The 115,343-nt window shown below is 52.8% G+C and carries 76 protein-coding genes and 2 pseudogenes (2 of these 78 cut by a window edge); 67 read left to right on the top strand and 11 right to left on the bottom strand.

Going from position 1 to position 115,343, the window contains the following annotated elements:
• The 11 genes from SCARR_RS14420 to SCARR_RS14370 form a co-directional block, all read left to right on the top strand.
• A protein-coding gene (locus SCARR_RS14420; RefSeq protein ID WP_136062380.1) for a sensor histidine kinase crosses the window boundary here: on the top strand, window positions 1–1,051 show its 3' portion. It extends 1,109 nt beyond the left edge of the window; 1,051 of the gene's 2,160 nt are visible here — the last part of the coding sequence; its start codon lies off the left edge, out of view; its stop codon occupies window positions 1,049–1,051.
• 77 nt (window positions 1,052–1,128) lie between these two features.
• Window positions 1,129–1,764, top strand: a complete 636-nt coding sequence (locus SCARR_RS14415; protein ID WP_136062379.1) for a response regulator — start codon at window positions 1,129–1,131, stop codon at window positions 1,762–1,764.
• A 216-nt stretch (window positions 1,765–1,980) separates the two neighbouring features.
• Window positions 1,981–3,447: an arylsulfatase gene (locus tag SCARR_RS14410; RefSeq protein ID WP_136062378.1), complete on the top strand. Its 1,467-nt coding sequence runs from the start codon at window positions 1,981–1,983 to the stop codon at window positions 3,445–3,447.
• A 92-nt stretch (window positions 3,448–3,539) separates the two neighbouring features.
• On the top strand, window positions 3,540–5,369 hold the full coding sequence (locus tag SCARR_RS14405) for a glycoside hydrolase family 36 protein (RefSeq protein WP_136062377.1): 1,830 nt from the start codon (window positions 3,540–3,542) through the stop codon (window positions 5,367–5,369).
• A gap of 42 nt (window positions 5,370–5,411) precedes the next feature.
• The gene (locus SCARR_RS14400) at window positions 5,412–7,349 is read left to right on the top strand and encodes an alpha-galactosidase (protein ID WP_136062376.1); all 1,938 of its coding nucleotides are present in this window, start codon (window positions 5,412–5,414) and stop codon (window positions 7,347–7,349) included.
• Between the two features lie 103 nt (window positions 7,350–7,452).
• A complete protein-coding gene (locus SCARR_RS14395) occupies window positions 7,453–8,949 on the top strand; it encodes an Ig-like domain-containing protein (protein ID WP_136062375.1) in 1,497 nt (498 codons plus the stop codon).
• 234 nt (window positions 8,950–9,183) lie between these two features.
• On the top strand, window positions 9,184–10,422 hold the full coding sequence (locus SCARR_RS14390) for a hypothetical protein (protein WP_136062374.1): 1,239 nt from the start codon (window positions 9,184–9,186) through the stop codon (window positions 10,420–10,422).
• A gap of 112 nt (window positions 10,423–10,534) precedes the next feature.
• Window positions 10,535–11,611: a hypothetical protein gene (locus SCARR_RS14385; protein WP_136062373.1), complete on the top strand. Its 1,077-nt coding sequence runs from the start codon at window positions 10,535–10,537 to the stop codon at window positions 11,609–11,611.
• A gap of 234 nt (window positions 11,612–11,845) precedes the next feature.
• Window positions 11,846–13,291 carry a beta-galactosidase gene (locus tag SCARR_RS14380; RefSeq protein ID WP_168433318.1) on the top strand — a complete coding sequence of 482 codons (1,446 nt, stop codon included), beginning with the start codon at window positions 11,846–11,848 and terminating at the stop codon, window positions 13,289–13,291.
• A gap of 140 nt (window positions 13,292–13,431) precedes the next feature.
• Window positions 13,432–14,772 (top strand): glycoside hydrolase family 27 protein, encoded by a 1,341-nt coding sequence (locus SCARR_RS14375; RefSeq protein WP_136062371.1) that lies wholly within the window; start codon window positions 13,432–13,434, stop codon window positions 14,770–14,772.
• Window positions 14,773–15,102: 330 nt separating this feature from the next.
• Window positions 15,103–16,113, top strand: a complete 1,011-nt coding sequence (locus tag SCARR_RS14370; protein WP_136062370.1) for a hypothetical protein — start codon at window positions 15,103–15,105, stop codon at window positions 16,111–16,113.
• A 287-nt stretch (window positions 16,114–16,400) separates the two neighbouring features.
• Here SCARR_RS14370 and SCARR_RS14365 read toward each other — a convergent pair whose 3' ends face one another.
• Window positions 16,401–17,324, bottom strand: coding sequence for a nucleotidyl transferase AbiEii/AbiGii toxin family protein (locus tag SCARR_RS14365; protein WP_136062369.1), 924 nt, complete (start codon window positions 17,322–17,324; stop codon window positions 16,401–16,403).
• Window positions 17,321–17,917 carry a type IV toxin-antitoxin system AbiEi family antitoxin domain-containing protein gene (locus tag SCARR_RS14360; RefSeq protein ID WP_136062368.1) on the bottom strand — a complete coding sequence of 199 codons (597 nt, stop codon included), beginning with the start codon at window positions 17,915–17,917 and terminating at the stop codon, window positions 17,321–17,323. Before SCARR_RS14360 ends, SCARR_RS14365 begins: the two co-directional genes overlap by 4 nt.
• Before the next feature lie 323 nt (window positions 17,918–18,240).
• Between SCARR_RS14360 and SCARR_RS14355 the strand changes: the two genes are divergently transcribed.
• From SCARR_RS14355 to SCARR_RS14280, 16 genes are all read left to right on the top strand, one after another.
• Window positions 18,241–21,363: an ATP-binding protein gene (locus SCARR_RS14355; protein WP_136062367.1), complete on the top strand. Its 3,123-nt coding sequence runs from the start codon at window positions 18,241–18,243 to the stop codon at window positions 21,361–21,363.
• Window positions 21,356–22,189 carry a response regulator transcription factor gene (locus tag SCARR_RS14350; RefSeq protein ID WP_168433317.1) on the top strand — a complete coding sequence of 278 codons (834 nt, stop codon included), beginning with the start codon at window positions 21,356–21,358 and terminating at the stop codon, window positions 22,187–22,189. The genes SCARR_RS14355 and SCARR_RS14350 overlap by 8 nt, the downstream gene beginning before the upstream one ends.
• Before the next feature lie 279 nt (window positions 22,190–22,468).
• Window positions 22,469–23,305 carry a response regulator transcription factor gene (locus tag SCARR_RS14345; protein ID WP_136062365.1) on the top strand — a complete coding sequence of 279 codons (837 nt, stop codon included), beginning with the start codon at window positions 22,469–22,471 and terminating at the stop codon, window positions 23,303–23,305.
• A gap of 208 nt (window positions 23,306–23,513) precedes the next feature.
• Window positions 23,514–25,697 carry a fibronectin type III domain-containing protein gene (locus SCARR_RS14340; protein WP_136062364.1) on the top strand — a complete coding sequence of 728 codons (2,184 nt, stop codon included), beginning with the start codon at window positions 23,514–23,516 and terminating at the stop codon, window positions 25,695–25,697.
• A 98-nt stretch (window positions 25,698–25,795) separates the two neighbouring features.
• The gene (locus SCARR_RS28630; RefSeq protein WP_222846328.1) at window positions 25,796–29,113 is read left to right on the top strand and encodes a sulfatase-like hydrolase/transferase; all 3,318 of its coding nucleotides are present in this window, start codon (window positions 25,796–25,798) and stop codon (window positions 29,111–29,113) included.
• 192 nt (window positions 29,114–29,305) lie between these two features.
• Window positions 29,306–32,155 carry a sulfatase-like hydrolase/transferase gene (locus tag SCARR_RS14330; RefSeq protein WP_168433316.1) on the top strand — a complete coding sequence of 950 codons (2,850 nt, stop codon included), beginning with the start codon at window positions 29,306–29,308 and terminating at the stop codon, window positions 32,153–32,155.
• A 225-nt stretch (window positions 32,156–32,380) separates the two neighbouring features.
• On the top strand, window positions 32,381–33,784 hold the full coding sequence (locus SCARR_RS14325) for a sulfatase (RefSeq protein ID WP_136062362.1): 1,404 nt from the start codon (window positions 32,381–32,383) through the stop codon (window positions 33,782–33,784).
• 81 nt (window positions 33,785–33,865) lie between these two features.
• Complete coding sequence (locus SCARR_RS14320; RefSeq protein WP_168433315.1) at window positions 33,866–35,518, top strand: sulfatase family protein; 1,653 nt, start codon at window positions 33,866–33,868, stop codon at window positions 35,516–35,518.
• A gap of 19 nt (window positions 35,519–35,537) precedes the next feature.
• Window positions 35,538–37,073 (top strand): sulfatase-like hydrolase/transferase, encoded by a 1,536-nt coding sequence (locus tag SCARR_RS14315; protein WP_136062360.1) that lies wholly within the window; start codon window positions 35,538–35,540, stop codon window positions 37,071–37,073.
• Window positions 37,073–37,951 carry a carboxylesterase family protein gene (locus SCARR_RS14310; protein WP_136062359.1) on the top strand — a complete coding sequence of 293 codons (879 nt, stop codon included), beginning with the start codon at window positions 37,073–37,075 and terminating at the stop codon, window positions 37,949–37,951. The genes SCARR_RS14315 and SCARR_RS14310 overlap by 1 nt, the downstream gene beginning before the upstream one ends.
• Window positions 37,952–38,122: 171 nt before the next feature.
• Window positions 38,123–39,070, top strand: a complete 948-nt coding sequence (locus SCARR_RS14305) for a family 43 glycosylhydrolase (protein WP_407984852.1) — start codon at window positions 38,123–38,125, stop codon at window positions 39,068–39,070.
• Window positions 39,071–39,362: 292 nt separating this feature from the next.
• Window positions 39,363–40,112 carry a PEP-CTERM sorting domain-containing protein gene (locus tag SCARR_RS14300; protein ID WP_136062357.1) on the top strand — a complete coding sequence of 250 codons (750 nt, stop codon included), beginning with the start codon at window positions 39,363–39,365 and terminating at the stop codon, window positions 40,110–40,112.
• 272 nt (window positions 40,113–40,384) lie between these two features.
• The gene (locus SCARR_RS14295) at window positions 40,385–41,818 is read left to right on the top strand and encodes a sulfatase family protein (protein WP_136062356.1); all 1,434 of its coding nucleotides are present in this window, start codon (window positions 40,385–40,387) and stop codon (window positions 41,816–41,818) included.
• A gap of 236 nt (window positions 41,819–42,054) precedes the next feature.
• Entirely contained in the window at window positions 42,055–43,530 is a 1,476-nt protein-coding gene (locus SCARR_RS14290) for a sulfatase family protein (protein ID WP_136062355.1), read from the top strand.
• Window position 43,531: 1 nt separating this feature from the next.
• Window positions 43,532–45,133 (top strand): sulfatase, encoded by a 1,602-nt coding sequence (locus SCARR_RS14285; RefSeq protein ID WP_168433314.1) that lies wholly within the window; start codon window positions 43,532–43,534, stop codon window positions 45,131–45,133.
• Entirely contained in the window at window positions 45,123–46,814 is a 1,692-nt protein-coding gene (locus tag SCARR_RS14280) for a sulfatase family protein (protein ID WP_136062353.1), read from the top strand. The genes SCARR_RS14285 and SCARR_RS14280 overlap by 11 nt, the downstream gene beginning before the upstream one ends.
• 184 nt (window positions 46,815–46,998) lie before the next feature.
• Here SCARR_RS14280 and SCARR_RS29555 read toward each other — a convergent pair.
• Window positions 46,999–47,136: pseudogene (locus SCARR_RS29555) on the bottom strand (transposase); the annotation flags it as partial.
• Between the two features lie 79 nt (window positions 47,137–47,215).
• Here SCARR_RS29555 and SCARR_RS14275 point away from each other — a divergent pair.
• The 3 genes from SCARR_RS14275 (at window position 47,216) to SCARR_RS29550 (ending at window position 51,033) form a co-directional block, all read left to right on the top strand.
• A complete protein-coding gene (locus tag SCARR_RS14275) occupies window positions 47,216–48,742 on the top strand; it encodes a hypothetical protein (protein ID WP_136062352.1) in 1,527 nt (508 codons plus the stop codon).
• Between the two features lie 252 nt (window positions 48,743–48,994).
• Window positions 48,995–50,617 carry a beta-N-acetylhexosaminidase gene (locus SCARR_RS14270; RefSeq protein WP_222846327.1) on the top strand — a complete coding sequence of 541 codons (1,623 nt, stop codon included), beginning with the start codon at window positions 48,995–48,997 and terminating at the stop codon, window positions 50,615–50,617.
• On the top strand, window positions 50,509–51,033 hold the full coding sequence (locus SCARR_RS29550) for an IS66 family transposase (RefSeq protein ID WP_136062351.1): 525 nt from the start codon (window positions 50,509–50,511) through the stop codon (window positions 51,031–51,033). The genes SCARR_RS14270 and SCARR_RS29550 overlap by 109 nt, the downstream gene beginning before the upstream one ends.
• Before the next feature lie 255 nt (window positions 51,034–51,288).
• Here the strand turns inward: SCARR_RS29550 and tnpC are convergent, their stop codons facing one another.
• From tnpC to SCARR_RS14240, 5 genes are all read right to left on the bottom strand, one after another.
• Entirely contained in the window at window positions 51,289–52,812 is a 1,524-nt protein-coding gene (tnpC, locus tag SCARR_RS14260) for an IS66 family transposase (protein WP_168432867.1), read from the bottom strand.
• A 64-nt stretch (window positions 52,813–52,876) separates the two neighbouring features.
• Window positions 52,877–53,224: an IS66 family insertion sequence element accessory protein TnpB gene (gene tnpB / locus SCARR_RS14255; RefSeq protein ID WP_136059629.1), complete on the bottom strand. Its 348-nt coding sequence runs from the start codon at window positions 53,222–53,224 to the stop codon at window positions 52,877–52,879.
• Complete coding sequence (gene tnpA, locus SCARR_RS14250) at window positions 53,212–53,541, bottom strand: IS66 family insertion sequence element accessory protein TnpA (protein WP_136059628.1); 330 nt, start codon at window positions 53,539–53,541, stop codon at window positions 53,212–53,214. Before tnpA ends, tnpB (SCARR_RS14255) begins: the two co-directional genes overlap by 13 nt.
• 134 nt (window positions 53,542–53,675) lie before the next feature.
• Entirely contained in the window at window positions 53,676–55,709 is a 2,034-nt protein-coding gene (locus tag SCARR_RS14245) for a serine/threonine protein kinase (protein ID WP_136062350.1), read from the bottom strand.
• On the bottom strand, window positions 55,706–56,305 hold the full coding sequence (locus SCARR_RS14240) for an RNA polymerase sigma factor (RefSeq protein ID WP_136062349.1): 600 nt from the start codon (window positions 56,303–56,305) through the stop codon (window positions 55,706–55,708). Before SCARR_RS14240 ends, SCARR_RS14245 begins: the two co-directional genes overlap by 4 nt.
• A gap of 197 nt (window positions 56,306–56,502) precedes the next feature.
• On the opposite strand from SCARR_RS14240, the gene SCARR_RS14235 reads away from it, so the two are divergent.
• From SCARR_RS14235 to tnpB (SCARR_RS14080), 32 genes are all read left to right on the top strand, one after another.
• Entirely contained in the window at window positions 56,503–57,360 is an 858-nt protein-coding gene (locus SCARR_RS14235) for a hypothetical protein (RefSeq protein ID WP_136062348.1), read from the top strand.
• A 15-nt stretch (window positions 57,361–57,375) separates the two neighbouring features.
• Window positions 57,376–59,889 (top strand): autotransporter outer membrane beta-barrel domain-containing protein, encoded by a 2,514-nt coding sequence (locus SCARR_RS14230; protein ID WP_136062347.1) that lies wholly within the window; start codon window positions 57,376–57,378, stop codon window positions 59,887–59,889.
• A 166-nt stretch (window positions 59,890–60,055) separates the two neighbouring features.
• Complete coding sequence (locus SCARR_RS14225) at window positions 60,056–64,012, top strand: carbohydrate binding domain-containing protein (RefSeq protein WP_136062346.1); 3,957 nt, start codon at window positions 60,056–60,058, stop codon at window positions 64,010–64,012.
• A gap of 12 nt (window positions 64,013–64,024) precedes the next feature.
• Entirely contained in the window at window positions 64,025–64,237 is a 213-nt protein-coding gene (locus tag SCARR_RS14220; RefSeq protein ID WP_136062345.1) for a hypothetical protein, read from the top strand.
• Between the two features lie 12 nt (window positions 64,238–64,249).
• A complete protein-coding gene (locus SCARR_RS14215) occupies window positions 64,250–65,890 on the top strand; it encodes a beta-galactosidase (RefSeq protein ID WP_136062344.1) in 1,641 nt (546 codons plus the stop codon).
• Between the two features lie 113 nt (window positions 65,891–66,003).
• Window positions 66,004–68,076 carry a glycoside hydrolase family 127 protein gene (locus tag SCARR_RS14210; protein ID WP_136062343.1) on the top strand — a complete coding sequence of 691 codons (2,073 nt, stop codon included), beginning with the start codon at window positions 66,004–66,006 and terminating at the stop codon, window positions 68,074–68,076.
• A 101-nt stretch (window positions 68,077–68,177) separates the two neighbouring features.
• The gene (locus SCARR_RS14205) at window positions 68,178–69,770 is read left to right on the top strand and encodes a hypothetical protein (RefSeq protein WP_136062342.1); all 1,593 of its coding nucleotides are present in this window, start codon (window positions 68,178–68,180) and stop codon (window positions 69,768–69,770) included.
• A 22-nt stretch (window positions 69,771–69,792) separates the two neighbouring features.
• Window positions 69,793–71,460: a sulfatase gene (locus SCARR_RS14200; RefSeq protein ID WP_222846326.1), complete on the top strand. Its 1,668-nt coding sequence runs from the start codon at window positions 69,793–69,795 to the stop codon at window positions 71,458–71,460.
• Window positions 71,457–72,938, top strand: coding sequence for an alpha-1,3-galactosidase-related protein (locus tag SCARR_RS14195; RefSeq protein WP_136062341.1), 1,482 nt, complete (start codon window positions 71,457–71,459; stop codon window positions 72,936–72,938). Before SCARR_RS14200 ends, SCARR_RS14195 begins: the two co-directional genes overlap by 4 nt.
• Entirely contained in the window at window positions 72,935–73,147 is a 213-nt protein-coding gene (locus SCARR_RS14190) for a hypothetical protein (RefSeq protein ID WP_136062340.1), read from the top strand. Before SCARR_RS14195 ends, SCARR_RS14190 begins: the two co-directional genes overlap by 4 nt.
• 232 nt (window positions 73,148–73,379) lie before the next feature.
• Entirely contained in the window at window positions 73,380–75,581 is a 2,202-nt protein-coding gene (locus tag SCARR_RS14185; protein WP_136062339.1) for a beta-glucosidase, read from the top strand.
• A 299-nt stretch (window positions 75,582–75,880) separates the two neighbouring features.
• Window positions 75,881–77,197: a putative glycoside hydrolase gene (locus tag SCARR_RS14180; protein WP_136062338.1), complete on the top strand. Its 1,317-nt coding sequence runs from the start codon at window positions 75,881–75,883 to the stop codon at window positions 77,195–77,197.
• 454 nt (window positions 77,198–77,651) lie between these two features.
• Window positions 77,652–78,605: a metallophosphoesterase family protein gene (locus SCARR_RS14175; protein WP_136062337.1), complete on the top strand. Its 954-nt coding sequence runs from the start codon at window positions 77,652–77,654 to the stop codon at window positions 78,603–78,605.
• A gap of 76 nt (window positions 78,606–78,681) precedes the next feature.
• A complete protein-coding gene (locus tag SCARR_RS14170; protein WP_136062336.1) occupies window positions 78,682–80,577 on the top strand; it encodes an autotransporter outer membrane beta-barrel domain-containing protein in 1,896 nt (631 codons plus the stop codon).
• Window positions 80,578–80,685: 108 nt separating this feature from the next.
• Window positions 80,686–83,331 carry a glycoside hydrolase family 3 N-terminal domain-containing protein gene (locus tag SCARR_RS14165; RefSeq protein ID WP_136062335.1) on the top strand — a complete coding sequence of 882 codons (2,646 nt, stop codon included), beginning with the start codon at window positions 80,686–80,688 and terminating at the stop codon, window positions 83,329–83,331.
• A 98-nt stretch (window positions 83,332–83,429) separates the two neighbouring features.
• Window positions 83,430–83,873, top strand: coding sequence for a hypothetical protein (locus SCARR_RS14160; protein ID WP_136062334.1), 444 nt, complete (start codon window positions 83,430–83,432; stop codon window positions 83,871–83,873).
• Window positions 83,874–83,926: 53 nt separating this feature from the next.
• Window positions 83,927–84,241 carry a hypothetical protein gene (locus SCARR_RS14155; RefSeq protein WP_136062333.1) on the top strand — a complete coding sequence of 105 codons (315 nt, stop codon included), beginning with the start codon at window positions 83,927–83,929 and terminating at the stop codon, window positions 84,239–84,241.
• 69 nt (window positions 84,242–84,310) lie between these two features.
• On the top strand, window positions 84,311–85,969 hold the full coding sequence (locus tag SCARR_RS14150) for a DUF3472 domain-containing protein (protein WP_136062332.1): 1,659 nt from the start codon (window positions 84,311–84,313) through the stop codon (window positions 85,967–85,969).
• Between the two features lie 182 nt (window positions 85,970–86,151).
• The gene (locus SCARR_RS14145) at window positions 86,152–87,594 is read left to right on the top strand and encodes a sulfatase (RefSeq protein ID WP_246044498.1); all 1,443 of its coding nucleotides are present in this window, start codon (window positions 86,152–86,154) and stop codon (window positions 87,592–87,594) included.
• A 2-nt stretch (window positions 87,595–87,596) separates the two neighbouring features.
• Window positions 87,597–88,781 carry an FN3 domain-containing metallophosphoesterase family protein gene (locus SCARR_RS14140; protein WP_136062330.1) on the top strand — a complete coding sequence of 395 codons (1,185 nt, stop codon included), beginning with the start codon at window positions 87,597–87,599 and terminating at the stop codon, window positions 88,779–88,781.
• Entirely contained in the window at window positions 88,771–90,021 is a 1,251-nt protein-coding gene (locus SCARR_RS14135; RefSeq protein WP_168433313.1) for a Gfo/Idh/MocA family protein, read from the top strand. The genes SCARR_RS14140 and SCARR_RS14135 overlap by 11 nt, the downstream gene beginning before the upstream one ends.
• 54 nt (window positions 90,022–90,075) lie before the next feature.
• Window positions 90,076–93,552: a sulfatase-like hydrolase/transferase gene (locus tag SCARR_RS28620; protein WP_222846324.1), complete on the top strand. Its 3,477-nt coding sequence runs from the start codon at window positions 90,076–90,078 to the stop codon at window positions 93,550–93,552.
• Between the two features lie 283 nt (window positions 93,553–93,835).
• On the top strand, window positions 93,836–94,270 hold the full coding sequence (locus SCARR_RS14125; RefSeq protein WP_168433312.1) for a metallophosphoesterase family protein: 435 nt from the start codon (window positions 93,836–93,838) through the stop codon (window positions 94,268–94,270).
• Window positions 94,267–94,446, top strand: a complete 180-nt coding sequence (locus tag SCARR_RS14120; protein WP_168433311.1) for a DUF3089 domain-containing protein — start codon at window positions 94,267–94,269, stop codon at window positions 94,444–94,446. The genes SCARR_RS14125 and SCARR_RS14120 overlap by 4 nt, the downstream gene beginning before the upstream one ends.
• The gene (locus tag SCARR_RS14115) at window positions 94,443–94,757 is read left to right on the top strand and encodes a hypothetical protein (RefSeq protein ID WP_136062326.1); all 315 of its coding nucleotides are present in this window, start codon (window positions 94,443–94,445) and stop codon (window positions 94,755–94,757) included. Before SCARR_RS14120 ends, SCARR_RS14115 begins: the two co-directional genes overlap by 4 nt.
• A 298-nt stretch (window positions 94,758–95,055) precedes the next feature.
• Window positions 95,056–96,759: a hypothetical protein gene (locus tag SCARR_RS14110; RefSeq protein ID WP_136062325.1), complete on the top strand. Its 1,704-nt coding sequence runs from the start codon at window positions 95,056–95,058 to the stop codon at window positions 96,757–96,759.
• Between the two features lie 60 nt (window positions 96,760–96,819).
• Window positions 96,820–97,923, top strand: coding sequence for a hypothetical protein (locus SCARR_RS14105; RefSeq protein WP_136062324.1), 1,104 nt, complete (start codon window positions 96,820–96,822; stop codon window positions 97,921–97,923).
• A gap of 56 nt (window positions 97,924–97,979) precedes the next feature.
• Window positions 97,980–106,277 carry a LamG domain-containing protein gene (locus SCARR_RS14100; protein WP_136062323.1) on the top strand — a complete coding sequence of 2,766 codons (8,298 nt, stop codon included), beginning with the start codon at window positions 97,980–97,982 and terminating at the stop codon, window positions 106,275–106,277.
• Between the two features lie 11 nt (window positions 106,278–106,288).
• Entirely contained in the window at window positions 106,289–107,119 is an 831-nt protein-coding gene (locus SCARR_RS14095; protein ID WP_136062322.1) for a hypothetical protein, read from the top strand.
• Window positions 107,116–107,862, top strand: coding sequence for a hypothetical protein (locus tag SCARR_RS14090; protein WP_136062321.1), 747 nt, complete (start codon window positions 107,116–107,118; stop codon window positions 107,860–107,862). The genes SCARR_RS14095 and SCARR_RS14090 overlap by 4 nt, the downstream gene beginning before the upstream one ends.
• A gap of 18 nt (window positions 107,863–107,880) precedes the next feature.
• The gene (locus SCARR_RS14085) at window positions 107,881–108,363 is read left to right on the top strand and encodes a hypothetical protein (RefSeq protein ID WP_136062320.1); all 483 of its coding nucleotides are present in this window, start codon (window positions 107,881–107,883) and stop codon (window positions 108,361–108,363) included.
• A gap of 218 nt (window positions 108,364–108,581) precedes the next feature.
• Window positions 108,582–108,815 (top strand): IS66 family insertion sequence element accessory protein TnpB, encoded by a 234-nt coding sequence (gene tnpB, locus SCARR_RS14080; protein ID WP_168433310.1) that lies wholly within the window; start codon window positions 108,582–108,584, stop codon window positions 108,813–108,815.
• Here tnpB (SCARR_RS14080) and SCARR_RS14075 read toward each other — a convergent pair.
• The 3 genes and pseudogenes from SCARR_RS14075 to SCARR_RS29090 all read right to left on the bottom strand — a co-directional run.
• Complete coding sequence (locus tag SCARR_RS14075; RefSeq protein WP_168433309.1) at window positions 108,733–109,353, bottom strand: IS66 family transposase; 621 nt, start codon at window positions 109,351–109,353, stop codon at window positions 108,733–108,735. The two genes, tnpB (SCARR_RS14080) and SCARR_RS14075, sit on opposite strands and share 83 nt — an antisense overlap.
• Window positions 109,354–109,443: 90 nt before the next feature.
• Window positions 109,444–109,704, bottom strand: coding sequence for a glycosyl hydrolase-related protein (locus tag SCARR_RS29095; protein ID WP_281281219.1), 261 nt, complete (start codon window positions 109,702–109,704; stop codon window positions 109,444–109,446).
• A 171-nt stretch (window positions 109,705–109,875) separates the two neighbouring features.
• Window positions 109,876–110,367, bottom strand: a pseudogene (locus SCARR_RS29090) (glycoside hydrolase family 38 C-terminal domain-containing protein); the annotation flags it as partial.
• A 163-nt stretch (window positions 110,368–110,530) separates the two neighbouring features.
• Between SCARR_RS29090 and SCARR_RS29545 the strand changes: the two are divergent.
• The 5 genes from SCARR_RS29545 to SCARR_RS14045 all read left to right on the top strand — a co-directional run.
• Complete coding sequence (locus SCARR_RS29545; RefSeq protein WP_136064615.1) at window positions 110,531–110,686, top strand: transposase domain-containing protein; 156 nt, start codon at window positions 110,531–110,533, stop codon at window positions 110,684–110,686.
• Between the two features lie 84 nt (window positions 110,687–110,770).
• Window positions 110,771–111,349: a hypothetical protein gene (locus SCARR_RS14060; RefSeq protein WP_136062316.1), complete on the top strand. Its 579-nt coding sequence runs from the start codon at window positions 110,771–110,773 to the stop codon at window positions 111,347–111,349.
• Between the two features lie 369 nt (window positions 111,350–111,718).
• Window positions 111,719–112,309, top strand: a complete 591-nt coding sequence (locus tag SCARR_RS14055) for an RNA polymerase sigma factor (RefSeq protein ID WP_168433308.1) — start codon at window positions 111,719–111,721, stop codon at window positions 112,307–112,309.
• A gap of 48 nt (window positions 112,310–112,357) precedes the next feature.
• Complete coding sequence (locus SCARR_RS14050; protein WP_136062314.1) at window positions 112,358–114,397, top strand: serine/threonine-protein kinase; 2,040 nt, start codon at window positions 112,358–112,360, stop codon at window positions 114,395–114,397.
• Window positions 114,394–115,343: the 5' portion of a glycoside hydrolase family 16 protein gene (locus SCARR_RS14045; protein WP_168433307.1), read on the top strand. The gene runs 97 nt beyond the window's last position; only the first 950 of its 1,047 coding nucleotides appear in the window; it begins with the start codon at window positions 114,394–114,396; its stop codon lies beyond the right edge, outside the window. The genes SCARR_RS14050 and SCARR_RS14045 overlap by 4 nt, the downstream gene beginning before the upstream one ends.

Genomic DNA, 115,343 nt, shown 5'->3' with positions numbered 1-115,343 from the left:
CAAAGGCTATGAAGGTCGATACATTCGAATTTCACTAAGGAATCTGTCTGAGTTCAAAGGGCGGCCGATTCTGGGATTAGGTGAAATTTCCGTGGCCGAACTCGGCAAGATTCTGTCGATGGGATCCAAGGTGACCGCACGTGGTATCCCTGAGAGATACCTCCCTCAGTTGCCGCGCCTGGTCGATGGATGCAGTCGCCGTTGCCGCATTCTTCCCGAGGGGGAATGGATTAGGGGATTGGCGCTGCGTCGGCCGTTGGATCAGCGATTAACAGTTGTAGAGCAGAAATTAACAGTTGCAAAAGAGTCGTGGCGCACTCTCCAGTTTCGCTTGAGCATTGCAGGTCTTGTTGTTCTGGTGCTGTCTTTGCTGGGCGGGTGGGGATTCCTCCGGATGCAACGGCAACAGATATTGAAAAGACTGAAGCTCAGGATCACGCAGGATCTGCACGACGAAGTGGGCAGCAACCTAGGCAGCATTTCGCTTATGGCGGATCAGTTGCGTTCTTCGGTGGTTGAAGAGGATTTGAAGGAGGATATGTTCGATCTTTCACTGCTCGCGCGGGAAGCGTGTGCCTCGCTGCGAGAGGTGGTGTGGGTGGTCGATCAAAACCGAATAAGTCTGCCGGAGCTGATCCGGAAAATGGTTGAACGCGCAGAGCGGGTGATGAGTGGTATTCGTCTCTCGATCGATGTCTCGCAGGAGTGTCCGGACGTTGAGGTCTCTCTGGTATACAAAAGGCATCTTCAGATGTTTTTCAAGGAAGCAGTCCATAATTGCGTCCGTCATGCGGAAGCAACCCAGGCGTGGTTGTCCTTTTTCATCGAGCAAGGGCAGTTGTTGATCGTACTGGTCGATAATGGCCGCGGATTCGATCCGAACGCAGCAACCGGAGGGTGGGGCGTGAAAAATATGCGGAAACGGGCGGAGGAAATGGGCGGAATACTGCATATTCAATCCGCGCCCGGCAAGGGGACGGAAATACGTTTGTCCATCCCGTTCTCAAAACTGGTCGGAGAGCCTTCGAAGGCCTATTCAACCTCGAACTAAAATTCCGGTGTGTTTTCATATGAGCAGGTCAGACAGCAGGCGTATTGATTTTTATTTAATTTTAAGGAGCCGGTTTTATGATTCCCTTTAATATCTGGATTGTCGAAGACGACACCGGCTTTCGCCGCATTCTGCAACGGATGCTGAATCGGGTAGACCATATTACCTGTGCCCGGACTTTTCCTTCCTGCGAGGATCTGTTTGAAACCATTGACGAAGACGTCCATCCGGATCTGTTGCTGATGGATTTGGGACTTCCGGGGATGGGAGGCGTTGAAGGTATTCAGAAACTGACTCAAGTTGCACCCGAAATTACGGTGGTTGTCCTGACGGTTTTCAATGACAAGCAGAAGGTGCTGGATGCACTGGATGCAGGGGCCACCGGATATCTTCTTAAAACCGCAAGTCACGAAGAAATCCTCATGGGCCTTCAGAATGTTTTCCTTGGTGGAGCAGCGTTAAGTCCTTCCATCGCTAAAATCGTTCTTCAGGAAATGCGGAAGCCGGAGCCATCCGAAGAGTTCGATCTTTCCGATCGCGAGGTTGAAGTGCTTGAGCAACTGGCCAAGGGCCTATCCGTGCAGGAGATTGCTGATGCGCTAGATATCGCCCATCGAACCGGTCGCTTTCACCTGTCAAGAATCTACGAAAAACTACAGGTTCAGTCCCAGGCCGGAGCCGTTGCCAAAGCGCTCAGGGCTGGCATTATCTGATTCCATAAGAGTTGTTGTGCTGCATCGGTGGCGCAGTTTGTACATCCAGTTGTTTCAATTGGATTTTGTGTGAGTCGAAGCCGTTGGCTATCAGTGGCTATACGGCCAGTTGACCTTTCTCTTCATTTTCTGCCAACCTCTTCACCTATTCTTTTTTATAGGGCAGCCGTCAAGCGGTGCTTCTTATGGCAACTAGGTATCAGGCGAGGAAAAAAAATGAAATGTGTACGAATGATCAAACGAATCTGTCTTTTTATGGCCGGGATGGCCGCTGTTTCAGTAATGGCTGCCCGCGCGCCAAATATTATTTATATTCTCGCGGATGATCTTGGATACGGAGATTTAAGCTGCAACGGGCAGAACCATTTCCAGACGCCGAACATTGACCGCTTGGCGGCCGAAGGCATGAAATTTATCCAGCACTATTCAGGAAGCACCGTGTGCGCTCCTTCGCGTTGCGCGCTGCTGACCGGTCTGCACACCGGGCATGCGGCGGTTCGTGGCAACGCTGCATTCAACCCGGAAGGGCAGCAACCGATGCCGGGCGATACCTGCACCATGGCTCACATGCTCAAGGAAGCAGGCTATGCCACGGGGGTGTTCGGCAAATGGGGGCTGGGCGCGCCGGGCACGGCCAGCGAGCCGTTGAAGATGGGTTTTGATCGTTTCTATGGCTACAACTGCCAGCGGCAGGCGCACCACTACTATCCCTATTTTCTCTGGAATGACGATCAGCGCGAAATGCTTTGGGGCAACTTCGGTCTGGAAACGGAAGAGTATGCTCCAACGCTGATTCATGAACAGGCGATGCGCTTTATTGAGGACAATAAGGATAAACCATTCTTCTGCTATTACGCGCTTGTACAGCCCCATGCTGAAATGTTCGCACCTGAAGAATACATGGAAAAATACCGCGGAAAGTTCCTGCCGGAAAGTTCGTATGAAGGCACCGACGGCGGACCCGATTTCCGTAAGTTTGCATATGGCTCGCAGCCCGAAGCGCATGCGGCGTTCGCTGCGATGGTCAACTGTATCGACGACTATGTGGGCGACATCACGGCCAAATTAAAGAAACTGGGTATTGACGATAATACGCTGATCATTTTCACCTCGGACAACGGTCCGCACCAAGAGGGCGGCCACGATCCGGCCTATTTTAATTCCAACGGTTCGCAACGCGGCTTAAAGCGCGATCTCTATGAAGGAGGCATCCATGTGCCGATGATTGCCCGATGGCCGGGAACCGTGAAGGCGGGGACGGTATCGGAGCATCTCTCCGCGTTCTGGGATATGATGCCCACCGCCGCGGAACTCGCCGGCAAGACGGTCCCGGAAGGCATTGACGGGATCTCCTTTCTGCCGACCCTGCTCGGGCAATCCGGGCAGAGGCGGCACGATTATCTTTACTGGGAGTTCCACGATACCAAAGGCCGGCTGGCCATCCGAAAGGGAAAGTGGAAGGGCGTGCGGTACGAAGTCGCGGTTGATCCAGATTCGGAGATCGAGTTATACGATCTCTCGAGCGATCCGGCAGAGTGCGTGAACGTGGCGAAAGACTATCCCGAGGTGGTTGAAGAGCTGACTGCTTTGCTGAAGTCGGCCCGGGTGGAGTCGCCAAACCCTAACTTTAATTTCCCCCTGAAAAAAATGAACGGGCAACATGGGGATGCTCATAAGCGATAGAGAGCCCGGATACGTGCATGTTTTAAAGACGAAAGCCATGGCTGAACATTCCGCAGATGAGCGAGTAGCTGCCGGTTAAATGAAGGAGAGGTATGAAACATATTTGGTTAGGACTGATCATCGGGGCGAACGTGTTTGCCTCGGCAAAGGCGCCGCAGGAATGGAACGGCATCACGGTGGCTGTGGAGGCGGATCATCCGGTCGCTGTTGTAAAGGAACTTAAGAATGCGAATGACGGTTTCCATCGGTTGGTAATAACCCTTTCCAATGAGGGGGAGGAAACGTTGACCCTATCGGAGATCATGGTCAAGGTGCCGATCACAGAACCGCTCTCAGACAAGATGAAAATGGTCTGCGGCAGCAGTTGCATGAACCAACGTACGATGCGCTGCCATGCCGTGGGAAAGCAGGGAAAGGATAGCCTGAGCTTCATGTATGAAATGGTTCGGCTTGGAGAGGATCAGTTCGTTTTTGCCGGATCGCTTTCATGGCGCATCTTTCTGCCGGTTTTTACGCTGGAGGACAACGCGTTTGTTATACGCTCCGACGGTGAAGGTAAGCAGCTTGCACCGGGCCAGAGCATTCAGTATGAGCAGATTGTTCTGACCCATTCATCTTGCTGGCTGGAGATGCTCGATTCATTTGGAGAGGCCATTGCAAAGGCAAACGGCATCGGGAAACTGAAGGATGTTGAGTTCAGGGGATGGGCGACGTGGGACTACTATGGTCGAGTCTTTTCGCAAGAGGACATCTTCGGAAATATGGATGAACTGAATAAGCTGGATCCCGATTGCAACCTGATCCAGATCGATGGCGGCTGGTGGACGGAACGCGGCGACTATACCAGCGTGCGTCCTGACCTGCCAGGCGGCATCAAAGCCATCGCTGATCGCATCGCCAGTGAAGGAAAGATGCCGGGGCTGCACTTTGATGGGTTCCGCGGCGATACCGCTTCTGAAATCTGTAAAGCCCATCCTGAATATTTCCTGCACGACCAGGAAGGCAAGATGATTGTGCATACCCAGCAGAAGACGGAGCGCGTCCTGAATAATGTTTTTTTCGACTATTCGCATTCCGGTGCCCGGGCCTACATCGCCGAATGCGTCAGAACGATGAAGGAGGAATGGGGCATCCGCTACTTCAAGGTCGACTTTATGCGCTATGGCCTGGAAATCGAGCTTAAGCAGGAACTGGGTGTGAAAAAAGTTGTGGCGTACGATCCATCACTCACTGGTGTGGAACGGTTCCGTCTTGGCATGCAGACGTTGCGGGATGCCATCGGGCAGGAAAACTATTTCCTCGGCTGTTCAGCCGTGTTTGGTCCATGCATTGGCTTTGTCGATGGCATGCGCACCGGTGGCGATATCCATCCGCGCTATGAGGCGTTCTCCGAGCGTTGCCTCGCCAACACCGGAAATTTTTATCTCGCGGGAAAGGTCTTTAACGGCGATTGCGACTATCTCGTGTTTCGCGAAGCCGCCGATGAGGATGCAAAGGTATCCCAGAACAGGGTGAAGCACGGCGGCAGCATGGCGATGAACGAGGCCCGAATGTGGGCCGACTACAACAAGCTATACGGAATGTGCCGGCTGCACTCTGACAACCTGATGACGCTGCGCGGCGAGCGCAAGGCGCTCGTCAAAGAGGTATTTGATTCTCCGTCCATGGACGAAACCGTTCCGCTCGATTTCTGGAAACACGGCAGGAATAAAACCGATGGCTATGAGTTGCTGCTCGCCCGCCGCGGCAAGGAAATCGTCCTGGGCATTTTCAACTGGAGCGATGAGACGAAGGAATACAATCTTCCGGTGTTTGGAGACGGCGGCATTCAGACCTTGGAAGCCCGTCGCTCCATCGTGATTCCTTATGCTGGAAAGCTTTCGTTCGATGAGCTGAGCAAAAGCATCGTCGTAGCCCTTTAGGTACAAATAAGATGTAACGATCGGGCATCAAAGAGACATGAGATGACCAACTTGAAAACAGTTTTAGGGGTCGCGGTTTTAGGGGTCGTTTCTTTTGTACATGCTGAGAGAGTGGATTTCGATGGGTGTTGCGCCACATGGGGCGACGGGCGGTTGACCGTTGGCAACACGCTGTTTGAGCGCACCTGGGCGGCCGGCGGAACCGGACTGGTTCCGGTGTCGTTTTTGCTCAAAAATCCCGACATTGAGTGGGTCGCGGATTCTTCCCGGAAGGCGAAGGCATCAGGCACGTTGGCGGTGAAGGCAATGATCGATCGGCGCAGCATCGTGGGCGCAGAGGGGCTTCATTTGGAGATAACCGTTGAGGGCCGCGCCGTGCAGAAGACCTCGCTCTGGCTTTTCCCAAAGGCATCGGGTGTTCTTATCGAGCAAAATGGAAAGGGAGGATCCGTTGCAGGCGCAGAAACGCTAATGCTGGCTCCCTTGCACCTGCGTGTTACGGAGGTGACGCTGATGGATCAGACCGACAAGCACAACGAGTTGGTTTCCGAACGTGAGTGGCTGCTGATGCCCAATGAGAAGAGTTTCGATGTTCAGGGATGTGTGCTTGGGGCGGAGAACGTGATCGATAATTCAGGGCTGGTCTTTCTTAAACTCGCACCGTTGCCACATGCACGGCAGAACAAAGAGGAAGTCGATTTTCACGTCGCCCCGGCGAAGCGGTCGATCGATTCGTTCTTCAACGGCTACCCTGTCGCGGTGCTCGGATATTGCGGTGGGCATACCGGCCGCACACGTGCGCTGCATGCGTTTCAGCGCTGTCTGCGCGAGTATCGGCCCGCCCGCGACGGACTTTTCCTTAGCAATACCTGGGGGGACCGCTCGCGCGACGCGCGGATCAACGAAGCTTTTTTACTTAAAGAGGTCGAGGCGGGAGCGGCGCTTGGTGTGGACGTGGTGCAGATTGATGACGGATGGCAGAAAGGACGTTCGGCCAACTCTGCTTCAGCACGTGGCAAGGGGGTTTGGAATGGCTATTGGGCGGCGGATCCAGATTTTTGGGACGCCGATCCTGTTCGTTTTCCCAATGGATTGGAACCTGTTGTTTCGGCCGCGCGCGACCGGGGCATGAAATTCGGTCTCTGGTTTGGTCCAGACTCAAGCAACGATGCTGAGAACTGGCGGAAAGATGCCGACCATCTACTGAAACTTCACCACGAGATGGGCATCGATTATTTTAAGATCGACTCGATGAAGACGCATAATGCGGAATCGCTCCGCTGCCAGCGGGCAATGTTTGACCGTATGCTTGAAGGGGCGGATGGTGCAATGGTGTTCGACCTTGATGTAACGGCGGAGATTCGCCCTGGATATTTCGGGATGCCGGACATCGGTCCGCTTTTTGTCGAGAACCGCTATACCGATTCACACCGCTACTGGCCGCACCAGACACTGCGCAATCTTTGGATGCTGTCGCAGACGGTGGATCCGCTACGGCTGCGCATGGAGATATTGAACAATATGCGCAATGCGGACAAGTACAAGGGCGATCCGCTGGCTCCGGCGCTGTACCGTCCGGATACTCTTTTTGCTATGGTGATGATGTCCTGCCCGCTAGGGTGGTTCGAGGTGTCGAATCTGTCTACGGAGTATACCAACCAGATGCAACCATTGGTGTCGACATGGAAGGCTGAGCGGAGCCGGATGCACAGCGGGTCAATTTTTCCAGTGGGAGAGGCTCCCGACGGCGTGGCGTGGACCGGTTTTATTTCGTCCGCAGTAGATGGGACGGGTGGCTACGCATTGCTGTTTCGCGAACTTAATGCATCGGCGGAATACAAATTGGATTTGAGCGGATACACAGCGCCTGTCCGTCATGCGACGATCCTTGGCGGTCGCGGCACTGCCCGCTTGGCGGACAGCGTGCTCTCCGTGAATGTTCCTGAGAATCTCGATTTTGTGTGGGTGAAGCTGGACTAGGTTCGACGATCGGACGAACAGGATCATGGTATGTTCTGAGAAGGAATGAATCCTTCCGGAGGATACAAGGTAGAGAAGGTGTTAAGGGAAACAGGACTCGTTGATGAAAAAAATATTCAGTTTGTTAATCATATTGGTTCTGTTCCACGCTTCGAGCGGGAATGCGCAAATGCGCGGATTGGTTGACCGGAGGGGAATCAACAGTGCGTCCGGATGGGCCGATGTTGTGGATCATTTTGTAATCAATGTCTATTGGGACGATACGCAACCGGCTGAAAACACGTATGATTATTCCGTAATCGATGCCGCTCTAGCCGAAGCTCAACTCCATGGACACAGCGTGTTCCTTCGGTTTTTTGCCGGCATTCACACGCCTGATTGGATCAAAAATGATATTGGTTGGTATGACTATACCGATGACGGCGACACACTGAAGGTACCTTACTGGTGGACGGACAGCTTCGGGGTGTATTACCGGAATATGATGCAGCGGCTGGCTGCCCGCTATGATCATGACGACCGTGTCACGACCGTGTCGATTTCTCGCTGCATGACCCAGTATGCCGAGCCGATGATCCGTCAAACGAATGTTGAGGAGGTACGCAATGATTTAATCGATGGCGGTTATACTGAGGCGAAGGATATTGCTGCGCAGAAAGAGGCCATTGACGACCACGCCGCTATCTGGACGAACACCTTTTCCAGCTATGCCTTTAATCCGTATCAATACGTAGACTCGAATAAGAAATTGCAGAAAGATATCAATGTTACCACGGATATCATGGACTATTGTGTGGCTACGTTGGGAGATCTGGCGGCTATTCAGAACAACAGTCTTCGGGTTGATCCGAGCTGGGCCGGCAATGAAATTTACCAGCTGATGTATGATCATATGATCAGCCTGAACGAAACGTTAGGAACGGTTATTGGGTTCCAGACGGCGACCTACGACCGGGTGGTGGATCTGCGTGCGACCATCGAGCGGGCGATTGAGTACAATGCCACATGGCTTGAGCTGCCGGGGGGCTATGACTCCTATACCGGTTCGGCCGAAAATCCCGATTGTGAATTGGCTGATTTTGATTTGTATGATCAGTTGATCGAATTGGGCGGCGATCAGGATCCGTCTATAACGCTGACTTCTCCCCGCGAAGGGGACTATCTCGGGGGCATTATTTCGATTACTGCGGATGCGGAGGATGATATTGGAATAAAGCGGGTGGCGTTGTTTGTTGATAACGTATGGATTGCGCAGGACAAAGTCGCCCCGTATCAGTTCGATTATGATACGACGGCGCTTTCCGACGGAGCGCATTTGATCAAAGTCAAGGCGGTTGATCTGGCTGAAAATTTTACGAAAACCGAAAATATCACGGTGGTTGTAAGAAATGCCCCTGTGATGGTTTCCCAGAGCGGAACGAATATTGTGTTGAATTGGCAGGGCTATTCCTCTGCTACGTACGCGATGCAGAGCAAGTCGAATCTGGTTGAAGGTTCGTGGGTCAATGTTGAGACGAATATGCCAGGGATTGACGGTGTCATGGTTATCACGAATGAGGTAACTGAATCACAGGCATTTTATCGAATTGTTTTGGAATAGAGTGGTTTTGTAAAAACCGCCCGGCGTGTAGATTAACCGTTTTGACCATTGGCAATCGTATGCGGTTTTTCTCCGGATAGCGGCCAAACGGCCAGTAGATTTTTTTAGCGAGGATTTGCCACTCTCTACAAACAGCTAAGGAGAGGGCTTCCAGAAGGTTGTAAAATTGTTTTCAGAAGTACATGTATCGGGCAATTACCCTTGGCGGGGCAAATAACAAACAAGGAGAAAGTCATGAGAAGATTGTTGGGAGTAGTAATCGTATCGGCTATGGCCGGTTTGGCGATGCACGCTACGGCCGCGCAGATTCTGTGGGACGGTGGTACGGATCTGCTGTTCAGTACGGCGGAGAACTGGGTGGGTGGCGTTGTTCCGGCGACGTTGGATGAGGCGAAAACCAAAACAGGCATGACGGATCTGATTATCATCGATTCCGATCAGACGGTTATGAAGCTGACTGGTGGATCGAGAAACGGGGGTGGGTACCAGATCGATGCAGGCACCTTGAATGTGTTAACTATTTATGCCGAAGGGAACACGGCGCGTGCAAACTGTCTGACGGTAATTGATGGCGGTACGCTCAACGCGCAGGGCGTTTCAAAAATCGGCATGGGAGGAGATGATGATACAGGAACGAGCACGATTCAGCTGAAGAGCGGGGCGTTCAATTCGGCGGATGTGGTTACCTTGGGGCATGAGAGTACGGGGATCTTGGAAATATCCGGAGGCACGGCCACCTTCAATTCGCGCCTTTGGATGGGTGGTGACGGAGGAACAGATACTCGAAACGGAAACGGAATTCTTACGCTTACCGGCGACGGGGTATTGAACGTGCAATCCAACGACGTGGTTGTTGGTAAACGGTTGGGCGAAGGTACGATCACGATGGCCGATTCCGCCAGTGCGGTATTTAAGAATCTTGAAATCGGTGATGTATCTGTTGTCGGTCAGGAAGGATCGGGAGCCATGAACCTGCTGGGCGGCACGCTGAATGTCATGGAAGATTTTGCCATTGATAATGGCAGCGTGCTGATTGATGCGGGAACGTTTGTCTGGGACGGCGACCATGTTGCGGATTTTTCCGCTCTGGTTGCGGCCGGGGACATCAGCTGGACCAATGGGCAGGAGATGCTTTCCGAGACGTATGCGGCCAGTTGGACGAATGACACCGGTGTTCTGTTCGCGGATTATGATAATCTGAATGTTGGGAAAACAACGGTGTGGGTATCATCCACTGCAACGACGAATACTCCCGTTGAGATCGGCAGCATATCGCTGGTGCTGAGTGAAACGAATAGTGTGGTGAGTTGGCAGGGGGATTCCTCGGCCATGTATGCCATTCAGAGCTGCCCGGATCTGGTTGAAGGCTTCTGGAGCAATATCGAAACGAATGTTCCGGGAATTGATGGTGCCATGGTCATCACGAACGAGATCACTGAACCGCAGGCGTTTTATCGAGTTATTGTGGAGTAGAGTGGTTTTGTAAAAACCGCCCGGCGTGTTGACTATAAGTTTTGGTCATTGGCTAGATGGATGCGGGCAGTTATCCTTTGCCGGGGCGGTGAAAACAAACAAGGAGAAAACTATGAGAAGAATGTCAGGAGTAGTAATTTTATCGGCTATGGCCGGTTTGGTGATGCATGCATCGGGCACGCAGATTCTGTGGGACGGCGGTACGGATCTGCTGTTCAGTACAGCGGAGAACTGGGCGGGCGGCGTTGTTCCGGGGGCGTCGGATGAGGCGAAAAACAGAGTCGGTATGGCGGATCTGATTGTCATCGATTCCGATCGGACGATTGATAAGCTGACGGGTGGATCGAGAAGCGGAGGCGGATACAAAATCGAAACTGGTACACTGACAGTTAAGACAACGTATGCCGACGGGAACACGGCGCGCGCAAACTGTCTGACGGTGATTGACGGCGGGACGCTCAATGCGCAGGGCGTCTCAAAAATCGGCTTGGGAGGAGATGATGACACAGGATCGAGCACCGTTCAGCTGAAGAGCGGAGCGTTCAATTCGGCGGGTACGGTTACTTTGGGTCATGAGAGTACTGGCATTTTGGAAATATCCGGAGGCACGGCAACCTTCAATTCGCGCCTTTGGCTTGGCGGCGACGGAGGAACAGACACCCGAAACGGAAACGGAGTTCTTACGCTTTCCGGTGACGGGGCTTTGAATGTGTTATCCGACGACGTGGTTGTTGGCAAACGACTAGGCGAGGGTACGTTCACGATGGACGATTCCGCCAGCGCTGTGTTTTTGAATCTTGCAATCGGTGATGTATCTGTGGCCGGTCAGGAAGGAACGGGAGCCATGAGCCTACTGGGCGGTACACTGAATGTAACAGGTGAGCTTGCGGTGGATAACGGCAGCGTGTTGATTGATGCGGGAACGCTGGTTTGGGATGGCGATCATGTCTCGGATTTTTCCGCTCTGGTTGCAGAGGGGAATATTAGCTGGAGTAGCGGACAGTCGATGCTGTACGACACATGGGACGCATCGTGGGTAGATGGCGAATCGATCTTGTATGCTTATCAGGATGCTATTGAGACCGGCGGCGATACGATTATCTGGGCGACTACAATTCCAGAGCCGACTACGCTGGGGTTTATTGCCGCCGCAGGACTTATTCTGATTATCAGCCGTCGCATAATTTGATCATAACAATATGAAAAATCGGATTCAGTCAGAGATGGCGGATCCGATTTTCAATTTCAGCTTTGTGCTGAGGAATCGGTGGCAATAATGCGGTTATGTGTTGGGTTTTTTTTGTTGGTGGTAGCTGGATCCGTTTCTGCGGGTCGGGTGGAACACGCTGGGATTTACCCCAATTGGTCAAGTTCCAATCAGAAAGAAGCCATCTATGCCCTTCCGTACATCGGGGGTGGTCAGGTGAAGGTTCAGTGGGCTGATTTGGAACCCCGAGAAGGCAAGTATGATTTTTCTGCCGTTGATCAGCAGATGCAATGGTTCTCGGAGCGCGGATTGGCCGCAACCATTCAGATCAACGGAGGGAAAAAACCACAATGGCTTTACGGCCGGGTGCCTTATTATCCCAGCAAACTGTCCCATCAGATTCGTGATGATCAAGGAAGCCTGATGTTTTGGTATCCGCTGCACCGCGATAGCTACATAAATCTGCTTAAAGCGTTTGCGGCGCATTTGGAAGCGGCACCGTATCGTGATCATATTCTCGGCATTCGTCTTAACTATAATCCGTTCGGAACGGAACATGCCGATCCAAAGATTAAGGCCGACCTCTCTCTTTCGCAATGGGTTATGCCGGAAGGAGTGGATCGGGAGCTCGTTGAGGCGTACAGTAAACCGGTCGTTAATCAGTATCTCCAGGCCGTGCTCAAAGAGCATATCCATTTGTTCGGAGGGAAAGTCCGGTTGTTTGTGCGGAACAATATTTCTAAAGAACGGTTGAAGCCGTATATCCCGCAGTTTGAAAACGGGACGTTGAGTTGGTATCACACCTCCAGCGAAGTGGAGCCCCGTTACGGCAGCGCGGAAACGAAATATGGACTGTTTTACCGGTACTGCCGAAGTGGGGGAACAACGGCCTATGCGGAACCGTGGGCTTCGGCGTGGGGGCACCATACAAAAATTACAGACGACCGATGGTGCAGCCCGCCCAAATGGAATTACTGGCGTATGCTGTTTGACCTGCATTGCGGGGTTTCTTTTATCGCTGTATACGGAAATGATCTGGGTGTTGCCATAAACGGGAAATATCACTATGGGGATGTGGATTATTCCGATGGTTCGACGGGCCATTATCAGGAAGAGTTCGATCAGGCGTTTAAGTTTGCGGCGAAATATGCCGGATATCATGCGTCGCCTGAAACCTCCCCGGGCGCATGGATTGCTTTTCGCGAAAACAGTACCGTGCTGGCAAAGAATGATTATTCAGCCCAAAAACGTGCGCTGAAGGTTTTCACAAACGACTATACCTTTTTAATGAAGCGTCTTCCGGGCGACCGGTCGGAGGGCGAGGGCATAATAAATATTGGTCCTGATGATCGCCGTTTTGGTGCATGGGCCCGCCGTCTGCCGCCAAAAGAGAGCCTGAGTGTGGAGGTTGATGCTGCATTTGCGGCCAGTCTGAACGGAGCGTGTATTAACGTTGTTTATCTGGATGACCATGCCGGAAGTTTTACCGTTCACGTTGCCGGTGAAACGTTCCGTGTAAAGATGTCAGGAAGCGGGGAGTGGAAAACTGAAACGGTGGCGCTGAACTCCACAAGACGCTCTTTGTGGCGCCGGAACCCGTGCATTTCAGTGTGTGCAGGGAATGCACCTGTTTTTCTGCATATGATTGAAGTGACTCGCTAGTCAGAATATTTCCGGCAATTCTCCGTTCATTTAATGGGGCATTCGCCAAACGGTGCTCCTTATGGCAGGCGGGTGGAAGGTTCGAGGGGGAAAATGAAGTACGTCGATTGATCAAACGAATCTGAAATAAGGAACCTGAAATGAACTTTTTTACTGGAATGATACTGGTCGCATCGTTGCCTTTGGCCGGTTTCGCGAAAGATATGTTGGCACCGACGCCGCCGATGGGCTGGAACAGTTATGATTCTTATGGCACCTACTGCCATGAGCAGGCCTGCTTTGACAACCTTAAAACGTTCGTGGAGGTTTTTAAGCCGCTCGGGTATGAATATTTTGTGGTCGACGGAGGCTGGTACATTGAATACGACACCGTACCGGGAACCCTGTTGCCCACAAGCGATAAGGGTCGCGAAGTCAATATGGATGAGTATGGCCGCTTTATCCCGTCGAAATGCTATTTCCCGAATGGTTTCAAATCCATCGCTGATGAGTGCCACAAACACGGGGTTAAATTCGGTGTGCATATTCTGCGCGGCATACCCCGCAAGGCGGTGGAGCTGAGTACGCCTGTTCTGGGCACAAATGTTCGCGCGGGCGATATTGCCGATACCACCAGTACGTGCACATGGAATCAGCATATCTATGGCGTTGATATGAACAAGCCCGGTGCCCAGGCCTACTACGATAGTTGGATCCAGTCGCTGGCTGATCAGGGGATCGATTTTATCAAGGCCGACGATATCGTTACCTATCCCGCCGAAATCGCTGCTGTCCGGAAGGCGATTGATAAATGCGGGCGTCCCATCACATTGAGCCTGTCGCCAGGCGGCCGTGTGCTGGGCGACGAAATCAGACTCTACGAGACTGCGGACTTGCTGCGTGTGACGGGGGATGTGTGGGACAGGCAGGCGGATATCGACAAGTGTTTTGATGCGTGGCTGACGTGGCAGTATGTACCTGTGCGTCAAGGCTTTTGGCTGGATATGGATATGATTCCGTTCGGCGAACTGCAGGTCATGGTTCCCGAAGGCACGAAAAAGAAGATGGCGGGTATCGGAACGCATCGTTTCGATCAGTTTACCGTTTCTCAAAAGGAATCCTTTATCACGATGCGCGCCATGAGCGCCTCGCCGCTGATGATCGGCGGCGTACTGCCGACGCTGGACGAAGAGTCCATCCGGTTGCTGACGAACAAAGAGATGATTGCCTGTAACCAGAATGGCGTTATGGGACATCTGGTCAATAATTCCAACTATGTCCAGATCTGGAAAACTCCTGAACGCGACGCAAAAAAAGACGGTGGGTGGATCGCGATTTTCAATCGCTGCGACGAACCCAGAACCGCTTTCATCGGACCTAAGCAGATGGGGCTTGATGCCGGGAAAAAGTATGTCCTGCGTGATGTCTGGGGAAGAAAGGTTTTCAAGCCAGGAAAAGTGACAGTCGAGCCGAACGCATGCGTTTTTGTTCGATACGAATAGGTGGCCGGTGGAGGGTGATGTGCGAAACTTGACCCGCCGGATGAACGGCTCGTATACACCTGAGCGTTTTCTGAGAACATAAGGTTCTCCGTATATTTGTATGGTGACTATGCGATTGGTTTCTTTGCAGACTATCGGTCGCTTTGCTCGCGGGACAAGATTAACAGGAGTGCCTTGTCCCGGGTTACTCTTAATGGCGTGTAGTTCAGGCTTTAGGATCCCCACCGGACAAGCCCGGATTTTTCAACCCAGAGCGTTGCCCTCCCGTCAAACGGTGCCCTATATGGCAGGAAGGTGTCAGGTGGGCGGAATGCTCGAGGGAAAACTAAAATGAAACACGTACGAGTGATCAAACGAATCTGTTTTTTTATCGCGGGAATGGTCTCCTTTTCAGTAATGGCCGCTCCGCCGAATAGTAGTTCTGTCCTTGCGGATGATCCTGCAGCCGAGAGGGCGGATGTGACGCTGGTTATACATTCGGGCTTTGAGCCGGATACTGTTTACGCGAATAGGTACTTGAAAGGGGCGGATCATTCAGTTTCGGGCGATGCAAGCAACTGGGATCGGTTGAACCCGAAATTGGATCGTTGCGTGTTTCGAACGCTCATTACGGGGACCGGCGATATTGACATTATACCGGATCCGGAGAACCCTGAAAACAGGGCGATGAAGTTCGAGATTCTTTCCCACAACGGGTTGAAGGGGAGGGCGCAAGGGGCCTTCAAGTTTCGCGCCGAAGAGCCGGTAGAAGTCGTCTGTTTCATCTACCGTTGGTATATCCCTGAAGAGTGGCGTGCCATCGCCGATATTCCAGAAGAACATGGCTGGAACGATTTTTTTGAGATTTGGTCGAAGAAGCTTCCTGAAGCCGAGTGCGATGTTTTTGACAAGGCTGGATCGTTCAGGGTAAACTTCCAGTTTTTGGAGAATCCCGATGTCGAAGGGCAATTCGGCTGGGAAATGAGAGGTGAAAATAAGAGTTACGATACTGCAGTCGGGCCTGCGCGGTGGCGTCGATACAATTGGAATGCACCGGTTCCATTCGGACAGTGGTCGACGATCAATGGGTTTCTAGTGAAGGGGGACGATCCTGAGACGAACCCTTTAAGCAAGGCCCGCGTTTTCGTGCGGATCAAGCCCGATGGCGGGGAGTGGCGCACCTTGTTTGATGTGTCGGACGAACGAACCGAGCACTCCCATCGCCCTCAGTCCGGTTACAACTCGTTTGCGATATTCAAGAACTATACGCAGGCGAAGAATGTCGATTATCTGCTCAGTCAGGGCAAACGAATCTATTTTCTATACGACGATGTGCGGCTGCGTGTCGGTCGGTTGCCGTGACGCATGTAGTCAGGATCATTCAATGATAATGAGTAGGAGATTTTTTAGGATGACGAACTTTTTAGCGAAAAAGTTCACATTGCCATCCGCTTTAAGCGGTATTTAAACCATGAAGCACGTTGCAAGTCGTTTCTTTATCAACCTTGTAATCAATATGATACATGAATTGTCTTCCGGGTCAAGCGGCGGGTTAATAGTTTGAAAAAATCTGGTTTTTGGTGGGCAAAACCCGAAGTTTCGCCCGAAGTTTTGACGCGTCATGTCGAGGGAAAAGGTCAAGATGGGCATCACGCTATCCACCCGTTTCCCGGAGACCACGTTTTGTCAAAACTATTGGCCGTATGGATCGCCTCTATGGCCGGCATGATGAACTCGGAAACTGCTGGGATAACGAACGGGAGATCCCCAACCTCGATGTTGGGTTTGGCGTTTCGGATAAATCCCTTCCATTGCTGTTGTTTTTGGTCGTCTTCGTAAAAGGCTGATCCGAATGCAAACGGAAGTTTCGAGGGAACCGGCGAACCTCTACGGTCAAAGGTGTTTTTGATTGCCGCCGACAAAACCGAGCCGTCAAATTCAAACAGTTGCGAGAGCAGCCAGATATCGAAGAAATCCTTCATCCGGCTGTTGGCGATACCGAGCCGTACCATCGCTTCGAATTTTTCGGCGATCAGGGTATAGCGGGGATAGGCCTTGAGGTGCGGTGCGGGATGATCGAGCAGAATCGGATATTCTATGTTTTCTGCTTTCGGTGTAATGGCATCGCCAAAGCCGATGTCGATTTGCAGCGGGATACGGGCGTTGCCCAATTTGCCCATCAGTGTGATACGGACACCGTCGTATTCCTGGTCTTCTCGGATGGCTTCTGCCTTGACGGAGGCCGGAAGGTATATCATCCCATCATCCTGCGGGCATTGCTGTTGGCATATGGATTGGAAGACGTCCTGGAGTTGGGCCGGAGCCGGATCCCCGAAGCCAAGAAAGTCGGCATCACGGGTCACTCGGAAGTTTTGCCCCTTCCAGACCAGAAAGAGACTGGCGCCCTTGAGAATGAATCGCTCTTGGTGGGGGGAAACGGCAAGCCTGTAGATAAAGCGCTCCATGCCATAGCGCGAAAGCACGAGGTTGAAATCGACCTTATTCGCCCTCGCCTTGTTAAGGAGGCGTTGGAATACGGAGTGCGCCATATTGCGTTTGTCATCCCGGCTCATATCGAAGCCTCCAGATAGGGACGCATGACCTTCGACACCCGGCAGATCATGGCGGCTTCCATCAGTTCGTCCATCGATGCCCTGCGGGATCGCCATGTTTCCCTAAGCGCTTCGATGGCGACATCGAGGCCGACCGTGCTGCGGAACTTGAAACAGTCGGCGACGGTTTTGGACGGGCTGTAAACCTTGACGGAAACACCGCTGATGTTGTTCTCCTGAATGCCGAACGAATAAGCCTCTCCCGACATGTACGTCAGGTGCAGCGGCGGGTATTCAATGCGGGGGCTCCACGCTCCCCTTGGCACGGCAATCCAGACTTCATGCGGCAGCTGGGTCGTGATGCCGTGGAAGCTGAGGGCGGAGATCAGACACACAACGGCGCGAGGTACGCGTTTGGCTGTTTCGGCAATCGCGGCGTGCTCGGAAAAGTCCGCATCCGGCAGGGAATAGATCCCCTGGGCTGTTTTGCGCAGCAGCCCCTTGCTGCAAAGAGTATAGAGATAGTTGCGCGAAATTCCGGCCTCCTCGACGTCGTTTGCGCTTATGAGCCCTTTTTGCTTTGCGATATCCAGTATTTGTTCCGTTGTATTCATATTTTTCCCATGTGCAATACCTATTCATATATTATGAAGTGCAGAGGTTATGCAATTTTTATTTAAAGGTTTTTGGCTTTCGTTCGTGGGAAACGCTGACGTTGCCGCGTGCAGGCGAAGGTAAATTGCGGAGATAGGGAGTCGTTGTTCAGGAAGTTTTCAGCCGGTGATTCTGCGTATGTAACGGCCTAAGGGCATAGGGTTTTGTCTGCATCCAAGGCTTGATCATTAATCTATAGGACGGACACCTTTTCGCGTGTTTGCGGTGTGAGTTTGATAAAACGTTCGTGCATTGCTCTACGTGGTTGTGCTATGCGTTTTAAATGGCGTTGAAGAGTTTATTCCTGGTGCTGCTCCTGCCGCTCTGCTGTGTGGCGGTGAAGCCGTATACACCGGTTATTGCCGATCCGGTACTGGAGCCGTGGCGCTGGCGGGAGATGGAGGAGCTGGCCGATCTGGACATCCTTTCCATGGACGAGGCGGCGGATGGCTCGATTTGGTTCGGTTGCATTGGCGGGTTGGCGCGGTATGACGGCCGGCGGATCGAGTTCATTCCTTTTGATGATGGTCTGTTGTCGGGCATTGCGCATGATCCCAACCGAGCGCCATGGGGAAAAAGCGTGCTGTGCATGCGGGACGGCGATCTGCTTGCTGTGGTCGAGAGCGGGCTGGTGCTAAGAACGGGCGGGGCGTGGAAGGTGATCAAACGGGATGTGGGACATTCTACGTTTGAAAGCCGGTTGGAACAGGCGGAGGACGGTACGGTATGGCTGCTGATGCCCAATGCGCTTTGGCGATTCAGTGCGGATCTGGCCGAGCAGCTTGTCGTGCTTCGCGCAACGGAGAAACAGCGCCTGACCTCTTTTTGCCGTGATCCGGATGGGAGCGCATGGGTGGTTCGCTCGGTGCCTTCGGAGCGTTCTGACCTGATTCAAATCCCCTTGCAAAATGGGCGGGTGCGGGAGGAGCAGGACTGGAGAACCTATCGGGTGGATATCGAGAAGACCGCCCCCCAATCAAGCATCTGTGCAGGGCCTTCGGGAACCATCTGGTACGTTGACAGCAGGATGAGCGGTGCATTGGCATTGGATGTCGGTACGGGTTTGTGGGAAACGTTTAGCCAATCCGACGGTGTTTACAGTTCTCTGATGAGGGATCGCAATGGGGGAATCTGGGCGGCGGGTTCCGGGACGCTTCGCGCCCTGCACCGCCCCGATGAAGATGTGTATTCCTCGTCCCAGCTTAATCTCCCCAATATTCCTCTGTCCCTTTATGAGACTGCAGAAGGAGGATGGTGGCTGGTTGGGCGTGGCGGATATGTGCACACGCTGGATATGAGGAGGGACCAGTGGCTGACCTATGAGGGATTGCATTTCGAGTGCGAAACGGACGACGGGCGACAATGGTATTTAACGGAGGATTATCATGTGGTGTCACATGATCCGGCCGCCGGCCGTTGGCTCGAATATGGTTTAAAGGATGGGCTGATTTCTGTTCCGCGTTCACTGCACGCATCCAGTCAAGGTTTGGTCTGGGCGGTCGGCAACCATAAACAGCGTGCGGCCTTTAGCGTCTATAATGGCTCGAGCTGGACCCGGCACGAATTGCCCGATTTCGCAAAGCTGATCTGGGCAGGTGCCGCTTTCGAAGCCAAAGACGGTACGGTTTGGCTCGGAGCCATGGGTGATGAAATAAACACACCGGATGCAGGCGGCGCGCTTCAATACGAGGTGCTGGAGGGCGGTGCCGTCCAGCTCTTGGAACGGTATGCCCCCCCCCAATTCCCTTACGCCATCCATCGGTTCGCCCAAACGGACGACGGCCTTCTATGGATCGGTTCGCCAACGATCCATGCGTTTGATATTGCGAACGGGAAAATACAAATTGTCTCTGAACTTCCCGGCATGTTCACCCATGACCTGGTGGTGGATGGAGCGCATAGCCTATGGGCGGCCAACGGATTGTCCGGTGTCTATCGTAAGGAGAAGGATGAGTGGCGGCATTTTTCCGCGAAGGAGGGGTTGGCGGGAAGGCTGGTTGTGGATCTGCTGCCCATGCACGATGGAACGCTGCTCGCCGCGTCCGATGGCGGTATCAGCCGGTTCGATGGAAAGAGCTGGGCGGGGGCGGTGTTTTCGGCCGACTTCGGTATGTCGAACCGGGGAGGAAACGTGCGCGAGTCGAACGATGGCGCCGTATGGTTTAATTTCAACGGAAAGGATATACGGTCGCTGCGGATGAACGTTAATCTGGCAGGCAAGGATCCATTCCGTACGGTTCGATACAGGCCGGATCAACTCGCGCCGGACACCTCCATTGTCGACCACCTTGATCGAGTCGACTCGGCCGGGAATATCCATATTTCCTGGTCGGGGAAAGATGTGTGGCTGAATACGCCTTCAGATCAGCTGCAGTTTTCATGGCGGCTGAACGGGGGAGAATGGTCGCCGTTTTCCGATAAAACCGACCATTCGTTTGTCGGGTTGGGGCGCGGAAGGCATACCTTTGAAGTCCGCGCCCGGGATCGCGATTTCAACATAGACTCCACCCCGGCGCTGAGCCGGTTCACGGTGGTTCCGGCGGTCTGGCAGCGCCCCTGGTTCATTGCCATGGTGCTGCTGATAGGCGGCGGGACGGCGGCGTTCATCTGGATGGTGGTCTATTACCGCAACAAGCGCTTGCGGGATCGCGCGTTGCATCTGGAGGAAATCGATCAGATGAAAACCGGATTCTTTACCAATATATCGCACGAGCTGAACACACCTCTCGGATTGATCAAGGAACCGCTGGGGCGGCTGCTGAAAAACGAGACCGATCCGCGTAAACAAACGTGGCTCGATATGGCGCTGCGTAATGCCGACCGCATTGAAAACCTGGTTTCGCAGATCCTGGATTTCCGCAAGCTCGAACGGGGCATCATCCATATTGAGGTCGTTGAGGGGGATGCGGCGGTATCTGTGCGAGAGAGTATTGAACTCCTGCAACCCCTCGCGAACAGAAATCAGATTTCCTGCAGGATGGTTTGCGAGAATGCCTGTCTGGGATGGTTCGATCCGGACAAGCTCAGAAAGATTACGTCCAATCTGGTGGGCAATGCCCTCAAGTATACGCCGGCGGGCGGAAATGTTGTGGTGGAACTGAAAACAGTCGAGGATGCCGATCGGGGTGGTACGCTTTCCTTGGTCGTTGAGGATACGGGTCCCGGTGTCGATCCCGAGCACCTGCCGCGTATCTTTGACCGCTTTTACCGCATTCCTGAAAAATCGATTGTGGACGGTTCAGGGATCGGCCTGAACCTCACGAAGGAGCTGGTTGATCTGTGGGGCGGGGAAATACATGCAGAAAGCCCTATCCACTCTGATCCGGATAGTCCCGGAACCCGCTTTACGGTACTGCTGCCCATGGAGTTGCCTCATATTTCCAATCTCGGAGAGACTCATGATTGAACAAAATAATGAATCGAACGACCCGATTGATCATTCCGAAGAACTTCCGGTCATTCTCCTGGTTGAGGATGACGCCGACTACCGCCTGCTGGTCGCTTCCGACCTTGAGGAGGATTATCAGGTCGTGGAGGCCGCGAATGGGAAGCAGGGGCTGGAAAAAGCCCTGGAGACGATGCCTGATCTAGTCGTGACCGATCTCATGATGCCGGTCATGGATGGGATTGAACTCTGCCGTCGCTTGAAAACCGGCTTGGAAACCGCCCATATTCCGGTGGTTATGCTGACGGCCAAAACGGCGGTGGAGAGCCAGGTGGAGGGCCTGCAGACGGGGGCCGACGACTACGTCACCAAGCCGTTCAATATGCTGCTGCTTCGGGCGCGCATAAAAAACCTGTTGGAGACGCGCCGTCTTTTGCGCAGGCATTTCGCCCATGAGTTTGCTCATTCCACAGGGGAAGATCCCATCTCCGAAATGCTGGAGATTCCGGAACTGCGCGGCGGACTGGATCGCGCGTTTTGGGAAAACCTCTGCCGCATCCTCAAGGCCCATTGCACCGATCCCGATTTTAATACGGATTCGTTGGCTTCCGAGCTCAACATGAGCCAGCGGTCGATGCAGCGCAAAATCAAGGCCTTGGTGGATCTGACGCCCGTTCAGTTGATTGCGGAATATCGCCTGAAAAAGGCGGAGGCCTTGTTGAAGGATCCCGAGATGCATGTGACCGATGTCGCTTTCGATGTGGGTTTCGGCGACCTCAGCAATTTCTATCGAATCTTCAAGAAAAAGCATCGCATGACCCCCTCCCAATATCGCGACGAAATATAGGTAGTCGTCACGATCATTGTCCTGTGACCGAATACCCGGATTTCCCCGATGTGGTTAAACGGAACCCTGTTCATCCCCTGAGTCCAGTCCTAGCCCCAAATCCTATTTGGCGGAAATCGCAAGTGTTTTGGCGGAAAAACCCAAGCCACGAGTTTCCATGATATGGGAAAACGTTCGGCGACTGGGGCTTCGTAGCCGGGGACTCCCGTACTCCTATGAAATCGTTACGAAAAACAGGAAGAACTTTTGCTGGATTGGGAGGCACTCGCGGAGAGAAACATGAGTAAGCGAAATGATGAATCGAACATGCGCCCTGATGATTCGGAAGATATTCCGGTAATCCTGTTGGTTGAGGATGAAGCCGACTACCGTCTGTTGATCGCTTCCGATCTTGAGGAAGACTACCAGATCGAGGAAGCAGCCAATGGGAAAGAGGGACTGGAAAAGGCTCTGGAGACCATACCCGACCTGGTCGTGACCGATCTTATGATGCCGGTCATGGATGGACTTGAACTCTGCCGTCGCTTGAAGGCCGGGGTGGAAACCGCCCATATCCCGGTGGTTATGCTGACGGCCAAGACGGCGGTGGAGAGCCAGGTGGAGGGCTTGCAGACGGGAGCCGACGACTATGTGACCAAGCCGTTCAACATGCTGTTGCTCCGGGCACGCATAGGCAACCTGCTGGAGACGCGCCGACTTTTACGCAAGCATGTCGCCCGCGAGTTCGCATGGTCTTCAGAGGAAGATTCTGATTCCGATACGTTGGATATGCCGGAACTGCGCAGCGGCCTCGACCGCGTGTTCTGGGAAAACCTGACCCGCACCCTCAAGGCCAATTACCTTGATCCCGCTTTTAATACCGATTCGCTGGCTTCCGAACTCAACATGAGCCAACGTTCGCTGCAGCGTAAAATCAAGGCCTTGATGGATCTGACGCCCGTTCAGCTGATTGGGGAATACCGCCTGAAAAAGGCGGAGGCCTTGTTGAAGGATCCCGAGGTGCATGTGACCGATGTGGCTTTCGAGGTGGGCTTCGGAGACCTAAGCCATTTCTATCGGATTTTTAAGAAAAAGCACGGTATGAATCCCACTGGGTATCGTGAGGAAAAGGTGTAGATGCAAAAAAAACGCCTATTTCAGGAGTATTTGCTGTTTGGCGGAAATCACCACTATTTTGGCGGAAAAAACCAAGCCGGATCTTTCGGGATATGGGAAAACGTTTTATCCCTTGGAGAGGAATGTGCGATTACGCAGGATTTTAAGTTGGATGCCGGAAATGGATTCTCGGGGAGTTCATTCGGTTGAATAAATGAACAGGAGGAAAATGATGAAAATGAGAGGCATAACACTATTCGCAGCCCTATTGGGCATGGCGATCGGGACGCAGGCGGCGCTGCCGGAGATAGGCGACACCATCTGGCTGAAAGGCGGTACAGACAATTCATACGTGTACGCAAGTGGGAGTGCTCTGGTAGCCAAGGCAGAGACCGACGTTGCGAACGCGCTAAACTTTGTGGTGCACAGTGCCGACGGATCAGACTCGAACTTCATTTTTCAAGTGGCGGACACCACTAGTTACGTGATAGTGGTTACCAATAACGATGACATTCTGACGATTGATGCAACCGCTCTAACCAACAATCCTCTGACGCATTTTACCATGACGGAAATAACCGAGGGTACGTACGCCGGAACGTATGAGTTGAGCTGCTTAGCTCATGCCGATCCGGTAGTGCATGAAAGAGGTAATACTCATACATTAAAGGCGCATAGCACCTCGGGTGGTAGCATTAGATCAGCATGGACATATGGTGTCGTGGGTGCCGCGCTTGAGCCTCCGACGGGGCTGGGCGCAAACACCTCCGATTCGCAGGTCGTCCTGGATTGGGACAATGACGTCTCGGGATTGCTCGATACCTATACCGTTTACCGCTCGACCAACACACCGGTCACCATCAGCGACACGTTGCTCGGCTCTCCAAGCAACAGTCAGTTTACGGACACGAATGTAGTCAATGGCACGACCTACTACTATGCTGTTACGGCAACCGATGGATCGACTGAAACGGATTTGAGCAACGAGGTGTCGGCCACGCCGCCGACCGGAACCGCACAGCCTAAAAGACTCAAAGCGTTGGGCGTTCCCGCGGCTGTCTTGTTGGACTGGGCAGACGACACAACCGGCCATCTGGATTACTATACCGTATATCGCTCGACCACCACGCCGGTAACCACCGGTAGTCCGGTGCTCACCAATGTGACTGCAAGTGCTTTTACCGATTTTGATGTAGTTGCCGGAACAACCAACTATTATGCGGTGACGGCTGTCGGCACCAACGGTGTGCCGCCGGAGAGTGCCCTGAGCGACGAGGTTTCCGCAATTCCCTTTGCGGCCGTAACCGAGACGGTGCTGTTCCAGCATATCGATGCTACCGTGGCCGCCAGCGTACAGACTGATGGCGTTACCAATGGCATGGGCATCGTAACGGACGTGGTCGACCAATCGACGTTCGGCAACGATGCAACGGATGTTGCGGATGGCGATGACTTAGGTCCCGTTCTGTGGCCCAGCACCGATCTGTTTGGTTCCGGACGTGCCGGATTCGACATGGGCACTGACATGCGAATGCTCAACCTGTTCACTAACGGGACGGACGCTTTACTTGATTTCACGGGCGATGCCTCGGGTAGCGATGGATTCGCCATGCTGGTGGCATTCAAGACGCGTACTATGACAGAGGGAGTAGCCAATATTTTTCTCAATAACGGCCCGATCTCGATGGAATATGATGGCGACGACGGCGAAATGACGGTGGAACTGGGTAGTGCCACCCTTACGCAATCCGGGGCGGGTGTGGAAGCTGGAGACACCATCGTCTATGCACTGAACTATAATGCTTTGACCGGAGAAACGACCTTCTGGGATTCCAAGAATAATGAGGAAGTCAGTGTTACGGCTGAAGCCCATGGTGATTTTTCAGGCGATCCACTGCAGTTGGGCGGTTCCGGAAGAGACAGCCGGATTTTTGATGGGCTGATGGGTGAGGTGAAAATCTTCAGCACCAAGCTTCCCGCCGATCAATTCGAGGCGCAACGCGATGCCCTGCGTCTGAAATGGGTCAGTGCGGATGCGACGGGCTTCGACGTGTGGGTCAGCAGCTGGGGGGTCAACCTCGGTTCGGCAACCAACGACTGGGACAACGACGGAATCAACAATCTGGCCGAATATGCCTTTGCAGGCAATCCGACCAATGGTACCGACGACACGTATACCGATCTGGTCACTGACGGTGGTCTGGTGTACATCCATCCGCAGCCCAAGAACGATGCGGACCTGAACTATGCGGTTCTCACCATGGATAACCTGCCATACGACACCTGGACGGATGAAGGCTACACCGCGGTGATCGGCACCTACGTGCCGGCTGAAGGAGACTACAACTATGTGTCCAACTCCGTGCCGACCACGGATGCGGTGAAGTTTATCCGCGCAAGCGCGGAATATTAACAAATCCGGACAGACAGTATTGCCGGGGATTGACATGAAATGTCTTTCCCCGGCATTTTTCTGCAACCAAAGGCCACGCTCAAATGGAGAACAGCAGAATGAAAAAAACAGTACTATTGTCACTGCATTTGCTCGGAGCCGTTTGGGCCTGGGCGGCCGCTCCCGTCGGGGAAACGGTTTGGCTGTACCATATTGATAATGCTTCCTACGTAACCGCCGACGCGGGAAACGGCTATGCGGTTACCGCGCAGGGGGTTTCTTCCATCGGCGGTGCCCAGCTGTTCATCATTGAAGATGTCGACGGCACGAACATTGCGCTCAAGGCGTTTGTCAACGGCAAGTATGTCCGGGTTCAGACCGACGACAAAGACAAGCTCTATGCCGTAGCGACCAACACCACCGATGCATTGACCCACTTCCTTTGGTCTGACCTGTCCGGTGGCAAGGTTCGCCTGACGTGCGTCGGCGATCCTGACGGAAACGCGAATGTCAGCCCTGGCGGAGCTTCTGAAATTCTGCGGTCAAACACTTCGGAAACCGGCTCCGAGACCGAGTTCTTCTGGGGAATCGTAGAGGGCTTGTTGCCCATAGACAACCTGGTCTATTCCGTCGATGACGAATCGGTGACCTTGGATTGGGATGATAATGTTTCGGGGAACCTCGATTCCTACCGGGTCTACCGTTCCTCCGAAAGCGGCACCAACTATGTGGCGATCGCTACCAACGTGACCAAAAGCACATATACGGATGTCGGCATGCCCGGCGGCATCACCTACTACTATGTCGTGAAGATGGTGGACACCAACGGCGCGGAGTCGCCCCTCAGCAACGAAATTGCGGCGGTGCCGAACGAGGTGGTGCGTCTGCAGCATCTGGACGCCGCCAACGCGGCAAGTGTGTTTGTATCGGATGGCGTGGTAACCCAGTGGATTGACCAGGCCGCCAGCGGCAACCATGCGGTTCCAAGGATTGGAAACGCGCTTTATCCGAGCACCAGTGTTTCCGAATCCGGTCTGTCGGGTGTGGACATGCAATCCAACCGCAACAGCCTCGAACTCATTTCAGAGTCCGCCTCGGACGCCTGGCTCGACCAGTCGGTCGGATCCAACGGCTTCTGCGTGTTGGTTGCCCTCAAGTGCGACTCGGTTTTGGCGGGCGGAAATGATGTGCTTGGCAACTCGGCATTTGGCCTGGGCTTCAACGGAGCAGGGCAGCCGCAGGCCTGGCTCGGCGGGCAAATGGTTCCGTCTTCCAGTCCTGGGAACGTCGAAGGCGGCGATACGCTGGTGCTGGCGTTTAACTATGATGCCGCAACGGGGGCGTACGAATTCTGGGAATCGAAAAGCGGCACATCCACCACCGGCACGGTGGCGGCTGCCGATTTTTCAACAGCGGAGCCGGTGACGCTGGGCAGCGCCGCATCAGCTGACCGCTATCTCGACGGCATGTTGGGCGAGGTGACGGTGTTCGGTTCCAACCTGAGCCCGACGCACTTCAAACTGCAACGGAATCGCTTGATGGGTAAATGGTTCAACCGGCCGAATATTGTACTGATTTATGTGGATGACTGGGCGTGGAATGGAACACCCATCCGGATGGATGACCGCATGCGGAATTCGGCCATGCCTGAGATCATGGAAATGCCGAACCTGGAATCGATGGCGCAAAACGGCATGGTGTTCCGTAATGCGTACGGTTCACCGCAATGCACCCCGGCACGTGCCGCGATTCAGACCGGCCAGTCGAACCCGCGCAATGGCATGACCGTGTACATGGGGAATTCCGGATATTATGATGACGATTCCACTACCGAGGGGCAGAAGTACTACAACTTCCCGGTGATCGCAAATGGTGCGGACAACACCCTCAGGCCGGAGGCCGTGACAATTTCCGAAGCGCTTGCACCGCTGGGCTATGCTTGCGCCCATATCGGGAAGTGGCATATGCGCGGCGACCCCGGGGACGAAGGCTATGTCCGGCACGACGGCCCCACTACGAACGACGAGGGGAATAATTATAATGAAGAGGACGGCCTGGCTGGGTTGGAAGATCCGAAGCTGATGACGCAGATCACCGACGACGGCATCGCCTTCATGGAGGAGCAGGTGGCGGCTGGGCAACCGTTCTACCTCCAGCTTTCGCACTATGCCATGCATGGAGGCTGGGAATGTACCCCCGAGTCACGGGCGCGCTACCAGAACCATCCGGCTGTGGTGGCCCACAATGACGGGGAGACCGATCCGGCACTGATCAATCATAAGAAAGATCCCGCGGTCTTCCTGGGCATGGCCTACGAACTGGATCTGAAGATCGGGGAAGTGCGCCAAAAGATCGCCGAGCTGGGCATCGCCGACAATACCTACGTGGTCATGGCAGGCGACAACGGCTACCGCCACGACTTTTACGATGAGCTCTCCGGCCTTTTCCAACCGCTGCACATGCAAAAATGGTGGTTGTGGCAGGGCGGGATCCGCGTGCCCATGGTTGCGGAGGGTCCCGGAATTTCGGCGGGTTCGTTCACTGCGGCCAACGTCGTTAACTATGATTTTCTGCCGACCTTCATCGATTGGGCGGGCGGTGATCCAGCCCGTGTGCCGGATCTTGACGGCATCAGTCTGGCCGGACTGATGCAGGGTAAAACGCCAAGCTGGGATTTACTCGAACGTTCGCTCTATTTCCACTATCCGCACTACCGCAACACCATGCCTCATTCGGTGATCGTGAAGGGGCACGAGGCGGTGGTTTATTTCTATGAAACCCCGGTACGTTTCCCCACGTGGGAGCCGATCATGTATTTCGATATCGGAAGCGATCCGGGGCAGTACCACAATATCTATCCGGACGACCCGGCACGCGCCGAAGCGCTCTATGCCGATATGACCAACTACTTTGCTTCGGTGGGTGCCCGCATACCGCTGGTTCCCAATCCAAACTATGTCGAATCGGTCTACACGAACGTCAGCGAATATGCAAAGCGGGTTACCGGGGGGCCGTTCATCGGTACCCGTACGGCGGAAAGCGATGAGTCCGGCCCAACCACATTCGCCGACTATTGGATGGATTCCTGGGGCGTGGACATTGGTTTATCCACCAACGATTTTGATGGCGATGGAGTGGACAACCTCGCGGAATATGCCCTGGGCGGTGATCCGACGGATGGGCTGGATCCCGGCAAAGTTCCTGCCTTTGGAAGGGCGGGGGATCATTTCAACTACACGCATGCGCGGCGAAACGACGATTCGGATCTGGTCGACACCATCGAGTCCACCACCAACCTGGTTTCCGGTGTCTGGACGAATGCCGGTTATGCCGTGGATGGAATTCAGAAGAATGCCGGCACATTCGACGCCATAACCAACTCTATACCGATTTCCGATGACGAGACATTCATCCGGCTGAGGATAGAGAGAAAATAAGCAGAACCGGATAGAAATTCGTGAATGAAGGGTGGCGGAATCCCCCATTGTTTTGGCGGAAAATACCAAGCCGGATTTTTTCGAATATGAGACGCTGTTACTATTGAGGGCTTAAAGTATTTGGTTATGGATATCCAGCGTTCCCGCCGGCGCGTCCGAGCGAACGAGTGGAAATGCAGGGCTGAGGAATATATGATGAAAAGAATCCACAATGGCAGCGCCTTGGTGGCATGGCTTCTGGCGGCGTCGGCCGCGACACCGCTTTGCGCGGAAGTTTTGGTCGATCTGCAGACGATCAGCCCGGCCGACAGTCGCTCCGCGACATTTTCGGATCTGGACGGAACCGTTTCCAGCAGCGATTCCAGCTTGATTCCTTCAGGCACCCTGTCCGCTTCCGGAAGTCTGATTGCCGGCGAAACCTTCGGCTTCACCATTTCGGGCGTAAGCGACTGGGACTTCGACGTCGCGACTAGCGCTGGTAGCGTGAACACCTATTTGAGTGGACTGACCTCTGCAAGCATTGCCGGGAACGATAAAGGCTGGGGGCTCGCATCGGGCGCAAACGAGGGATTTCTCGCCGCTGCGGGCGAGGCTTTGGTTATTACTTTCAACCTCAGCGGGCTGACTGCGGTGCCTGGGTCGGGTTTTCGGTTAAAGGGTGTTGCTTTGGGAAGGATCGGCGATACTGACGCTTATAATTACATGGTCATTGATGCTTCCGGGGACAAGGTTGCCGCATCAGCCTCCGGCCGGACAAGCGAAAATCTTTTTCTTGATATCGCCCTTAACGATGGCGACTCGTTGGTGATCGGCCGCGAGGCCGATGATTTTCGGGTCGCGGCTTTTACGGTCGATGTGCCCGCACCGCCTGTTTCGCCGCCAACGGATGTGATCGCCATCGGGGGCGATGCGCGCATCGACCTTTCATGGACAGCACCGGGCGGGGCGGTTCTGGGCTACGAGATTGATCGCTCAACCACTTCGGGCAGCGGGTTCTCCTCCCTGACGAATGTCGCAACGACGTCATTCACCGACCTTGGATTGACCAACGGTCAAACCTACTACTATCTGGTTTCCGCGGTCTACGCGGAAACCAATGTGGCGGCGGCGGAAGTGTCCGCCCAGCCCATCGAACCCGCTCCCGCCAATAGTCCCAATATCATTTTCTTCATCGTCGACGACCAGGTGAAAGACGAGGTCGCTTGCTATGGCGGCCAGGTGCTTACGCCGCACCTCGACCGCCTGGCCGCTGAAGGGATGCGGATGGATGCTGCGCATGTCGTGGCCAACGTGTGTACACCCTCGCGCTACTCCATGTTCACCGGTCGTTATCCGGGAAATTCATACTGGCCTGAATATCTGGAAGCCTACCCGACGAACCGGCACGGCTCTCCCGAATTCAACGTGGGGCTGGAGGACGACAATATGAATGTCGGCAACGCGCTTCGGCTGGCAGGTTATGTAACGGGGCACGTCGGCAAACTGCACGTCGGTGCCCATGGGCTGAGCAGTGATGTGTTCAGCGCGGACGATGACCCCGAGGATCCCGCCGTAATTGCTAAATGGCAGGCCAGAGAACTTTCGACCCGTCAGTGGGTCCTGGAGCGCGGCTTTTCCTGGGCGAAGCATGTTTACTCTGGGAATATCGACGACCCCTACAACAAGCATAACCCCGACTGGATATTGGAGGCGGCGCTTGAATTCATCGGCCTGAACCAGAATCGGCCGTTCTATCTGCACTATTGCACCACCATGATGCATGGCGGGCCGAACAACTGGACCGACGCATTGGATTATCCCCTGTATTCCGGTGCCGGCCTTCTTGCGGAGCCGCCCGACGTGCCGATCTCGCGCAGCAGCATCTCGGCGCTGGTCGATGCGGCGGGATTTGATTCGGACACCTATGGCTTCACCTGGATGGATGCAACGGTAGGCGCCATGCTCGATAAGCTCGATGCATTGGGTATCGCCAGCAATACGTTTTTTGTTTTCATCTCCGATCACGGCACCGACGGCAAATTTTCGCTGCTCGACCACAACGGCACCAGCGTTCCCTGCATCATCCGCTGGCCGGATGTGGTTCCGGCGGGTTCCGTTTGCTCCAATCTGGTTCAGAACACCGATATGGTTCCGACCTTTTTCGATGTGGCCGGAGCCGCGGTACCCGAAGGCTATCGGATCGACGGAACCAGCATTGCGCCCATCTTTTCCGATCCGTCGACGAATGTACATGAACATATCTTTTTCGAAATGGGCTACGGCCGCGCCGTCCGCACGGACAAGTGGAAATATACTGCCGTCCGGCACGGTTCTGACCGCTTTGCGGACATTGAAGCGGCCAAGTTGCTGAACATGCCGCGCGATCTGGCCTATGTGGGCAACATGAAGAGAGTTTCGAGCCATCTGGAGCTCCGTCCTGACTGCTACGATCTGGATCAGCTCTACGACCTGGAAAACGATCCGCTCGAAATGACCAACCTCGCTTACAACGTGGCCTACGAGGAGCAGCTGAACACCATGAAGGCTATCCTGACCCTCTACCTCGAAGCGCAGGGGCGTCCGTTCGGGGAATTTGTTCCCGGCGAGGATTCGGTACCGATCGAACAGGTTCAGCCCTACGTCGACCAGCTGGAGCTGGTGCGTCCGATCGACAATGATTTTGAATATGTTTATTCCATCAACGGAACGCCCTATTGGTGGCTCTATGAACAGGAGCTGACCAACGATGCCTACGAAGTCGAGGATCTACTCGACACCGATGGCGACGGACTCGTCGCGTGGGAAGAATACATTGTCGGAACCATCCCGACGCAAGCCGGTTCGGGGTTGACCGTCGCAGCGGATGTCCAGCCGTTGGGCGGCGGGTTTGTCGTCCGCTGGCCCAGCGTCGCGGGACGCATCTACACCGTAGAGCAATCAACCAATTTGTTGAGCGGTTTTCAAACCCTGACCAACGTCGTTGCAACCCCGCCGGAAAACACCTGCACCGGCACCGTGCAGCAAGCCGGCGCCTACTACCGCGTTCAGGCTGAAATGGAATGAACTGAACCAGCAGAATTAATACGACAGATCGGCTTTGGCGGAAATCGCCACTGTTTTGGCGTAAAATCCCAAGCCATGAGTTGGGGTGCTTTGGGAAACTGTTTCTAAATGCAGGGAATGGTGATTCGACTCTCGTTATAGGTAAAACGAAGAATAATCTTACTGCTTGTGTATTCATTTCCGCTGTAAAACACGGTTTCGGTACCCATTTGAATTAGGAGAAGAATGATGAAGAAACAGATGATGAAAACAACGTTGCTCATGCTGGGCGGGCTTCTGATGGCTGGCTCCGCTTCGGCAAAACCCTTGAATGTTCTGTTTATCACGATCGACGATTTGCGCCCGGAAATCGGCTGTTACGTTAATGACGAGGTCAAAACGCCGAACATCGACCGACTCGCAAAGATGGGCGTGAAATTTAATAAAGCCTACAGCCAGTATCCGGTCTGCAATCCGAGCCGTGCTTCTTTTCTGAGCGGTAAGCGCCCGGACGAGCTGGGCATTGTTTCCAACATGATTCCGCTTCGTGAAAAGTGGCCGGATATTGTCACGTTACCACAGCTCTTCCGCGAGAATGGTTATTTCACTGCGGGCATGGGCAAGCTGCTGCACATGGGGCTCGATGAAAACGGGTTGGCTACCCACTTTCGCGACGACCTTTCCTTTGAGCATCAGTTCAAGGCGCTGGATTCCTCTCCAAAGATTGGAAAAAAAGGTGAAGGCCGAAAGCTGGGCGACGGCTCCATTGTCTGGGCGTACTGGCGCGCCGCTGAAGGCGGCGACGAAGCCCAGCCCGACGGTATGCTCGCTGCCGAGGCCGTGCGCGTGTTGGAGGAAAACCATGACCAACCCTTCTTTATTGGCGTCGGCTTCCATAAGCCCCACGATCCGTTCGTGGCGCCGAAAGAATACTTTGAAGGCTACCCGCTGGATGAAGTGAAGCTCGCGAAAGAGCCGAAGGACCGCACTCCGCTACTTAGATACTCGTTGTCAGACAAAGACTTTTTTTCAAGCTTCACTGAGCAGGATCAGAAAGAGTTCAAGCGCGCGTATCATGCCTGTGTCACTTTTACCGATGCACAGGTCGGCAAAATCTTCGAAGTCATGGATCGGCATAAACTGTGGGATAATACCATTGTTCTGCTGATGGGCGACCACGGCTATCACCTTGGCGAGCGGGGCTGGTGGAACAAGGTTACGGTTTTCGAGTGTGGTGCGCGCGCCCCGCTGATGATGTGGGTGCCGGGTATGGAGTCGATGGGACAGGAGACCGACTCCGTTATTGAGTTCCTCGACATCTACCCGACCCTCGTAGATCTGTGCGGGCTGAAAGCGCCGCACGCGCTTTCCGGAAAAACCATGCGTTCGGTGCTGCAGAATCCTTCCAAAGATTGGAGAAAGTCGGCTTACACCCAGGTAACACGCGGTAATAAAATGATGGGCTACAGCGTGCGCGACGGACGCTACCGCTACATCCAGTGGGGCGTCAACGGCGAGGGCGGAGCCGAGCTTTACGATCACGAAAAGGATGACGGCGAATATTACAACCTGGCCGATCACCCAGAATATAAAAAGACTCAGAAGAAGATGGCCGCGTTGCTGAAAGATGGCTATCCGACCATTAAATAGTTAAACCACTGCACAGACGAAACTCAAATGACTGTCCGTGTTTTCTGTGTGTTTCGGTTCGAAAATATGAATGAGAAGCATATGAAACGAATTCTATTTGCATTGTGTTGTTTTGCGGTATGCGCAGTTGGTGCGCAGAAGCCAAATATTATTGTGTTCCTGACCGACGATCAGGACAAGGAATCTATCGGAGCTTACGGAGCCGATGTGTGGACGCCGAATCTCGACCGCATGGCGGAAGAGGGGATGCTGTTTCATAATGCCTTTGTGACGAGCACGGTCTGCACACCGTCGCGCTACAGCTTCCTGACCGGGCGTTATGCCAGCCGCTCCACTCATGATACGTTTCTGCATGCCTGTCCCGAAGGAACACAGGCCAACCCAGTCTTCAACGTCGGGCTTGAGCCGGACAACCTGAACGTTGGAGCCATGATGAAAGCCGAGGGCTACCGGACGGGTTATGTCGGCAAGTTTCACGCCAGCGGCATTGAAGGGCTTAATAAGCCGGAAGACTACGCCGCGTTCGGCATGGAGTTTTTGTCGAAAAAGGCAGCGGTATCGCCGGAGACGACTGAAATATTCCGCAAGAACGAGCTGGCCACTCGCAAACTGCTGACCGACCGCGGCTTCGACTGGGCCAAAAACGTTTACCTCGGCAACATGATAAAACCCTATGCCGATCACAATCTGGAATGGACCATTGATGCGGCTCTGGAATTTATTGAAGAGAGCAAAGACGAGCCCTTCTATCTCCACTTCTGCACCACGCTCGTCCATGGCCCGGATGCTGAGTGGTACAGGTCAATGCAGAACCCGCTGTTTTCCGGTGAAGGAGAGCTCGACGCCCCCGTTGAGCCGGAGGGCATGCTGAGCCGGAGGGAGATTCTGGCCGAGCTCGAAAAACGCGGGCTGAATCCCGAAGATGGGCACGCTGGCTATTCGTGGGTCGATGCCGGCGTCGGCGCGATTCTGAAAAAACTGAAAAAGCTTGGCCTGGATGACAATACGCTTGTCTTTTTCACGGCGGATCATGGCTCGCACATGAAGGGCTCGCTGTGGGATCTGGACGGCACCTGTGTTCCGTTTATTGCCCGCTGGCCGAACGGAATCAAAGCCGGTTCAGAAAGCCGGGATCTGATCCAGAGCATCGATATCGCGGCGACGGCTTACGATCTCGCCGGAGCTGAACTGCCCGAGGAATATCAACTGGATGGACACAGCCTGACACCGCTGTTCGGCGGAAAACCACCGGCCGGGTGGCGCGATCACCTCTATATCGAGCTCGGAACTGCTCGTGCGATTCGGACGAAAGAGTTCAAATACATCTCGATCCGCTATCCACAGGAGAAAGTGACACGAATGCAGCGGATTCCCAAAGAGCGTATGCTTGCGGAGCTCAGTCCGCTCGGACGGCTTGGCATCGGCGTGCGCGGTGCGGCCAATCCAAATTTCTGGTATGAAGACGGTCTGTATCGGATTGAGAAGGATCCGAAGGAGTTCAACAACCTTGCGGGCGATCCCGAGTATGCTCCCAAATTAGACGCGATGCAGAAGATTTTGATTGCTGAACTGGAGTCCATCGGCCGCCCCTATGGCGAGCTGATTCCCGGCGGGAATGCCGTGCCGCCCGGTCAGGTGGATGAACAGCTGGAGCTGGCCCGCCAATGTATGTTTCAGGGTAAGAATATTATCTTTCCCGGGGATGCGCCGGGGAACAACAGGAAGTCTGATTGAGAAAGTAAGGATTAAGTATATGAGAAATATTTGTATTGGTTTGTTTTGTCTGGTGTTTTCGGGGTTGGCTGTGGCGAAAACGCCGCCCAACATTGTGGTGATTCTTTCAGACGACCAGGGCTATGCCGACGTCAGTTATAACCCGTACAGCCCGCCGGAAGTCAGCACACCGAATATTGACAAGCTGGCGGCGTCGGGCGTGCTCTGTACGGACGGATATGCCTCCGGCTATGTCTGCTCGCCGACCCGCGCCGGCGTGATGACCGGACGCTATCAGCAACGATTCGGAATCTACACCGCCGGGCAGGGTGGTACCGGGATGCCGTTGGATGAAACCTGGATGCCGATGCACCTGAAGCCGGCCGGCTATACCTCCGGTGCGTTCGGCAAGTGGCACCTGGGTATTACCATGGACTATCACCCGAACAACCGGGGCTTTGACTATTTCTACGGCTTTATGGGGCGCGGTGCACATGACTACTGGGAGCACAGCCCGGACGCGGATATGAAATTCGGCGGGCCGGTCTACCGCAATCTAGAGATCCTCCAGAATGAAGAGGGCTACATGACGTCGCTCATCACGGAAGAGGTGGTCGAATTCATCAAACGTGAAAAGGATGAGCCCTTTTTTGCCTATGTGGCCTACAACGCCGTTCATGCTCCGCCGCAGGCTCCGGAAGAGGATGTTAAGCGCTATGACACCGGGAGCGAAACCCGCGACATTCTCATGGCCATGCTGTACCACCTCGACCTTGGCGTCGGCGAAATCGTCCAGGCGCTCAAGGATGCGGGGGTGTATGACAACACGATTATTTTCTATCTCAGCGACAATGGCGGAGCCAGTGCGGTGGAGGCAAACAATGCGCCGCTGCGCGGTATGAAACAGGACATCTATGAAGGTGGAACCCGCGTGCCGTTTATTGTGTCGTGGCCCGGGAAACTGAAAGCCGGGGCCCGATGCAATGTGCCGGTCTGGTCGACGGATATCCTTCCGACCTCGCTGGCCCTTGCCGGTGTTGATCTGCTGCCGGGTTCAAAGCCGCTGGATGGTAAAGACATCATGCCCGCTTTGACTGGTAAAACGGACCGCATTCACGATGCACTCTACTGGTGTTCCGGCAGTGACGGCAAATGGGCCGTGCGCCAGGGCGACTGGAAATACCTGTTCGATAAAGGCGAGACCGGGCTCTACAACCTGGCCGATGATCTTGCCGAAGAAAACAACCTCAAAGATGCTCATCCAGAAAAGTTCCAGGCATTGGAGAAATTGTACAATGACTGGTTTGAGCAGATGGGTGAACCGGCCAGCGGTTCCAAGCACTATGTAAAAAAGGCTTCAGGTAAAAAGGCCAAGACAAAGAAGCCTGCCAAAAATGCCGCCGACCCCAAGCCCGCTTCCAAGTCGAAGAAAGAGGGCGATCTCGGTTATGGCTTCAAGAAAGACGGAACACCCCGCCAGTTGCCGCCCGTAACCGGAACGCCGGAAGAAAAGAAAGCCAAGCGCGAAAAAATGCGCGCTGAAAAAAATGCGAAGAAGCAGAAGGAATCCGAGTGATGAGAGTGATGATCGCTATCATGCTCGCATCAATGGTTTGTTTGAGTGCCGAGGCTGCGAAGGAGAAAAAGAAAGCGCCGAAGGTGCCGGAACGCATTCTGAAGCTCTACGAACCGGCGGAGTATAAAGGCATGCCGTATCGCCTGATGAAGCCGGTTGATTTCGATCCATCCCAAACATATCCACTGATTCTCAGCCTTCACGGTGCGGGCGGAAAAGGAACGGATAATCTCAATAGCCTGAAGATCTGGACGGAATACCTTGCAGAGGACGGGCTCCGCAAAAAGCATCCCTGTTTTGTTTTGGTGCCGCAGATGGTGAAAGGCTGGCGGATATCCGGGGAGCAGCACGTGCCGACGCAGGCCGAACTCGATGGGCTGGATCCGAGCTGGGACAAATGGAAAGCGCGCTTCGCCGCCGGACCGAAAAACGTGGACAATGGTGCATTGTCGCTTTCGTTTGAGTTGATCGACCAACTCTCACAGGAATACAAAATCGATTCCGACCGCATTTATGTGCTCGGACATTCGATGGGCGGGTTCGGCAACTGGACGGCAATCTGGAGTGAGCCGGACCGGTTTGCCGCGGCCATCCCCTGTGCGGGCGGCCTGCCGCCGTGGTACAACTATGCCCGCTTCAAGGGTGTGCCGGTCTGGGCGTTCCACAGTGCCGACGACAACATTGTTTCCGTCGAATACACCCGTGCGATTTTCCAGGCATTGGAAAAGTGCAACGGCAATATGAAATACACTGAGCTCAACGGCGTCGGCCACGGCGCGCAGACTCCCGCCTTTTCCTATCAGGGTGATGCCGCGGGTGGTGGTGCAACCCGCACCGCGACCGACCGATGCGATACCACTGCAACTATCTGGGACTGACTGTTTTCCCAAAACCGACAAGAAGCAGTCTTCGTTCAAGGCTCGGAAAAATAAGGAAATGAAACCAAACGCAAAAAACTATGCGCCGAAAAAAGAAAAATAGAAAGTGGAGAGATAAGGATGAAATCATTAAGTAAGTCAGCACTCATAACCGCGGTACTCATTTCCGGAATGAGTGGGTTTGCGGCAGAAAATCGTGCGCAAAACCCGATCGTAACCCATATGTTTACAGCCGACCCGACGGCCCGTGTATGGGATGACGGCCGATTGTACGTATATCCTTCAACCGATGCATACCCGGCCATTGGTTGCTCTTTAATGGACGGCTACCATGTGTTTTCAACCGTTGATATGGTGAACTGGACCGACCACGGCGAGATCCTGCACTCGCGTGATGTGGAATGGGGACGGGAAGAAGGCGGTTTTATGTGGGCCCCCGATTGTATGTGTCGAAACGGAACCTATTACTATTATTTTCCTCATCCCAGCGCGACGGACCGTAAGACATCGTGGAAAACGGGGGTCGCGGTCAGCACAAATCCCGCATCGGAATTTAAGGTGAAAGGATATATTGAAGGGCTGGATCCTCTGATCGACCCGAATGTGTTCATTGATGACGATGGACAGGCCTATTTTTATCACGGCGGCGGACAAAAAGGCTGGCCGGTAAAGGGGGGGAAGCTGAAAGAAAACATGGTGGAGCTTGATGGTGAAATGCTGCCGATGGAAGGGCTCGAAGAATTTCATGAAGGACCGTTCGTGTTTAAACGCAAAGGCATTTATTACATGATCTACCCCGACCGTCACAGCGGAGAGCTTCCTAAGAAAGGAAACCAAATGCGCTACGCCATGAGTAAAAAACCACTGGGTCCTTGGGAATCTAAAGGAATTATGCTCGACCCGACGGGCTGCCATACATCACATGGTTCAATCGTTGAGTACAAAGGTAAATGGTATATGTTTTACCACAATTATGCGCTGTCCGGTCAGAACAACCTGCGTTCGATCTGTTTCGATGAAGTGTTTTTCAACGAGGATGGCACGATCCAAAAAGTCGTGCAAACCGGTGATCTCTCAAGAGGGAAGCATATGCCGGCTATTCAAAACTCCGCGAAATAACAATTGTCTACAATGACTGTGGTCAGCAAAAAGCCGGGGGTCCGGAGCCGCGCTTGAAGGACAGGATTAACGGGATTACAGGCTGTGGCTGAAGAACATCCTATTAATCCAATCCGGGCAAAAAAATCGCCTGTTTCGAAATAATCTGCGGTTTGGCGGGAATTGCCACTGTTTTGGCGGAAAAAACCAAGCCAAATTTTTCATAATATGGGAAAACGTTTCATTGATTGGGGATTCTTGTAGTCGGGGACCCCTTGATCGTTAGGAAGAAACCATAACAAAAGGAGATAAAATGAAGAAGGTTCGTATTGGTTTGGCAATGGCGCTCACCGCATTGCTCGCACAGGTTGAGGCTGATGTGTTGGTGGATATGCAGGAGTTCCTCCCGGCATCTAGCAGCCAAAGTGCCACATTCTCTAGTCTGGATGCAACGGTTGTGAGTAGTGGCACGAGTATCTCGAATATGGTCCCGTCGGGGTCGTTTTCGGCTTCTGATATGGGTTCTGCCGAAACCTTTGGAGTTACGGTTTCGGGCGCAGACGATTGGAACTATGCAACCGCGACTGGCCCTGGCAGCGTGAACGCCTATTTGAGTAGCCTGACCTACGTAGACATTTATGGGTCAAATAATGGCTGGGGGCTCTCAGCGAGCGCAACAAAAGAGGGATTTCTCGCCACTCCGGGCGAGGCGTTAGTTATGACCTTCGATCTCAGCGGGCTGACCGCGGAACATCAGTCGAATTTCCGGTTTAAGGGTCTAGGTTTTGGACGGGTCAAAGCAGGTATTGACTCTTATAATTACATGGTCATCGATGCTTCCGGGGACGTGATTACCGCATCGGCCTCCGGTGTGGACATCGATATTCTTTCTCTGGATATCGCCCTTAACGACGGCGACTCTTTGGTTATCGGCAATGAGACCTTCGATACTATGAGGTTAGCTGATTTTACGGTCGATGTGATTCCTGAACCGGCAACGTTGGGGCTGGTTGGGATGGCTGGTGCCGTTCTGCTGGGGATTCGCCGCAGACTCATGCTTTAAGGGAATGCGGGAAACGAGCAGGAAAAGGATAGTTTTCCTGTTTTAGGTCTTTTCAATCGCAACCTGATTTATTTAATCAGGTTGCGTTTTTTTTTCGGAACCGCGGCTGTTTCGAGCGAATCTGCTGTTTGGCGGAAACCGACACTGTTTTGGCGGAAAAACCCAAGCCGGATTTTTTATGATATGAGAAAACGTTAACTGGTTGGAGGGCTTCGCAGTCGGGGGCTCTGAAACTTTAAGGCAATGTGGACAACGAACAGGAGAATTGATTGATGTTAAAAGTACTTTTGGCTGGCGCTGCGCTGGCCACACTTTCTATTGCACCGGTTTTAGCGGAAGAGAAACCGAATTTTGTGGTTGTACTGGCGGACGATGTCAGCTGGTCAAGTTTTGGCTGTGTTGATTCGGGTTTATATACCCGCACTCCGAATATTGATAAACTCGCTACCCAGGGAGTGCGTTTTACGAATTTTTCATGCTCCGGGGCGATGTGCTGTCCTACGCGACATGAGCTTTATACTGGATTGCTACCCCCGAGCAGCGGTGTTTATGCTAATGGCAATGGACCTGCCGGAGACTATAAAAACATGGTCAATTATCTGGGAAATCTAGGGTATAATGTTGGTTTGACCGGGAAGATCCATTTCACCAGTAAATCACCGTTTCCAAAAGTTTCCGGGTTTACAGAAGGTGCTAATGAGAAAGCACCGACCTGGGAGCTGAGTGGGGTAAAACAGTTTATAGAAACCTCTCAGGCCGAGGATAAACCGTTTTGCATGGTCATTGCTTCGGTGCATGCGCATCACCCGTGGACGATTGGGGACGTATCTAATTTTCCTTTGGATAAGATTGTAGTGCCGCCTAATATGGTTGATGGCCCTATTACCCGTGAATGCCTGGCAAAGCACGCGGCGGAGGTCGAAGAACTGGATAATCAGGTTGGCGCGACGATGAAGCTGCTTGATGAGATGAAGCTGAAAGATAATACCGTATTGATCTTTTTGAGTGAGCAGGGAACGGCCATGCCGAACGGTAAATATTCGATCTATGATTATGGAACAAAGGCTTTATGTCTGGTGCGCTGGCCGGGGAAAATTAAGCCTGCTGTCACAGACGCGGTTGCCATGTATTGTGATATTGCTCCTACTTTGGTCGATATGGCCGGAGGAGAAGTTCCTGATGTTGACGGCAGTAGTTTATTTCCGGTGTTAAAAGGAGAAACGTCAGACCATCGTGAACATGCTTACCTGGTTCATCAATACGGCGGTTATACTCAAAGAGCCATTCGCAATAAAGAGTATAAACTTATTTGGAGCCCTAAGCAGGAGAATGATTACTATCTTGACGTTATGATGGGCTCTAGACACGGTAAGTTATTCGCCCAATCATGGATAGAATGGCTGGGAAAAGCCAAAACGGATCCTGATGCTCAAGCAAAAATCGACCGTGTGGTGAAGCATCCTGAGTTTGAACTTTACAACATCAAAAATGATCCGTGGGAGTTGGATAATCTCGCCAGCAACCCTGAATATTCTCAAAAAGTAGAGGAGATGCACGCACAGCTTAAGGCGGATATGGAAACGTTGAATGATTCTTTCTCAACTGAAGATCCCAAGCAGGCAAAAAAGGCCAAAAAGGAAAGTGCTGAGGAAAAGGGTGTTGCTGATAAAAAAACGGCAAGAAAAAAGAAGAAAAATAATAAATAATGGTGGTGAGGAATATTTTAAAAACGGTTGGTCTACTTGGCGTAGCAATAATGACCCGCGGTGATCTGTACGGTCGCGATCCAGGCGAGAAACCGCGCGCACGCGCTTGAACCGGGTGTTGGAAAACGCGCCACCCGCGCCGCCGGTCAAAGGCGGAAAGTCCGCGAAAGAACGTCCAATTCATCCTGACTGGAAAAATATCGTGAACCCGAATGATTGAAGGAGTAAGTAAGACTATGAAGCAAGGAATTAAATCACACGTTGCGATCGTAATCGCTGCGGCCTCGATATGCACGGCGGTCGTCGCGAAAGCGGAGCTTCCTAATATCGTGATCATTTTTGCCGACGATCAAGGTTATCAGGACCTTGGTTGCTTCGGCTCGCCCGACATCAAGACGCCGCGGGTCGATCAACTGGCCGCGGAAGGCATGAAGTTTACGAGTTTCATGGTGGCGTCTTCGGTTTGCTCGCCCTCGCGCGCCGCGATGCTGACGGGGTGTTATCCAAACCGCGTGGGCGTGCCGAGCGTCTATTTTCCGGACCGCGGTAAAGGCGGGCTTTCGCCAGAGCACGTGACGATCGCGGAAATGTTGAAGACCGTGGGGTACAACACCGCGGCCGTGGGCAAATGGCACCTCGGCGATGAAACGCAATATCTGCCGACGAATCAGGGCTTCGATTCGTACTACGGCATTCCTTACAGCAACGATATGTATCCGGCATCCACCATGAAATATGCGGACGACTGCCTGTTCCTCGAAGGACAGAGTCATGAAACGTTGAAAGAAGCCTTCGCCGGCAAGTTGCGCGGAGGGGGGAACCCGATTTCGATGAAAAACAAGGTGCCGCTCATGCGCGGCGAGGAGTGCATCGAGTTTCCAGCGGATCAGACGACGATCACGCGCCGGTACACAGACGAGGGCATCCAGTTTATTTCCGAGAGCGTGAAAGAGAAAAAGCCGTTTTTTCTCTATCTGGCGAATTCCATGCCGCACATCCCGTTGTATGTTTCTCCTGAATTTAAAGGGAAGAGCGAGCGGGGCCTTTATGGCGATGTGATCGAGGAAGTCGATTTTAACACCGGTCGTGTTTTGGATCATCTTAAAGCCTTGGGCATTGAGGATAACACCCTGGTGGTCTTCACCTCCGACAACGGGCCGTGGTTGATTCAGGGGGAAGACGGTGGAAGCGCGTTGCCGCTGTTTGAAGGAAAGATGACCACGTTCGAGGGCGGGCAGCGCGTGCCGTGCATCATGAAATGGCCGGGGCACATTTCCGCGGGAACCGTGTGCGACGAGCTGGCCTCGACCCTCGATTTGATGCCTACGTTCGCGAGGATCACTGGCGCGGCATTACCGACGGTTCAGCCGCTCGACGGAAAGAACATTCTCGATCTATTGACGGCAAAGGCGGGCGCTACATCGCCGCATGAGTTTTTCTTCTACGGTCAAGCTGCGGTTCGTCAAGGCGACTGGAAATACCATGCCAGAGAACATTTCAAGGTGCAGGAAACCGCTCGCGAATATAAAGGTCCGACGCTCTACAACCTGAAGGAAGACATTGGCGAAAGCAATAATGTCATTGATCAGCACCCGGAAATTGCCGAGCGCCTGCAAAAAGTTTTGGACAACAATCCGAATAAACGAATCGATGATGGAAAGGCTGCGAGCAAGAAGGATAAGCGGAAAGATAAGAAAAATAGGAAGAAGTAATATGAAATTGAATATGAAATCTACTCTTTTGACGGTTGCCGCTTCTCTTCTCATCGGGAGTGTGGTTCACGCGAATACGAAGCCCAATATTGTTTTTATTCTGGTGGATGACATGCCGTGGTATGGAACCGCCACCATGCAACAGGAAGGCTATGGCGGTTCGGCCATGAAATGGCGTAATACGCCGAATATTGACGCGATTGGCAGCCAGGGGATGATTTTTGCCAATGCGTATTCCTCTGCCGGAATGTGCGCGCCGTCACGGTGCAGTATTCAGACCGGAAAGACGGCTGGTAGAACCCGTTTCAGTGGGAATGGCAACTTTGGTGACTCCTGTACGTTTGAGGTTAATTATATCGAAAAAGCGAAAGGTGCTCCATACCTTGAGCCTGAGCCCATGGGATCGCTCAATCCGAAGTTTAAGACGATTGCTCATGTACTGAAAGAGCAGGGGTATGCGACCGCGCATTTTGGTAAGTGGCATGTCTACGGCGGTGGTCCGGAAGCGTGCGGCTATGACGAGAGTGATGGCGAAACATCGAATGAGGAAGGAGGTAAAATGAATACGGATCCGAGAGATCCGAAGAAAATTTTCAGTATGACCCGCAACAGTATCGACTTTATCGAGCGTCAGGCTAAAGCAGATAAACCGTTTTTTGTTCAGATTTCACATTATGCTGAGCACAACCAGCAGCAGAGCCTGCCGGAGACGCTGAAAAAATATACCAGCAACCCGGAAATCAAAGCCCTGGGAAACAGTGCGGCTAGAGAGGTGGCGACCCATTGCGCTGCGATCGAGGATATGGATACCTCTATCGGCATGGTCTTGAAGAAGCTGGAGGAGCTTGGGATCAGCGATAACACCTATGTCGTGTTTACCTCCGACAATGGGAAAGGGCTGTATAACGGGTCAGACCGTATCCTGCGCGGTGGAAAATGGTGGCTTTGGGAAGGGGGGATTCGAGTGCCGATGTCTATGAAAGGCCCGGGTATTACCGCCGGTTCACGCAACAGCCTCAATGTTGTCGGCTATGACTTTATGCCGACGTTTTATGAACTGGCCGGTGGCGATGTGGCCCGTCTTGAAAATGTCGACGGCGTTAGCATTATGCCGATAGCGAAAGGGGGTAATGTGGATGGTTTCAAAGATCGGTCATTGTTCTTTCACTATCCGCACCATCGTAACGCCACGCCGCACTCCGTGATTATTAAGGGGCACTACAAACTGTTTAATTTTTATGAACTGCCGGAGCCTTATCTGTATGACTTGAAAAAGGATATTGGCGAGGGTACTAACATTACCAAACAGATGCCTGAGAAAGCGCAGCGCATGAAGAGTGAACTGGACGTTTATCACACGCGTATTGATGCGCTTCTGCCTAAACCCAATCCAAATGCGTCTGATAGTTATGTTCTTTTTGATCCGGTTGTAAAAGTTCCTCCTGTCTGTGATCTGGTCGACGGAAAATTGCCGAAATTGGATAAAGGCAAAGGAACAATTCCGGACGTGGATCAGAGCAAAGAAAAAATGAGCAAAGAGGACAAGAAAAAGGCGAGAGCCGAGGCCAGAAAAAACAAAGGCAAAAATAAAAATGAACAATAAATTTATAGCGACAGGACTTATTATTGGAGCATCGCTGGCGGTGAATGTTCTGGCAGTGGAACAGCCCGTTCGACAGGCTCAGCACAGGCCGAATATCATTTTTTTCCTTGTCGATGATTACGATAAGGCCGAGACCAGTGTGTACGGCGGGAATGTCCTTACCCCCAACCTGGATCGAATGGCGAAAAACGGGCTGACGTTCAATAACGCGCATATGACCAGTACGGTCTGCACCCCGTCGCGGTATACCTGTATGACCGGGCGCTACGCCAGTTCGTCCTATTCGAATCAGCTTTTTGCGGAATGCCCGAAAGGAACGCAAACCTTGCCGGCGTTTAATGTTGGGCTTGAGCCGGATAATATGAATGTGGCTAAGGTGTTGGCTGACAATGGTTACGCGACCGGTATGGTTGGTAAATTTCATGTTTCCGGTCATCATTCAGAGGGGGAGGAGGACTCGGGTATTCCGAAAAACACTCCTTATACAGATGAACTGAACAAGAAGCAATACGAGTGTGAAAAGCAAGACCGCGAAATAGTCAAATCATATGGTTACACTTGGGCGAAGAATATTTATATGGAAAATATGAAAGCCCCGTTTAAAGGACACAACCCGGAATGGACCATCAGTGCCGCGATGGAGTTTGTCGAAGAGTGCACCCGTTCGACAGGCTCAGGGCAGGAAGCCAAACCCTTCTTCCTGTACTACGGCACAACGTTGTTGCACGGGCCGAACAAGAGTTGGTATAGCTCGCTAATGGAAAAGGATCGGGCAACTGGTGAAGGATTTCTGGAAAAACCGATCGGGATCATGGATCGAAAGTCGGTGATCACCCGACTGGAAAAGGCAGGGATTGATCCGGTGGAAAATGCCGGATTCCTGTGGATGGATGATTCGCTGGGCATGCTGCTTGATAAACTGGAAGAGCTCGGCATCGCGGACAATACCCTGGTCTGTTTTGTTGCCGACCACGGCTCGAAGCGTAAGGGCTCTATTTATACGATCAATGGAACGGAAGTGCCGTGTATTATCAGTTGGCCCGCCGGCATTGAAAAAGGCGTCGTTACCGAAGAGCTGATCCAGAATACCGATTTTGTTCCCACCTGGTTTGAACTTGCAGGGGTGGAGCTGCCGAAGGGCTATAAAATGGATGGCGTGAGTATGGCTCCGCTGTTCAAGGATCAGATGTCCCCGATTCGCGATTATGTTTTCAACGAGATGGGAGCTTCACGGGCGGTCAAGACCAAAGAGTGGAGTTACATGACCTTGCGCTTTACGACCGATCAGGTTGAGGAAATGCGTAAAAATGAAAGATCTATAGAGAAAACCCTTGCCGGCTTGAGCGGTGGTATCTCACGTGGCAGGGATAACCCGAACTCGCTCAGTTATCACCAGCTCTACAACCTTAAAAAAGACCGTGCGGAGACAAATAACCTGGTCGATAACCCGGAGTATGCCGGAACAATAGAAGAACTCCGCGCGAAGCTCAAAAAAGAGCTGCTGAAGTTTGAAGGCCGCCCTTACGGTGAGTTTGTGCCAGGCGGTAACGCTCAAGGACCTGGAACATTTGATGATATTCTGGAAAAAATGAAAGAATGCATGGAAGCCCCTTCTTCAAAGAGAGAGAGGAAGGGTGAGAAGAAGAAAAAAGAGAGGAAGGGGAGAAGGGAGAAAAAATAAGCTCAATCGTATGTCTGATACCGAACCAGTCATCTGAGGTGATCCGTTAACGCTAAAACTGGACTTTAACCGGTTCGTTTAGCCTGTAAACATCGGGATGTTCTGCAATCAGTTTGATTAAGTTCGAGCCTCGTTTTTTGAGCATACTCATGTAATGCCCGTCATCTTATGGAATCTGTTCTTTTCAGCATTTGTAGCGCCGATAGATTTTCGCTGTCTTGCCGCTTCGGTCCACGACCTGAGCAATGCCTGAATAACATTCGACTTCATGGGTAGATTCAAAACGCTCACGGTCTGTGCCCAGCGAAGCTATCAGACGGGGACCGAATTCCGATCCTGATACTGAAACCTGTGCACAGGTATATTTTCAGATTGGCTCTAAATCAGATGACGCACTGGGCATGGGACTGCGATATTGGAATCATGATAACGCCACCAATATAACAGAATCGATCACCAACGTTCTTGGTTCAATAACGAATATCATGCCGGCCGTAACTAATATTGGAACCAGCCATATATCCATTCAGGCCTCTCAAGATGTTTATAGTAATTACCATAGCATGACCAACCTTTCTGGGGCGGTGGCAAGCAATATCCATCTGCGAGCCGTGTATGATCTAGATAGCAGAGGGTTTCCCGGATCATTTGAGGTTTATTATAGTATCAATAATGGTCCCGAGATTCTTGGATATGCTGGTGGTAAATTGCCTGCCGACTTTGCCTTCTCTAAATATAAATGGTCAGTAAAAGCAATGGATGCCGCTGGAGCGAATTGGGTCGTTGGTGATGAAGTGTTGTTAGATAATCTGGTTGTTACTAAATTAGCGGCTGAGTCTCTGCCGCCCTCCAGTTATTTGCTTGAGGAATGGACCTTTGATGCCGAGCCCAATGGAACATCATATTCCGGTTTGATAAACTCAGCTCCAGATCCTTATGGCAAAGCCGAATGGGGTTCGGACACGGCCACTGTCTATGTCAATGACGGGGAACTTCACATCGCAAAGTCCGCAGGCCTATATAAGGCCGCAAATCTCAGTCAAGGAGGGATAACCGAGGGGCGCTTTGAGCTGAGTTGGCAGTGGAGCGCGGATGTTGAGGGAGGAACGCAAGTTAACGGAGCCACTTTGCGTCACACCTTAAAGGATCTGACCGCAAACAAGGAGCTGCTTACGGTGGCGTTTGTCCGGCAGATCGACGGCTTTATGATTGGGGCTTGGAATAACGTGACAAAGACGCATGTGGCTTCTGCTGCTCTGAATCCCGGGGGTCAAGTTACCAATGTGGCTGTTCGTGCTGTTGTGGACATGGATACGGATACCTATGACCTGTATTACACCTCCGAAGGAGGAAGTGAGCAGGAGATCGCAAAGGGAGTGGCTCTTGATATCGCGGGAGGGAATATGGATGCGATTCGTATGGTGGGCTTTTTTGGCGACAAAAAAATGGGGCCGAATGATTATTTTGAGACCGATAATTTACAGCTTATGGGACTGGGAGATGTGCTGTCGTCCGAGGAGCTCTATCTGGCGTGGCTCAACGAATATCCGGATGTGGGAGCGGAAACGGAAATGGATGATAATCCCGATGGAGACGCGCTTAATAATCTCGGTGAATACGCCTTCGGGGGGGATCCGTCCGATGGCGCGGATATTGGTCATCGTTGTTCCGCGGAGATGGTTCGGCGGGAGGGTAGCGATTATATAGACTATGTCTATGCCGCGCGCACGAATGGTGTAGAGCTTGGGTTAAGTTATATGCCGGAGTTTCGTGGTAATCTTGTGTATGGAAGTTGGACGAACGACGCCAGCCTGTACTCCGTTATCGGTACCGGAACGGCAGAAGATGGTTTCGAGACCATAACCAACCGGGTCAATGCGGAAGCGGCAACTCGGTTTATTCGCACTCATGCCACGATGACCCCCTAAGGATGTCATGAACTCCTTTCCTTCTCGGTGTTTAGTGAAGGAAAGGGTTTTTGACCTAGCGATGATGCCCACGTACGGGCCCTCTTTGTTCAAAAAGGGGGCCGTTAATCGCGCTAGTTTTAGTGTATAGTGGAGGGGGAGTGAGAGAAGACGATGGTCCGATCACTCTTCTTGACCAGTTTAGCGTTCCTAATGGCATGTCTCCATGGTGTTTTTAAACGTCATATATGCGAATTTATGTAAGGTATTTCTGTGAAACATTTGATTCTATTGACATTATTTCTAGTCTCTGTGGCTCATGCCCGACCATCTGTTATTCCCCAACCGCTCGAGATGACGGAGCTTGAGGGGGATTGGACGCTGAAGAAAAAAACCGTTATTTCCTATGCTGATGAAGGGGCCAAGCAGACTGCTGAACTCATGGCTGAACAGCTTCGGCCGGCTACTGGCTATAAGCTTAAGGTTAAAGCGGGAACCAAGGGCGGTATTGTGTTTCAGACCAAGGCCGATGGTTCTCTGGGGAAAGAAGGATATGAGTTGAGGGTGTCGGATGCTGTTGTGATCACGGCCCCGGCCCCGGCACCGGCTGGCCTGTTTTATGGTGCGCAGACGCTTCGTCAGTTATTGCCTCCGGAAATCTACTCCAGCGAAAAAATTTCAGCGAACTGGAAGGTACCCAAGGTTGAGATTCGTGATATTCCCCGCTTCGGATGGCGTGGCATGCACCTTGATGTTGACCGGCACTTTATGCCGAAGGAGGACGTGTTACGCTTTATCGACACGCTGTCGACATTCAAGTTTAACTCCTTCCACTGGCATTTGACGGAAGATCAGGGCTGGCGCATCGAAATCAAAAAATATCCCAAGCTCACCGAAGTCGGCGCATGGCGGACGGAGACGTTGATTGGTCATCGGGCAAAGGAGAAACGAAACGGAATGCCTTATGCGTATGACGGCATCCGTCATGGTGGTTTTTATACTCAAGATGAGGTTCGCGAGGTGGTGGCCTATGCCGCGGAACGTCATATCACTGTCGTTCCGGAAATTGACATGCCCGGTCATATGCAGGCGGCGATTGCATCCTATCCCGAACTCGGGTGTACCACTGAACTTGTCGAGGTGAAAAGAGTGTGGGGGGTCAGCGAAATTATCCTTAATCCGGAAGAATCTACGGTGCGGTTCTGCAAGGATGTACTGACTGAAGTAATGGATCTATTCCCCTCTACGTTTATTCATATCGGAGGCGATGAAGCGAGGAAACCCCAGTGGGAAGCCAGCGAACGTATTCAGCAACTGCGCAAGGATCGCGGGTTGAAGGATATGCACGAAATGCAGAGCTGGTTCATTAAACAGATTGATAACTTCCTGGTGGAAAACAATCGACGGCTGATCGGCTGGGATGAAATTGCCGAAGGAGGACTGGCCGAGAATGCAACGATCATGTGGTGGCGCGGACACGGAAAGAAGGGACTGGCCATTGCCCGGAATGCTGCTGAACAGGGCCATGATATTGTTGTGGCCTCTACCTCGCACTTATATTTCGATTATTACCAGAGCAAGGATCAGAAAAGTGAACCACTTGCATTCGGAGGTCACTTGCCGGTGGAAAAGGTTTATAATTTTGAACCTATCATCCCTGGGCTGAGCGAGAAAGCCCGTCAGCATGTGCTTGGAGCGCAAGGACAGCTTTGGACGGAATACATGCCCCATATGAAACAGGTTGAATATATGGCCTTTCCTCGTGTTTGTGCTGTGGCTGAAGTGGTATGGAGACAGCAAGGGCAAAAAAATTACGATTCCTTTATAGAGCGTTTGGCTGTTCAGGAAAAACGTTTCGATCGGATGAATGTGAACTATCGCAAGCTTGTAAAATAGGCCAGGCACATGCCAAGTCCCATCTCGAACAGATAAAGAAAATCCTCGATCAGGAAAAACCGCTCCAGCTCCCGCAAAGCAACTTCGGTAAAGCGATCAATTACACCATCGAACGTTGGGATGCGCTCAATCTTTACCTCGAACATGGCACACTCGAAATCTGCAATAACCTCGTCGAGAACGCCATTCGCCCGACCGCCATCGGCAAAAAGAACTTCCTCTTCTTCGGTAGTCAGGAATCCGGCCAAACCAGCGCCGTCATCTATAGCCTCATTGAAACCTGCCGAAAGCTCGATATCAATTCAGCCGACTACCTGCGTGAAACCCTCAGCGCCCTGCCGACCATGCAACAGTCCGAAGCTGCCGACTGGACGCCTGCCCGCTGGAAATCAATCCGCGGAACCGGCGGAGAGTAACCCTGTCAAGGCGGTCGCCGAAAAGCCGCATACGAAGGAGGCGGTCTGTGCCACTTCTGAAATGGCTGACCCTGCGTATTTCGGTATTGCATCCATCTACCCCAAATTGGGAAATTTTTGGCGAAAGAGAGCCGAATTTATCGCTGTCGAACTGAGGTTTTCGAGAGGGGTAGGTTTGCCGCGAATTTCTGGACTACTGATTGGATGACGAACTTTTTAGCGTATGCGTCTGTTCGTTCACCCACTTGACAGCATTTATGCTGACTGTGCGCGGGATGAGTTCCATTGAGCCGGAGTCCAGCTGGCAGCTTCGTTCTGTCCCATGGTTGGAAGGGCTTCGAGCACATCCCGCAAATAGTCGGCGGGGTTGATGTCGAGTTTTCGGCAGGTTTCGATGAGACTGTATATGATGGCGCTATCCTGACCGGATCGGGGGCTGCCGAAGAAGAGGAAGTTTTTCTTGCCGATGGCCGTGGGCCTGATGGCATTTTCGACAAGGTTATTGTCGATTTCCAGCTTCCCGTGCTCAAGAAACAGGTTCAGGCTGTCCCAGCGTTTGAGGGTATAGCTGATAGCTTCTCCGAGCTTGCTTTTGGGCAGTTGTTTTTTCTGTTCACGATCCAGAATGGTTTTTATTTCATTAAGCACTGGAGCAGAGTGTTCCTGCCGATAGGTTGCCCGGTCGAGCTCCGGTTGTTTGCGCAACGTGGTTTCGTTGCGATAGAGCTTCGCAATGAGTTTGATAATTTTCCGGCTGATTGAATCCCCGGCCTCATGAAATTTACGCCGGGCATGTGCCCAGCAGCAGGCATGAATAATATTTCCCTTTTCCTGTTCATGAGCCGGGTCGTTCAGCCATGACGGATAAGAACCGTATCCATCGCTTTGCAGAAGACCGGCGTAATCTGTCAGCATCGAATCAAGACATGATGCAGCACGACTCGGAAACCATTCAAAGAGCACTCCAACGCCTGGACTGTGATAGGCCCATAGGTATCCATTGGGACAATGGTCCTTTTTCGGGTCTTGGTATTTGATAAAAGTTTCGTCGGCCTGAATATACTCACTTTGCCGGATTTCATTTCTCAGTGCTTCGTAGATCAACGTTAACCAGTCGGCGATAAGATACATCCAGTTGCCCATGGTTTTGCGGCTGATTTCGATGCCGTGGCGGTATTTTAAAACCTGTTCCTGACGGTAGAGCGGAAGATGGTCGCAATATTTGCTCAGAATGATCTGTAGGAGCAGACCGGCAGAAGCATAGCTGTTTGGAATCAGTCTTGCCGGAGCTGGTGCGATCAGCGGCGGCACTTCACGGTTATCAATCTCAATAAACTTTTCTCGAATGATTTCACGGATAAAATACCGGGTCGGAACAACGTCGAGCTCCCGTACTTTTTCCTCCCCGATTTTTTTATAGCGACCAGGATTTCCCTGAACCTCATCGGGAATGATGATCACCTGCTCAACCGGCAGGTCTTCCGGGACCCGTTCCTTGAGCGGCTTGCGCTTTCCTCGACGGGACTCAACCGGCTCTGAATCATCCTGTTCGGCCTCTTCCGCTATTTCCAGAGCCTCTTGGGCTTCCTGCAGTTCATCGAGCAGTAGTTCCATCTGATCCGGGCTTAACTTTTCGGAACTGCGCCCGAACAGTTTTTTCAGCAGATACTGAACTTTCTCATTAAGCAGTTTAACTTCGGTTTTGAGCTGAGTGTTTTCGGCATTCAGAGACGTCCGCTCCTTTACCATCAGATCAAAATTTTCCCGGTTAAAATTCATGCCGTACATTATACCAAAACACGTTGAAAATGCGGCACCAACCTGATGGAAAATGCAAAAAAAATCAGCGCTGATACCAAGGTTTGAGCGAGCCTTGTTTTAGATCAACTCCATCGAGCAGCAGGGCCAGCGCTTCCGGAGCAAGACTAAGCTTTTCATCTGCGCCAACGCCTTGAGGCCAACTGAAACAGCCCTTTTCAAGCCGCTTGATAGCAACCCACATGCCGGTACCATCCCAGTACAGCGTCTTGATCCGGTTTTTCCGTCGGTTCGTAAACACAAACAATGTGCCCGAACACGGATCTTCATTTAACCTATCCTGCACTACACAGTGCAATCCGTTGAAGCTCTTACGCAGATCCACCGGCTCAACCGCCAGAAATACCCGGATTGAATTACTTAATCCAAACATCCGGCAGCCTCCCGCAGAACCATACCGAGTTCATTCAGTGACGGAATTGGAAGCTGAACCTCAATCCCGTTCGGCAGAAAGATCTTCAGTTCATCTATCTCAGGAGGTCCGGGCTGAACTTCCACCTCGCAAAAAGCAACCTCAGATTCCTGACGTTCAATTCGCAGCCAACGGGCCAGCGTTTTCGGGTTGATGCTCCATTCCCGGCAAAACGCCGCCTGGGTCAGCCCCGCTGAATTAAACTCCTCGATCAGTTCCCGGCGTTCTTCCTCCGTATAGGAAGCCCGCCCCGACACATTGTTTTCATTCGTATCCATGCCTGACAAATTATCAGGCTTTGCCGGAGCTGACTACGGGGTGAAAGAAGAGGCGTTTACTTTTTAGCGAAAAAGTTCGCATTACCATAGCGATCGGACACCAGAAATTAAAAAGGAGCAAAAATTGGTTCGCATTACCTTCCACCCGGGCCGACCAGATCAATGATTATGGATTCATGACATTGTGATAATTCGGAATCTGAATAGACGCCATCGTTAATGATCAGTCGATCTAGGTTTCGAAAATTATGAAGGGGGGCGAGGTTGAGTTTTTCGGAGTCCGTGAGGTTGAGTTCCTGAAGGGGGAGCATTTTGATTTCCTCGAGAGCGAAGTTATGATCAACCAGCAGGTGCAGTTGCTTGATGGGTAGATAGTGAAGCATGCATTGGATGCGCCATGGTTGTGATTTCAGTGTATTAAATTGTTTGCCGCCCAGCACAAGCGATTTCAAATCCTGATTGTATTCAAATACAGGATCGCTCCAGTTCCGGTTGAAATAGTTGAGTGCGGTCAGGATTACCTGCTCATAGTGCGTCCGGTCCTGGCGGCGCGCATGGTCGTAAGCGATCATCTGCTCGATCAGCATGTGTTTATCCTGGCTGGTATGTGTCATCCGTTTTAGGATCTCGTTAAAGACCTCCACTTCAGGAATATGCTCCGAGGTTTGCGGCTGCAACGATTTTATTTCCGTGAGCATACTGCAATATGTTTTGTAAAAAGGAAGCTGATCCCCCTGTAGCTCATAGATGGCATTGAAGTCGAGTTTGATGAAGTGAAGCACGATCTCATAATGGATCATGAGTGCTTTTTCCGGAGCAATCTGCCGGCCTTCGCGAATATAGCTTTCGGCGCTTTTCAGTGCCGTAATGGGGCGTACAAAAAAGATGTCGTCATACATATAGCGGCTGATAAGGAACTGCAAGGCTGCCAGATGGGCCTCTTGGTTTTGGTGTGAGAGGTGCATTTCATCAACATAGAGTTGTTGAGCCCTGTCTGCTTCCTTTTCATGCTTTGTTGCAAGCTCATGCTCTTGTTCGATTCTTGATTTGCTTCGTTCCAGCGCGCGAATGAAGAAACTGGACAGCAATATAATGGCGATAATCGATACGGTTGCGATCAGGCAGCGTACATGGTTGCGTTTATAAAACAGCAACGTTTTTTTCAGAAAACCTGCCCGTTCTGCGCGGGTTGGATAGTTATTCAGATATCGCCGAATATCCTGCTGCAGTTCAAGTACGGAGCTGTAACGGTCGGAAGGGTTGAGCTGCATGGCTTTGAGGGCTGTCTGGGCCGGTCCATTCGGTATTTTCCGCATCGGCGCTCTTTTTTTTTGCGGGATAAAGCGGCCCTGTTTGGTGTCGGTCAGGATTTCTCCCGGTGTGCCCGAGAAGGGTTTTTGGCCCGTTAGCATGTAATATAGCGTGCAGCCCAGTGAATAGATGTCGGCCTGTGGAGTGAGAATGGAATCGGAATCGATCTGTTCCGGAGCCATGAATCCGGGGGTGCCTTTTATTGCACCGCTTAGGGTGACGTTATTGATGATGTCCGGGTCAAGTTTAAGTTCCTCCGCGGCGTCTCCGGATTCGAGCAATTGCCCGAGTCCCCAGTCGCAGACCAGCACTTCCCCGAAGTTCTCCACCTGGATATTGTGAGGTTTCAGGTCCAGATGCAGGACCTGACGGTTATGGGCATAGGCAATGGCGTCGCATACTTTGAGAAAGATGTCGAGCAGCTCTTCGCGGGACCGTGTGTTCTTCTTGATCAGGGCATCAAGATTGTCGCCTTTTTTCAGGTCCATGGTGAAAAAAGGTTTTCGGCGATCAATGACACCGACATCGTGAACATTGATAATGTTGGGGTGCGCAAGGATGGCGGTGAGCCACGCTTCGTGTATGAAGGGGTCAATGTTTTCGACATCGAGTTCATCGCGCGGCATTGCAAGGGCAACGTGGCGGTGGCTGTGCTCATCGAAAACATTGAAAATCTGTTTGATGCCGCCTTCGGCGATCAGGCTGAATTGGGTATAGCGTTTTTGGATGTGGGAGAGGGATATGAATGAAGGGGAATTCTCTTCGGTCGGGAGGGGGGCTGCTTTGTTTTTCAGCGCTTGGGAATAGAGGTCGCGAAGGGAGGGATCACGTGGTGGAATGTTCCCTGAATCGGTCATTGGTTTTCGGCCTGCTCCACGAGAGCTCGGATCTCTCTGAGCAGGCAGTTCTTAACACGATTGCGCAGGGTGTTAGCGGAGGCACGGGTTATATTCAGTTTTTCTGCAATTTCATCGAGACTTTTTCCTTCCCGACTCAATTCGAAAGCTTTAATGGCTTTGCCTTGAAAGGTTTTTCGCGCCCGTTCCATGGCCAGATTGGTGATATGGATTTCCCATTCGCTTTCAATGATTGCTTCAATTTCAGGTTTTGAAACAGGTATGCCCTGCAGGGATTTTCGATTTTCTGAATAGTGGTCGTCCCGTTTTAACCGGTTTTGTTCGCGGTTTATGTGGTTCAGCGCCGTGTTTCGGATAACCGTACTTAACCATGATCTAAACTTTGTGCTGCCCTGTCGATAGCTGGGCAGGTTTTTCCATAACTTCAGCAGAATATCCTGGGTCAGGTCGTCAATTTGACTCTGCGGGATATTCATTTGGCGCAACACATAGAAGATAAAGCTGCGGTAGCGCGTTACAAAGTCTTCCCATGCATGCTCGTCCCCCGATTCGCATGCGCGTTTAAGCAACGTGTAGCTTGTATTCCAATTATCCATGAATCGAAAAAACTAACAGGTCAAAATCGGGGCGTCAACCGGATGCTGATTCAGGTTCACGATTTGCGGATTTTGTTGTTGTGGCTGTTACAAGTGCTGAGGCGGCCTTGTTTCAGTTAGTGTATGGGGTTTGACGCTGGAAAAAAGCTGAAAACCGATTGTGTAACATGGGATGAAGTAAAACAGTGGAGAACGGAATGAAAAAATTGTTATATGCTCTCTCGATCATGGCTCTGGGGATGACCTCATCCCATGCAGCTTATTTTGAGGTTGATTTTACCGATGATGAACGTTATGTGGACACGACCGCCGAACCTTCTTGGCTTGAAAACCAAATGCCCGACATCGGAAGCTGGAGCCAGCAGTATGTAAACAACTTCAAAGTTGCTGACACAGCAGGTTCCGGTGTTCTAGCGCTTGATCAATCGCTTAACCGTTCTTTTAAAACGGCCACGTTTTCGGAAAACATCGGAGACGGCGCGAACAACTTCAGTTATTATGTAGATTTTCAGTTTACTGCAGGCTCCACTACGGTCTTGTCGGGGAGCAATAAGCAGATGTTCCGTATAAATGCCCGTGATAATACCGGGGGCAAGAATCTCTTCGGTTCTTTAGAGCTAAAGGATACAGAGGGCTCGTTCAATCTGCTGCTTTGGGGGGTTGGTTATGATCGAATGTCATTTTCAGCAAATGACATCGGCCTGGCCGTGAGCGAGGGTAACTGGGTGGATGCTGAATCCGCCAATCTGCGCCTGAAAATCGATGCTGAATACTCTGGTTCGGGCAATTTATGGAATGCTGATGCCGCACTCTACAATCTGGATAACAGCAATGCCGAGGTTGCTGCAGCGACTTTATCTGACCAGGATATGGGGGGCACCTGGACTGCCGGAACGGATCGGAAGATCCGTTTCAATAGTGGTAATGCAGACCAGATCGGTGATGCGATTTTTAATTTTGACACTGTAGCTGTAATTCCGGAACCCGCTTCTCTAGGGATGGTTGCAGTTTTCGGCGGCGGTCTGTTGTTTGTGCGCAGAAGGTTTATGATTTAAAATACAGGGGAAATAATGATGAAAAAGAACATACTTATATATGCCGTTTTAACTGGTGCGGCCATGATCGCATCGGCAGAGGTGAATGAATGGATTGTCAGCAGCGATGGCAACTGGACGAATGCGGCGAATTGGAGTGATGGGATTCCTACCTCCGACGATACCGCAAAAAGCCTTAAATCATTTACAATAACGTTAGATAGTACGGCGGTGGCAAAAGAGTTCTGGTGCCGTAACAGTATTGGTGTATCGGCACTGGATATCCGGACGGGCGGCAGCTTGACCACCTCAGGGGACGTAAATATCAACATATTGTCAGGGGTTAAAACGTATGCCGGTTTGTTGCTTAACGGCGGTTCACTGAGTGCGAGGAGTCTTTATATCGCGGCGTGGGCCAATTCCCAGGGCGACGGATTTATGACCATGAACAGCGGCAGTGTGGATCTTTCCGCTAGTTTCTCGGTCGGTTCAAAGGGCGGAGACAAGACTGAGGGCGTTCAGGGCACAGCCACAATGAATGGTGGCACCTTTGATGTGGGAGATTTTACGTATATCGGGGGCGGAGAGCACGCGGGGGACATCGGTACGTTCAACATGTATGGCGGAGTGTACACCGCAACGAATAACGAGGCTTATGTCAGCGGGTGGGCTACGAATCATCTTGGCGACGGTGTGATCAACATTTATGGCGGTGAAGTAACCATTGGCAAAACCAACAAGGCCCTGAATGTAGGCAGCCAAGGCGATGGCGATGGTGTGATCAATGTGTACGGCGGTAAAATGACCGCGCTTGGTGCTTTGACGATGGACGCAAACATGGATGCCGGCACCGCAGCGCTCAACTTGATCGGTGGTGAGTTTTGGGCCGACGGCGGTGTGAATGCCTACAATGAGTCGTCGATCCATGTTGAAGAAGGTGTTCTGTATTGGGGTGGCGACATCACCGATGCGGTTTCAGAAATCACGACGCTCGTGAATAACGGGGACATTACCTGGATCGGCGGCCAGACCAATATGCTGACGGAAAACTGGGATGCGAGCTGGACCAATACGACCATTATTGACTACGGCTACTGGTCGAATGTAAACCAGAGTGTGCTTTATGTAGATGCCAATGATGTTTCCAACGGGTTTATTACTATGTGGGCCTGCAATCTTTCACCTATTGTGTTGCCTCCGGTGACGGACGGCGCGACCGGCATCTATAATTTCGGCAATCTGGGCGGAAATGGCGACGGACTTTGGACCACCGCCGTCAACTGGAACCTCGGCACCGCTCCGACCGCAGAAGACGATGTGAGTCATAAGTGGAATGATTCTTATCTCATTGTGGCGACCCCGGTAGAGGCCAGCTATATTGAAATTCAGCATGCCAGTACTGCGAAAGTTGCTGTGGTGGATGGCGGCTCTCTGACGCTGTCCGGGGATCTTGATCTTTCCACGAAAAACGGACGGCTGATTGTCGATGGCGGCGCGGTGTCGGTAGGAAACATCATGAAGGTCGGTCGGTTTGGTGTTTCCGATTCGCATGTTGAACTGAACTCCGGAAGCATCGAGGTCGGTGCCAGCACGGATGTCGGCGGATTTGCCATTGGCAGTGAGGGCACCGTTACCATCAACGGCGGTACCTATACTGGTTCCAACGGCTATTTTTATATTGGTAGAGATGTCGGTTCCGGCACGCTTAATATGAATGGCGGCTTGTTGCAGCTGAGTACCTCCGGTGCGTTTGCTCCACTTGCTATTGGAAGCAAGCCGGGAAATGGTACGGTTAACCTGAACGATGGGACGATTGTAGCCAAGGATGTTCACTTAGACTGGAATAATACGGATGCAGGCACCGCTACGATCAACCTTAACGGCGGTTTGCTCCAGATCGAGGGCGGTTATGGAACCGCATTGCGCATGATCGACGACGCGCAGATGGTATTCGGAAAAGGCGTGTTGCAATGGAAAGGTGACCGGGTCTCCGACTTCGCCACCTACCTTTCCGGCGGTTTCATCAGCTGGTCCGGTGGCCTGACCAATATGCTGACGGAAAGCTGGGATCAGAGCTGGACCAACGGCACCAGTATTCTATATGCGGATTACAACGATGCGAATCTCGGCTACGCCACCGTATGGGCCTATGATACAGCTCCTCCCGGCGGACGTTCCGGTTACGAAACCTTTGTAGTTACGCATGGATTGGCAGAGGGTCCGGAAGGGGATGACGACAATGATGGAGTCAGCAACCTGGCAGAATACGGTATCAACGGTAATCCGACCAATGCCGCCGACAAAGGCCAGATGGAAACCGTTGCCGATGGGACCTATTTCATCTTCACCCATGCCAGATTGGTGGACGACACCAACGTCGTATACCGGCTTGTTGATGCCGAGAATTTGGTGTTCAGAGCTTCGCCGCATACCAACGCATGGGTTTCACAGTCTTTGGGGCCGGTCAGTGGCGATTACCGAATGGTCACCAACAATTATAACCTGACGACCGACAAGCTGTTTATAGAACTCGAGATTGAACAGCAGTAAGCTCTCAGGAGATACGGGAAAAAGGGCCGCATCCATCATCCGATGCGGCCTTTTGAGGAGAATCTGTTTTGTGAAGTTCGTGTTTTTCGAGGGGAAAATTGATGTTTCAAATTGCCATGTTTGAGCGCAGGTGGTCTGCAGATCCTAAATAAGGAGCGTGGTAAATATGAAAAATAAGGTTTTGTTTTGCATACTTATGCTGGCCGGTATATCCGGTGCGCAGGACTATTCGGTCGATTTCCGGGAAGCGGCATCGATCCCTTCGGCGATTGTTGCTGCAGGAGATTTGCAGGCCGGTGATCTCTCTCTGGCCAACGTAGCCGGCGAGCAGGTACTGGCGGTCGATCTCTCCGGCGTTACCAGCGATTATGGATCTAAAGTTATAATTGGCGGGCTGAATCGGCCCGTTGAAGACGACGATCCGCTTTATCTGATCTTCCACTACAAACCCGTCGCGCCCAAGGCGGCCGACGGAATTATTAATTTCGAGTTAAAGCTGACCATCAACGGCGTCGAAACGTTTTGGAGCGCCGCAACCCAGTCCGGCGTCATCAATACCGACCAGCCACTGGATAACTCCGACTGGTGGCTGGCCTTCATCGACATGCAGCCGTTGCTAGATCATTGGCGCGTGCAGACCGGCTCGACCGGCGACATGTTCGTGAACAAGATCCACATCGGTCCCGGGGCGACCAATAATCCGGATGAGCAGTACCGCAACATGCTCTATTTCCGCGGCATCCACTTCGGTTCCTCGGCAACCACGTTGAATGTGACCAAGGGCGGAAACCTGTTGATAAATGGGGATTTTTCAGATGGTCTGACCGGCTGGTCCGTGCAGGAAACAGCTCCTGCAGATGCGGAGGCAACCGTATACAATACCGCCAATTATGAATATTATGCCGATATCACCCATGACGACGGGGTGCAGTGGGATGCTCAGGTGCGGCAGGATACCCTTACGTTGGTTAACGGGCAGGAGTATCGTCTGTCCTTTGATGCGCGCGCCGAGGCCGACTGTCTGATCGATGTTTATTTCAAGAGCGGATTGGTCTTCTATGGCGGCTACTCCTCTATCGGTCTCAACACCAACATGCAGACTTACTCGAAAACGTTCACGGTCAGCGAAGCGACGGCCGGAGATATTTGCCTGCTGTTTTTTCTCGGCGGGAGAGGAGAAAACAATGTCTGGCTGGATAATGTGCTGCTAGAGGCAACATCGAATCCAGGAGTGAATCTGCTGTCCAATGGTGATTTTTCCAATGGGACGGCAGACTGGTTGTTTGTTGCGAACGGCACCTCGACCGGAAACGGTTCAGTTCTGCTTGATGCGGCAGGGATCCAGGGCGAACTCTATTGCAATGTGATTTCGGACAGTGGAGTGAGTTATCATTTGCAGATGAGGCAGGACAGTCATAAACTGAGAAACGGTAAGGCTTATCGTTTGTCTTTTGATGCACGCGCAGAATTCAACCGCACGATGCGGGCAAATTTGAGAAGCAACACCCTGTTAGGTTATCTGAATTATGATGTCTCGCTCACGACGAACATGACCACGTTCACAACGGACTTCGCCGTGACCAAACCCACGGTGGACGATGTGGCCCTCAATTTCCATTTAGGTGCGGCGGGTGAGAATGATGTCTGGCTGGATAATGTCTCGCTCAAGGAACTGTCGGAGGATGATGATCTGAGCTGGATATTGCAGAACGAGATTATTTCCATTCAGCCTAAGGCAAACGGCACACTCTACCTCTCGAAAATCCGTCAGCCGTATACCTTCTATATGAATGGCCTTATTTTCGATGAGGCAGAATATGCTTCACACGCTGGCATCACTCGGCAGGTTGTGGCCGGGCAGATCTATCTGTTCGACACTCGGGAGCTGAATGAGGGCGCTTTTAACCAGGTTAGTGGATCCTGTGAACTGATGTTGGTCAACAACGGTCTTATCGAAGCCGTTCACCCGTTCCATCTGGCTTTCCGGGATGTGCCGGTTTCTCCTGATTACGAGGTTTCAGTGCAAGCTGACGGAGATGCAGGTTTTTCGGTTCTTCCAACATTTTTTTCCTACATGCCCAGGGAACAAGTGCGGCTGGATAACAGCGGAGCCATAATGTCCATTAAGAAGTTTGATGAATTCAATGTGCAGCCGATTGCATCGCATTCATTCGCCGGTATTTCCACGGATGACTACCCGGTCACGGTCAGGGTCAAGGTGCTGAACCATGCGTTTGCGCCGAATACCTATTTTGACGAAACGGAGCGGTTTTCCTATCCGCTTTCCCGCTCCAAGGTGATTCCTTCGTCGTATGGAATCCCCTGCACGGTCATCGGCAATGATACCATAGAGTTCACGCTGGATCGGCCGCGAAAGGTGTTGGTGGTTCCCAATTATGAAGCCGGCATGGATGTCTTCCGAAACCTGGCCTTGGGCTATGGGCCCCTTGAGAGCTTTGAAATCGGAAAAAGCGATCTGCCGCTCGGGCATCCTGCGCGCGATATTCCCGAAAATGTAAACGAAGGCTTTAAAAATCCGCTCATGTTTTTTGCGCGTACGGCGGATGCTTTGCCTGCCGACCTCGGCTTTTCCGAAACCGATCCCGGTACGCTGGTGATCAATTCCGGTGATCGGCCGACTCAGGAGGAACTGTCTGCGGCGGACACCGTTTGGTTCAAGCCCGGCACACACGATCTGTCGCGGCTCGGGGAATCCCTAAGCTACAAAACCCATATTGAAGCCGGGCAAACCTTTTATCTGGAAGAGGGCGCTTTTGTTGCAGCAACGTTCAAAAAGCCTCCTCAGCCCGGGCAACCGGATGACGATCCCGGCGGCGCGGATTGCCGTCTGGTTGGACGAGGTATTGTTACAGGGATTAATCACTTCTGGGGAGGTGTGCCCGGTTTCTGGCACGGCAACGGGTTTGCCATTGAAATCAATGAAATAGATGGCATCACGTTTACGGATCGTGCGAGCTTCGGGATAACCGGCGGTGATCGGATCAACGACATCGCCAACCTTGGGGTGTGGCACGAAATGTCAGGAGGGATTGGTTTTATTGACCATTGCATAGTGAGCGACTCATTCCTGACAGCCGGTGATGACAACCTGAAAATCAGCAATGGCACGACTGCCGAGAACCTTGTCATTATGCAGCTGACTCCGAATGCACACGCCATTCTGGTTCATGAAATGGTCGACAATGTAACCTATGCCAACACCACCATCAGGGATGTCGATATCATAGGCACATGGTCGGAAATGATAGCCGAGTGGCAGCAGCTGTTCCATTCGTACATATGCTGCCTGCAGGGGCGGAATGTAAATATCCAGAATTTCACTTTCAGCGATATTCGTATCGAGGCACCCTATGTGCATCGTATCTTAAGTTTCTATAACCTGCACAAGCAAACTCCCCAGGGGGAAAACGGAGCCTACACACCGCGATGGTTTCCTGTTACGACCGAGGAGCACCATGCGCATATCGATGGCCTTACCTTTGAAAATATCACCGTCGATACTCCGTATATCGTGCAGAAATCAGTACTCGGATCGGGCTATTCGAATTCGTTCGCAAATGTTTCCATAGCAAATTTTGTGGTGAACGGGGAGACCGTCACCGAATCGAACAGGGACGATTATTTTGAAGTCTCCGGCTATGTGCTCGGCACCGATCCGGCTGACGGGGGCAGCGGGAGAATCGATATTCCGGCTCCGGTCGCCAACCTGACCTTCCACGATTCGCTCTATTCGGCATGGGCGCATGGATATGGGCTGGTTCTGGGTACAGAAGGGGATGATGATCTCGATGGCGAGGTCAATCTGGCCGAGTTTGCGCTCGGTGGAAACCCTGTCGATCCGGCCGATCGGGGGATGAAGCCCGAGTTTCTAGCGGGTGCCGGCGGGTTCAGCTATGTCCATCCCGTGCTTGCTAAGCGCAATCCCGGCCTGATCTACACTATTGAAACAACCGACAATCTTGCTTCCAATGTTTGGAATACGGTCGGATACACTGTATCCGGAACCAGCGATCTAGGCGGCGATTTCAATGTTGTCAGCAACTGGATTCCGATCGGTGTTGAAACGCAGAAATTTTTCCGCCTGAACATTCGTGAGGAGTAGAACGGTTTGAAAATGAACAGTATGATATACGATCCGAATTCCCCTTTGGAGCTTTACGATCTTTCTGCAGATTCAAAGGAAGAATGCAATATTGCCGGACAACACGTCGAGGTGGCGACTGAACTGGATGCGCTGATCAAGGGCGCACGGACGGTTTCTCCGGTGGAGAAATTTAACTTCCCGCTTAATCCGTGGCGCGATAAATCCGCCATGGCGCATGAATAATAGGCAGAGCATATGATCCATAAAACAAAAAGAATTTTCGTTATTCTGCTGATCGCTGCGTATGGCAGCGGCGTTTCCGCCTCACAGAAATCGGGCCATGCGAGGTGGGGCGATAAAAATGATATCCGAGAGGGGTGGGACTGGTCGCTGCCGCCGGGCGTGAATCCGCATCCTTACTCCGGCTTTATCACGTGGAACGATTCCAAGGATGCTGCCGTAACGATCAAGGGGATCCACGTCAACTGGCGTGAATGCAATCCTCGGGAAGGCACGTTTGATTTTTCCAAGTTTAAACAGCGTATTCGCGATGCGAAGGCGCAAGGCCTGAAGGTTGGACTGCACATTCAGGGGACGGTCGAATCCAAGGTTCCGCGATGGGTATTGACGAAGTATGAGGTGCCTGTTTTTGACATGCCGCCGCTGTCCGAAAACCAGCCTTGGCGTTTACGTAATGCGGCGGTTTGGAAACCAGGGGTGGTCAACGCTTTCAATGAATTTATGGAAGCTTTCAGGGAAACTGGAATTGCGCATGATGATGACATTGTGTACGCGTATATCCATTGCATCAGCCCTTCGCGTGGCGAGGAATTATGGATGCGGCCGGTTGACGCCGATATCTATGAACAGGAGGGCGGTTTGACGCCTGAAATCTTCCGGAACTGGTTGCTCAGCCGTATAGATACAATGTGCGAAGCCTTTAACGGTGTTGAGTATAAATTGGCCTGGATGGCAAAGGGTCCCGTCGGTCCAAAACGCTATGCCGAGGTCACTGAAGAGCCGGTGAATTATGCCTTCGAAAAGGGTTGTGGAATCCGTAATGGTGCGATCGATAACCTGAACCTGCTCTGGGATGAGCCGGCGTGGGGGGTGACGATTGATGACGGCTATTGTGTGTTGGATTATGACCATCCCTCCCTGCGAGCAGGGCGTTTTCGAGGCGATGAAAACGAGGAATATGGTAAAGGGTGGACGTGGCGGTTTGTGGATACCTGTTATGACGAATATCGCCATCGGATTTCTTCGCTTCATGGGCTACAGTTACTTCAGGATTTTCAGATGGTCAGTCCTGAATCCCTCGCCTTGAATCCGGAGCTCAATGAGTATGTCCTCAAGTCGCAGGGGTATCGGCGTGATACATCCATCGATGCGTGGGTTTATCTGCGTGAGGCTGAAACCCAGCGGGGCACCGTGAAAAACCTGGAACGGTGGGTGGTGCAGCGCGATGCGCCCGGATCGATGAGCGTTCCCGCGGCGGCGACTTCGTTCCCCCGGCCGGGCGATCCCGAGAATATGGATTTTGATGCGCGCCGTACCGATGTTGAGAACGGCCAGAACGGACTGCTCTTCGGGCTGGATCCGGTGTTCTGGAACACGCCCGCTCCCTGTCTCCTGAAGGTTACCTATATCGATAATGAGAAAATCCGATGGACGGTCGAGTATTCCCAACGATCCGGTCGGAAGAGGGCGAAGGTGATTCAGACGCAGGGCGACGGCAAACGTAAAACGATTACGCTTCATCTGCCGGAACTCGCGGCGAACAGCATCTTTTCCGGAAACATGGATTTTCGGCTTATATCCGAAGGCACAGGAGACCTGACGGTCAATATGGTTCGTGTGATAAAGCTTCAGCATCGTGTTGTGTCAAGGCCGTAGGGTTCTTCAGGGCAGAAAGATCGCCGTGTCCTGTTATATATGCAGTTTCCGCACGGTTCCTGTTTATAGATTGATCATGCAGGAGATTGTTAAATATCAGGGAGGTTTTGTTCATGAAAATTTGCAGCATAGTTGTGGTGTGTCTTGTCGGGGTCGCATGCCGCGCGGATAAGAGCCTGATAAAAATTGATGGAAGCCCCTATGCGAAAATGCAGAACGTCGGGCTGGATGAGGTGAAGATTACGGGCGGGTTCTGGAAGCAGCGGCAGGAGGTGAACCGGAAGGTTTCTTTCGAGTTGCTGTGGCAGCTGGCAACTGATGAGGAGAAGGGCTATCCGCTGAACAATTTCAAGGTGGCCGCCGGGATCAAAGCAGGGCGGCATCAGGGCGTGGCATGGGAAGATGCCTGGCTTTACAAGTGGATTGAAACTGCGAGTTATATCTATGCGTCTACCGGCGACCGGGAAGTGCTTGGGCGCATCGGGTCCGTGATTCCAACCATTGCTGCTGCGCAGGAAGACGACGGCTATATCGCCACGCAGGTCAGTGCCGGAAAGTATAAAGAACGTTGGCTCTCTCCGCATAACCACGAGTTGTACAATATGGGGCATTTGTTGACCGCTGCGGCGGTTCACTACCGCATGACCGGTCAAACGGACCTTCTGGATGTCGGGAACAAGGCCGCGGCTTTCTGTTTAAAGCAATTCAAGGAACATCCCGATGTGATGTGGGAATATCCGTACAACCCATCCATCATCATGGGGGCGGTTGAACTCTACCGGGCAACCGGCAACCGGGATGCGCTCGAACTGGCCATTCATGTGGTTGATCTGCGCGGGGCGTCCTATCAGGGAACGGCCGAAAAGCCGGACTGGGGCCGTCCGGGATGGGGCATGAAAAATTATAAGGGCGGGACGGATAATTATCAGAATTATATTCCGCTTCGTAAAGAAACAGAAGTGATCGGCCACGCCGTGTTTTTTACCTATCTCTATGCCGGCGCGACCGATGTCTATCTTGAAACCGGCGACCGTTCTCTCCTTGAGGCACTGGAACGTTTGTGGGGCGATCTGACGGGAAAGAAAATGTACGTAACCGGCGGCGTGAGTCCGGTTCATAAAAGCCCGGTTACCCGAAATTTTTATGGGGATCAACGAAAGGTATATGTAGGCGATACCGTTAACGAGGGAGTCGTGGCGCCGTTCGATCTTCCGAATGCCACGGCGTATAATGAAACCTGCGGCACGGTGGGCAATATGATGTGGAACTGGCGGATGCTGCAGGCTACGGGGAATCCGTGTTATGCGGATATCATGGAACTGAGTTGGTATAACTCGATGCTTGCAGGCATGGAGGTGGATGGCGACCACTGGTCTTACACCAATCCGTTGCGCTGGCATGGCGCAAAGCATGAACTGTGGAGCCACGACTTCCATCGTCGCCATGTACCCGGCCTGGAGCATATTTGCTGTCCGACCAACCTGTCGCGCAACCTTGCTGCATACCACGCCTACCTCTTTTCGGTCTCGAAGGGCACCCTTTGGGTGCACCATTTTGCCGATTGCGAGGCGGCGCTGGAAAAGCTGGGGCTGAAACTCAAGATGACTACCGACTATCCGTGGGACGGGAAAATCACGTTTTCCATTGATGACGCTCCAGAAGAAGCGGTCGCATTCAAGCTGCGCATTCCTGCATGGACGGGTAAGGTTTCTCTCAGGTTCAACGGTAAAAAAGAAGACGTGAAGGCGGAGCCGGGCACCTATGCCGAAATTTCCAGAGTTTGGGAAAAGGGTGATGTGCTGGAACTCAACCTCGAAATGAGCGTGCGCCTGCTTGTTGGTAATTGCCGCACCGAACAAATTCGCAACCAGGTTGCCGTCAGCCGTGGTCCGGTTGTGTACTGCCTTGAGTCGAACGATGTGCAGGGCGATGCTGCTTTCGAGCAGGTTGCGATTGATGCTGACGTTGACTTCGAATCCGAATATCGGTCGGATCTGTTGGGGGGTGTCACCGTGCTGAAGACCTCCGCGAAGCTGGTGCCTAAACCGGATCAACCTATCTTCGGGCAATACGGAGATATTGCCGATAAGGAAGCAACGACGGTGAACGTGGAGCTGATCCCGTATTTTGCATGGAACAATCGCGAAGAACCGGAAATGAGCGTGTGGCTTCCGATTACCCGCTAATGCATCAGAATTATGAACCACGAAATACACAAATCACACGAAAGCAGGGTTTGGGCGCTGTAAGGTGTTTTCGTGATTAAACTACAGTGAACGAGGTTGTTGTGAGAATTTTTACTGTTATAATTTTGGTTTTTTTGAAGGAGGCGGTCTGTGCCGCTTCTGACATGGCTGATTCTGCGTATTTCGGTATTGCATCCATCTGGACGCACACCAACGACGATGTGGAGGAGTTCCCTTTTGTCAGGGTGCTTCAGGGGGTTACCTACTGGAAGAAGTTGCAGCCGGTTTCCGCGGATCAGTTTGACTGGTGTCAATTCGATCTGGATATGAACCGGGCGGCTGAATTGAAGAAACCCATGGTGATCCAGATTAATGGCGGTGCTCCGGAATGGATTTTTGCCGAAGTGCCGTGGGTCGGAGGAACGGCCAGGAATTGTCGCGCACCCCAGTTCTGGCACCCGATCTACATGAAACATTACTGCAATCTGCTGGAGAAGGTGGCTGACCGCGTAAAATCTTCTCCGCACAGAAAATGGGTGCTGGGGATCCGCGTTCAACCTAATGCCTTTAATACCGAAGCTTGGCGGTGGGATTTTCATCACGGCGAAGTACTTAAAGCGGGCTCCACCATAGACCGTAGTCAATGGAAGATTCTTGAAGACGGCAAATGGGTGCCGGCCGGTGATGCCATTTATCCTCCGCGATTGGAAGACGATGATTATGCGGTAGCGAAGCAATATTTCGCTGCTGTTGTTCGTGCATACAAAGAGGCATTTCACCCCTTGGGCATATATACCTTCATTCGTCCCTGGATCAGTTTTGAGTGCGGGCTGGGCAATGAATGGATGGATGAACATGTTTACACCTCGCCTCTGATGGTTGTTATGGGGACGGAGGCCAGCGCCAGTCATTTTAAATACATGGCCCCTCGGGCGCAGGATTATAAACGGCGTTGTATAGACCGCGGCATGATTGGATATTACGAGGATGTAAAAAACACGCCTCATCAAATGAGTACGCGGACCCGGAAAAAATTTCCGGCCGGTGCCACCCAGAACGATGCTCAGGAAATATATTGGCGGCAGTTGTACAAACTTTATCTGGGGGTGACCTACAGTGCTACCTATGAGCAGGATCTCGAGCGCTACAGGGAACCGGGATTTTCCGAAGCATTCAGACTCTTCAATAAATATGCGGGCATGTATCTATATCCGGACAAAACTCCCGGGGCATTTGTTGTATTGTGTGAATTTGACGGAAATAAAGAATCACTGCGAAACATCGGCTATTATATTACGCAGATTGATCCTGATGCGGTTGAAATTGTCGGGCATGTAGATGCTGATTATCGAGGATACTCAGCGGCCAGACTTACCAGTGAAAAGATGTCATTTCGGGTTGATAAAGCATTTGCTGCTGAGACACAGGGGGAGACCGTGAAAATAAATGTAACCTGGTTGGCGGAAAGGGGGAATGAATGGCAACTGCAGTTTAGACATAATAAAAGAATTAAAACAAGCGAAGTGGTGTCCGGCTCCAGCGGCCGCTGGAAGGTCCAAAGTTTTATAATATCCAAAGCGGATTTTCGCAGCGCCAAAGTTGATTTTGTTATATTAAAAAAATCAGGCGAACCGATTTTCCATATGATTGAAATTGAACGCACAAACCCTCAGGTCGTTAAAAAATTTAATTAATGAAATAAGAAAAGGTTTACTGATGAAATATGTAACGAAAGCAACCGTGTTACTTTTGGCGTTGTTAAATTTGACAGCGGTGGCGAATAAACAAAATTCGGTTGCGATGACCGGCAACACCGGTTCAGACAAACCAAACATTCTCTTCATCGCGGTCGATGACCTTCGACCTGAGCTGGGCTGTTATGGTTCAGATTATATCAAGAGCCCGAATTTGGACAAGCTGGCCTCTGAGGGCATGCGATTTGAACGAGCCTATTGCCAGCAGGCGATTTGCGGGCCTTCGCGAGCCAGCTTGATGACCGGTTGTCGGCCGGAAACCATTGGTGTGATTGAAAACAGCGCCTACTTTCGCACGTTGAATCCAGACTTGATTACGCTGTCACAGCACTTCATCAATCATGGGTATGAGAGTGTCTATTGCGGAAAGATCTTCCACGGAAATTTGAAGGACGAAGAACTTTCATGGAGCCGCAAGCCTGCTGTAAGCCGTGCAGGAGTAACGCTTCCGCAATTTCCGGGGGGCTATGCCGTTCCGGAAAACCAAGCGATCTTCCTCCAAAACCGCAAGGCCATGCTGGCGAAATACGGTAAGGAAGGTTCGGTCGGTCTGATTCACGGGCCCGCTTACGAAGCCGGGGAGGTGGAAGACGACGAATATAAGGATGGGTACAATACGCAAGTGGCGATCGCCACGCTGAAAGATCATTTGGAAAAGAATCCAGACAAACCGCTGTTTATGGGGCTTGGTTTTTACAAGCCGCATCTGAATTTCATTGCGCCGAAGCGTTATTGGGATCTGTACAATCCCGCCGAGATCGAGCTGACAAGCCAGACTCATCCGCCGAAGGATGGCGCGGCGGTCGGTTTGCATGAGTCGTTCGAGTTGCGTGTTCGTCACGGTATTCCTAAATCAGGAACGATTCCGGATGACCTGGCGCGAACGCTCCTGCACGGCTACTATGCCTGCGTCAGTTATATTGATGCCCAGATCGGTTTAATGATCGAGGCTCTGGAAGATGCCGGTATCCGCGATAACACGATTATCGTGGTCTGGGGCGATCACGGTTGGCATCTCGGAGAGATGGGGGTATGGGGCAAGGCCACAAACTATGAAATCGGAACCCGGGTTCCGCTGATTGTCTGGACGCCCGAGATGAAATCCCGCGGTGAAGAGGCGGATTCCATCGTTGAATTAATCGACCTCTACCCGACGTTGTGCGATCTCGCGGGGCTGCCGATCCCCGAGCACTGCGAAGGGGAAAGCTTCAGACCTGTTCTGGACGATCCCGAATTTAAAGGGAAAAACATGGCCATCAGCCAGTTCCCGAGCCCGGCGTTGCGCGAATGGGCGGCCAATCCGCTTTCGGTCGGAATGCGTCAGACCTTCTTTGGCCCCCTGATCGAACAGGTGGAGGGGCGGATCAAGACTCAGGTGGGCGATGCATGGGATCGCAACCTGTTTGAAAACTACCTGATGGGCTATGCCCTGCGAACCGACCGCTATCGGTTGGTGCTCTGGCTGGATCGTCGCGACCCTCAGGGAGCATCTTATGGAACAGAACTTTATGATCTGGGTCAGGATTTGAGTGAAACGGTCAATCTCGCCGGAAAGCCGGAATACGCGGAGGTTGTAAAAGAACTTTCATCCAGATTGTTCCAACAGCTTAAGATTGGAGGAAGAAAATGATCGGTCGTTTGGTTGCATTGGCACTTATGTGCGGAGCGGGCGTGCTTCATGCGGAAGAGTTCGAAAGCTGGGTCCGTGCGGAGGTGGCATCGGGTAAAAAGACGATTGTGCTCCCGAAGGGGACGCATCATGCGTATGCCAAAAATGGAATACAGCGCACCCTGCATATTTCGAACAACAATGATGGAATGAAGCAGATTCTGTTTGATCTTCAGGATGCCGAAGATCTGGTCATTGACGGCAACGGTGCGGAACTGATTTTTCACGGCCATATCATTCCATTCTATCTCAAGAATGCAAAGAATGTGACGATCAAAAACCTGACGATTGACTGGGAACATCCCTTCTTCAGTCAGGGCGAGATTGTGAACGTGGGCAAGGGCTTTTTTGATGTCCGGTTCGGTGATGAATATCCGGTGGGCATTCGCGATGAACGTTTGGTCTTCCTTAATCCCGACCTGCCTGAACCGATGGACTTCAACAATATCAACATCGTGAACCCGGAACTCGGTCGGCTGGTGTTCAAGAGTCAAGACGAATATGGTGTCGGAAGCGATCACACAGCCGAACTGCTGGAAAAGAATTTAGTGCGGCTTCGGTCGCTTCATATTCTGAGTCCGCTGAAGCCCGGCCATATCGCCGTATTCCAATATAATGACCGTTCCTCTCCGGGATTTACGGTGCATCGCAGCGAAAATATCCACCTTCAGAACATCACCATGTATCACGCAGCAGGGTTCGGATCCATTTTTGAAGGCTCTCGGAATATTTACATTGATCGGTTAAAGGCTGTCCGACGTCCGAACTCGGGCCGCTGGTATACAACCCATCACGATGTGACCCATTTTGTGGAATGCCGTGGGGATATTCACATCACGAACTGCCGCTTTGAATTTCAGGGGGATGACGACTGTAATATTCACGGCATATTCCGTCCGGTCATGAGGAAAGAGGACGACAAGACGCTACGGACTCGCTTGAATCATTTTCAGCAGATGGGAGTTGATACCCTATTTATGGGAGACATGATCGGGTTTCATGATGCCGAGACGCTCGAACTGCTTGGGGAGGGGAAACTGGCCAAATTCATGGATCGCGATCCGGCTCAGGAAGACAGGCTTGTTTTTGAAGATCCGCTTCCGGATCTCGATTGGAAAAACGTGGTCGTTACCCTGCGTGCATACGACACCGACGTGCAGATCAGCAACAACCATTTTTCCAACCACCGCGCGAGAAACCTGCTGATCAAAACGCTGGGAAAAGTGAGAATTCACGACAACTATTTTAATGTGCAGGGTTGTGCCATCAAGATCCGCAGTGAGGCAACCAGTTGGTACGAAGCCGGCGGTGTCGAAGATGTTGAAATCTACAACAATGTCTTCGACCAGTGTAATTCAGGCGGGTTTTCGCAGGCGACCTTCCATATTCATGCGACGCTGATAATTACGATAGTGAAGTTCCGATTCATAAGAATGTGAAGATTTATAACAACAAAATCATTCAGATTTTCAAGCCGCTGATGGTCGCTGATCATGTTGAGAATCTGGAGTTTTACGACAACGAAATCAGTGCCGGCAAGGACTATGCATCTTGGTTCAAAGGCAAGGCCGAGCCTCCGAACATTCGATTCGGTCCCGGCGTGACCACCGGGCGATTCCAGAAACTGGACAACCGGTCGGCTAGATGAATTATGAATCGTCGTATTCATAAGAAATAGTCAAATGTCTTGAGGCGAACACATCGTCGCGTGAATTTCCAGGTTGTGGCCATACAGCCAGTTGATCTTTCCTGCAGGGGTTTGCCACTCTCTGCAAACGAGAAATGAAGGAGCGAAGAACGCTTCATGCAGGGCGAGTTTACTCCTGCCCAGACTAAATGGGTGAATCCCACGGATTTTTAAAAAAAGGTAAAGGAACAGGATGAGTGAGAGACATAGAATTGGACTTGGAGTTTTGTTGGCGACTTTGGTCGGGGTCGCTTCCGGAGCAGGGGAGCCATGGCGCGATACTTCATTAGAACCGGAAATGCGTGTTGCGGATCTGCTCGGTCGGATGACGACAGAGGAAAAGGTTGGACTTTGTTTTGGATCGTTTGTTTCCGGAGGTATACCGCGGTTGGGTGTCGAGCCGTTGATTCTGGCTGATGGTCCGGTGGGCATCCGTTTGTTGCGCGATCCAAAAAAACTGACCTCTACGCACAAAAAACATCAAAATGCAGGAGACGGCGAGGTCGTGACGATCGGTGCCGATACCGCGGCGCGGACGACGGCATTGCCCGGCGGTCTGGCTTTGGCGGCCTGCTGGGATCGCGGTCTGGCCGAGGAGTATGCCGCCGTTATGGGGCGCGAGATGCGTGCGCTTGGAAAGCATGTGTTGTTGGCTCCGGGGATCAATATGATGCGCGATCCGCGTGGCGGGCGGAACTATGAATATTTCGGTGAAGATCCATACCTGACGGCGGAAATGGCGGTGGCCTATGTTCGCGGCCTTCAGAAGTATGGTGTGGGAGCAAACCTGAAACATTTTGTGGCCAACGAGTGCGAAACCTTTCGGCACTATACCTCGGCAAAAATGGATGAACGGGTGTTGCGCGAAATCTATAACTATCCGTTTGAGCAGGGCATTCGCCGTGGAGGCGCATGGAGCCTGATGACCGGGAATAATTTATTTGCCGGCACCCATGTTTCTGAAAACTATGACCTCTTAACAACGTTGCTGCGGGACAAAATCGGTTTTGATGGTGTGATCCTGACGGACTGGCGTTCGGCCTATCGTACGGAAGCGTCTGCGAAGGCAGGACTGGATATGTCGACGGGCTTTTGCCGCTACGTTTATGGCGAAGGCAATCTTCTCAGGGCGGTAAACGATGGAGTCATCTCAGAGCAGGATCTGGATCGAATGGCCGGTCGGGTGCTGCTTCTTTATCTACGGGTCGGACTGCTGGGCGACGATTTACCTGCGGGTGGTCTGGATACAGAAAAGAATCAGGCTGTTGCCCGTCAGGTGGCTCGTGACAGCATTGTGCTGCTGAAAAATAAACGTGCGCTGCTGCCGGTTCCGGGGTTGAAAACCGTCCTGTTGTGCGGTCCGGCCGCGGATGAGGTTATTATGGGAACCGGTTCCGGCCTGGTGAATGAGGGGGCCGGAAATATTTCCATTAAAAAGGCGCTGCTTTCAACGCTGGGCGCGACGGCAGTTGTACATCGCGAAAGCGTTGCAGAAACTACCGATGCGGATTTAGATGCCGATCTGGTGGTGTTTTGTGCGCACGATGGCGTCGGTGGCGAAGGCGCAGACCTTGAACGCTCAACGCTGCCGGGAACACAGGCGGCAGACATTCGGGCTCTGGCGGCACGTACCGACAAGCTGGTGGTGGTGCTGCAGTGCGGTACGAGTGTGGATACAACAGATTGGGATGATGGCGTCGATGCGTTTGCCGTAGTTTGGAACGGCGGACAGGCCTTCGGCGCGGCCGTGGTGGATGCGTTGACTGGAAAGGGCGATTTTACCGGTCGGCTTCCCTGCGTGTTCGGCAACCCGGTATCCGATTGGCCGGTGGCTGGTTCCGGGGCAGAGTGGCCGGCAAAGCGGGTTCATCAAGGAGATCTTCCGACGAATAATTATGGCAAGGATCGCCCGCAGGTTCATGGTTTTGATGCCGAATATAAAGAAGGGCTTCTATGTGGTCATCGTTGGTTCATTGAAAAGGGAATTGCTCAGCGCTATCCATTCGGCTTTGGACTCAGCAGAACGACGTTTGAGCTGCTCGAGGGCACGGTTGAACCGGTCGAAGAAGGATGGTCTGTGAACGTTGCTGTAAAAAATACCGGAAAGGTTTCCGGTATGTGTACGGTACAGCTTTATGTGGAAGATTTGGTTTGCAGCGAAGAGCGTCCTTCGCGGGAACTGCGCGGCTTTACTCGCGTTCACGTTGAGCCGGGGCAGACGACCCATGCGGTCATGAATCTGCGTCGAAATAATCTCTGCTTTTACGATGTCTCCCGGGACGCCTGGAAGTTGGAGGCGGGAAAATTTGTTCTCCACGTTGGGACTTCCAGCGAACATCTTCCAGTAGGAATGGAAGTGGATGTAGAACACGATCAGTGGTTTGTAGCGCCCTGATGTGCCTGTTTTTTTTTGGCATAACGCTGCAAAGGATTGTAGTCGTAATCGCAAAACTCTGAAGGCCTGCATGCGTTAAAAATCGTGTGCGGGCAAGGGATTTGTAGTGCACTGGTCGATGGTGTTTTTGTCGTCATTTTTTTAACCGAATGAACGCAATGTATGCGGTGTGTGGTCATACGACCAGCAGATCTTTTGCGCAGATATTTGCAAACCTCTGAGAGCAACAAGAAAGAAGGTTCTGGGGAAGAGCTCCCCTGCCTTTTTTTCTGGGTGAAGAAATAAATAAGGAAAAATGCATGAGAAAACTATTTGAAGTAGCAATCGTATTGACGATCACTGGTTTTTCGATGAATGCAATGGCCACACAGATTTTGCGGAATGGCGGCACGGATCTGGCGGCGAATGGGGCGGGCGACGTTGTTCCGGAGGCACCCCATGTTGCGGAGAGGCATGCGAAACCATGGATGCACACCGAAACAAGGTTGCGACTGTTTGCACCGGCCTGGCGGGACATCGGAGAACAATCGCCAACGGAAGCGGCAGGCAGGTTTGAAGTCCTGTATGGCCATCTTGATCCGAAGCCATTTCATGAAGCAAATCCCGATGTGAAGATGATCAAGTACCTTCTGGGGCCCTACGTGAACAAGAGAGAAGTTGCCAGACTCCCCTCCGACGCCATGGGGCACAATGCGGATGGGAATATAATCAAGGCGCGGAACTTTGAGAACTGGGTCGTTGTTCCAGACAATCCGCATTGGATCGACTATGTTGTTCAATTCGCCAAGAACCAATTTGATCTAGGCTACGATGGAATCTTTACCGACAGTATGGGTACGGGGCCCGTCGGAGGCAACTACCTTCACTCCAAGCCCATTAACCCCAATACCGGCCAAGAATATACTAAGACGGAGTGGATGATGGCCGAGTCAAAGATGGCTCAGGCGATCCGTCAAGTCATTCCCGAGGATATGATGCTGACGATGAACGGATTGGCGCGCGGAACGCGTTACTGGGCGGAGCCGGTTGAAAGCAGTCCGCGAGTTTTACTGGCCCATTACGATGGTGCCATGTCGGAGCAGATTTGGCGTGAACCAAAATCCGAATTGACCTCATGGCCTTCGCTGGAATTGTGGATGAGCGAAATCGAAATGATCAAGGATGTGGAAAAACGCGGATTGATGGGATTCTGGTGGACAAAGTGTTGGAGCAACGGCAACACATCGAACGATGAACCCAATGCCGATGTTCTTGTTCCGCAGTGGCGGCGTTTCGCGCTGGGCTCTTACCTGCTCGCGGCTGGGCCAAACAGCTATTTCAACTTTGACACGAAGAAGAAGGACCAGCCTAAGAGCAATGCCGCTGAGTATTATGTCGAATACGATGCGCCTCTTGGCGTGGCAATCGGCTCGATGGATCAGTTTGGCGGGACGAAAGTATATTATCGCCGGTTTGAAAACGGTTTCGTTGTGGTCAACCCGGATGGCAATGCCGTCAACGGTGTCGAAATTCCCGGAACCGATGGCAAGACGTTCAAGTCATGGGGCGAGGATAATTCGGTGATATTCCCCTTGGACGTTAAGGCACACACGGGGCTTATTTTGACAAGGGACTGATGAGGTCGCTGAAGGGTATAGCGTCAATGCCCAATCTATTCATCGGGCGTAACCTGACAGTCCTGATTCGCATTGAAAATCTCTGGGGTTGTGCCGGGGAGTTCAATCGCCCGGTGCTGTGGCCATACGGCCAGTAGATTTTTTTCCAAGCATTTGCCAGTCTCCACCAACAACTAAGAAGTACATTCATCGGGCAGTTAGCCACATCGGCAAGGCTGTGTGGATTCCAACCAAAACATTTTACATCGTGCGAGAGTTTGAATATGTGGCCGCCGGGCGGGTGCCCGGCGGTTCCATCGGACTTGTGCGGGCTTCGACTCGGAGTATGCAACACCTTAATCGTGTGCGGGCGATGGCTTGACGCGACCCTGGTTCGCTCTCCGGTCTAGGGCTGTAAATAATTCAAGCTGGTGAATTCTGGGGAAACGAAAAACTATAACTGATTCGGAGAAGTATGTATCAAATATCATTGATCTATTTGCATGTATCAAAGCGCTGGCGTCCAGCGGCTTTGGCTTTGTTCACAGCCATTATCCTTGCCGCGTCAGGCGCAGTTGCTGCCACCCAAGGGGTTACCGTAGCCGTGACCGCCGACGTTTTTATGCCGGATGTTCAAGTTGTGTCCGATGTAATCATGGCGAATCCTTCGGTTTCCGCCGTGTTGCTGGCGGGCGACACATCCAATGACAAAACAACACCGGTTGAAAGCTATAGGGAAATATATAAGGGCACCTATGATCGATTCATTTCCAAAATTTATCCATGCCCTGGTAATCACGATGCAAAATCCGAACCGCCCTTCAGTGGTTACTGCGAATTCTGGGGGGAAGCCGCTCACGCACCTGAGATGTATTACAGTTTTGATCTAGGCGGATGGCATGTCGTGAGTCTCGACAGTGTGACCTTCGTTGTTGGTGGTGAAAAGGCCGACGCTCAGCTCGATTGGCTCAAGAAGGATCTCGCCGCAAACCCCAGGGCTCCAACGCTGGCTTACTGGCATTATCCATTGTTTTCTAATGCGAAACATGGTGGATATCCCAAAATGAAACCCTTGTGGGATGTGCTTTATGCTCACGGTCCTGCTCTCGTGATGACCGGGCATAATCATGTCTATGAACGGTTTGCTCCTATGAATTCCGTAGGGGAGAGGGTGCCGGAAACGGAAGGAATTCAGGAGTTTTTGATCTGTCCGGGCGGAGCACGCACCGTTAATAACGAATCCAAAGAGACCAGCGGTCCACGATCTGAAAAATTCGAGGGAGGCACCCAGCACGTTGGATTTTTCACCCTGTTCCCTAATGGAGCATTCTCCTACGATATTCTGAGCGTAAGTAGCAAAGGCGCGACGGAAGTTGTAGATAAGGGAGCCGGAAACCTTCTGGGAGGCCCCATACCCGCAGGCAATTAGGTCGGCATAGGAAAAGGCCCGGAATCGGCATGAATGGTTCGTTTCAGACCTTTGGGGAAATATTATGGAGAAAACGATGAGAAGATTTTCAGGAGTAATAATCGCATCGGCTATGGCCGGTTTGGCGATGCACGCTGCGGCCACGCAGATTATGTGGAACGGCGGCACGGATCTGCTGTTCAGTACGGGGGCGAACTGGGAGGGCGGCGTTGTTCCGGGGGCGTCGGATGAGGCGAAAGGCCGAGTAGGCCTGGCGGACTTGATTGTCATCGATTCCGATCAGACGATCACTAAGCTTACGGGTGGATCGAGAAGCGGCGGCGGGTACAAAATCGAAAATGGTACCCTGAATGTAACAGGTCTTTATGTCGACGGAAACACGGCGGGTGCGGACTGTCTGACGGTGATCGACGGCGGCACGCTCAATGTGTCGGGCATCTCAAGAATGGGGCTAGGAGGAGATAATGATACCGGAACGACCACGGTTCAACTGAAGAGCGGAGTGTTTAATTCTGCGGATGCGGTTACCGTGGGTCAGGAGAGTACTGGAAATCTGGAAATATCCGGCGGAACGGCAACCTTCTCCGGTTCGTATCTTTGGCTTGGCGGTGACTCGGGGACAACAGATGCCCGGAACGGAAACGGAGTTTTGACTCTTTCCGGTGACGGGGCATTGAATGTGCTGTCCGGCAACGTGATTGTTGGCAAACGATTGGGGGAGGGCACGTTCACGATGAACGATTCAGCCAGTGCTGTGTTTATGAATCTTGCAATCGGTGATGTATCTTTTGTCGGTCAGGAAGGGACGGGAGCGATGAGCCTTCTGGGCGGCACATTGAATGTGAAAAGTGATTTTGCTGTGGATAACGGTAGTGTGCTGATTGATGCGGGAACGTTGGTCTGGGATGGCGAACATGTCGCTGATTTTTCCGCATTGGTGGCAGCGGGGGATATCAGTTGGACCAATGGACAGTCCATGCTTTCTGACTCCTATGCGGCCAGTTGGACGAACAATGCGGCTGTTCTGTTCGTAGATTATGATCATTTGAATGCAGGAAAAACAACGGTGTGGGTATCCTCGACTGAAACGATGAATTCTTCTGTTGTGATTAAAGGCATATCGCTTGCGATGCTGAATGGAACGAATAGTGTGGTGAGATGGCCGAGTGATGCCTCGGCCAAGTATGTCATTCAGAGCCGATCGAATCTGGTTGAAGGTTCGTGGAGCAATATTGAGTCCAATATTCCCGGGAATGACGGCGCGATGGTCATCACAAACGAGTTAACTGAACCGCAGGCCTTTTATCGAATTATTCTGGATCAATTCAATGATCCGACGATCAACTCAAATAGCACGGTAGACATCCGCACCCGCGCCCGATTATTGGGCTATTTGTATGCCGAAGGAAGCTGCGCTAATCCGTTGGGTGATGGTGATAAATTTGCCATAGGGGTCAGCGATGCTCAGAATACACGGGCGTTGTGGTGTGCGCAGCAGATGGAAGAAAAAGATTTGCTGACCATCGTGTCATCTACCGATTCGCGGATCGTGTTGAAAGATCTCCCCTGGGATATTCCGTATGCACCGGTTTCGTGGAATACAAACATCTATATGACCTTTAGTGAGGGGCTTCCGCATGATCCGGATAATCCAGGGCAATGGGCTCAGGAAGTCTATAGTTCTCAGTTTATTGCCGCGCTCATTGAAGGCGAAGGTTCGGTTGACGGGCTGATTAATGATCAAGCAGGGTGGGGGAATTATACGCCTCATATTACCGAGGTATGCGATTTGCTGAACGAACCGGAATATGACTGCGATGCATATTTGGCCAATAGCGGCAAGAGTGTGTGGATTCCAACCAATACATTTTACATCGTGCGAGCATTTGAATATGTGGCCACCGGGCGGGTCCCCGGCGGTTCTAGTGGACTTGTGCGGGCTTCGACTCCTCCGGAGTATGCAACACCTTGATGGTCTGCGGGTGACGGGCTGGGGCTTGTGAAGGATGGATCTGTTGTTCTGCTTGTAAGCGGTGGTTAGCAACGAGAGTTTGTAGTTAGGCAATGAGAGGAATAGTGAATGAAGAAGATCTTTTGTGGATGTGTATTTGGATTGATAAGTCCTGTGTTTGTTTTGGGGCAGATTGCGGAGAATGTGGTTTCCGGCGGAGCTGTGGAGAGGGTAAATCCATTGCCCGGCTCGCGGCCGCCCATCGAAAAAGGATTCCAGCCGGATTGCCTGAATCCATCGGACATGCCGGAAATCTATCGCGACGGTTGGATCGATTTTAACAAGGACGGGGAAAAGGATCCGTATGAAGATCCGGCGGTTGCAGTTGAAAAGCGGATCGATGATCTGCTTTCACAGATGAACGTCGATGAAAAAACCTGTCAGCTGGTGACGCTGTACGGCTATCCGGCAGTGCTAAAGGATGATGTGCCAACCCTGCAGTGGAAGAATGAGGTTTGGAAGGATGGGCTGGCGAATATCGACCAGCATTTGGCAAAGAAAACTCCATATGTTTGGCCGCCTTCAAAACATTCGCGTGCCAAAAACGAGACGCAGCGGTTCTTTATTGAACAGACGCGGCTGGGCATTCCGGTTGACTTTACGGTCGAGGGGATTCATGGCCTTAAGTATAACAAGTGTACGAATTTTCCTGAACCGTTGGCGGTGGGTGCCAGTTGGAATCCTGCCGTGGCGCGCGAGATTGCCCGGATAACGGCACGCGAGGCCAAGGCGGTTGGCTACAGTAATGTCTATTCGCCGATTCTTGATCTGTGCCGTGATCCGCGCTGGGGGCGCGTTCGTGAAAGCTATTCCGAAGATCCATTTCTTGCCGGAACGATGGGCGTTGCGACGGTCAAAGGAATGCAGGGCGAAGGGATCGCCGCGACGGCCAAGCATTTTGCGGTGTATGGTATTCCCAAGGGAGGGCGCGATTCCGGCGTTCGAAAAGATCCGCAGATTGGCCGCCGCGAAATGCAGATGCTGCATTTGGAGCCGTTTCATATGGTCGCACAGGCTGGCATTCTTGGGATGATGACTTCGCACAACGACTATGATGGCGTGCCGATCAATGCCAGCCACGAATTTCTTACAGATATCCTGCGCACCCAGTGGGGCTTCCAGGGGTATCTGGTTTCCGACAGCGGCGCGGTATTGCGCACGCACTATGAACACCGAACGGCAGAAACCTACAAGGAGGCCATCGGAATGGCTGTGAATGCTGGACTCAATGTGCGAACTGATTTCACACAGCCGGACTTATATGTGATGCCGATGCGCGAGTTGGTGGCTGAAGGGGAGATTCCGATGGAGCAATTGGATCGGCTGGTTCGCGATGTGTTGCGCGTCAAATTTCGGGTGGGGCTGTTTAATAATCCCTATGTCGTCGATCCGGCTGGTGCGGATCAGATGGTGCGCAATGAAGCGCATCGTAACAGTGCGTTGGAGGCCGCCCGTGAATGCGTGGTATTGCTCAAAAACGAGAACGACTTGCTACCGATCAATACGGATAAATACAAGCGCATTCTGGTCGCCGGTCCGGTCGCCAAAGACGAGGTATTCGGTGTGGGAGGCTATGGGCCGTCGGATACGCCGATGGTTACGATGTATGACGGGTTGAATGCTTTGCTGCCGGAAGGCAGTTCGCTGGTTTACAGCAAGGGTTGCGATTTTACCGACTCCCGCTATCCGGTTTCCGATGTAATGCCCGAAGATCCGTCCGGCAAAGAACTGCAGATGATTGACGCGGCTGTTCAGAAAGCCGCGGATGCTGATCTGGCGATTGTGATGGTTGGGGATGGAGACAATACTGCTGGAGAGTCCAGATCTCGCCTTTCGCTCAATTTGCCCGGCCATCAGGAGGCGCTGATCAAAGCGATTCAAAAGACCGGTACGCCGACGATTGTGGTGTTGCGGATGGGGCGGCCGGCCTCTATTAACTGGACTGCGCGTAATGTGCCGGCGATCCTCTGCGGCTGGGCGATGGGCGAGGCCACCGGAACTGCCATGGCTGAAGCGTTGTTGGGTAAAATCAATCCCGGTGGAAAATTGCCGTTTACAATTCCACAGTCGGTCGGGCAAATCCCGCTCGCATTTCCTTCGCGTCCCGGCTCCAACTGTGGGCATTCGCTCAATGCAAGATGGCTAAAGCAAGGCTTTAGAGTCGGGAAGAACCGGTTGATGGGGCCGTTGTATCCATTTGGGTTCGGTTTGAGCTACACGGAGTTTTCTTATGCAAATGCCACTGTAAAGCCGCGACCCGACTGTAAGGTTGAAGTTTCTGTTGATGTCACGAACAGCGGAAAGGTGCCTGGCGATGAAGTTGTTCAATGCTATCTACGTGATGACTATACCTCTGCCGCTTGCTATGAAATTATGCTCAAAGGGTTTGAACGGCTGACGCTTAAGCCGGGTGAAACCCGAACCGTTAAATTTTTGCTCGATCGCAAATCGATGCAGATGGTTGATGCAAACCAGCAATGGGTTGTCGAGCCGGGCGTATTTACGGTCATGATTGGACGCGACTGCGAACGGATGGAAGCGCGGATTCCGTTCGAGGTTTATGAAGCGAATGGCGAGCTGACTACGCGAGAGCTCAAGGCATCAAAAGAGAATAAAAAACCGGTGGCTCCCGGCAATCGTCACAAAAATATTTATCAGGGAGAGCTTCACAAGGACGAGGGCCGGGTCGATACTGCCCGGAATGCAGGCGACTAAATAGGCCGTTACCGAATATGAAGAAGCCAGGTTTTAAAGCGTGAAGTTTTTGTTAAGCACATCACAACCACTGGGCACGTCTGGTGATAATGTTGTCGATGACGCTGATTCTTGTGGGTGTCGGTCTGATCGGTGTGATTTATGCCGGTGCTGGCGTCATGGATAAGTTCAGTACATTGAATAAATCCGCCAGGCACATGGACAGCTACACAGGCGACCGCGGCTTCGACAGCGCAAACGCCCGAACCGACCTCGAAGAACTCGGCATCATCAATGCCATCTGCCCCCGTTCCGTGCCCCTGCTCAAGGAGAAGCTTGAAGACGAAGGCTTCTGCTTGCTTCAAAAACGAAGGGGATCAACCGAAGGCCGCATCGGCATCTTTAAGAACGCCTACCTCGGAACGCCCTTGCGAAGCAAAGGGTATGAGAACCGAAAAACCCGCATCGAATGGTGCATCCTCGGCCACAACCTCTGGAAGCTCGCCGCCATGGCCGCGCAGAAGCGTGCCGAACTCGAAGCTGAACTTGCCGCCGCGGCATAATCCAACCGGAACCAGCTCCCTCAAAGACAGGCGTGCGCCCTGGCTCAGCCAAAATGGCGCTTTTTCAGGAACCCCCAGCCGATCCCACCTATGATGCCACTTTTTTTTACCGTTCTTTAGAAGTGCGGGATCTGTGCGATTTAAAAACTCACTCTGCTGGGACAGGCTCGACTTATGCGCAGTTTGCGAGCAACCTGAATTCCCTCGAAACCATCGTTGCCATGATTACCTACGATGGTGCGAACACCAGTATTCAACTCGCTGATTCGGATGAAACGCTAACCGCCTATACCTTTCGCCGGCCAGTTGACGTTCGACGGGATTGGTATTCAGAGCACGCACCATTCGACTCTGACCAACGGCATTGATAGTATTTATGTAAGCAAATAGTGGCAATCGAGATTCATTTAAAATAATTCCAAACAGGAAGAAAATTTATGAAGAAGCCAATCCTTTGTTCCTTTGTAGCCGCTACGTTTGTGCTCTGCGCACACAGTAGTCAGCAACGCGCGCCAGTCGAATGGATTCCGGTCTCAGAACTTGGCGATAATATGTTCCACATGGCGCAGCGAACCGCCGATGCGCGGTTGCTGCTCACGCCGAACGAATCTTTTTTTCCGAAGCTTGGACTGCTCGCCGAGGGCGAAGGGGAGCTGCCCGTGGTTGATCCCGCGTTGAACAAGGGCACCAACTACAAATGGATTTCGGGCTGGGAATCCGGTGATGCCGCGGAGTGGGGGCTCTGGATCGAGAAACCCGGCACGTTGAGCGTGCAGATCGATATGGAAGATGCCAAGGGGACCTATGTCCTGTCGTTGTCCGGTCAGGAGCAGAACCTGTCGGGCAAACCGCTTTCATTCAAGATCGGCAAATCCGGAATGCATGTATTGCGGATAACGTGCAAGGATGAAGCGGGTGCGGCGAAGCTGCATGCGATCAAGGTTTCGGGAGCTGCGGCCGAAAATGCGGCGGTGCTCCGCAAGCGCTGGCGCCCCGCGGCGGCGCACACCCGCTTTTCCAGTTCACATGATCCTGAAGGTGTTCGCCTGGTCATCATGGAGATGGATGCAAAACCCGGCACGTTGGATTTTTATGCACCGATCACCACGCCGTTTGGATACTACGGCCCCACTTGGAAGGCCAACGGTTTGGTGAACACGGGATTCAATTTTTCACTCTGGAGCTTCGGGCGCGGAAAGGAAGAACCGCCCATTGAAAAACTTTCGCATCTGATTGCGATCGGCGATCCAAACGCGAAGTTTAGTGGCTTCAGCCATGAAGGAACGGGCGTGAAAATTAGGGGCTGGAACCCGCTTGAGGGTCGGCCGGGGCAGCGTCAGGCCTTCGCCATCCGCATGGAGCCGGGGGAGACCTACACCACCTATTTCACCTATTTTTTTGCGACCGATGAAAACCGTTGGCGCATGTTTGGCGTCGGCAAGACCTGGAACAAACGCAAGCCGAAGGACACGTTGGGCATCGGCAGTTTTGTCGAGGTGCCGGGCCCGCCTACGCGGCAGCGAACGGGGCCCTATGAGCGGCGGATGCGGTATCGCGGCTGGGTGGTGGACGGCAAGGGAAAGCTGCATCCATACGACCGAATGAGCGAGGGCGATATCGACAAGGCGACCGGCTTGACGCACACAGACCGTGGGCTGACGGACGACGGTTGGTTCTATCTCCAGACCGGTGGCTGGGCCTTCCGCAAGACGGATGGGAAGGAGCCGGTCGTGTTGCCCCCGAAAACCGTCCATCGGGTGGGCTATCTTTCCGCTGCGGATCTCAAATTTCTCCAAACCGTGCCGTGCGAAATTGCCGGAACCGGCATCAAACAAACCTCCTCCGGTGCGAAGGTGTCGTTCAGCATCCGCAACCTCGGCAAAAATCCCGAAGTGAAAATCTATTGGGGCGAGGAAGAAGGCCTGACCTTTTCCGATCGTTGGAAAAACAGCATCGACGTAAAAAAATCCCGCGAAGGAGCGAATAGCGTCATGATCGATGCGCCAGCGGGGAAACCCCTGTTTGTGCGCCTGTTCCTCAAAAACGGCGAAGGCCAATTCTGGTCGATGGATACGCTCAAGATTCAGGGCCAGTAGGGGACAGGGCTGACTCACGGCCATCGTCTCATGAGAGATGCTCCGTTTATCGGCAATTCGATTTGACTAACCAAACAACAGACGGACAATAGGTATTCTATAAGATAACTCGAAAAGGGAAAGTTATGGGTAGGGATCAAGTCAGGCGTTTACTGGGGTTGGGAATTCTTCTTGTGGGTGCAATGCAGGCGACGCCCCGGCCAAACGTGCTGTTCATTATTTCGGACGACCTGACGGCAACGGCGCTTTCGTGCTACGAAAACAAGGCGTGCCAAACGCCAAATATCGATCGGCTCGCCGCGCAGGGCACACGCTACACGCGCACCTTCTGCCAGTTTCCGGTTTGCGGGCCCTCGCGCGCTTCGTTCATGTCGGGCTACTATCCGCATGCCACCGGCAGCCTGGGATACAATAGCGGCAGGCAAAATATCGGCGACCGCGCCACCTGGAGCCAGCACTTCATCAACAACGGCTACCACGCCGCGCGCGTCAGCAAGATCTACCACATGGGCGTCCCCGGCGACATCGTCAAAGGCTCCAATGGAACCGACGACGAAGCCTCGTGGGTGGAACGCTTCAACAGCCAGGGCCCCGAAGTGATGGCGCCCGGCGATGGCGAACGCCTCGAAGGCAATCCGGATGGAACCCGCGGCTACGGCAAGGGCAACCACCTTGAATATGTCAAAGCCGAAGGCGGTGATGAGGTTCATTCCGACGGCAAGACCGCAAAGAAGGCCTGCGAGCTGCTGCGCGAATACAAGGGGATCGGCAAGCCCTTTTTTCTCGCGGTCGGATTCGTTCGTCCGCACGTCCCGTTTGTTTCGCCGCGCGCGTATTACGAACCCTACGACTGGGACAACATCGTCCTGCCTGAAAAGGTCGCGGGCGACTGGGACGATATTCCAAAGGCTGGAATCAACTACCGCACCAGCAAGGGCATGCAGCTCACCACCGAAAAGGAAAAGAAAGCCATCGCCGCCTACTATGCCTCGGTCGCCTTCATGGATGCGCAGGTCGGCAAGGTGCTCGACACCCTTCGCGAAGAAGGTCTTGAAGAAAACACCATCGTCATCTTCACCTCCGACCACGGTTTCCATCTGTGCGAGCACGATTTCTGGATGAAGGTGGGATTGATGGACGAATCATCGCGCGTGCCGCTCATCATCAAGGTCCCCGGCAAGAAACCCGCCGTCTGCAATTCCTTCACCGAGCTGCTCGACCTCTATCCAACCGTCTCCGAACTCTGCGGTCTCGAAGTGCCCTCGCGGCTTCAGGGCAAAAGCCTGGTTCAAACACTGGACGATCCATCCATCTCCGTGCGCGATGCGGCTTTTTGCGTAAACAAGAACAGCTATCTGCTGCGCACCGATGAATGGGCCTACATCCAGCACGGGAAAAACGGCGAACTTGGCCTCCAGCTCTTCGACATGAAGAAAGACCCGAAGCAATACACCAATCTCGCCGAAAACCCCGAATATGCTTCCGTCGTTGCGCGCTTCAAAAAGCAGCTCGGTACCAAGCTCAAAGAACTCAGCAGCAACGACCTTGCCGACGTCCGTGCAGCAAAGGCTGCCGCGAAAAAGGATAAACAGAAAAAGAAACGACAGATAGGAACAGTCAAGTGAGCATGAATAAACGAAGTTTTTTGGGGACGACGGGGTTGTTGGGTGCAGCGGCATTGGCCTTCGCAAACGAGGAGAGGGTTGGCGAGGGGAATGCCGCATCCTTGGTTGGCGTTGGGCCCTATCTTCAAAACGTTGATGACACTGGCGCGACGGTGATGTGGCTGACCAACGTGAAATGCCACTCCTGGGTGGAGTGGGGCGAAACCGATGCGCTTGGCAAAAAGGCCCAGATGATCGTCGATGGACAGGTTGCTGCCAACAACACGCTGAACAGAATCAGGCTGGCCGGGCTGCGGCCGGGGCGGCGCTATTTCTACCGGATCTGCTCGCGGGAAATCACCCGCTACGGGCCCTACAAGGTCGAGTGGGGGCGGCTTGAAAACTCGGAGATCAAATCCTTTGAAACCGCAAACCCGGATAGCGATGCGCTGAAATGTATTTTCTTCAACGACATCCACGACAACCTTCCGTTGTTCTCGAAACTGGTGGAGCAGGTCGATGGCCTCGACTACGACCTGAGCATTTTCAACGGCGATTGCTTCAACGATCCTGCCACTGAAGAAAAGGTGCTGCGCAGCCTTGCCACCTACAATCAGGGAATCAACGCCGCCTCGACGCCGGTCGTCTATCTGCGGGGCAACCACGAAATTCGCGGCGCCTATTCCCGGCAATGGCCCGGTTTGGTGGACAACCCCGGCGGGAAGCAATATTTTGCCCTAAGCCGCGGCCCGGTGCGGTTCATCTTTCTCGATTGCGGCGAAGACAAGGCCGATAGCCACTGGGCCTATTCGGGCCTGAACGATTTCGAAGGCTTCCACCGCGAACAGGCGGAATGGCTGGAGCAAGAGATTGTAAAGCCGGAGTTCACGCAGGCGAAATACCGCGTGCTGGTTCACCACATCCCGATCTACGGTCTCAATCCCGATAGCTTCAATCCATGGAAAACCCTATGGGGCCCCATCCTCAATCGCGCCGGCTTCGATATGTCGATCCATGGACACACCCACAGGGCCGCCATTCATCCGCCGCACACCGCAGGCGACCACAACTATCCGGTCATCATTGGCGGCGGGAAGAAAATGGGAGACGGAACCGTCACAATTCTAGAAGTGAACAAGGATGGGCTGTCGGCCACGATTCTGGATGCCCACGGAGAAAAAACAGAAGGATATCTCGTTGAAAAATAACAAAATATTGAGAGTAGCCGTCATCGGGTGCGGGTCGAGAGGAACGAGGTACGCAAGGCTGGCCTCGAACCTGCCGGAACAATATGCGCTTGTGGCCGCTGCCGATCCGGTTTCGGAGCGTGTGGAACAAATCCGTGCGCTTTCGAGCGACTCAGGTTTTAAGGGCTATCCTGACGCCGCCGCCTTGCTGGAAGATCGTCCATCTGCCGATGTGGTCATGGTTTGCACCCAGGATGACGACCATTTTGAACACGCCATGGGCGCGATGGAGGCGGGCTATGACCTGCTGCTGGAAAAACCCGTCTCCAACTCGATGGAAGAAGTTGTCGCCATTGAACAGAAGGCGGTGGAGCTGCGCCGCCGCGTTGTGGTTTGCCATGTGTTGCGCTATTCCGCCTTCTATCTGAAAGTGAAGCAGTTGATCGACGACGGGGTGCTCGGCGATCTGGTGTCGGTTCATGCCGCCGAGGGGGTGGGTGCGTGGCACTTTTCCCATTCGTTCGTTCGCGGGCATTGGGCGGTCATGGAAGAAACCTCGCCGATGATCCTGGCCAAATGCTGCCACGACATGGATCTGCTCCATTGGCTGATCGGGCGGGAATGCCGTTCGGTTTCCAGTGTGGGGGCGCTCAACCATTTTAAAGCCGACCACGCGCCGGCGGGTGCTCCGGAGCGTTGCCATCAGGGTTGTCCGGTGGCGGATGATTGCATGTATAACGCGAAGCATTATTTAGAGGAGTCCGGCAAAGGTTGGTTGGCCATGGTGTATGATCGTGCCCGCACTGCGTCCGACGGGGAAATCCTCCAGTGGCTGGAAACTTCGCCGTGGGGGCGCTGCGCGTATCGGTGCAACAATACGGCGGTGGATCACCAGGTGCTGGCCATGGGGTTCGATGGCGGCATCAGCTGCTCCTTCACCATGACCGCGTTCGATACCGGGCGCGGCATTGAAATCTATGGAACCAAGGGCCGGTTGAAGGGCGGGGAGTTTGTCCATCGCAGCGGCGGCGTGGATATCATCGTCGAAAACCACCAGGGGGAAACCCTCGAAAAAATTGATTTCGAGGATCACGGTGGCCATCTGGGTGGTGACGAAGGGTTGGTTGATTCGCTGTATGCGCGTATGGTGTGTTGGTCTGTGGACGATGTCCTTGCGGAATTCCGGCAGGTGGTGCATGGGCATCGGATGGCTTTTGCCGCTGAAGAGGCCCGGCAAACGGGGACGGTTGTTTTTTCATGAGCCAGAAGTGGTTGGTTAGGAATTGGTAGGAATTAAATTAACAAGGCAGATAAGATGAAGAGATTGATTGTGATGATGTTGGGGTTGGGAATTGCGGTTGGACTGCAGGCGGTTCCGAAGAAGAATGAAAAACGGGCGGTGGAACTCGATGTTCCGCGCGATCAGGTGATTGCCGCGGCCCTTTACACGGTGCATAACAACACGCTGAAGCTCAATGCGCAGCTCTTTCCGCTGAAGTCTGGCGAGGATCGCGACGTTCGTCTTGAAATAAAAGGTTCCAAAGGGTGGAAGGAAATCGCACGCGTAAAGATTTGCGAAAATGAATACGGCAACAAGAGTGGTGACCAAAGCTGGACGGCACTATTCCGCGTTGAAAACTGGGACGACACCAAGAATGTGCCGTACCGCGTTGCCCATGGTGAAAACGCTTTCTTCGAAGGCACGGTCCGCAAAAACCCGGTCGACAAGGAAGAGATTGTCGTGGCGGGTTTTACCGGCAATTCGGTCATGGCCGGCCACGGCGGCGACATTTCGCGGCAGGATCTCGTCGATAACGTGAAGCGGGTCGATGCCGACCTGCTGTTCTTTTCTGGGGACCAGGTTTATAACCACACCAAGCACTATGAATACTGGCTCAAATTCTGTCTCGATTTTGCGGACATCATGAAAGACCGCCCGACGGTCTCGATTCCCGACGACCACGATGTAGGCCAGCCCAACCTGTGGGGGCAGAGCGGAAAGAAATCAACCAAGGGCGGTGCGACCGATGGCGGCTATGCCATGCCGGCGCAATATGTGATTGAAGTCGAGCGTGCGCAAACCGCCAATTTGCCGGATCCTTATGATCCCGCGCCGATCGGGCAAGGCATCGGCGTTTACTACACCGACCTGAACTGGGGGCGCATCAGCTTCGGCATCCTGGAAGACCGCAAGTTCAAGACGGGGCCGCGCGCCGTCCGCGATCCCCAAAAAGGCCGTGCCGACCATGTGCCCAGCGCCGACTTCGACCTGGCTTTGCTTGAGCGGGAGGATCTTAAAATGCTTGGCGACCGCCAGCTGGAATTCCTCGATGCGTGGGGGCAGGATTGGGAAGGTGCTGACTTCAAGGTGGCACTGTCGCAAACCATCTTCTGCGGCGGGGCGCACATCCACGGCAAGGTGGGTGGGCGCGTCTTCGGCGACCTTGACTCGAACGGGTGGCCACGCGCCGCACGCGACAAGGCGGTCAAGGCGCTGCGCAAAGCCTATGCCTTCCACTATGCCGGCGACCAGCATCTCGCCACCGTCTTCCACCACGGCGTCGAAGAGCATGGCGACTCGATCTATTCCTTCTGCGTGCCCTCCATTGCCAACCTCTACATGCGCTGGTGGAAGCCGGAAAAAGCCGGTGCGAACCGTCTGCCCGGACAGAATCCTATGTTCGGAGACCACTTTGACACCTTTGGCAACAAAGTTACCATGCTCGCCGTCGCAAACCCCGCAGAACACCCCAATGGCGGCGACAAGCTGACTACCCGCGCCGCCGGATTCGGTATCGTTCGTTTCAACAAGAAGACGCGAAAGATTACCATGGAATGTTGGCCGCGCAATGTGGACGTCACCAAGGACAAGCCCTATCCCGGTTGGCCCATCACCATCGACCAAACCGACAACTATGGCCGCAAGGCCGTTGCCCACTTGCCGACAATCAAGGTCAAGGGCTCGAAGAATCCCGTCGTCAAGGTCATCGATGAAGCGACCGGTGAGTGGATCTATGCTCTGCGCATTAACGGCGACAGCTTCCAGCCCAAGGTTTTTAAAAAGGGAACCTACACGGTCGAGGTCGATGGCAAACCCTTTCAGGGATTGGAAGCCAAGATGCTGAACGATCCGGCGGTGCTCGAAGTCGAGCTGGAAGGCTTGTCGCTTAAGACCGCATCTAAACCGGCATCCAAGCCTGCCCCCGATAAAAAGGTCGAGTCTGAAACCCGAAAAGTCAAACTGGTGCGGGCGGTCTCTGAAAACGTCCAGCCTTTGCGCGAGCGGCTGCCGTCGCGCCCGAACATTATCACGGTCATGGTGGACGATCTCGGTTGGAACCAGATCAGCGTTCCACAATCGACGATGGGCACCCAGCGTGCCGAATATTCCACGCCCACCCTGGAGATGCTGGCGAACAAGGGCCTCAGCTTTACGCATGCCTATGCCCAGCCCAACTGCGCGCCGACGCGCGCAGCGATGCTCTCCGGCCAATATCCCGCCCGCATCCATAACGATGTCTATGTTGTTGGCAACCTCAACCGTTTCGGCAAGGGCGGCGCATCGGGGATCTCCAAATCCCAGGCAAGGTTCCTTGGGCCGGCGCAAACCGAGGATGTCGCGGAAGAAGCAATCACGGTGGCCGAAGCCCTCAAGAAGAATGGATATTCGACCGCGCACATCGGCAAATACCACGTCGGCGGCCACGAAGGCGATGCGACGCTGCCCCATAACGCCGGGTTCGACATCAACGTGGGTGGATGCTCCCAAGGTCACCAGACCGTCTGCTTCTCGTCGAAAGACAAGAATACCGGTGGATGGGTGTTCAAGAAGCTGGGTCTCGGCCATTTCGATAAATACGCCGCGCCCTACACCAAGAAATACGTCGTGCGCCACAACTTCCCCGCCTCGCTCGTCGGCACGCCGAAGCATGTGAGCGATGCCGTGGGCGACGCGATGGAGGAAACCATTTCAGTTTTCACGTCCATCGGGAAACCATTCTATCTTCAGCTTCACCCCTACGCCGTGCATGGCCCCGTCAAAGCGCGCCCCGACCTGAAAGCCGCCGCGGGCGGCGACAATTTCGCTGGATTCATTGCCAGCGTCGATCTGATTGTCGAGCGGTTGCTCAAGGCCGTCCAGGATCCAAACGGAGACGGGAGCACCAGCGACAGTATTGCGGCGAACACCCTGATCCTGTTCACCTCCGACAACGGCGGCACGCACGATGGCGGCGACAACCTGCCGCTGCGCGGCAAAAAAGGCATGCTCAACGAGGGCGGTGTCCGTGTCCCGCTGATCGCCTACTGGCCGGGCGTCGTTCCGGCCAACACGATAACGGATCGCATGGTGCATTCGGTGGACTACTATCCGACCTATCTAGAATTGGCCGGCAATCAATGGACGCCGCCGCAGAGCGAACATCCGCTCGACGGCGAATCCTTCGCCGGCTTCCTGCTGAAGCCCGACACCGACCGCAAGCGCGAGCCCATCTTTTATCTCTTCCCCGGCTACATGGATTCCCGCGCGCAGCCCAGCGCTGCGGTCATCGACGAGTTTGGCGGCGAGCGTTTCAAGCTGATCTATTACTACGAATCGGATTCGTGGGAACTCTACAACTTGACCGAGGACATTGGCGAAACAACCAACGAGTTCGCAAGCCGCCCCGAACTTGCATCGACGCTCTCGAAGAAAATCAACACGTGGCTCAGACAGGATCATCCCACGTGGAAGCCCAAGTTTCCGCTCGAAAAAGCATCAGGAAGCCCCGCCGCCCCGCCGCCCGTTTTATGATCAGGGAAACACGGTCTCCGCTTCGTGGCGAGGGTTTTTGCTTAACGCCAAGATCGCGAAGTCCGCAAAGGCCTCAAGGAAGCAAAGGAGAACAAAAAGGGAATCTACATCGTCGAGATTGATGGCAAACCCTTCCAAGGGTTGGAAACCAAGATGCTGAACGATCCGGCGGTGCTCGAAGTCGAGCTATAGAAGTACGGGATGATGCTTTAAGCGCGTTATAAGGTGCTGGCCTCTGGCCTGGTTCCGGTTCTGCTTTGGTCGACCATCGCTACGGCCGGACTTGAGGCATTGGCTCTATCTTCGGGGCAGCCACGAAATCCGCGGCGCTTATTCCCGGCAATGGCCGAGTCTGGTGGACAACCTTGGCGGGAAGCAATATTTTGCCCTGAGCGGTGGCCCGGTGCGGGTTATCTTTTTCGATTGTGGCGAAGACAAAGCCGATAGCGACAAGGCCTGTTCCGGGCCGAACGACTTTGCAGGCTTCCATCGTGAACAGGCGGAATGGCTGGAGCAAGAGATTGTAAAGCCGGAGTTCACTCAGGCGAAGTACCGTGTGTTGGTCCGCCACATCCCGATTTATGGTCTCGATCCCGAGTGGTTTAATCCGTGGGCAACCTTATGGTGCCCCATTCTCAACCGTGCCGGGTTCGATCTATCGATCCATGGCCACAAAACCATGAGGCCGACATTGAACGCGCCTTTGAATATTATTTGAATCATCTCAATCCCGATCGACCGTTCCTGATTGCCGGGCACAGCCAGGGATCCATGGCGCAGATCCATCTGATGCGCAAACGCTTTAACGATCCGGATCTTCAGAAACGGCTGGTGGCGACTTATCTGATCGGCTATTCCGTCCCCCCTTTCTCTTTCTCGGGCAGGTCGTATTGATCAACCCGCTGAACTGGAAGACCGATGCAGCATCGGCGGGGCCGGATGCCAATCTCGGAGCGCGGTTTTATAATGACGCCGCCGGTGAGGTAATCGAAGAGATTCCTCATTTTACGGGAGCCTGCATTTATCCGGATAAAAGCGTTCTGGTTGTAATCGACATGAAAACTCCGCTGTTGGATCGAATCGACCTTGTAAATATGGGCCGCTGGTCGAAGGGAGTTTGCCATCGCTGCGACTATGTTTTCTTTTTCAATAATCTCTCCGAAAATGTGCGAAAGCGCATCGATGCTTATACGGATGCAATGTGATCTTGCATATGCGATTACGCGGATTCGGATATTTTTTTTAATCTGAAATCCACCGGAGTGGTCCGTTCACTGCCAACCGCAACGGCCCCCTTGACCACCGAGAGGGAGCGCGAATCGTTACCCTATCGTGAGGATTGATTTGTTTTTTTTTATTGCAACTCATTGGTAATAATAGTAAACAAATAAAAGGTAATTAAAGGTAATTAAATGATATTTAGGAATTACTTGTTCAACTGGTGTGAGTGTCTGCTTTCTGTCGGACAGTATCCATCATCGCGTGTACGGAGATATTTTATATATGAGCAGAAACTTAGGCTGGATTGGCGGTGTATTTCTTCTTTTTTGTGTTTCTGTTCCGGCACAATTGGTGACTCAGGATATCACGTTGGATAAAGGTTGGAATGCGGTTTATCTGTATGTTCAGCCGACGAATTCCAGTTGCGATGCTGTTTGTACGGGGTGGCCTGTCGATTTTGTCAGCCTATACAATCAGGAACGCGCTGCCGTCCAGTATGTTTCTGATCCGGATGAAACCGTGGATACGGCCGAGGATTTTTTTACATGGCGGCCCGGCCACCCCTCTGGAGGAAATTCGCTGAGCAGTTTGATTGGCGGTCATTCCTATCTGATCTATGCCACAACTTCATTTTCGACCAGTCTATCCGGAAATGCGGTTGTTCCCCGGATACAGTGGCTGCCGAAAGGCGAGTCCGAGCGTGTTAATCTGGTCGGATTCTGTGTCCAACCGGCCGATGCTTTTTTCGGCGACTACCTGTCCGGTGCCGGGTTTGAAAATCTTTCGATTTACACGGTCGGCGGAACAAACAGTTCGGCCACATTGACACAACTGGGCGGTTTCACGGGGAGCACAAGCTCCGAAGAGATCACCCGGGGGCAGGCCTATTTTATTTCGTGCGACAAGGTATCCTCCTATTGTGGTCCATTGCGCGTTTCCCCGGCCGGCAGCGGCGGCCTTTTTTTTGCTTCAACTGACTCCTATGCTACGGCGAGTCTGAAGAATGAGAGCGGCGATGAGCTGGATGTGACGGTTGAAATTATGGATACCACCGCGCAGTCCGTCGTAGACCTGCTTAAGGTCTACGATGTGTCCGACGGTTGGGTCAGTTATGCCGGCGCGATGGATCGGACGTTGGCGGCGGATGAGAGCTGGAACCTGCGGCTGGCGATCGACCGAACCCAAATGAGTAGTAACAGCACCTATGGGGCGGTGGTGCGGTGCTCCGATTCGTGCGGCGGGGAGGTGTCCCTTTCGCTGCAAGCCGACTACGGAGAGCCGAGCACGACCAATGCGCTTTGGCCCAGTGGGCTGTGGGTGGGCACGGCTCTTTTCAACAAAGTTTCTCAGATTACGACGAATAACGTCATCGTCGACGGTCTGGCGGCGGCGGGGGTTATGGAATACCGCTTGATCGTTCATGTCGATGCCAACAATGAAAGCCGTCTTCTTCAGCGCGCTATTATTGCAACCGTCACCAATACCAACGGCACAGACGTTACTCGGATTTATACCGATGAAGACGACCTTCCTTCCGATGCCCAAATCATCACCCGCATCAGTTCGGTTGCCTTCGGCATTGAAAACGATATTGCCCGCGACGATTCCGTTTCGGGCGAGTTCGGGCAGTTGGAAGGCTTCAGCTATGTGGTGGCGCACGACGACCGATCCAATCCGTTTTATCATTCTCGTCATCCGCGGCATGACGGATTGAAGAACGATTTTAAAACGCCGCTTCGATCGGGAGACGATCTGGACAACTATAATTCTTCAATCAAGCCCGAAACCTTTTCCATCTCCAACCGGGTGACCCTCGTGTTCGCTCAAAGTGCCGATACGGAGGGGTCCGCGTTGTGGGCTCCCGAAGAAACCGTCAGCGGCGCCATCGTTCATGAAATCGACAATCTGCGGAAAGAGGGGACGCTCAAGGCGGAAGGAGCCTTTGCGATCCGCCGCGTTTGTAAAGTCAGTGAGCTGGAAGAGTAAACAAAAATCAGAAGCGTAGGAATACTAATAAATTTTTCAAACCATCTGGAGACCTCAATTATGAAAAAAGTAAAATCATGGATAATCGGAATCATGTTCGCAACCGTACTTATTGGTAATGCCCAGACGGTGGTACCGTCTGCGTTTAACTATCAGGGGGTTCTGCGAGCCGGCGATGGAACCGCGATCGGCGTGGGCAATCAACAAGTCGAGTTCAAACTTTATAACGAAGCAACCGGCGGAAGCGCCCAGTGGGGGCGCATGTATACCGTCGTGCTTGATGCTAACGGGCTTTTCAATGTAGAACTGGAAGACGACAGTGGAAGCAAATTGAGCGATGTTTCCGTGAGCAATCCCACCTTGTGCGATGGCTCCTTGCTCTCCGTCGTGAGCACCGCCGAAGGACAGCTCTTTATTGGAATTACCGTTGTCGGTGACGACGAAATTGCCCCGCGCCAGCAGCTACTCTCCGTCCCGTATGCGTTCATGGCCGGAGACGTCCACGAAGCGCGCACAAAATTCGATGTGCATGGGCCATTAAGTGTCGACGACGGGGCCAAAGTGGCTGGCACCATGCAGGCCAACTCGATGATCATTACAACCAATGGCTGGCAAACCACCCTTGGTGTCAATAACAGCGGCAACCTCACCACCGAAGCAGGTCTGCTTGTAAACGGGAACGCGGCAATTACAGGAAATGACCTCTATTTAAATAATGTAACCATTGCTGCCGACGGAGCACTTGATCTTGTACATGTTTACGGCACCCTTAAAACAGAAGGGCTGATCGCGGAAGGCACCACCGAGATGTTATCTCAGGATGCCCCGGCAACAACCGGTGGTGCAACTATTGGTGGCGATGGCAGCTGGGAGGGGGTTGCTAATGACTCGTGGACATCCATTATAGAAGCTCAGGAAACAGATGGAATGGTCGTCATTGAACTGGAGTTTCAAAGCAACAACGGGAAATCAGGAGAGGCTCATCTTACACTCACTCAAAACGGGGTTGAAACCACATTTAACATCAACGTCTACGCTCCTGACAAAATCCAGCATTTAGAAACACTCCCTCTTCCCAAAGGGGCCTACATCACTGCAAAAAATATGGACCCACATAATACGGGCGTACGGTTCCGCGCCCGTTTCTTCCCCTTTGGTCTCTAACCTCTTCTGAATAGAAGAGCCGCATTAGAAGCAAAAATTTGAGATCAGGTGGAAATATGAAACAGAACATTATCCTGTTAAGCATTGGGCTAAGTTGCGGCGCGTCAACCCTGTTGGCCGCCTCCCATGGCGGGTACAGCATGACGGCGCCCGCCGCATTCCCCATCTACAACAGCTCCACCTCATCCACTTGGTCCGCTACCAACAACCGCTCCGCCGAGTTGATGGGCAGCGGGTCGGCAACTTGCACCAATGGTGCACTCCCTCAAACCGCTAAATACAAATTATATGAATCGCAGATCGGCTGCCCGATTGAACACCTGAAACCTGAATATTACCTCGCCGATGCCGTTGAACCGCCCCAAGGTACCGTGGATTGGAAAGCAACCCAGGCCGCACTTAAAAATCTGGTCAGTTATAATTCCAATGCCACCTTTATTGCCGAGTCTGACGGAGAGCAGAAACTCTACTTTTCCGAAGGCGGAGCCATCGTTATTCCTTGGATTTTTACTGATGGAACCGCCGACACACACACCTATCAAGTAGCCGACACCAGCCACAGCAAACCGTACCGTATTTTCTGGACCGATGCCCCCTATAATTCGCCGGCCATTAACCTGAACGGAAAATTTTTCCAGTTGTTTGGTTCTTCGAGCGTTCTCGAACCAGTGGTGTCAACCACCACCAATTATCCTGGTGGGGCAGAAACGGTTACTGAGACCATTTCGAGGGGACTCTATTTCGACCAGTCCACCCAGTTGCTCAATGCCGTCGGTGGCGTGGAGGGGCGCGTTGTGCTGGCGTATTACTCGACGGGCGCTTATTCCGATTGTCTGGGGACCATTGTACTGGAAGTCAGCGAACCGGATATTGAAACCGTCACCGGCGAAATTGGAAAACAGCTTCTGCCGACCGGCGACGGCTATAACACCAATGATCTGGTGGCCAATGTGACCGCTGGGCTCGAGGGGCTGGATGACATCGGGGCCTATGCCTATCAGCACAGCGGGGATCACAGCTACAGCCCGAAAAATAATTTTGTGTATGCCATCCGCCGTTCGACCGGTGAGGGGTGGAAGATTGAAGTTTACTGGGAAATGACGGATTTTATGGGCAGCGACTGGCCCTTTGAAGTGCTCCATTACGACTGCGACTGGCCCGAAGACGCCCAACGCTTTGTCCGCGGCAACGTGGAGGGCAACTATGGAATGGAAGTCACGATCCCGGATGATTATGTGGTGGAGCTGCAGGAATATCAAGAACCTTCAGGCTGTGCAACGGTCAGCGACAATACGTTTTATACGGATAATGAAGGATACGCGTTGCTTAAACTGACCGGAACCGATTGCAACGACGACGACAACGTCTGGTTTATTCCCGTGAATTCTGTTTGGCGTGATCTGCCGGAATTCGATCTCACACCCAATGTTTGGCCGGTCGGTACCGAGGTAACGCCTCTTACCACCTCTGTTGCGCTGGAGTTTGAGGGCGATGCCTATGTGGATACGGGAATCTCCAACTTCTACGGATCCTTTACTGTGGAGGGGTGGGTCAATGTGAGCGGCAAAGGTTCCCAGCGGTTGGCCGGTTCCGAATGTGTCGACGACGAGCTGCTCGATTTCGCCATCGAATACAGCAACCATCAAATTATCGGAAGTATGGGAATCGGAAGTGCGGAAGACGACTGTGTGACGGTGGAATCTGATCGGGTTGAATTGGACGAATGGAACCATATTGCCCTTGTTTATGATGAAGCTACGCAAGCTTTCGGAATTTATTTGAACGGCGAATGCTGCGAGTGCATCACGAATACCAGTCCGCGCCGGCACGATGCCTCGCTTCACACCGTCGTCATCGGTGCGGATGACACCGGCAGCGCCTATAATGGATTCTGGGATGATATTCGTATTTGGAATACGGCCCGTGCCGCAGATCAGATTTCCGACAACATGGGCGGATTCCTTCATGAAGCAACCGATTGTTCGGGATTGGTTGCTTATTATCCCGTGGAAAACAGTCTGGGCCGTCTTTTGCAGGATCACAGTGGCAACGAACATCACGCTGCGATGGTGAATGCCGTGCGTGCCGAGCCGGGGGCTGTCGGCCTGTGCGACATGGACGGTTTCAGTGCCTATTATCCATATCTTTATTCGCCGGTTTCCGGCGATAACTATGCGCAGGATCTTTATACTGCACCCGGCGATCTGGTCGAAAGCAACAGTGTCGAGTCCATCGATTTGGAAGATGGATCCACGGGGAGCGGTGCGGAATCCTATATTTTCGGGATCAACGACACCAAAGACGCCGACGATTCGCTTGAAATCTGGTGGGCGCACGCGGTTGAGCAGGACGACATGCCCGAGCCCGTCTGGTTCCCCGCATGGGTGCAGAAATATGCGTTTGCGTGGCCGACTGCTGAGAGTCATAGCACTCCGGAAATCGCGCTCTGCAGCCAGCTCGGTTCCGAAGGGTTTTCCGCCTATAAAACCGGTGTCGCTCTCGACTTTTCCGATTCGGTTGATTCCTATATGTCCGTTCCGGGCGGCGCATGGTTTGCCGGCGGCGAATATACGGTTGAGTTCTGGATCAAACCTCACAGCGCCGAAGACAATTGGGGGCGGATTTTTTCTTTCTTCGATTCGGAAAGCGAAAAGACTGCGGGTATCCAGGGCATTTACCGAGGCGATTCAAACAGCAGTTCCCGCCACTTTAAATTTGAAATCTACACCGGAGATGGCGTTCAGTACCAATTGACGACAAGTCGTTCCATAGAACTTTCGAACTGGAATCATGTGGCGTTGACCTACGACGAGGGGAAGGTCCGCGTTTACATCAACGGAGAGTCGGACAATACGCTTTCCAATGTGCCGCTGCTATCGAACACGCTGGGCGACTGTTTCTTCGGAAAATACAACAACGATGCCAGTTCGGGATCGTTTGACGGACAACTCGACGAATTCCGTATCTGGAGTTCCGCACGTACGCAGGACGAGGTCCGCGACACCAGGTTTAAAGCCCTTTCGGGCAGCGAGTCCGGGTTGCGCCTTTGCTATAATTTTGATGACGATATCGCCGGCAGCTCGGTTGCTTCTTTAGCGTACGATCAGGTTGGCGGGTTGCAGGGAATCATTCACGAGGCCAACTGGATTCTGCCCGGCGCCCCCTGTATCGACGACGGCATTCTTTACACCGAAAACGACGAAGAGCCGGAGATCTATTTCCAGAACGATCCGGATGAGCCCGGCTACAACCCCAACGAAGAACATGCCTTCTTGTTGCAGGATTCATACGGGGGCTATGTGGTCCACGCGTTGCGCAACGATCTGAATACCGACGACTCTTCCGAGCCATACGTGATTGTTCAATACAGTGATCCGGACGACGGGCACCCCTCCATGCAGCTTTATTCCGTGGTTCGCACCAATTGCTTCTATTCCGATTTTTCCGACACCATGACCTTCGGAACCGTCGTTCCCGGTCCGCATCCGCTCGACTATCTTGAGAATCCCTGGGTGCTTGAAACCTATTGGGAAACATCCGGTTATGAGGATGCGTCCTATTGTCCGGGCTATAAGGACCGCAGCGGACGTGTGTGGGCTAAAAACGCCGGTTTGCTGACGATGCATAACTATTATCCCATGCAGGAAAGTTTTTACTTTCCCAAGATGGACCCCCAGCCTGGGCTGGGCGAAGCCGTGGCTTGGCTGGGAGGAGGCGAGAACGATGCCGATCCCGTGGCCTGGGACTGGACGATTGATTGGCTGGAAACATCCGCCAAGCTGGACATCGGCCAGACCCTTACTGCAGCGGTCGATGACCTGCCGGATGTGTGGGATGCTAAAAGCCTGACCATTGTCTATCAGTCCGATATTACCAACGCTCCCGTTGTTCTTTTTGATCCGACACAGACGCGCGGCGTCAAGCTGGAGGTCGAGGGCACGTTCATGGATGAATACGGTTTTGAAAACGGAAAAACCGCCTACACCAAAAACGGATACTCCTATTTTTACGGCATGCCGCCGACCGTCGGCGACCGTTTTTACTACGATCCCTACGCTTCGGACGGTAAGTCGCTTAAGCTGAAGGGGGAACGCGTCGAACACAGCGGAGGCCTCACCTATCTCCAGCTTAACCTGCTCAACGCAGAAGAGAAAGAGACGATCAAAGGGCTCTCAACCAATGAGCTCTGGATAGAGGCCGTGGAAAACCTTCCGTTCGGCTATCTCTCGACGGCGGTTGTTACGGACTATTCATCCGTGGCGGATGCGTATCCCGATTCGCCCTACGACAGTTCTTCCACCGGTAGCGATGAAGTTACAGTGATGGATTCCATCGCGGCCGATCATTATGCGCTCGTGAACCTCGGGACGGCAACCGGCCGGGTGGTTCTCGTTGAAAACGATAGCCGGAACGAAAATTCCGGCGTCAATGCCGGCGATATCGTTACCTTCCACATGATTGAACTCACGACGAATCTCTATACCGGCTCGATCCTGACGGTTGAGGATTCCAACAATCTGCTCAGTGATCAGCTGGATGTGGTCTACACCGAGGCGTTTGCCGGAACCGCTAATGATTTCGAGTTCGAATGGCGGTGGCACGAACCCGAGTTGGATGGAACAACCTCGACCAACTATGCCGCCTACACGCTGCATAAGAAAGAAGAGGGGTTGACCCGTTTCACGGTCGGCGGCGAGGACGACACCCTCAGCGACATGATCAATAAATTCTTTGTCGCCCGCTATCGTGCCACCACCAACTCGCCCGTATATGGCGTCGCGGGGGATCAGTGGTCGGACTGGATCGGCCCCACGCTGGCTGAGGGCTGGGTGGAGCGAACCCTCAACAACATTACGCCCTTCACCCAGCGCATGCAGGATCTGTACAACAATGCCGCCGAATCATATGTTTCCATGATTCAGCAGGCGGGAGGCCCGTACACTATTCCGGTGACGCTCTCGCAGGACAATCTGGACGAGATCGGTTTGATAGAGCTCTACGAAACCATTCTCGACGAAGCCGAATCCAAAAGCCTTCGCCTGAGCACCAACAATATCGCCGCCAACCAGCAGCTTATGCTCGCCGCAACCCGGCTTAACGACCTCTATGTGTTGTTGGGCAACGAAGCGTATGCCGACGCGATGGATCCCACCATCGGGTTCGGCTCCGATTTTGTAAATTCCGATGGACTGGCGTTTGGTTCGGTCGATTACGGCGCAATCTACTCCTCGCTTTTCTGTTTCGACAATCTTGTTTCGAATTTGCGCGACGAAGAGCTCGCCCTGTTGCGCGGGCGGGCCGATAGTCTGGCGCCGAACGTTCAGCTCTCGCCCACCTATAATCGACTATACTGGAACTTCACCAAAGGCGAAACGGCCGGTGAAGTGGCCTATGCGGTGAATTACCAGATCGTGGGAACGGATAGCGCCGTCATCGATGCCGAGCAGGCCGCCGGGTTTTATCCGCAGGGGCACGGCGATGCTTGGGGACATTATCTTTCCGCGCTCTACAATTATTACCGCCTCATGCGCAATCCCTATTTCAGCTGGGGCACACCTTCCATTTCCTCTCTGACGGTCGGTGATGCCACCGTGGATGTGGACTATTACGACGAAGAAAAATTCGCCGAAACCGCCGCGGCGCTCGTGCGCACCGGTATCGACATTGTCAAACGCACCACCGAAAAAACATTCGTTGAAAACGACGGGGAAGCGCTTTACGGCTACATGGATGAAGACGCTACCCGCGCCTTCGGTTACGGGGAGTGGGGCTCACGCGCCGGGCAGATGGCGCTTTACAACTGGGTCGCCGCCAACTCCCTGCTGCCCGAAGATCCGGCCGTCAGCACCAACTATGTGGACGACGGTATCCTGCGGATTGACCGCTCCACCGCCGCCGGACTCGAAGAGATTGCTTCCGCCATGAAGAGCCTCCAGCGGGCCGTTGACGAAGCGGATGCCGGCATGACGCCGCTCGGTCTCTCCAGCGGGGCCATCCCGTTCGATATCGACCCCGCCGAACTCGCCGATGGCAAAAGCCATTTTGAACAGATTTACGAGCGGGCCGAAACGGCGCTTGATAATGCGGAAGTGCTTCTGGACCGGGCGCAGGGAATCACCCGTCTCCTGCGTCAGCAAAACCAGAGTTCCTATAACCTGACGCAGGATCTCGCAAATGAAGAGGCGGCGTTTAACCAGCAGCTGATCGCCATCTATGGATATCCCTTCGATGACGACATTGGCGCTGGCGGAACCTATGACGAAGACTACAGCGGGCCCGACCTCTACCACTACATGTGGATGGATCTTGAGCAATACGGACTCGAAGAATTCGAAGACGATGAGCTCGAAGTTGTTTCGTACGAGGTGGACGGGCTTTCTGCCGATGAAGAGCACACCTATACCTTTGAACTCGCCTTTAATCCGAACGGCATAGTTCAAAAACCAGCCGACATCACCGGCACCCGTCGCGCCCAGGGCAGCCTGCAGGCCGCTTACGGCAGTTTCATCGAGGCTGTTATTTCCCTCGAACATGCCGAAGACGAATATGAAGCAGAAGTGGAGATTCTGGAGCTGAAAGCGAATATCGCTTCCACCAAGATCACCACCGAAATCATTAGCGCTCTCTTAGAGTTGGGTACTTCCACCCTTGAGCTGGGAGGGAGCGGGTCGGAAGTCGATATTTCCACGCTTCGTAGTCTTTTCAGCGATGCAGACACGGCATCTATTTCTATGAAAGAAATTGTCGCTCTAGGTGGGAGTTTGAGTTTTTCGACTGGCGAGCTTCTGGCCACTAGTACAGAAGCCCAGCGCTTGAGGGATCAGGCGACTGCCAAAGCGGTAATGGAAGGATTTCGCCAACTGGCGGAATTTGAATACTCTACAGCCCGAAAGATTGATGCAGAGATTGCCAACACCGCCAAAGTGAAAACAGCTCGGAAAGAGACTCACGAGAAAATTGTTAAGATATTGGAGTACGTTACAAAACTTTTCAAATCAGTCGTGGAGGTTGCTGTTGAGTATAAGGAAGAACATTTGGAAGTGGTCGAGCAGTGCACGAAGGTTGAGGAGCACCTTGCAACGGTCGAGTCCGCCTACGCAAAATTTGTCAATGCGCAGGAAGCTTTCCTGACCATTCAGGCCAGCGGAGAGGCGCTGCAGTCGAAACGCGAGCGGCTGCGCAAGCAGGCCGTCAACCGCATTGCCGCCGGGCGCTATCAGGATATGGCCTTCCGCACGTTCCGCAACGAGGCGCTGGCCAAATATTCCAATGCGTTTGATCTGGCGAAAAAATATACCTATCTCGCCGCCAAGGCCTATGACTATGAAACCGCGCTCAACCTCGACGATGTCTACGAACCCGATTCCATTTTCCGCGAAATTGTCGGAACCCGCTCCCTCGGGCATATCGGCGAAGACGGCATCCCGCAGCTCGGCGGCCTTTACGGCGACGGCGGATTGGCCGATATCCTCGCCCAGCTCCAGCAAAACTGGCTGGTGCTGGAGCCGCGCCTAGGCATCAATAACGCGCAGATCGAATCCAAATGGACTTCATTGCGGCAGGGTTGCTTCCGCATTCCGAGCGGGTCCGATGGGAAGGCGGCATGGGCAGATACGCTGGACAGCTATGTGGTCGACGATCTGCTGGAATACGACGCGTTCCGCAGTTTTTGCCTGCCGTTCAACAGCACGAGCGGCCTTGAGGCGCAGGAGCCGGGGCTGGTGATTCCGTTCCGCACGGCCATCAACTTTGCCGAAAACGTCTTCGGGCGCCCGCTGGCTTCGCAGGATCAGGCCTTCAACTCCTCCTATTACGCCACCCGCATCTACAAAGTCGGCGTCAAGATTACTGGCTACAACATGACGGTGGATGGTTCGGACGGTGTCCTGAGCAGTGAACCGCAGGCCTACCTCATTCCGGTCGGCCTCGATATGATGCGCTCGCCTTCCTCGGACGGCGGAAACACGTTCGGCTACAGCGTGGTGGATCAGGTGATTCCCGCTCCATTCTCGTTTAGCGGAGAAAATCTCGACGAGCAGGACTGGACCTCGCTTTACGACAACTGCTTGGGCAATGATGAGCCCATGGCCACGATTCGGCGCTATCCGTCGATGCGTGTCTATACCGATCAGGATTCTGCGGATCTTGACATGATTTCCAATACGCGCCTCGTTGGTCGGTCGGTTTGGAACACGAGGTGGCTTCTCATTATTCCCGCCGGCTCCCTGCACGCCGACCGCGAATACGCGCTCGACGCGCTGATCCACGGAACGAAGAAATCCGGCAGCACATCCCAGATTCCCATTACGGACATTAAAATCGGATTCGAAACCTACTCCACTTCAGGAAACTGACAGGAAAAATTATGAACAGCCTACGCATTTCGGTTCTCTTTCTTCTGGGTTGCTGCTTTTCGGCGGACGCCCAGTGCATCCCTCTTCCTTCGTTTACCATCTACGGCGAGGTCCAGAATTTTCGGGGCGTTGCGTATTCTTCGGGTGACGATGCGGTTCTCATTGCGGAGATTGATGGCGAAGAGGTGGACCGCTGCTCTGTTGTTTCGGGTATATATCCCGGACTCAACTATCGACTGGAAATTCCCATGGCGACGTCCGACCGTGAAGGGTATGCCCAGACGGGGGATGCTGTGGAGCTCATTCTGGACTATGCAGACGACCGGCATGCCGTTGCCTCGGAAAGCGGAGATTTTCCGACGGTCGGACAGCCCGGTGGCGCCGTCCGCATTCAGATCGCGGTGGGAAGCGATATCGATGACGATGGGTTTGTGGATGAATATGAGGAACTGCTCAGCCCGTATTATGAGAGTGCCGGGAAATCCGGTGCCATCGAAGATATTTCGCCGAATGACGACTTCGACCACGACGGCGTCTCCAACTATGATGAATATATTGCCGGAACCATTCCCGTGGACGGTTCCGATCTCTTGCTGATCCGCGATTTTTATCTGGTCGGTTCCAACACCTTTGCGATCGCTTTTATGACGGCTCCGGGCCGTTCCTATACCTTGCCGAAAACGGGTCAGCTTTCGTCTAATCAGTGGGAATACGCCAGTTTTAGTCAGTCCACGAACAGTGAACCTTCCAAGCGCTTCCTTTATGCGGAAGCGGATCAGTATATGACCCTGTTTATCCAGCAGGAAACGAACAGTGCCATGTTCCGGTTGGAGGTGCAATGATGCGGTTGGGGTTTCTGCTTTCTGCCGGGGTGTTGCTTTCCGTTTGCGCGCATGCTGATTTTGTTGCCTATGACGATGCGGACGAAGCGATGTATGCGAACAATAATACCTTCTACAACGGTCAAAATGGTGGAAGTGGTTTTTCTGCTTGGACGAACGGCGTGAGCGGTAAGATGGAGACGGTGGGACTGCAGGAGCTTTCCGGATTGCACTACTGGAAAATTTCCGATGCACAAACGCTGTACCGTCCATTCGCCGACAGCGTCGGTTTTTCACAGGGGGTCCTTTCGCTGAAGGTTCTACACCAAGACGGAGGTTCAGTCCTTCTCACTTCCTCCGAAAACGAAACCTTGTTGACCATCGAAACCGGCACATTTTGGGATGAAGATGACTATGAAATGGCTGCTGGCTTTATTTTAACTTCCGGCGAAGCCACAACCTATGTGCGCTCTGACTATGCCACCGAAAATGTCATAGATTATACCATCGAATGGAACACCGAGCAGCAGACCTATGAGTTTCAGGCCGTTATTGATATAAGCGAATATTTGCCTTCTATTACCAACACGGTTTCCGGGGCGCTAGCCTTTTTGACCGAGATCGGAGGCATTGGCTTTTCGACCAAAGACGACGAAGCTCTTCATTTTGACGAAATCGGTGTGGTTCCCGAGCCGGCAGCCATTTCGCTGGTGTTGCTGTGTTCCGGCGGAATGCTATTTGTTAAACGCCGGTTTTACGTCTGAAGAACCTCGGAGAACAGTATGATGAGCAGGAAACAATCTATTGCCGGTTTGGTGCTCTGTATGGCCGTTGCGGCTTTTGCCGAGGCGCCGGGGTGGACCAATCTGGCGGGGAATGTGGTTTATGCGGTTCCGGTAGAGGTGAAGGCTAAACAGATTCTCTTTCAGCGACCGGATAGCACGAACACGTTTACCGTCGCGTTGTCGGTTTTTCCCGAAAGTGAACAGCAACGCCTGCAGCATACACTGGGGCATCTCGTCATTCCGAAGGAATTGAAGGGGGCCTATGAATTTGCGCAGCGATCGATTCTGCGGAGCCGGATCTTATACGACCAAGGGCACATAACCCTTGAGGAATTCAATAAAACGGTGCGAAAGAACCAAACTGCGCTGAGACGGCGGGCCTCCTCTTTGATTGAGCGGGAACAAGCGTCGAACTCCCAAGTGGAGCATCTGCTTGAAACACTATCCAAGGCAGGCCTCTCTTCCGCTCCGAATAAGTGATGGTTTATCCATTTCTTCCCATCGGGAGGCTGTTCCCCTGCATCTGCACGCGGCCCCATGAGCATTCGTGGCAGAGAAGGTTTGTTTCATGCCTATCCGGCTGACTCACCAGCCCCCTACATGTAGCGTAAGCGACCGAGATTCGTCCCCCTATCCAAAATTCCGCTATGAGATAATATCGGCGACTTCAATTAACCAAGGAGTCGATGATGTTTCATATGAATCAAAATCTGAAGGTGGTGCTGGCGGTTGAGCCGGTGGATTTGCGCAAGAGCTTCAACGGCTTGTATGCGGTTGCGCGCAACGAACTCGGCGACATCCCGGAGGACGGGGCGCTGTTTGTTTTTTCGAATCGCACGCGCAACCGGATCAAGGTGCTCTGTTTCGACGGGACAGGGTGCTGGGTAGGTATCCGTTGGGACAGTAGTCCTTTTTCGGATCTTGATATTTGATAAAAGTCTCGTCGGCCTGAATGTATCCGCTCGCGCGGATTTCATTTCGAAGTGCTTCATAGATCAGAGATAACCATTGGGCTACGAGATACATCCATCCGCCCATCGTTTTGCGACTGATCTCAACTCCAAAGCGTTGCTTAAAAATTTGTTCCTGCCGATAAAGCGGGAGGTGGTCGCAGTATTTACTCAGGATGATATGAAGAACCAGTCCGGTGGAAGCGTAGGAGTTTTCGATCAGTTGCTTCGGCGCGGGAGCAATCAGCGGAGCAATGGAACGGTCGTCGCGCTTCTTGTATTTGTTGCGAATGATGACCGTGCGAAAGAAGCGCGTCGGCGTGACATCTAGTTTTTCGGTGCGGACTTCGGCAATCTTTTTGTACAGCTCCGGATGGGCAAGAACTTCATCTGGATCAATAATAATGGTTTCGGTCGGGAGGTCTTTGGGAATGCGCGCATCGAGCCCCTTGTGCTTCCCTCGTTTTGATTCCTTTTGTTCTTCTTCGGCCAATTCGGCTTTCGGTTCGGCCAGCTCCAAAGCCTCTTGCAGTTCGCGAAGTTCTTCAAGCTCGAGTTCCAGCTGATCGAATGAGACTATTGCACCTCGACCTCGGCCCGCGCTGTGCGGTCATTCGGCCATCGTCAACCTTAGGGAAAGGATTTCGAAGGGCTTGATGTCGAACCGGATCTCCGAGCCTGCGGGTTTCAGGGGTTGGAGTTGTTTTTCAAGCAGGTTGACGATCGTGCAGGATTGAATCTTGAAATCTGATTGAAGGGAAACCGTGCAGCGCGTTCCGAGCGTTTCGTAAGGGCGGACGATGATCCCGTTCCCATCCTCAGCCTGTTTGATGGTTTCGATGAGTACGTTGTCGCGGTCGAGGCTGAACATGGATGTGGGGGTGTTGGCCGTGGCGCATGGCTCTGTTGTGGCCTGGAACGCGATCAGAGGATCGTTGAGTGCGTAAGCCTGCCGGATCGTTTCGGAGGACAATCCGCCCGAGTGTGGCAATAGACTATAGGTGAACTCGTGGTGGCCCGCATCGGCATCCGGATCAGGCATCGCGGGCGAGCGCAACAGGGTGATCCGCATGACGTTGTCTTTGACGTCGTGTCCATATTTACAGTCATTCAGCAGGCTGACTCCGTAGTCCGGCTCGCTCAGGTCGATCCACTTTTGGGCGCAGCTTTCGAATTTCGCCCAGTCCCAGCTGGTGTTCTGATGCGTGGGGCGTTTGACGTGTCCCCATTGAATTTCGAAGCTGGTCTGTGGAGTGCGGAGCTCCAAGGGAAAGGCCGCTTTGAGCAAGACGTGGCGTTCGTTCCAATCCACTTCTGTTCGAAAATCCAGACGGGCACCGTTGTGGGTCAGTGAGACTCGCTGAACGATCGAACTGTTTAGAATAGCGCGTTTTATTTCCAAACACGCGCGGAGCGGTCCGGACTCAACCACCTCGATGGAGGTGGCGGGCGCCGCAGGAAACACCTTGTCGTCGTAGAAAATATCGATATCCCACGCGTCCCAGTCCAGCGGCCGATCCTCAAACGCGAGGAACCGGTTGGCGCGAGGCTTTCCGCGGTTTCCAACGCGACACGAACGGCGGCGATGTAGTCCCGCGTCGCGGGATCAATGGAAACGACCTCGCAGGTTTCCATAAAGAGCTTGTGCGGCGGCTTTTCGTTGTAGTAGCCCCGACTCCGGCCAGACCAGTGCAGTCATTTACAGCCTCATTGAAACCTGCCGCAAACTCGATATCAATCCGGCCGTCTACCTTCGTGAAGTCCTTACGGCTTTACCGACGATGAATCAATCCGAAGCAGCCGATTGGACGCCTGCCCGCTGGAAGTCATCCCGAGAAAACACCTCTTCGTAACCCTGTCAATGCGGACCCCGAAGAGCCGCATACTACGTTATAGCCACTGCCGAAACGCTTACAGGAACATTTGATAACTATCCCTTGGCCTCAGGAAACGGTGTCATCGGGCAGACAGGATATTATCTGCACTATGTTGATGGGCCTAGCGGAGATCATATCCAGATCAATAAATCCGTATCACCAACGAGCTCAGGAGTTGATCTGCGGGCCTGCCAGGCCGCTGAGGGCATCTATGTGGAATTCATTGCTTACGATGTTGAGAGCGATGGAATCATCCGTTTGGCCCTGCTCGGTGCGGATGGCGCCGCCATCTGGACGGATTCGGTTAACGTTACCGCCGGATCGCGGTTTGTGGCGCGCTTCCTTGTGCCGGGGCTTGAGCTGGGCGGCTCGTATCACTTCAAGGTACGCGACGAGGTGGGCAAGTGGTGGGACGCGCCCGGCGTCACCGTGGGTGATTTCGGCGCGAAACTGAAGAGCGCCACGCTCGCGGGAATTACGTTGACGTTCGACAGCGTGCCGGGCCGCGCGTACGAAATTCAATGGTTGGAAGAGCTGGGCGATGACTGGAGCGTTATCAAAACGATCGTCTGCGACGAGCGCATCGACCAGCGTGTTGGTGGATTATCCGTCCTCGGACGGTCGGTCCGGCTTCTTTAGAGTTCAAGCGAAATAACCGCACCCCGTAATGGGTGTGACCTTAAGGAGTTTCGGCCAATAAAACTTCAGTTTGTCCAAAGGAAAATCCTCCGCGCGCAGCGCCTCTCTAGCGCAGCGGTTGTAAAAAAGAATCCATGCAATCGCTATTTTTTCTACGACCATTTCCGTAGTTCATTACCCGATCGCCGCCATCTGGACCACCGGGCCATCCGATCGGCTCCCGCAAAGCCACTTTGAGGAGCTGGGCGTCGTTATGCGCGGTTATGCCGGCAAGATCTCTCGCCGATGGGCTATAAAGCGCTGCAGAGGGATTGTGGCGCGCAATGTGAACGGGTATATTGCAGGCAACTGGAACTGGGAACCGCTTTTATGGACAATAAATATGTTACACGTAAGACGCTTCTTCAGCGTGCCCTGGACCCGAACGATGACGGGGCGTGGGCGGAATTTGTCCGGTACTATAAAGAATTTATCCTCATGCTGCTACGCAAGATGAATGTGTCATCAACGGATTCCGATGACATTACGCAGAATATTCTGGTTCGGATTTGGAAAAAGCTGGAGGTATACGATGCCGAACAGGCCAAGTTCCGTACGTGGTTTTCCTCGCTTGTTCGTAACGAGGTCTATTCTTACTACGCTGCTCAGCAAAGGGTGCAAAAAAAACAGGATGCCCTTGAAAATGAAATGGAAGCTGAGCTTCAGGTAGACGAAGAGTTCGACAAGATGGTGGAGCGAGAGTGGTCGATCTATGTCACTAACGTGGCGATGAGGCGGATTAAGAAAAGTTTTACCGGTAATGCCATTCAGGTATTTCAGCTGACGTTGGACGGGGTGGATGCAAAGGAGATTGCCGAACGGTTGGATATTAGTATTAACACCGTTTATGCCCTGCGCAACAGGGTTAAGCAAAAGCTACACGAAGAGATTAAAGCCCTTCGGGAAGAGTTGGAGTTATAGGCCCATCAAGGGTGGAGCGGATACTAAAGATGGGTGTGAGATAATTCTGTGAGTGATCGTGGGAAAGATGTGGATCTATTCGATGGTGTCGATGAACGTTTGGCGCAATTTTTCGAGATGTCCGATGAAGAGATCGCGGATGAGCATGATTCCCTGTATATCCGTATTCGTGATCTTGATGAGCGCTATAGCCCGATCGAAACGATTGCCGTCGGAGGCATGAAAGAGATCAGTCGGGTTTACGATGCTAGGGCGGATCGCTTTGTGGCCATGGCGCAGTTGCTTCCCGATGCTCCGGAAGACCTTTATGAACCTTTTTTACGTGAGGCCTGCCTGACCGCACGTTTGGAACATCCCAACATTATCAACGTGTATAATATCGGCGTTAACGATGAGGGGCGTCCCTTTTTTACCATGGAATTGAAGGTGGGTGATTCCCTGTCCGATATTCTTAAAAAACTGAATGCGGGTTCGCGGGACTACATGCGCCGGTATCCGCTCGAGGAGTTGCTGGAAATCTTCATGAAGATCTGCGATGCCATGGCGTATGCCCATGCCCAGGGCGTCGTGCATCTCGATTTAAAACCATCCAATGTTCAGGTTGCTCCTTACGGAGAGGTGAAAGTCTGCGACTGGGGACTGGGCCGTTTTCTCGATCCCAATGCTGAACAGAGAAATAAGCGTCGTCTCCATGTTGATCTGCTGAATACCATTCCGCCCTTCGGTGCGGCCCGCGGAACGCCGGGCTACATGGCTCCGGAGCAGGTTGAGCGTGGCGCTTCCGTCTCGTATCAAACCGACATCTATTCTCTTGGAGTCATTCTTTATACTATACTGGCGCTCAAGGATCCTTTTTCCAGCGAGGATGATGTGCATGCAATTATGCAAAAAACCCTTATTGGTGAAATTCCGCCGTTACCGCACATGGTGCCCTTGAGTCTCCGGTCGGTGGTTGAAAAGTGCATGTCGCATGAACCCGGTAAACGCTATGCCAACGTTGAAGAGCTGCGTATGGAAATCCGCCGCTATATCGATGCTTTCCCCACCACAGCGGAAAGTGCGGGAATGATGCGACGGGCGCGGCTTTTTTACAAACGCAACCGTCGCATTTGCCGAACCGGTCTGGTGGGGCTGTTGTCGGTTGTTTGCGTTGCAATCCTCTTTGAGGTTGCATTGATTGAGCGAAACCGGCGCGCGCTCGCGGCCCGGCTTGCCGCGATTGAATCAAAACAATTATATGAGCAGGAAAAGGATGCCGCTGCTGACATGAAACGCGAGTTTTCCGGCGAACTCAAATTCATGAGTTGGCAGTTTTCAACGGTATCGAGTCAAAGCGCTCCGGCGGATGAATATATCTATAATGAATTGCTGCGTCGGCTTGAAATGGCAGGCGATCTGAATCCGTCTGATGCGCAGAGCCGGGTCGGACGTGGCATCATTCTTTTTACACTCCAGCGCTTTAATGAGGCCGCAGAAGTGTTAGAAACCACGCCGAACTGGGCCTGGGCAATCCGGGAGCTGGCGCAGCAGTATGGTCAGAAAAAGGCGGATGATCAGCGGCTGAGTGCTGAGGCGATGGCAAGCCTGATCCGGGAGCTACGGGAACGAAGCCGCCGTCCGTCCACGATTCTGCTGATTGATAGAATGTCGGCTTATGATTTGAGTCGAAGAGAGGATCTGTCAGAATGCGCAGTGGTGGTTGAGGCTCTGCTTGAAGTTTATAGCGAGGGGTGGAGTGAGCACATTTATCGTTATGATGCAGGAGCACGGCATCTGATTCTCGGGGGAAAAGGTCTTTGGGATTTAAAGAGTGATCGGCTGGATGACACAGCATTAAGTCCGCTTCGCTGGTTGAGACTGCATACTCTTGAGCTGCGGGGGATGGGTTTTTCCATGCTCCAACAACTGAATGATCTTTCGGTCGTTAGGTTGGATCTGCGTGATGTGAGTGGATCGGTATCCGCTGACGTTTTTCAGAACTTTTTGCTTATCAGTGAGATTGTGGTCAGGCCGGGGCGGATGTCGGAGCCTGTTCGGAATGAATTGCCCTCCCATATTTCCGTTGTCGAACTGCCGGAGTCTCTATGAATGCATTGAAGATATATTGCGTTGCACTGCTTTTTGCGGCTTGCGAGGTTGGAGCCTCTGGCTTGGTCGATCCAGCCTCGCCCACGAACTCCGGCCCCAAGGGAGCGGTTCTTGTTTTCAGCGATGAATTTAATGGACCGACGTTGAGCAAGGAAAAGTGGAATGTCGGGATCAATCAGGAAAACACCCTGCATGGGAGGCTGGACTGCTCGTACAGTGAGAGGAATATCAGTTTTCAGGATGGAAAAATGGTTTTCACGGCGAGGCATCACCCCGATGGGGTAAGGGGAAGGCTTCCGGAAGAGTCGCGAATCTACAAGTATTCATCGGGAGCGATTAATTCCGCCAACAAATTCTATGTGCGGCAGAACATGTATGTTGAAGCCCGGGTAAAACTTCCGACTAACAAGGGCGGGTATTGCATTTTTTCAGCCATGCCCAATTCCGCTGCAAACGCCGGATTTAAAGATCCAACGGAAAGGATGGAAATTCGTTTTTTTGAGTACGTCGCCTCGGAAGATCGCCGCATCTTCGCGAGCCTTTTGTGGTTCAATGATTATCTGCGCAGTGAGATCCCATCCGATTTGAGCGAATCTGACTATTTTAGGATTGCGGATGATCATTACGTCATTACTGCGCTCGACCGAAAGGCGAGGTGGACCGGAAGCACTTCGCCATTACCTGTACTGGATTGGTATGAATGGTACGAATGGAATGACTTCGTTACGGTGGGATTTGTGGCGACTCCCCGGCAGCTGGATTGGTTTATTGTAGAAGATGGTCCCGTGCTGAACTCTCCTCCCTACATGAGTTTTTCTGGGGCGACAGTGCACAGCCCCGCACATAAGAGCCGGGTCAATCGGGAGGACGGTAAAGAGGATGTCTGGCGTCGCGATGTCCCGGGTGACCTTGAAAATAGTCTTGTTCTCGATTTCAGTCTTCGCGA

The organism is Pontiella sulfatireligans, from assembly GCF_900890705.1.
In the GTDB taxonomy this organism is placed as follows: Bacteria; Verrucomicrobiota; Kiritimatiellia; order Kiritimatiellales; family Pontiellaceae; genus Pontiella; species Pontiella sulfatireligans.
Note: the sequence above shows the minus strand (reverse complement) of the source record. Positions and strands in the feature narration are given on the sequence as shown.

What these genes read in the sequence shown, in the direction of transcription:
- SCARR_RS14415 (WP_136062379.1), top strand. Translation starts at nt 1,129, where the DNA reads ATGATTCCCTTTAATATCTGGATTGTCGAAGACGACACCGGCTTTCGC.
- SCARR_RS14410 (WP_136062378.1), top strand. Translation starts at nt 1,981, where the DNA reads ATGAAATGTGTACGAATGATCAAACGAATCTGTCTTTTTATGGCCGGG.
- SCARR_RS14405 (WP_136062377.1), top strand. Translation starts at nt 3,540, where the DNA reads ATGAAACATATTTGGTTAGGACTGATCATCGGGGCGAACGTGTTTGCC.
- SCARR_RS14400 (WP_136062376.1), top strand. Translation starts at nt 5,412, where the DNA reads ATGACCAACTTGAAAACAGTTTTAGGGGTCGCGGTTTTAGGGGTCGTT.
- SCARR_RS14395 (WP_136062375.1), top strand. Translation starts at nt 7,453, where the DNA reads ATGAAAAAAATATTCAGTTTGTTAATCATATTGGTTCTGTTCCACGCT.
- SCARR_RS14390 (WP_136062374.1), top strand. Translation starts at nt 9,184, where the DNA reads ATGAGAAGATTGTTGGGAGTAGTAATCGTATCGGCTATGGCCGGTTTG.
- SCARR_RS14385 (WP_136062373.1), top strand. Translation starts at nt 10,535, where the DNA reads ATGAGAAGAATGTCAGGAGTAGTAATTTTATCGGCTATGGCCGGTTTG.
- SCARR_RS14375 (WP_136062371.1), top strand. Translation starts at nt 13,432, where the DNA reads ATGAACTTTTTTACTGGAATGATACTGGTCGCATCGTTGCCTTTGGCC.
- SCARR_RS14370 (WP_136062370.1), top strand. Translation starts at nt 15,103, where the DNA reads ATGAAACACGTACGAGTGATCAAACGAATCTGTTTTTTTATCGCGGGA.
- SCARR_RS14365 (WP_136062369.1), bottom strand. Translation starts at nt 17,324, where the DNA reads ATGAGCCGGGATGACAAACGCAATATGGCGCACTCCGTATTCCAACGC.
- SCARR_RS14360 (WP_136062368.1), bottom strand. Translation starts at nt 17,917, where the DNA reads ATGAATACAACGGAACAAATACTGGATATCGCAAAGCAAAAAGGGCTC.
- SCARR_RS14355 (WP_136062367.1), top strand. Translation starts at nt 18,241, where the DNA reads ATGGCGTTGAAGAGTTTATTCCTGGTGCTGCTCCTGCCGCTCTGCTGT.
- SCARR_RS14350 (WP_168433317.1), top strand. Translation starts at nt 21,356, where the DNA reads ATGATTGAACAAAATAATGAATCGAACGACCCGATTGATCATTCCGAA.
- SCARR_RS14345 (WP_136062365.1), top strand. Translation starts at nt 22,469, where the DNA reads ATGAGTAAGCGAAATGATGAATCGAACATGCGCCCTGATGATTCGGAA.
- SCARR_RS14340 (WP_136062364.1), top strand. Translation starts at nt 23,514, where the DNA reads ATGATGAAAATGAGAGGCATAACACTATTCGCAGCCCTATTGGGCATG.
- SCARR_RS28630 (WP_222846328.1), top strand. Translation starts at nt 25,796, where the DNA reads ATGAAAAAAACAGTACTATTGTCACTGCATTTGCTCGGAGCCGTTTGG.
- SCARR_RS14330 (WP_168433316.1), top strand. Translation starts at nt 29,306, where the DNA reads ATGATGAAAAGAATCCACAATGGCAGCGCCTTGGTGGCATGGCTTCTG.
- SCARR_RS14325 (WP_136062362.1), top strand. Translation starts at nt 32,381, where the DNA reads ATGATGAAGAAACAGATGATGAAAACAACGTTGCTCATGCTGGGCGGG.
- SCARR_RS14320 (WP_168433315.1), top strand. Translation starts at nt 33,866, where the DNA reads ATGAAACGAATTCTATTTGCATTGTGTTGTTTTGCGGTATGCGCAGTT.
- SCARR_RS14315 (WP_136062360.1), top strand. Translation starts at nt 35,538, where the DNA reads ATGAGAAATATTTGTATTGGTTTGTTTTGTCTGGTGTTTTCGGGGTTG.
- SCARR_RS14310 (WP_136062359.1), top strand. Translation starts at nt 37,073, where the DNA reads ATGAGAGTGATGATCGCTATCATGCTCGCATCAATGGTTTGTTTGAGT.
- SCARR_RS14305 (WP_407984852.1), top strand. Translation starts at nt 38,123, where the DNA reads ATGAGTGGGTTTGCGGCAGAAAATCGTGCGCAAAACCCGATCGTAACC.
- SCARR_RS14300 (WP_136062357.1), top strand. Translation starts at nt 39,363, where the DNA reads ATGAAGAAGGTTCGTATTGGTTTGGCAATGGCGCTCACCGCATTGCTC.
- SCARR_RS14295 (WP_136062356.1), top strand. Translation starts at nt 40,385, where the DNA reads ATGTTAAAAGTACTTTTGGCTGGCGCTGCGCTGGCCACACTTTCTATT.
- SCARR_RS14290 (WP_136062355.1), top strand. Translation starts at nt 42,055, where the DNA reads ATGAAGCAAGGAATTAAATCACACGTTGCGATCGTAATCGCTGCGGCC.
- SCARR_RS14285 (WP_168433314.1), top strand. Translation starts at nt 43,532, where the DNA reads ATGAAATTGAATATGAAATCTACTCTTTTGACGGTTGCCGCTTCTCTT.
- SCARR_RS14280 (WP_136062353.1), top strand. Translation starts at nt 45,123, where the DNA reads ATGAACAATAAATTTATAGCGACAGGACTTATTATTGGAGCATCGCTG.
- SCARR_RS14275 (WP_136062352.1), top strand. Translation starts at nt 47,216, where the DNA reads ATGGGACTGCGATATTGGAATCATGATAACGCCACCAATATAACAGAA.
- SCARR_RS29550 (WP_136062351.1), top strand. Translation starts at nt 50,509, where the DNA reads ATGGAGACAGCAAGGGCAAAAAAATTACGATTCCTTTATAGAGCGTTT.
- tnpC (WP_168432867.1), bottom strand. Translation starts at nt 52,812, where the DNA reads ATGAATTTTAACCGGGAAAATTTTGATCTGATGGTAAAGGAGCGGACG.
- tnpB (WP_136059629.1), bottom strand. Translation starts at nt 53,224, where the DNA reads ATGTTTGGATTAAGTAATTCAATCCGGGTATTTCTGGCGGTTGAGCCG.
- tnpA (WP_136059628.1), bottom strand. Translation starts at nt 53,541, where the DNA reads ATGGATACGAATGAAAACAATGTGTCGGGGCGGGCTTCCTATACGGAG.
- SCARR_RS14245 (WP_136062350.1), bottom strand. Translation starts at nt 55,709, where the DNA reads ATGACCGATTCAGGGAACATTCCACCACGTGATCCCTCCCTTCGCGAC.
- SCARR_RS14240 (WP_136062349.1), bottom strand. Translation starts at nt 56,305, where the DNA reads ATGGATAATTGGAATACAAGCTACACGTTGCTTAAACGCGCATGCGAA.
- SCARR_RS14235 (WP_136062348.1), top strand. Translation starts at nt 56,503, where the DNA reads ATGAAAAAATTGTTATATGCTCTCTCGATCATGGCTCTGGGGATGACC.
- SCARR_RS14230 (WP_136062347.1), top strand. Translation starts at nt 57,376, where the DNA reads ATGATGAAAAAGAACATACTTATATATGCCGTTTTAACTGGTGCGGCC.
- SCARR_RS14225 (WP_136062346.1), top strand. Translation starts at nt 60,056, where the DNA reads ATGAAAAATAAGGTTTTGTTTTGCATACTTATGCTGGCCGGTATATCC.
- SCARR_RS14220 (WP_136062345.1), top strand. Translation starts at nt 64,025, where the DNA reads ATGAACAGTATGATATACGATCCGAATTCCCCTTTGGAGCTTTACGAT.
- SCARR_RS14215 (WP_136062344.1), top strand. Translation starts at nt 64,250, where the DNA reads ATGATCCATAAAACAAAAAGAATTTTCGTTATTCTGCTGATCGCTGCG.
- SCARR_RS14210 (WP_136062343.1), top strand. Translation starts at nt 66,004, where the DNA reads ATGAAAATTTGCAGCATAGTTGTGGTGTGTCTTGTCGGGGTCGCATGC.
- SCARR_RS14200 (WP_222846326.1), top strand. Translation starts at nt 69,793, where the DNA reads ATGAAATATGTAACGAAAGCAACCGTGTTACTTTTGGCGTTGTTAAAT.
- SCARR_RS14195 (WP_136062341.1), top strand. Translation starts at nt 71,457, where the DNA reads ATGATCGGTCGTTTGGTTGCATTGGCACTTATGTGCGGAGCGGGCGTG.
- SCARR_RS14185 (WP_136062339.1), top strand. Translation starts at nt 73,380, where the DNA reads ATGAGTGAGAGACATAGAATTGGACTTGGAGTTTTGTTGGCGACTTTG.
- SCARR_RS14180 (WP_136062338.1), top strand. Translation starts at nt 75,881, where the DNA reads ATGAGAAAACTATTTGAAGTAGCAATCGTATTGACGATCACTGGTTTT.
- SCARR_RS14175 (WP_136062337.1), top strand. Translation starts at nt 77,652, where the DNA reads ATGTATCAAATATCATTGATCTATTTGCATGTATCAAAGCGCTGGCGT.
- SCARR_RS14170 (WP_136062336.1), top strand. Translation starts at nt 78,682, where the DNA reads ATGAGAAGATTTTCAGGAGTAATAATCGCATCGGCTATGGCCGGTTTG.
- SCARR_RS14165 (WP_136062335.1), top strand. Translation starts at nt 80,686, where the DNA reads ATGAAGAAGATCTTTTGTGGATGTGTATTTGGATTGATAAGTCCTGTG.
- SCARR_RS14160 (WP_136062334.1), top strand. Translation starts at nt 83,430, where the DNA reads ATGACGCTGATTCTTGTGGGTGTCGGTCTGATCGGTGTGATTTATGCC.
- SCARR_RS14155 (WP_136062333.1), top strand. Translation starts at nt 83,927, where the DNA reads ATGGCGCTTTTTCAGGAACCCCCAGCCGATCCCACCTATGATGCCACT.
- SCARR_RS14150 (WP_136062332.1), top strand. Translation starts at nt 84,311, where the DNA reads ATGAAGAAGCCAATCCTTTGTTCCTTTGTAGCCGCTACGTTTGTGCTC.
- SCARR_RS14145 (WP_246044498.1), top strand. Translation starts at nt 86,152, where the DNA reads ATGCAGGCGACGCCCCGGCCAAACGTGCTGTTCATTATTTCGGACGAC.
- SCARR_RS14140 (WP_136062330.1), top strand. Translation starts at nt 87,597, where the DNA reads ATGAATAAACGAAGTTTTTTGGGGACGACGGGGTTGTTGGGTGCAGCG.
- SCARR_RS28620 (WP_222846324.1), top strand. Translation starts at nt 90,076, where the DNA reads ATGAAGAGATTGATTGTGATGATGTTGGGGTTGGGAATTGCGGTTGGA.
- SCARR_RS14110 (WP_136062325.1), top strand. Translation starts at nt 95,056, where the DNA reads ATGAGCAGAAACTTAGGCTGGATTGGCGGTGTATTTCTTCTTTTTTGT.
- SCARR_RS14105 (WP_136062324.1), top strand. Translation starts at nt 96,820, where the DNA reads ATGAAAAAAGTAAAATCATGGATAATCGGAATCATGTTCGCAACCGTA.
- SCARR_RS14100 (WP_136062323.1), top strand. Translation starts at nt 97,980, where the DNA reads ATGAAACAGAACATTATCCTGTTAAGCATTGGGCTAAGTTGCGGCGCG.
- SCARR_RS14095 (WP_136062322.1), top strand. Translation starts at nt 106,289, where the DNA reads ATGAACAGCCTACGCATTTCGGTTCTCTTTCTTCTGGGTTGCTGCTTT.
- SCARR_RS14090 (WP_136062321.1), top strand. Translation starts at nt 107,116, where the DNA reads ATGATGCGGTTGGGGTTTCTGCTTTCTGCCGGGGTGTTGCTTTCCGTT.
- SCARR_RS14085 (WP_136062320.1), top strand. Translation starts at nt 107,881, where the DNA reads ATGATGAGCAGGAAACAATCTATTGCCGGTTTGGTGCTCTGTATGGCC.
- tnpB (WP_168433310.1), top strand. Translation starts at nt 108,582, where the DNA reads ATGAATCAAAATCTGAAGGTGGTGCTGGCGGTTGAGCCGGTGGATTTG.
- SCARR_RS29095 (WP_281281219.1), bottom strand. Translation starts at nt 109,704, where the DNA reads ATGTTCAGCCTCGACCGCGACAACGTACTCATCGAAACCATCAAACAG.
- SCARR_RS14055 (WP_168433308.1), top strand. Translation starts at nt 111,719, where the DNA reads ATGGACAATAAATATGTTACACGTAAGACGCTTCTTCAGCGTGCCCTG.